Below are 115,343 nucleotides of genomic sequence, written 5' to 3'. Positions count from 1 at the left end.
TGCGCATCTCACGCTTGTTCATGCCACGGTATTTAGCACGAGCTACTGTTTCTTGACCTGTGTAACAGCCTTTTGAAAAGCTGATACCGCCAATCGCTTGCAGATTAAGCGCTTGAGGAATGTGCTCGTTTTGCTCTGCTTTCGATAGGTTCGGTTGAGCATCAATAATTTCATGATATTGCCAAAGTGCTTCTGATACTTTTTCTGCTGAGCTACTCGAGATTATGGTTGCTGCAGCTTCTTCTGTAATAAGCAGCGCCCAACGATTGTCAGAGACTTTAACCGCGCTACCACCAGAGATAGTACGCACATTACCTTGGCTTTCTGAAATAGAATCAATGTATTGATCCGCAGACGCGCCCATCACACCGATAACAACATCTGTCGTTTGTTCAATATCAACCTTAGAAAACACAGCGTATTTTTTGATTTCAACGAGCTCGACTTCAATCGCAGATTTAGGCTGCATGAGTGCGTAACCGCCATTGTGATGGAACAGGCGGAAGATGCTCCATACCTTTCCTTTTGCATCACAGTGTGCGCCTAACGTGGATTCATCATTAGAAAGAGTGACGACATCGCACGTTACTTGACCCTGTAGGTACGACTTTCTGTCATCGCCTATCATGGTGATTGCGCTCCAGTCTGACACGTGTGTCATCATCAGTTCTGGAAGCGATTCATTTTGCGTATGAGCGAGTGGCTGAAATGTGTTTTTCCAATCCATTTTATCTTTCCTAAGAATTTTATTTGGCTCTATGTTAATCCGGTTCTGTTTCTTTGTCAGCCTAGGTTTTTTTGTGAGCTTAGATAGGGACTGTGACTCACATAGTAGTTGCAGGGCGTATGACTTGTTACACTCCGAGAAAGAAAATTATAGGTGAGGATAGCCAATGTACACTGCAGAGCAGAAAGCACGAATTAAATGGGGTTGCCGTCGCGGCATGTTAGAACTTGATGTAGTCATCATGCCATTTTTCGAAGAGTGTTTTGATTCATTGCAAGAGCAGGAGCAGCGCGAGTTTGTTTCTCTATTAGAGTGTGATGACCCAGATTTGTTTACTTGGGTAATGGGACACGGACGCAGTGAAAACCTAGGTCATGCATCAATGGTTGATAAAATTGTCGCACACAACCTCAGCAAGGTTCGTTAAGCTTCAGCTTAACCCTTCGTATTCCGCATTATTTGCAAAAGGCACTATTTTTGGGTGCCTTTTGTTTTTCATCGTCCTGTCTTCTATTCCACTTGCCGCCAGCCTTTATTGCTTAGCTTTAATGATCCGCTTGTTCAGAAACAACCATGTGACTCTAAACAGCGCCCATGGGAAGTTTGATTACAAAGAGGATGGTGATATTCGACTCAATGACCGAACTTACCGACTCAAGTCTGTTGATAAGATCTGGGCGCAGTTCTTTGTTAAATTGCAGTTTGAGTGCGGGCACTCGGTATTGCTTTGGCGCGACAGCTGTTGCGAGCATGAATATCGTCACTTTCTGGCGAACTTACAACGAGCACGCTAGATAAAAGAAAACGTTAGACAAAAGAAAAGGGAGCACTCGGCTCCCTTTCGTTTAATTATTTTTTGCTGACGGCCAATTAGCTAATCACGTTTAACCAATTATTATGCTTGGCGTTTCTCTGGCGTCAGAATCGTTGGGCCACTGTCTTCAGCAAGTTCAGGGTAATCCAACGTGTAGTGAAGGCCACGGCTCTCTTTGCGCTGCATTGCACAACGAACCATTAGCTCTGCCACTTGTAGCAAGTTACGCAGTTCTAATAGGTTATTCGAAACCTTGAAGTAGCTGTAGTACTCATGAGTTTCTTGCTGCAACATTTGAATACGGCGCAGTGCACGCTCTAGTCGCTTATCCGTTCGAACAATGCCCATGTAATCCCACATGAATAGACGTAGCTCGTGCCAGTTGTGCTGAATGATAACTTCTTCATCACTGTTAGTGACTTGGCTTTCATCCCATGCTGGCAGTTCTGCACACAGTTGAGATTGGTCGATGTTCTCAACGATATCTTTTGCTGCTGCCCATGCGTAAACCACACACTCAAGCAGTGAGTTAGAAGCCATACGGTTTGCACCGTGTAAGCCGGTATAGCTCACTTCGCCAATCGCATACAAGTTAGTGAGATCGGTTTGACCTTGCTTATTAACCATTACACCACCACAAGTGTAGTGAGCGGCTGGCACGATAGGGATTGGCTCTTTGGTCATATCGATGCCCAAGTCCATCAAGCGAGTGTGGATCATTGGGAAATGCGCAGTGATGAATTCTTCAGGCTTGTGGCTGATGTCTACATACATACAGTCTGCGCCTAAACGCTTCATTTCGAAGTCAATCGCACGAGCAACCACATCACGAGGCGCCAGTTCACCACGCTCGTCGAAGTCCTTCATGAATCTTGAACCATCAGGGCGACGCAAGTAAGCGCCTTCACCACGCAATGCTTCCGTCAGAAGGAAGTTACGCGCTTCTGGGTGGAATAAACAAGTTGGGTGGAACTGGTTGAACTCAAGGTTTGCCACACGACAACCCGCACGCCAAGCGATAGCAATACCATCACCTGAAGAGACATCTGGGTTAGAGGTGTACTGGTAAACCTTTGAAGCGCCACCTGTTGCTAATACAACAAACTTAGCGCGCACGGTTTCAACGTGTTCTTGGTTGCGGTTCCAAATGTAGGCTCCGATAACCTTGTCTTTCGAACCACCAATCTTATCTTCAGTGATTAAATCCAGCGCATTGTGGCGCTCGAAGATCTCGATATTTGGGTGGTTGTTGACGTTATCTTGCAGCGAGGTTTGCATCGCCATGCCCGTTGCATCAGCAGCGTGCAGAATTCTACGGTGGCTGTGGCCACCCTCTCGAGTGAGGTGATATTTTGGTTGGCCTTCTGTGCTGTTCTCATCTTTATCAAATGGAACACCACCATCAATCAGCCATTGCACACACTCTTTAGCATTTTCAGCAATGAATTGAACTGTATCTTCTTCACATAACCCAGCCCCAGCAATTTGAGTATCCTCTACATGAGACTCAATACTGTCCGACTCATCGAACACCGCGGCGATACCACCTTGTGCGTAATACGTCGATCCTTCGCTGCGTGGTCCTTTGCTTAATACAATTACTTTTGCATGTTCTGCTACGCGTAAGGCTAATGACAAGCCTGCCGCACCACTTCCTACCACTAATACATCACACTGATGTTCACGGTTTGCGTTCATAAAACTTATTAAATCCCGGGCTATAGTCGAGTTGTCCACTCTCAATTGACTTTGTCTTGTTTTAGGAGTTTGGGTAAGACTGTTATAATCTCTCCAGAGTCATCCTTAAACGCTATGCAAAATCAATATATAGACAGCTATCTAGAAATATTTAATTGCTCAATACCATTGCTTTTGCTCAAGTTTCCCCAAATTGATAGGGATAGCTATTTTTATTACATCACATTGTGAAACAATAATGGCAAATAATTTTAAGAAAGTTGGAACTTTCGGTATTTGGCTTAGTCACAATAGTGCTCTTGTAGACGGTGGTGTCAATACTACATTTCGCATAATTAGTACCCATATCTGTGAAGGTGAGGGTTATAACAATAGGAGTACCCGCTCGAATGAACGAGCAGCTAACCGATCAAGTGTTGATTGAGCGAGTTCAGAGTGGAGATAAGCAGGCATTTAACTTACTAGTGGTTAAGTATCAAAACAAAGTTTGTAATCTTATCTCTCGATACGTGAATAATTCCGGTGATGTACCTGATGTAGCACAAGAAGCTTTTATTAAAGCTTACCGCGCGATACCTAACTTTCGTGGCGAGAGTGCCTTCTATACATGGTTGTACCGAATTGCCGTGAACACCGCTAAAAATCATATCGTTGCCCAAAGCCGTAGGCCGCCAGCAACAGATGTAGATGCAGAAGATGCAGAATATTACGAAACTGGCAGCGCGTTAAAAGAAATATCGAACCCTGAGAACTTAACGCTGTCAAAAGAATTGAAACACGTCGTTTTTGGAGCGATTGAAGCGCTACCAGAAGACTTAAAAACTGCAATGACGTTGCGTGAGCTCGAAGGTTTGAGCTACGAAGAGATTGCAGAAGTAATGGATTGCCCTGTAGGAACCGTACGTTCGCGTATTTTCCGAGCTCGTGAAGCGGTGGAAAAGAAAATTAAACCTCTTTTGCAACGCTAGAACTTGTAATAATTATGGTGAAAATAATGGCTGATAAAGAAAAGCTTTCGGCACTCATGGATGGTGAAACGATCGATAAAGTTCTCATTGTAGATCTCGAATCCGATCAAGAAAGCATGGATACCTGGCAGAGTTACCATTTAATTGGTGATGTTATGCGTGGGGATGCGCCAGAAACTCAAGATTGGAACATTGCTAACAATGTGGCAGCAGCGCTTGAAGCTGAGCCTGCACATAGTGCAATGCCGAACCTGCACCAAGTGAATGTTGAACCTACTGTTGCTCCAATTGAAGAGCAGCCTAAACCTCAGCAAGCGAAGCGTCAGCTTCCGGCTTGGTTACAACAGTTTGGACAAGTTGCCGTGGCAGCGTGTGTTTCATTAGTGGTTGTATTAGGTGTTCAACAATATGGTGGCAGCGACCCTGCAGCACCAGAGCAGTTGCCTGTACTCCAGACGATTCCATTTGCGGGTTCTGCGGAACCAGTAAGCTTAACGCGTGACTCTGTTGAAAAGCCGGCATCGGAAGCTAACTTGCAAGAGCAGCGTAAACGCGTTCATGCAATGCTAGAAGATTATGAGCTGCAGCTAAGACTTAACAGTGATGCATCGCCAATGCAAGATGCACATCTAGAATCGGACATTGAATGAAGAAAATCCTGGTCAGTGCACTGACACTGTTCAGCTTGATGTCTCCAACAGCCTTTGCAGAGGAACCTACTGCAAAGGCCTTGTTGCATCAAATGAACGAGGCCAGTCAGCATCTAAATTACGAGCTCTCTTACATATTGATAAAGAAGAGCAGTATTGAACCTCTACTTTATCGTCATGCCGTTAACGACGATCAACAACTTGCACACCTTGTTTATCTGAGCGGCCCGGTTCGTGAAGTCATTCGACGTGGCAATGAAGTTAGTTACATCGAACCGGGTACTGAGCCATTTACTATTCAATCTGGCAGTATGGTTGCACCTGTCATTCCGATGATTAACCGAGATATTGACTCTCTGAACCAGTACTACGATTTTGTAAAAGTTGGACGCTCTCGTGAAGCGGGAAGCACCACTCAAGTATTACGCGTCGTGCCAAAAGATGGCCTTCGTTACTCCTACGTAGTTTGGGTCGATGAAAAAACCAGTCTTCCGTTGCGTGCCGATCTTTTGGATCGTGACGGTGAAGTGCTTGAACAGTACCGCACTATTTCTTACGTGGTGAACGATAAGATTGCAGAGGCAATGGGGGGATTGAACCAAGCTCAATTGCCGAAAGTCTTATCATTGCCGGAAGGCTTAGTGAGTGAAACTAACTGGCAGGCCTCTTGGATTCCTGAAGGGTTTAAGTCAAAAGAGCTTAGCCGTTATCAAATGGCAGCGACAGATAAAATGGTTGAAAGCCAGCTTTTCAGTGATGGATTGTTTAGCTTTTCGGTTTATATCGCCGATAAAGACGAACATTCATTGAAAGGGCAGTTGGTACGTCAAGGGCGTAGAACCTTGCATAGCTTAGTGATTGGCGACAAAGAAATCTCTGTGGTTGGTGACATTCCGCCTGCAACTGCAAAGCGTATTGCTCAGTCAGTTACATTCAATAAATCGGTACCAGCGCAATGATGACCGCGTTGGCGACCGTTAGCTCAGTTGAACAAAAAGGTAAGCAATATTTTGTTCAACTGAGCTGCGAACAACAAACCAGTTGTAGCAGTTGCTCTTCTCAAAAAAGTTGCGGCACGGGTATTGTGACCAAGGCAGTTGGCAATAAATCTTTGTTTTGGCAGCTTAAAACTAAAAGCTTAGTCAAAGCTGGGCAAATCGTAGAAATTGGCTTTCCTGAAAAAAGCCTACTTCAGTCGGCAGCCATCGTTTATCTAATCCCACTTTTCATGCTGATGATTGGTGCTGGTTTTGGACAACTCTTGTTGCAACCCTTACTTCAAGGGGGCGAGGGTATTGTTATCTTAAGTGCAGCACTGTTTACCGCTGGTGGGATTGCCTTAGCGAAGCGGTTAGCCAAACCCATGGAAGACAAATCCAAGCAAGAAGTCGTCTTGATTCGAATCCTAGGTGAGTCTCTCGTCTAATTTATGATGCTTCTTGCCCTTAAATTGGGTAGAATCTGCCAACTTGATTGAAATGCCGCCACCAATGCTGAGTGTAGATTGGACGCGTCGCGGCTTTCTTATTATCCCTATTCAAAGAGTTTAGTCACACCAAGCCTATGAAGCACATTCGTAATTTTTCGATTATCGCCCACATCGACCACGGTAAGTCGACCCTTTCTGACCGCTTAATCCAAGTTTGTGGAGGATTAAGTGAACGTGAGATGGCAGCTCAAGTCCTCGATTCTATGGATATAGAACGCGAGCGTGGTATTACAATTAAAGCGCAGAGTGTGACTTTAGATTACAAAGCTAAAGATGGTGAAACTTACCAACTTAACTTTATCGACACTCCTGGACACGTAGACTTCTCTTACGAAGTATCTCGTTCTCTAGCGGCTTGTGAAGGCGCACTACTTGTAGTGGATGCTGGCCAAGGTGTTGAAGCACAAACTCTAGCAAACTGTTACACAGCAATTGAAATGGAACTGGAAGTAGTGCCAATCTTGAACAAGATTGACTTACCTGCAGCTGAACCAGAACGTGTTGCTGAAGAAATCGAAGAGATCGTTGGCATCGATGCGATGGAAGCGACTCGCTGTTCTGCGAAAACCGGCTTGGGTGTTGATGATGTTCTAGAAAACATCGTAACGGCCATCCCGCCACCGGAAGGTGATCCTGAAGCGCCTCTACAAGCGTTGATCATTGACTCTTGGTTCGATAACTACCTTGGCGTAGTTTCTTTGGTTCGTATTAAAAACGGTAAGCTGAAGAAGAACGATAAGATCAAAGTAATGTCGACAGACCAAGTATGGGGTGTTGACCGTCTAGGTATCTTCACGCCTAAGCAAATCGATACTACAGAGCTAAATACTGGCGAAGTAGGTTGGGTTGTTTGTGGTATTAAAGACATCCTAGGTGCACCAGTTGGTGATACGTTGACGCTTGCAAAGGGCGGCAGCACTGAACGTCTACCTGGCTTCCAAAAAGTGAAGCCTCAGGTATACGCAGGTCTATTCCCTGTATCATCTGATGACTACGAAAACTTCCGTGACGCGTTAGGCAAGCTAAGCCTGAACGATGCGTCACTGTTCTTCGAACCAGAAAGTTCGGCAGCACTTGGTTTTGGTTTCCGTTGTGGCTTCTTAGGAATGCTTCACATGGAGATCATCCAAGAGCGTTTAGAGCGTGAATACGACCTAGACCTAATCACAACTGCTCCAACAGTAGTGTATGAAGTTGTAAAAACAGATAAAACGGTTCTTTACGTTGATAGCCCGGCTAAATTGCCAGCGGTTAATGACCTAGAAGAAATTCGTGAGCCAATTGCACGCTGTAATATTTTAGTACCTTCGGACTACCTAGGTAACGTAATCACACTTTGTGTTGAGAAGCGTGGCGTACAAGTAGACATGGTGTACCACGGTAACCAAGTTGCTGTGACGTACGATCTTCCTATGGCAGAAGTAGTTCTAGACTTCTTCGACCGTCTGAAGTCGACGTCTCGCGGTTACGCATCATTGGATTACAACTTCCAACGTTACGAGCCATCAAACATGGTTCGTGTAGACGTATTGTTGAATGGCGAAACGGTTGATGCACTGGCTATCATCACGCACAAAGACATTGCTCAGTCTCGTGGCCGTCTACTGGTAGAGAAGATGAAAGAGTTCATCCCTCGTCAGATGTTCGATATCGCGATTCAAGCAGCGATTGGTAACCACATCATTGCTCGTTCTACAGTGAAACAGCTGCGTAAGAACGTAATCGCAAAATGTTACGGTGGTGATATCAGTCGTAAGAAGAAACTTCTTAAGAAACAAAAAGAAGGTAAGAAGCGTATGAAGCAGATCGGTAACGTTGAACTGCCTCAAGAAGCATTCTTAGCGATTCTTCATGTTGGTAAAGACTAACTTCATCCAGCATTAAACGAATAATTGAAAGTGAAAGAGTAGCTCGCTATTCTTTCACTTTCGTTATTTTTAAAGAAATGAAATTTAAGGGATATCAATGGCTAATACATTTTCGCTTATCTTAGTGATCGTAACTCTAGTGACTGGCATTGTATGGGCGTTGGAAAAGTTTGTGTGGGCGAAGAAGCGCCAACAAAAACTGGCTGACGTTGAAGCACAATCGAATGGCCTAGACGCTGAAACCAGCGCAAAAGTTACGGCTCAGCCTTGGTGGGTTGAGAACAGTGTGTCCATTTTCCCGGTAATTGCATTTGTTTTGGTTCTGCGTTCATTTATTTATGAACCGTTTCAAATCCCTTCTGGCTCGATGATGCCAACCCTTTTGGTTGGTGATTTCATCTTGGTAGAGAAGTACGCGTACGGTCTAAAAGACCCTGTATGGCGCACTCAATTGGTAGAAACGGGCAAACCAGAGCGTGGTGATTCAATCGTATTTAAGTACCCACCTCAGCCTAACATCGACTACATCAAGCGTGTTATTGGTATGCCGGGTGACACAATTCGTTACAGCAGTCGTAAAGAGATCTGTATTCAAGCGAAGGGTACAAGTAGCTGTGAGCCAGTGAAACTAAGTAACGTTGAAGAAAGCCAATTTGTTCAAGATGGTGTGCCTCTGATTCAGCTGAATGAACAGCTTGGAGACGTAGAGCACCAAATTTTAGTTAACCCATTACGTCGTGATCGTGTACAAGCATACCAGCCTCGCAATGGTGTTAACGAGTGGGTCGTTCCAGAAGGCCAGTACTTTGTGATGGGTGATAACCGTGATAACAGTGCCGATAGCCGTTACTGGGGCTTTGTCCCTGAAGCAAACCTTGTTGGTAAGGCCGTTGCTATTTGGATCAGCTTCGAATTCGAACGTGGTTCAGACAGTGTACTTCCAACATGGATTCCTACTGGTGTGCGTTTTAATCGCATCGGTGGGATTCATTAATCGATCAATTAACACATCGAGAGAGCATGAATTCTCCAATTGATAAACTAGAGAGAAAGATTGGCTATCAGTTCAATGATGCCGATCTTATCCACTTGGCGCTGACTCACCGCAGCGCCGCAGGTAAACATAACGAACGTCTTGAGTTTCTGGGCGATTCAATTTTAAGTTTTGTTATCGCTGATGATCTTTACCACCGTTTTCCTAAGGTAAACGAAGGTGATATGAGCCGCATGCGCGCAACATTAGTACGTGGTCATACATTGGCAGAACTAGGTCGTGAATTCGAACTAGGAGATTACTTAAAATTAGGTCCAGGTGAGTTGAAGAGTGGCGGTTTCCGTCGTGATTCTATTCTAGCGGATGCTGTTGAAGCGATCATCGGCGCTGTCTATTTAGATAGTGATACCGAGACGGTTCGCGGCATTATTTTAAGCTGGTACCAATCTCGCCTAGATGCTATTCAGCCTGGAGTATCTCAAAAAGATCCGAAAACTCGCCTACAAGAGTTTTTACAAGGTCGAAGAAATCCTCTACCTGTCTACACAGTGACTAATATTAAAGGTGAAGCACACAACCAAGAGTTTACGGTTGAGTGTGAAGTGGCAGGTGTGGATAAACCTGTTATCGGTAAAGGCACTAGCCGCCGCAAGGCAGAACAAGCGGCTGCTGAAACAGCATTAGAGCAACTAAGCAATGTCTGATAACAACCAAGATTTCGATATCGATGCATTCTTTTCATCTGATAGCAAAAAAACAGGCCTACCGGAAAACCAACATTGTGGCTTCATCGCTATTGTCGGTCGCCCAAACGTAGGTAAGTCGACGCTTCTGAACCATATTCTGGGACAGAAGATTTCTATTACATCACGTAAACCACAGACGACACGTCACCGTATTATGGGCGTTGAAACTGAGGGTGATTACCAAGCGATCTTTGTTGATACTCCTGGACTTCATATTGAAGAAAAGCGTGCAATTAACCGTCTGATGAACCGTGCGGCGAACAGCTCACTGAGTGATGTGAACCTAGTATTTTTCCTTGTCGATGGTACTCACTGGACTGACGACGATGAGATGGTTTTGAACAAACTGAAGAAGACTGACTTCCCAGTTGTACTTTGCATCAACAAAGTAGATAACGTTCAAGACCGTACTAACGTGATGCAACATATGATGGAAGTCTCTAAGAAGATGGACTTCATTGACGTTGTGCCAATCTCAGCGAAGCAAGGTAAAAACATTGATGTACTGCGTAAGCACGTACGTGAACATTTACCTAAAGCTACACACCACTTTCCTGAAGAATACGTGACTGATCGCTCGCAACGTTTTATGGCCTCTGAAATTATCCGTGAAAAGCTGATGCGCTTTACGGGTGACGAGCTACCATACTCAGTAACGGTTGAAATCGAACGTTTCGATTACAACCCAGATAACGATGGCTTCCACATTAATGCACTGATTCTTGTTGAGCGTACAGGTCAGAAGAAAATGGTGATTGGTAAAGCGGGCGAGAAGATCAAAACGATTGGTCGTGAAGCGCGTATCGATATGGAAGAGCTATTCGGCCGTAAAGTTTACCTAGAGACTTGGGTCAAGGTTAAATCTGGCTGGGCTGATGATGAGCGTGCACTTCGCTCGTTAGGCTACATCGACGATCTATAATATATTGAACGTCACTTTCTGAGATTAAGAAAGTTGAACTGAAGATAAATCCAAGAGAGAGTGCGAACTCTCTCTTTTTGTATCTGTAATAAGGGTAAGTGATTGAGCGAAGGGTTACAGCGATGCTTTGTGTTGCACCGTCGACCATACAGTGAGTCGAGCCTGATCTTGGACGTCTTCAGCGAAGAGTTCGGTCGGGTGACGTTGATGTCTAAAGGCGCTCGCAGCAAGCGTTCCAATTTGAAAGGTGCATTACAACCTTTTACACCGCTACTGCTTAAGTGGTCTGGTAATGGTTCGATGAAAACCTTACGCCAAGCTGAGCCGATTAGCTTGGGGCTCCCTCTCGCCGGTATCAATCTGTATTCAGCCATGTATGTGAACGAGCTAATCGGTCGTGTATTGATGGCGGAAGTGGCGATGCCAGCACTTTTTCACGACTATCTTCATGCTTTAACAGAGCTGGCGCATAATGAAAATCCTGAGCCAGCGCTGCGTCGTTTTGAGTTGGCTCTATTATCCGCTATGGGTTATGGCGTCGACTTTTTACACTGCGCGGGCACTGGTGAAGCGATTGATCCGAGCATGACTTATCGCTATCGAGAGCAGAAAGGTTTCATCGCTTCGGTGCGTCGAGACAACCTGACTTTTATGGGCGATGAACTAATCGCAATCAGTGAACGTAGGTTTATCACTAAAGAGCAGTTAAAAGCGGCAAAACGCTTTACACGCATAGCCTTAAAGCCGTATCTTGGCGGCAAACCATTAAAAAGTAGAGAGCTATTTATGCCAACAATAGCCCTCTCTAGAGCACGGAGTATTGGAAAATGAGCTCAATCCTTTTAGGCGTTAATATCGACCATATTGCAACACTACGTAATGCACGTGGTACTAAATACCCAGATCCAGTACACGCAGCTGAAATTGCTGAACGTGCGGGTGCTGACGGTATTACTATTCACCTGCGTGAAGACCGTCGTCATATCGTTGACCGCGATGTACGTATTCTGGCTGAAACTCTTCAAACTCGTATGAACTTGGAGATGGCAGTAACGGACGAGATGGTTCAAATTGCCCTCGATACTAATCCTGAGTTTGTTTGTCTGGTTCCAGAGAAGCGTGAAGAACTGACCACTGAAGGTGGCTTGGACGTGGTTGGTCAACTTGAAAAGATCAAAGCGGCGACGGAAAAACTGTCTGCTGCTGGCATTAAAGTCTCTCTGTTTATCGATGCTGACCGTGAGCAAATCGACGCAGCAAAAGCGTGTGGCGCACCGTTCATTGAACTGCACACTGGCCATTATGCCGATGCTAAAACAGAAGAAGACCAACAAGACGAGCTGAAAAAGATTGCTGCAGGCGCAAGCTACGCGGACGATCTTGGTATCACAGTCAATGCTGGTCATGGTCTGACTTACCACAACGTAGCACCGATTGCGGCTCTTCCAGAGATCTACGAGTTGAACATCGGTCACTCAATCATGGGACGTGCAGTGTTTGATGGTTTGAACAAAGCCGTTGCAGACATGAAAGCCGTGATGGAAACAGCACGCAACAACGCTTAGTTTTCTAAACAGTAAGCGTTAAGTCATAAGCGACTAATTAGTAGAATTAATAGATAGAAGTTTGGTAGTAGGGTAAACATGGCTGTTGTTGGATTAGGTACAGATATCGCAGAAATTGAACGTGTTGAAAAGGCATTGTCACGAAGTGGTGACGCTTTTGCTCAACGTATTTTGACCGATTCTGAATTTGAAGTATTCCAGCAACTTAAGCAAAAAGGGCGTTACCTTGCAAAACGTTTTGCTGCAAAAGAAGCGGCATCTAAGGCGTTAGGCACGGGCATCGCGCTTGGTGTGACCTTCCACGACTTTGAGATTTCAAACGATGAGCATGGCAAGCCAGTTCTGAGGCTGCATAAAAAAGCACGTGAAATCGCAGAGGCGAATGGTACAACATCGATTCATCTGACTATCTCGGATGAGCGTCACTACGCTGTGGCAACGGTGTTGCTCGAATCATAATTGCTTACCGATAACTACCTATTAAGGTTAATCGAAACCTAGCGTTCGATTCGCTGCTAAACAAAAAAGCAGAGCTTATATGCTCTGCTTTTTTATTGCTTTGAGTTTGAGGCTAAATCAATCTAATCACGGGCTGGTTTCAAGTAGTGAATAGCCGTCGCTTGAACCTTATCTAACTCATCCTGAAGTTCGAAAAGTTCCGGTTCAATGTCTTCAACAGAAGTACCTGAACGCAGTTCTTTCTCTATCGTCGCACACACCGATTTTAGCCTTGGTACGCCGCTGTACGAGCTGCTGCCATGCATCTTGTGGATGATGTGTATCAGCTCTTCAACTGGGTAGTCACTGTCTTCTATCGCTTTGTCTGCTATTTCGTAAACCTCTGGGATAAAGTCGACCAGCATTTGCAGCATATCGCGTGCGAGGTCTTCTTTATTGGCGGCCTGTTTCATCGCCGCTTGCCAATCAATGATGATATTTTTGTGCACGCTGGCTTCAGTTTCTGACACTGAGCCGTTATCGATCTCAGCAGAGACTGCGGGATGGTCTGGATCTATTTTTTCGATGTGCTCAACCTCAGAGGTTGGGCTCCAATGAATCAGAACCTGTTGTAACACATGTTCTTCAATAGGCTTGGTTAGGTAGTCATCCATACCTGCGTCAAGTAGTCGGTCACGCTCCCCCATCATGGCGTGAGCAGTAACGGCAATTACAGGCGTGTTTGCATTGTTCGCCAGCTTTTTGATGTTCTGACAAGCGGTCACACCGTCCATCTGTGGCATTTGAATATCCATGAAGATGATATCAAATTGAGTTTCTGTCGCTTTGTCTATCGCCTGCTGACCACTGGTACAACTGATGACGGTTTCTACGCGTTCTTTTAGCAGCGCAGTGATCAGCTTAAGGTTGGCAGGGTTGTCGTCGACCGCCAATACCGTAAGCGGAAGCTTCTCTTCTGAATGTGTTTCAATAGCCGGTGCAATCAAGGTCGGTGCTTGATTCGATACCAGAGTTTGCAGCAACTTCTTACGAGAAAGAGGCTTAGTGATGCACTGAACATCGACCTCTTTCATTAGCTGCTCACCCAGCGCTAGCTCGGTACTTGGTGTACCAATTATCACGTTTTGAGCAATCTTCTTCGCGCCTATCGCCCAACCACTCACAGTATCAAATTGATATTCTTGGTTCGCGGCTAGGTTCAGTAGTACGTAGTCATACGAGGTGCTCTCGTCTGGCATAACCGAACGATACGTGACCACTAAGCCCTCTTGGGTTAGGATTTGCTGAGTAATTGAGGCCGCTTGCATATTTGGTTCTATAAGCAGCAGTTGTTTGTCTTGTAGACACTGAGTCTCTATTAACTCAGTCATTGGCATATCAGTCGTTGATAGTCTTAAGGTGAACCAGAAGGTTGAACCTTGGTGCAGACGACTGGTTAGGCTGATCTCTCCCCCCATTTGGCTGACCAGTTTTTGGGTGATAACCAGACCTAAGCCTGTACCACCATAGCGACGAGAGATACTTGCATCGGCTTGGCTAAAGGCTTGGAACAGCTGAGCTTGTTGACGCTCAGAGATACCAATGCCGGTATCACGAACCATGAATTGCAGCTCGATACTGTCTTCGCTTTGTGAACGAAGCTCAACGCTGATATCAATGTTGCCGCGTTCGGTAAATTTGATTGAGTTGCCAACTAGGTTGGTCAGGATCTGTTGAATACGCAGTGGATCGCCTACGACGCCCGGTGGTACTTTAGGGTCGATCTTAAGTGTCAGCTCTAGGCCTTTCTCATGAGCGTTGGTTGCTTGAAGGTTTACTACCTCTTCAAGGCTAGCTTGGAATTCAAATGGGATGTTTTCTAGAGCCAGTTTACCGGCTTCAAGTTTCGAGAAGTCTAAGATATCGTTGATGATGCTGAGCAGGTTGTTTGCCGAGCGTTCAATGGTTTGCAGGTAATCGGTTTGACTGTTCGATAGGTGAGTCTTGAGCATCTGACGAGTAAAGCCAATCACCCCATTCAGCGGCGTTCTCAGTTCGTGAGACATATTAGCCAAGAATTCAGATTTAACACGAGCTGCTTCTTGAGCGCGTTTCTTTGCAATGTCTAACTCAACGTTTTGAATCTCTAGCTGCTCAAGGGTTTCACGTAGATCGGATGTTGCTTGGTCGATACTGTGCTGCATCTCGACGTGATACTCTGACAGCGATACCGCCATCGCGTTGATACCGTTTTTCAGTGAGTCTAGCTCGCCATGCATTTTGCCTTCGATACGCACATCTAGGTGACCACGACGAATTCGGTCGACCATGTTTTTCATGTGTGTGATCGGTTGGGTTACGTCGTGCATCAAACGGAAGGCAAATACCCCAGAAAGTCCAAGACCCAGAATCAACACCAAGAACGCAGAGAACACTTCTTGATATTGCTGCAATCGAAGAGAAGATAAGTCTAATTCAATCGCAATATAACCGATCGCTTGGTTGGCTTGAGACTGACCGTTGGCTGAATTGATGTATTGGCCTTCGGCTATGATCGGCGTTCGCAGAATCAGCGTGTTATCGAGCAGGTTCGATGAGCTCAAATGCGGGATCGGTTTATCTTTCGGATAAGTCAGGCTTTCAAAGTCAGGATGAAAGTTTGAGGTTACAAACAACTCATGACGTTCATCAAACACCGCGATGCTGCGCACTAACTTAGAATTCTTCCTATGTGCATAGCTAATAAGCTGACGAACAGACTCTCGACTTTCGAGCTTCATGCCTGATTCACTCGCAATCGCAAGTGGTTCAATGATGCTAGTACCAGTGTTAACCACTTGCCCCTCAAGGTCTTGATAGCGGTTAAATGAGAAAAATGCACTCAATAGCAACCCAATAATCAGGGTTGGAGCTAGAGTTAAGGTAATTACACGGGCTCTTAAGCCATATCTGGTCATGTTCTTTAATTACATCGAGGTCTGGATATGGGAAAATAACGCACACAATGGCGGTTAAGTGAACGGTAAGCTTAATCAAAGCCGTGACGTTCGACAATGATTCCAAGACATAATAGTGAGTCCTGGATACCAATTACTTATTAAAAGATACATTAGGCACAAGCAATGGCACGTTTTTTCCAACCAAAAAAGAAAACTCAACTCGAGACCAAGCATCAATCGGTTTTGGTTGAACGAATGGATCACAATGGCGCTGGTATCGCTTATCAGAAGAATAAACCAGTTTTCATTGATGGCGCATTGCCCGGTGAGCAGGTGGTTATTCAACTTACTGAGAGCAAAAGTAAGTTTTCGCGAGCTAAGCTTATCAAGTTATTGAAGCCGAGCGGGCAGCGTTTAAAGCCGTTTTGTAAGCACTTTAATCAGTGTGGTGGCTGTCACCTTCAGCACCTCGGTTATTCTTCTCAGGTTGAGCATAAATCGCAATCTCTGACGCACCTGATGAGCCAATACCAAACGGCTAATACTGAAGTTGCACAGCCTATTATAGGTGATGAAACCGGTTATCGACGTCGCGCACGTATCAGCCTATTTGTTGATAAGAAGACACAGCAGCTTCAGTTCGGTTTCCGTAAGAAGCAGAGTAAGCAGATTGAAAACATCACAGATTGTGCCGTGCTTGATCCTCGCCTCAATGTATTGCTGCCAAAACTGAAAAATTTACTAAACACTTTCAACAACCTTACGTCTTTAGGACACGTTGAATTGGTGTTGGGCGATACTGGCCCTGTTATGGTGCTACGCCACCTCAAACCTTTGGTTGAAAAAGATGAACAAGCGCTGATAGCGTTAGCGAAAGAAGAAGGCGCGACGTTGTATTCGATGCCTGAAACCGATAAGTTGGTTCGTTTGGTTGGTGAAGCGCCAACCTATAGTGAAACGGGTGTTACCTTACCTTTCGAGCCAAACCATTTCATTCAGGTGAACCAGAAGGTCAACCAGCAGATGGTGGCTCAAGCGATTGAGTGGCTAGAACCTCAAGCGGATGAGCGAGTGCTAGACCTGTTTTGTGGTCTAGGTAACTTCAGTTTGCCTATAGCACAACAATCGGCGTTTGTGGTTGGTGTGGAAGGCGTTGATGAAATGGTTCAGCAAGCCACATCTAACGCAGCGTTAAACCAGTTAAGCAATACGGAATTTTACCAAACTAACCTTGAAGAAGACTTATCTTCACAGCCTTGGGCAAAAGAGAAATTCGATAAAGTATTGCTTGACCCGGCACGTGCGGGAGCGAGTGGGATCGTTGATCAAATTTCAGCGTTAGGAGCGAAGCGTGTGGTTTATGTTTCGTGTAATCCTGCTACTCTAGCTAGAGATTCTGAGAGCTTAGAAAAACAAGGTTATCAGTTAGCCAAATTGGGTATGTTGGACATGTTCCCGCACACCAGTCATCTAGAATCGATGGCTCTCTTTATTAAGGCTTAGAAGCCTCTAAATAAGGCTTAAAAATGAATCACAAAGGCGCAGGGAAACTTGCGCTGATATCAATATGGTCGAACTAACTTGGAACCAGTTAGTCATATTGAGTTGGGTATAAAACATAATAACTAGGAAGGCATGATGGTTGCGGTACGAAGCGCACATTTAAACCCAAGCGAACAGTTTGAGCTAGAAAGTTGGATTGCGTCACTGAATCAAGACGTAAAGACCTCGAATAAACTGATCAAAGTTTATCGTCACTGTGAAGAGCTATTAAAAGATCACGAGCAAGCATCGCTGTTGCTTTGGCGTGGCCGTGAGATGATCGAAATCTTGGTTACGCTGTCCATGGACCGTGCCACTTTAATTGCAGCACAACTTTTTCCCGTCGTCTCAAGCGGCGTTTTTGAGCGCGAAGCGTTTGAAGAAAGCTACGGTAAAGAAACCGTAAAGTTGATTGATGGCGTTGAAGAAATGGCGGCTTTAGGCCAGTTAAACGTGACTCTTGAAGGCAGCGCTGCCTCGGGTCAAGTTGATAACGTTCGTCGTATGCTACTGGCGATGGTGGATGATTTCCGCTGCGTAGTTATCAAGCTAGCTGAGCGAATCTGTAACCTTATTGAAGTAAAAAAAGCGCCAGATGCTGTGCGTCGCGCGGCAGCAAAAGAGTGTTCTAACATCTATGCTCCACTGGCGAACCGTTTAGGTATCGGTCAACTTAAGTGGGAAATCGAAGATTACGCATTCCGCTATCAGCAGCCAGACACCTACAAGCAGATTGCGAAACAGCTGTCTGAGCGTCGTATCGTTCGTGAACAATACATCACAGATTTCGTTGATGATTTAACAGCAGAAATGCAGCGTTCAAACATCAATGCTGAAGTCAGCGGTCGACCAAAACACATCTACAGTATCTGGCGTAAAATGCAGAAGAAAGGCTTGGACTTCGATGAGCTTTTTGACGTGCGTGCTGTGCGTATCATCGCCGACCAGCTTCAAGACTGCTATGCCGGCCTAGGTGTGGTTCATACCAAATACAAACATCTACCAAGTGAATTTGATGACTACGTGGCGAACCCTAAGCCAAATGGTTACCAATCGATTCACACCGTGGTTCTGGGCCCTGAAGGCAAGACCATTGAGATTCAGATCCGTACCAAGCAAATGCACGAAGACTCTGAGTTGGGTGTCGCTGCGCACTGGAAGTACAAAGAAGGTGCTTCAAGCGGGCGCAGTGGTTACGATGAGAAAATCACTTGGTTGCGTAAACTTATCGATTGGCAAGAAGAGATGTCGGACTCTGGCGAGATGCTGGATGAAGTTCGTAGCCAAGTATTCGATGACCGCGTATACGCATTTACACCGCGCGGTGATGTCGTCGATTTACCTATGGGTGCCACTCCGTTGGACTTCGCTTACCACATCCACTCGATGGTTGGACACCGCTGTATCGGTGCAAAAGTAGCGGGACGTATCGTACCGTTTACCCATAAATTATCGATGGGTGATCAGGTTGAAATCATCACTCAAAAAGAACCGAACCCATCACGTGACTGGTTAAATCCAACTACAGGGTTCGTTCATTCAAGCCGGGCTCGTGCGAAGATCAATGCTTGGTTCCGTGCGCAAAGCCGAGAGAAGAACCTCGAAGCGGGTCGAGACATCCTTGAGGTTGAACTAGCGAAAGTCGGTGCAACCCTAAAAGATGCAGACCAATACGCGCTAAGACGCTTTAACGTCAACACGCCAGATGAACTCTATGCTGGTATCGGCAGTGGCGACTTGCGCATTAACCAAGTGGTTAATCACATCAATGCGTTGGTGAATAAGCCGACGGCGGAAGAAGAAGATAAGAAAGCGCTAGAGAAACTGCTTGAGTCGGAAAACAAGCCAGCACAGCAGAGTCGTCCTAAGAAAGACGCGGTAGTGGTTGAGGGCGTTGATAACTTAATGACGCACCTAGCGCGTTGCTGTCAGCCAATCCCAGGCGATGTTATTAAAGGTTACATTACGCAAGGTCGTGGTATCTCAGTGCACCGTGCTGACTGTGAGCAGTTGAGTGAGCTAAGCCTGCATGCGCCAGAACGTATTATTGATACTGTCTGGGGCAATGGCTTCGTCGGTTCTTACATCCTAACTCTGCGCGTTGAAGCGCTAGAGCGTAATGGCTTGTTGAAAGACATCACCTCACTGTTCTCGAACGAGAAGATCAGCGTGACGACAATGAAGAGTCGCATCGACTACAAGCGTCAGCTATCGGTAATGGACTTCGATTTAGAAGTGACCAATATTGAGATTCTGAGTCGAGTGACAAGCCGAGTCGAGCAGATCAAAGATGTAATGAGCGTCAAGAGACTCGGATGATACTTGGTATCATCCTCGTCATTCCCTACAGTGAGGGACGAACGTGATAGGGAATCTCGCTAAGCGGTTTGAGATCCCCAACTCGCTCATTCTTCACTCTTGGGGATGACGAATAAAGATAAAGGTGAGTGGTTTTGGCTGCTCACCTTTTTTAGTTTTAACAGAAGTTTTAAATTTAAAAATCAAAGACAGTGAATAGGAAGAAAAGATGAATCACCCGATTGAACAACTTGAACAGATTATGACTAAGCTGCGCGATCCAGAAGGTGGCTGTCCTTGGGATTTGAAACAAAATTTTGAAACCATTGTTCCGCATACTATCGAAGAAACCTACGAGGTGGTGGATGCGATTCATAATAAAGATTGGCCAAACCTACAAGAAGAGTTAGGTGATCTGTTGTTTCAGGTGATTTTCTACAGCCAGCTAGCGAAAGAGCAGGGGCTATTTGAGTTTTCTGATGTGGTTGATGGCATCAATGAGAAGCTAACGCGCCGCCATCCACATGTGTTCTCTGATACCGAGTTTGCGAGCGATGAAGAGATTAATGCCAATTGGGAAGCCGAAAAAGCCAAAGAAAAAGCGCAAGCAGGCAAAACTCCAGAAAGTATTCTAGACTCAATACCAAACTCTCTACCCGCGCTTTCACGTGCTACAAAGATTCAAAAACAGGTAGCGAAGTATGGCTTCGATTGGGACTCTATTGGCCCAGTGGCTAATAAGGTTTTAGAGGAAGTCGATGAGGTGCTAGAGGAAGCTCTTCAAGTGACGCCTAATGAAGATTTGGTTGAAGAAGAGTTAGGTGACTTGCTGTTTGCGACGGTCAATTTGGTGCGACATTTAGGTAAAAATCCAGAGTCGGCGCTCAATAAAGCCAATTTGAAGTTCTCACGTCGTTTTAAAGGGGTGGAACAAAAAGTTCGTCAGCAGGATAAAATTTTGAACGACTTTTCACTACAACAGCTTGATTCCATGTGGGATGAAGTCAAAGTGGCGGAGAAAAGATAACCAAAGCTTTTATCATGAATTGATTTGAAGCAAAAAATAAAAAATAGCAGTGTGATAGATTTCACGTTGTGGCGATAAGGGGCTTCTGGTATATTTTCATCCCGTCCAGAAGTAGTCCATTTCCCTCATTCAACCAATTTCAGGTTAAACATGACGACAAATTACATTTTTGTTACTGGCGGGGTTGTATCCTCTCTAGGTAAAGGTATTGCTGCAGCATCTCTTGCGGCTATTTTAGAAGCTCGTGGTCTTAAAGTGACTATGATGAAGCTTGACCCTTACATCAACGTTGATCCAGGCACTATGAGCCCGACTCAGCACGGTGAAGTGTTCGTTACGGAAGATGGCGCTGAAACTGACCTTGACCTTGGTCACTATGAGCGATTCATTCGCACCAAGATGACTAAGCGTAACAACTTCACTGCAGGTCGTGTTTACTCAGACGTACTCGCGAAAGAGCGTCGCGGTGATTACCTAGGTGCAACTATTCAGGTTATCCCACACATCACTAACTCTATCAAAGAGCGTGTAATTTCTGGCGCAGCTGGCCACGATATCGCGATCGTTGAAGTTGGTGGTACGGTTGGTGATATCGAATCTCTACCATTCATGGAAGCGATTCGTCAGCTAGCAGTAGAACTAGGCCGTGAACGCGCAATGTTCATGCACCTTACTCTAGTGCCATACCTAGCAGCTGCGGGCGAAGTTAAAACTAAGCCAACGCAACACTCTGTAAAAGAGTTGCTGTCTATTGGTATTCAGCCAGACATCCTAGTTTGTCGTTCAGACCGCAACATTCCTTCGAACGAGCGTAAGAAAATTGCTCTGTTCTGTAATGTGCAAGAAAATGCAGTTATTTCTATGCGCGATGTTGACTCTATCTACAAGATCCCTCAGCTTATTAAAGCTCAAGGCACTGATGAACTTGTATGTAAGCGTTTCGGCATCACAGCTCCAGAAGCAGACCTGTCTGAATGGGAACAAGTAATTTACGAAGAAGCTAACCCAACGGGTGAAGTGACGATTGGTATGGTTGGTAAGTACATTGAACTACCAGATGCATACAAATCAGTAAATGAAGCACTAAAACACGCAGGCTTGAAAAACCGCCTAAGCGTTAATATTAAATACGTAGATTCACAAGACGTTGAGTCTCGTGGCGTAGAAGTTTTAGAAGGCCTAGATGCAATCCTAGTTCCCGGTGGCTTTGGTGACCGTGGTGTTGAAGGTAAGATTCTTGCTGCTCAATACGCTCGTGAAAACAAAGTACCGTACTTAGGTATCTGTCTAGGTATGCAAGTAGCACTTATCGAGTACGCTCGTAACGTTGCGAAAATGGAAGGGGCACACTCTTCTGAATTCTGTACTGAAACTAAGTACCCAGTTGTTGGTCTTATCACTGAGTGGACTGATGGCGAAGGTAAAGTTGAAGAGCGTACAGAAACATCTGACCTTGGCGGCACAATGCGTCTTGGTTCTCAGCTTTGTCACCTAGCGAAAGGGACGAAAGCTTACGAATTATACGGTAGCGCGACGATCCATGAACGTCACCGTCACCGTTACGAAGTGAACAACAATCTTCGTCCACAAATCGAAAAAGCGGGCCTAAAAGTATCGGGTCTATCTGCGGACAAGAAACTGGTTGAAGTTATTGAGAACCCGAACCACCCATGGTTCGTTGCTGCTCAATTCCACCCAGAGTTCACTTCAACACCTCGCGATGGTCACCCATTGTTTGCAGGTTTCGTTAAAGCGGCTGGCGAGTTCCAGCGCGGCGAGTTAGAGAAGTAAAAGGAATACAGGTAGCTGCGTAAGTTGTGCTGCTACCTTTAAATTTGACATTTATATATTCAACGAGAAGGAAACATTCAATGTCTAAGATCGTTAAAGTTCTAGGTCGTGAAATCATCGATTCACGTGGTAACCCAACTGTAGAAGCTGAAGTACACCTAGAAGGCGGTTTCGTAGGTATGGCTGCTGCTCCATCTGGCGCATCTACTGGTTCTCGCGAAGCTCTTGAGCTACGTGACGGCGACAAATCACGTTTCCTAGGTAAAGGTGTTCTTAAAGCTATTGAAGCTGTAAACGGCCCAATCGCTGAAGCTCTAGTTGGTACTGACGCTAAAGCACAAGCTGACGTTGACCAAATCATGCTTGACCTAGATGGTACTGATAACAAGTCTAAGTTCGGCGCGAACGCTATCCTAGCTGTATCTCTAGCTAACGCAAAAGCTGCTGCTGCTGCGAAAGGCATGCCTCTATACGAGCACATCGCTGAGCTAAACGGTACTGCTGGTCAGTTCTCTATGCCTCTACCAATGATGAACATCATCAACGGTGGTGAGCACGCAGATAACAACGTTGACATCCAAGAGTTCATGATCCAACCAGTTGGCGCTAAGACTCTTAAAGAAGGTCTACGTATCGGCGCTGAAGTATTCCACAACCTAGCTAAAGTTCTAAAGTCTAAAGGCTACAGCACTGCAGTTGGTGATGAAGGTGGTTTCGCTCCTAACCTTAAGTCTAACGCTGAAGCTCTAGAAGTTATCGCAGAAGCTGTTGCAGCTGCTGGTTACGAACTAGGTAAAGACGTTACTCTTGCTATGGACTGTGCAGCATCTGAGTTCTTCGACAAAGAAGCTGGCATCTACAACATGAAGGGCGAAGGTAAAACTTTCACTTCTGAAGAGTTCAACCACTACCTAGCTGAGCTAGCGAACAACTTCCCAATCGTTTCTATCGAAGACGGTCTTGACGAGTCAGATTGGGATGGTTTCAAGCACCAAACTGAACTTCTAGGCGACAAGCTTCAAATCGTTGGTGACGATCTGTTCGTTACAAACACTAAGATTCTTGCTGAAGGTATCGAGAAAGGCGTAGCTAACTCTATCCTTATCAAGTTCAACCAAATCGGTTCTCTAACAGAGACTCTAGCTGCTATCAAGATGGCTAAAGACGCTGGCTACACTGCAGTAATCTCTCACCGTTCTGGCGAAACTGAAGATGCAACTATCGCTGATCTAGCGGTAGGTACAGCTGCAGGTCAAATCAAAACTGGTTCTATGAGCCGTTCTGACCGTGTTGCTAAGTACAACCAACTTATCCGTATCGAAGAAGCTCTAGGTTCTAAAGCTCCTTACAACGGTCTTAAAGAAGTTAAAGGTCAATAATTCCTAGCGAATTGTTAACTTAAAGCTTTTGAAACGCTCTACTTCGGTAGGGCGTTTTTTTTGCCTGTAAAAAAGTGAGGTGAAGAACCTCTAGGCTCTAAAGCTATCTTTTTGATACCGAAAGTTCGTCATTCCCTAGACTAACGAAGAAAGGAGTAGGGAACTTCATTGTTACCACTCACTATTCTGTCCAATAATTCCCTGACTTCTTAATTCCCTGACACCGCATATCTCGCACCAATAAGCTCATTATGGTATATATGTGCCTTATTCTAGTTCCTTCTTTTTCAACCGGCGAAAGGTGTTATGCGAATTTTTGCTTTAGTACTGCTCATAGTGTTTGGCTGGCTACAACACACACTGTGGCTCGGTAAAAATGGTATCTCTGATTACTACGGTGTGAACAACGAAATCCAAGTTCAACAACAAGTAAACGAAAAGCTACATATTCGAAATGCAGAAATGTTTGCTGAAATTGACGATCTACGCCAAGGCTTAGACGCGATAGAAGAACGCGCACGTCATGAGCTTGGTATGGTCAAAGAAGGCGAAACGTTTTATCGCATCATTGGTGAGGAATCCCATTAATGTCGACTCAACTTCAAAGCGTGATTGCCGTTGTACCTGCAGCAGGCGTCGGTAGCCGAATGAGGGCTGATCGCCCTAAGCAATATCTTAAAATTCACGGCAAAACGATTTTAGAGCACACCCTCGAGAAATTACTGTCTCACCCACAAGTCGCTCAAATTGTCGTTGCGATCAGCGATGATGACCCATACTACCCTGAACTAGCACTCAATCAGAATCCACAAGTGATCAGAGTGTCTGGCGGAAGCGAGCGAGCGGACTCTGTGCTCTCTGCGCTAAACTATATCGCTGAGCAGCAACTTGGTGATTGGGTAATGGTTCACGATGCGGCAAGGCCTTGTGTTCAGCTAAGTGATATCGACAAGCTAATTTCTGGTGCGATGAGCCATGATGTGGGGGCTATTTTAGCTGCGCCAGTTCGTGACACCATGAAGCGAGGTGCCCAAGGGCAGATCGAGCATACCGTTGAGCGAGCCGATTTATGGCATGCTCTTACGCCGCAAATGTTCAGAGCAAAGCCTCTGTGGAATGCATTAAGTGAGGCGTTGCACCAAGGCGCTTCGATTACTGATGAAGCCTCAGCCTTCGAATGGAAAGGTTTATCGCCCGCTATAGTGGCAGGGCGCTCAGATAATTTTAAGATTACTCAGCCTGAAGATTTAGCGCTTGCTGAGTTCTATTTAAGTCAGAATAAGGAATAATGATGATTCGTATTGGCCATGGCTTTGATGTACATAAGTTTGGTGGTGAAGGCCCAGTAATTATTGGTGGTGTAAGCATCCCTTACGAGCAAGGTCTTATTGCACACTCAGATGGTGATGTTGCCTTGCATGCCTTATGTGATGCTCTATTAGGTGCGATTGCTGCGGGTGATATTGGTCGTCATTTCCCAGATACTGACGACGAATGGAAAGGTGCAGATAGCCGTGAACTGCTGAAAGATGTTTATCGTCGAGTAAAAGAGCAAGGTTACGTGATTGGTAATGCTGATATTACTATCATGGCGCAAGCTCCAAAGATGGCGCCTCATATAGACTCTATGTGCCAAGCTATTTCTCAAGACTTAGAAACCAGCATTAGCAATGTGAATGTAAAAGCGACGACCACTGAGCGTTTAGGTTTTACAGGTCGCAAAGAGGGCATCGCATGTGAAGCGGTGGTCCTAATTACTAAAAGTGCGTAAGCACCAACACGAAAAGAACAGCATGTCAGATATTTTATCTTCATTGGCTTATCTAAACGGTAAACCAACTGCGAAAGCAAAACTAAAAGCAAAAGCCGAACACTTTGTCGTTAATGAAGACTTGGGTTTTGAGTTTACTGGTGAAGGCGAGCACCTAATGGTTCGTATTCGTAAAACTGGTGAAAACACGAGCTTCGTGGCAAACGAGCTGGCTAAAGCTTGCGGTGTTAAGTCGAAGGACGTGAGCTGGGCAGGTTTAAAAGACCGTCACGCGGTTACTGAGCAGTGGTTGAGTGTACACCTACCAAAAGGTGAGCCTGACTTTTCAGCTTTTTTAGCACAGTACCCAAGCATTGAGATCTTGGCGACAGCACGTCACAACAAAAAGTTACGTCCGGGTGATTTAGTTGGCAACCAATTCGAGCTGACTTTGTCTGAAGTAACAGATTGTGATGATGTCGTAAAACGTTTGGAAAAAGTCGCTCAAGTCGGCGTGCCAAATTATTTCGGTGCTCAGCGTTTTGGTAATGAAGGTAACAACTTATCTGAAGCTCGTCGTTGGGGCCGTGATAACGTTCGTACTCGTAACCAGAATAAGCGCAGCTTGTACCTTTCTGCGGCTCGCTCGTGGATTTACAACCTGATCCTGTCAGACCGTATTGAGCAAGATGCGTTTGCATCGGCATTGGTTGGCGATATTGTCATGAAAGACGGAGCTCAACTAGCGGTAACAGCGGACAATATTGAAGCAGTAAACCAAGACATCGCGAATGGCGCAGCATTGGTTACTGTTGCTTTGGCTGGTGATAATGCCTTACCAACAACAAATGAGTCTCAAGCGTTAGAGCAAAAACATCTTGATTCTGAACCTGACCTAATGGCGCTGATTCGCGGTAACCGCATGCGCCATGACCGTCGTGAAGCATCGTTAAAACCAGCGGGTCTAACTTGGGAAGTGAACGAAGATAATGTCACTCTTAAGTTCTCTCTAGACGCAGGTTGTTTCGCAACCGCTATCGTTCGTGAGTTGGTTGAAGAAGTACACGTAGAGAGAACCTACGAGCAATAACGATTCTGCTTGGAGCTGGGTCACTTGATATTGGAATTTAAGTGACTTGGCTTAGCATGGGAACAAAAGAAAGGATACAAGATGAAGATTTTACTCAGCAATGATGATGGTGTGCACGCTCAAGGTATTCATGAGCTGGCAAATGAGCTACGTGATCTTGCTGAAGTTATCATTGTTGCCCCTGACCGTAATCGCTCGGGTGCGTCAAATTCATTAACTTTAGAACAGCCTCTGCGTGTTCAAGATATTGCTGAAAATACCTATTCGGTACAAGGAACACCGACTGACTGTGTGCATTTTGCGTTAAACGAACTGCTAAAGAATGATATGCCGGATCTGGTGTTAACGGGTATTAATCACGGTGCTAACCTTGGTGATGACGTGCTTTATTCAGGCACGGTAGCAGCAGCAATGGAAGGGCACTTTCTAGGCGTTCAATCGGTAGCGTTTTCTCTGGTGGGAAAAAAACATTTTAAGACAGCGGCAACGATTGCTCGTCGTATTGTCGAACAACATTTAGCAAACCCAATCCCGACCAATCGTTTGTTGAACGTGAACGTTCCTGATTTAGCCTTAGAACAACTGTCTGGTACTCAGGTGACACGCCTAGGTGCTCGTCATCACGCTGAAGATATGATCAAGCAAAAAGACCCGCGTGGTCACGATATCTATTGGCTAGGCCCTCCGGGCAAAGAGCAAGATGCCGGTGAAGGTACCGATTTTTACGCGATTGAGCATGGTTTTGTATCGGTAACACCGTTACAAGTTGATCTAACGGCGCATGAGTCGCTGGGTGCGATGGCAACATGGTTAGGGGAGAAGTAAGTGAGTAATCCGCAAGCTGAGCGTTTAATTACTTTTCTGATTGAAAATGGTATTCAGGATCAAAAGGTTCTTGATGCGATCTACCAACTGCCGAGAGAGAGTTTTTTATCACAGGCGATGTATCACCAAGCCTATGATAATAATGCGCTGCCTATCGGTCAGGGTCAGACAATTTCACAGCCGTACATTGTTGCTAAAATGACAGAGCTACTTGAATTACAACAAGATAGCCGTGTCTTGGAGATCGGAACGGGTTCTGGTTACCAAACTGCGGTATTGGCTCAACTTGTTGATCATGTTTATTCGGTTGAAAGAATAAAGTCGCTACAATGGGATGCAAAACGTAGGTTGAAGCAACTCGATTTCTACAATATCTCAACTAAACACGGTGATGGTTGGCAAGGTTGGTCTTCAAAAGCCCCTTTTGATGCGATTATTGTCACCGCCGCTGCAGAGTCGATTCCTCAAGCGCTTCTGCAACAGCTGAAAGATGGTGGTCGTTTACTGATTCCAGTTGGTGATGACGAACAGCAACTATTGAAGATCGTTCGACACGGCGATGAGTTTTTATCGAGTGTTATCGAGATGGTGAGATTTGTACCTCTTGTTCCTGGTGAGCTAGCTTAATAAAAGACTAATGGTGTAGGTGGATAGAGAGTCGATGCGTTCGAAGTTGTTAAAAGGAAGTACTTTACTGCTTAGCTGTGCCCTTGTTGGGTGTGCAGCGAATTCGCCTGCGCCCGTTTCAAGCCTAAACAAGAATTACTCATCGATTGATCGTGGTAGTTATCGTGGCAGTTACTATGAAGTTAAAAAAGGCGACACCCTTTACTTCATTGCTTATGTCACCAATAAAGACGTTAAAGACCTCATCGGTTATAACAAGTTGTCTGCTCCTTACACTATCCACCCAGGGCAGAAGCTTAAGTTGTGGCGTCCTAGCTATAATGCGCCAGCGTATGGTAAGTCAACGGTAGCGGCAGCAGCAGTTGCAGCGCCTGTCGCCGCATCCACAACCTCATCTGCGGCAAGTAAACCGAAAACCACACCACAAAAGAGCAAAAACTCTAAACCGGCTCCAGCTCAAACTACCACCAAAGTGGTGAAAAAAGATCCACCAAAGAAGGTTGAACAATCCAAATCAAAGGAGTATGTTGGGTCTAAAGGTAAACAGAATGTTACACCGTCCACCAAACCAACAAGTGATAAAGTATCCAAATGGTTATGGCCAACTAAAGGGAGAGTAATCAAGAATTTCTCTGTAGGCGAACAAGGAAATAAAGGCATAGACATAGCAGGACAGCGAGGTCAGCCAATAGTATCTACTGCAGGGGGAACGGTTGTTTATTCGGGTAATGCATTACGAGGCTACGGCAATCTAGTGATTGTGAAGCACAATGATAATTACTTAAGTGCATACGCGCATAACGACCGACTATTAGTATCTGAAGGGCAAAGTGTGAAACCAGGGCAGAAGATTGCAACAATGGGAAGCTCTGGAGCCAGCAGTGTTAGGCTGCACTTTGAGATTCGTTACCAAGGTAAATCTGTTAATCCAAAACGATATTTACCTTAAATACAATATGCAAAAATTACGTATTGTATGGAGTGACATAGTCATTTAGCGACATATGAAGTTGTAATGTCATGCTAATTTCGCCAGGGGGAGGCGTTATGAGTATAAGCAATGCAGTAACCAAAGAAGAGTTCGATCTTGACCAAGCAACCACGGAACCGGAAGCTCTTGGAAAAGCAAAACGAACAGCTACTAAGAAAACCGAAGCAAAAGAAGAAGTTGAAGTTACGTCTAAAAGTTTAGATGCCACTCAACTCTACTTAGGCGAAATTGGTTTCTCACCACTACTAACCGCAGAAGAAGAAGTGCTATACGCACGTCGAGCTCTACGCGGTGATGAAGCAGCACGTAAACGCATGATCGAAAGTAACCTGCGTTTAGTGGTAAAAATTTCACGTCGTTATAGCAACCGTGGCCTTGCACTTCTCGATCTAATCGAAGAAGGCAACCTAGGTTTGATTCGCGCCGTAGAGAAGTTTGATCCAGAGCGTGGCTTCCGCTTCTCAACTTACGCGACATGGTGGATTCGTCAAACCATTGAACGTGCGTTAATGAATCAGACTCGCACTATCCGTTTGCCAATCCATGTTGTGAAAGAGCTGAACATCTACCTACGTACTGCAAGAGAGCTATCACAAAAGCTTGACCATGAACCAACGGCAGAAGAAATTGCTTCTAAGCTAGATAAACCTGTTGGTGATGTGAGCAAGATGCTTCGTCTAAACGAACGAGTGAGCTCTGTTGATACGCCAATTGGTGGTGACGGTGAGAAAGCGCTGTTGGATATTATTCCAGACATCAATAATTCAGATCCTGAGGTTTCAACTCAAGATAGCGATATCAAGAACTCGTTAATTTTCTGGCTTGATGAGCTGAACCCGAAACAGAAAGAGGTGCTTGCGCGTCGATTTGGACTATTGGGTTATGAACCGTCAACATTAGAAGAAGTGGGCCGCGAAATCAGCCTGACTCGTGAACGTGTTCGTCAAATCCAAGTTGAAGGTCTTCGCCGTCTGCGTGAGATTCTTATCAAGCAAGGTCTGAATATGGAAAACCTGTTCAACGTAGAAAACGACTAATTGAACGGATGATGCTTCTCTAAATAGAAGAAAAATAAAAACGCTGACTTTAAGTCAGCGTTTTTTTGTTTGTGGCTTTGGTATTTCATACCGTCTAATCAAAATAGCAGTACGGCAAGAACAAACTACTTGGTAAGAAACTAAAGCAGCTTCTTCAAGCGGTAAAGTTCTTCTAATGCTTGGCGAGGAGTTAGATCATCAGGATCAACATTCGCAAGTGCTTGTTCTACTTCGCTTGGTTCAGGGATCAGACTTAGTTGGTTTGCAATATCAACGCCGCTTGGCTTCGATGTCGGAGACTCAAGACTCAATGCTTCGAGCTGTGTTAGCTTCGCGCGAGCGTTCTTGATCACCGCTTTTGGTACACCAGCCAATCCTGCAACCGCTAGGCCGTAAGATTTACTTGCTGCACCTTCTTGAACTGCGTGCATAAAGGCAATGCTGTCACCATGCTCAACCGCATCTAGGTGTACGTTTGCTAGCGTTGGAAGTTGGTTTGGTAACTCGGTTAGCTCAAAGTAATGCGTTGCAAACAGTGTCATCGCGTTGATTTGATTAGCTAACCATTCTGCACTTGCCCAAGCTAATGACAAACCATCGTAAGTACTGGTACCACGACCGATTTCATCCATTAGCACAAGGCTGTTTGGTGTTGCGTTATGCAGGATATTGGCAGTTTCTGTCATCTCAACCATGAAGGTTGAACGGCCAGAAGCCAGATCATCCGATGCGCCAATACGCGTAAAGATACGGTCGATAGAGCCGATGGTCGCGCTTTCTGCAGGAACATAACAACCGATATGAGCCATCAATGCGATGAGTGCCGTTTGGCGCATATAGGTCGATTTACCACCCATATTTGGACCTGTGATGATCAGCATCTTACGTTGATCATTAAGGTCGATAGGGTTAGCAATAAAGGGTTCGTCCATCACTTGTTCAACAACAGGGTGACGACCTGCTTGGATCTGCACACCTGCAGCTTCTGTCATGGTTGGACGACAGTAATCCAGCGTATCTGCACGCTCAGCCAAGTTTTGTAGAACATCAAGCTGAGATACTGAAGAGGCGATGTTTTGTAGGCGCTCTAGATACGGCAGTAGTAAGTCAAACAACTCTTCCCACAGCTGTTTCTCGATAGCGAGTGCTTTCGACTTAGAGTTAAGCACTTTGTCTTCGTGCTCTTTTAGCTCGGGAATGATGTAACGCTCAGCGTTTTTCAGCGTTTGACGGCGAACATAATGTGGCGGCACTAGGTGGCTTTGTCCGCGGCTCACTTGAATGAAGAAACCGTGTACGTTGTTGTAACCAACTTTTAGAGTGTCGATACCATGACGTTCACGCTCTTCTTGCTCAAGCTTATCCAGAAACTCAGTTGCACCTGCTGCAAGGTCACGCCATTCATCTAGCTCGGTATTATAGCCTTCTGCGATCACACCACCGTCACGGATAACCACCGGTGGGTTCTCTTTGATCGCTCGCTCGAGTAGTTCAGAAACTTCGTCCACAGGAGAAGCATATTGAGCAAGTTGAGTTAGGTACGGGTGCTTAAGTTGCATTAGCGTTTCAGCAAGCTCTGGCAAGTATTCCATTGCTTGGCGAAGTCGTGCCATATCGCGAGGGCGAGCAGAACGAAGTGCAAGACGAGCAAGAATACGCTCGATATCACCAATCTGCTTTAAGGTTGGCTGTAGCTCTGTGAATAGAGCCAAATCTTTCATCTCACCAATCGCATCTAGGCGCTGATCGAGCGCAGAGATATTGCGCATTGGTTGATGTAACCAACGCTTAAGCATACGGCTACCCATTGCTGTTGCGGTGTGATCAAGTACTTCGGCAAGGGTGTTATCAGTACCACCACCAAGATTTTGCGTGATCTCTAGATTGCGGCGAGTCGCTGCATCGAGGATCACAGAGTGATCTTGTTTATCCATCGTCAGTGAACGGATATGTGGAAGGGCTGTACGTTGAGTATCTTTTACGTATTGGATCAAACAACCAGCCGCACATAGACCCAGTTTTGCGCTTTCTACGCCAAAGCCTACCAGATCGCGAGTACCAAATTGCTTATTTAATTGCTGCTTAGCAGTGTCTAATTCAAATTCCCATACAGGGCGACGGCGATTGCCATTACGGCTTGCCATTAGATTTACTGGCTCGAAATCTTCAGGGAACAGTAGCTCACGTGGTGAGGTTCTCTGCAGTTCTGCTGCCATTGCTTCTTCCGTTTCTGGTTCGCAAAGTTGGAATCGACCGGAGGTAATATCAAGTGTCGCGTAACCAAATTTACCGTTGTGGTGGTAAATGGCTGCAATTAGGTTATCAACGCGCTCAGAAAGTAATGCTTCATCGGTCACGGTACCGGGTGTAACGATACGTACAACAGCACGCTCAACAGGGCCTTTTGAAAGTGCTGGATTACCAATCTGTTCACAAATTGCTACGGATTCACCAAGTTGTACTAACTTTGCAAGGTACCCTTCAACGGCATGGTAAGGAACACCCGCCATAGGAATAGGCTCACCATTTGATGAGCCACGTTTAGTCAGTGAAATATCGAGGAGTTGAGAAGCTTTTTTAGCATCATCATAGAAAAGCTCGTAGAAATCGCCCATGCGGTAGAACAGCAGAATTTCTGGGTTTTCTGCTTTCAGTTTTAGGTACTGCTGCATCATGGGAGTATGTTTTTGATCGGCTTTCACAGTTAACTTCTTTCGTTTATTTCTATTGCGGCTTAGGATACGTGAAAGCGTTTCGTGCGAAAAGCGGCTGATGCGAAAAGATGCGAATCCAAATGATATGACAGTAAATAAAGGGAAGTTGATGATGCAGATGACTCAAGACCTTAGTGAACAGCTTGGACATTTACTCGCTAAACACAAACAAGTGTTAGTGACGGCTGAATCTTGTACTGGCGGAGGTGTTGCGAGTGCAGTCACCGATATTGCGGGCAGCTCTGGGTGGTTTGATCGCGCTTTTGTTACGTACAGCAATGAAGCCAAGCAAGAGATGATAGGTGTACAGCTTAAAACCTTAATTGAGTTCGGCGCTGTGAGTGAGCCTGTCGTAATAGAAATGGCGAGCGGGGCATTGCAACATTCAAATGGGACGCTCTCTGTATCAATCAGTGGCATTGCTGGCCCAGGTGGCGCGACCGAAGATAAGCCTGTTGGTACGGTATGCTTCGCGTGGAAAGCGCTAAATGGCTGGGATAAAGTAGAAACGCATGTATTTACAGGCGACAGATCACAAGTACGCCAACAAGCTACGCACCATGCCCTGCAAGTTATTTATGATTACCTATCAATGGAAGGTAAGTAACATTTGCACAAATTATTTTCATACAGGTATAGACACTGTATGAATCAACAGTATAATGAAAGTCAATTAGTCACCCCTATGTGGGTTAGAAATAGATTCTAGATCGCTTGTTGAGACAACCGATTATGTGGAGATAGAAATGGACGAGAATAAACAAAAAGCGTTAGCCGCAGCCCTTGGTCAGATTGAAAAGCAATTTGGTAAAGGTTCTATCATGCGTCTTGGTGATAACCGCACAATGGACGTAGAAACTATTTCTACAGGTTCTCTATCTCTAGATATCGCACTAGGTGCTGGTGGCCTACCGATGGGACGTATCGTAGAAGTTTACGGTCCAGAATCATCAGGTAAAACAACGCTAACGCTTGAGCTTATTGCTGCAGCACAGAAAGTGGGCAAAACGTGTGCATTCGTTGATGCGGAACACGCACTAGACCCTATCTATGCTCAAAAGCTTGGTGTTGATATCGATGCACTTCTTGTTTCTCAACCAGATACTGGTGAGCAAGCGCTTGAAATCTGTGATGCACTGGCTCGTTCAGGTGCAATCGACGTTCTTGTTATTGACTCAGTTGCAGCACTAACACCAAAAGCAGAAATCGAAGGCGAAATGGGCGACAGCCACATGGGTCTTCAGGCTCGTATGCTTTCTCAAGCGATGCGTAAGCTGACGGGTAACCTAAAGCAGTCTAACTGTATGGCTATCTTCATCAACCAAATCCGTATGAAAATTGGTGTGATGTTCGGTAACCCAGAAACAACAACTGGTGGTAACGCGCTTAAGTTCTACGCATCTGTTCGTCTTGATATCCGCCGTACTGGTGCGATCAAAGATGGTGATGAGGTTGTTGGTAACGAAACCCGTATCAAGGTTGTTAAGAACAAGATTGCTGCACCGTTTAAACAAGCTGAAACTCAAATCCTATATGGCAAAGGCTTCAACCGTGAAGGTGAGCTTATCGATTTAGGCGTTAAGAACAAGCTGGTAGAAAAAGCGGGCGCTTGGTACAGCTACAAGGGCGACAAGATCGGCCAAGGTAAAGCTAACGCTGGTAAATACCTGCGTGAAAACCCAGAGGTTGCTCTAGAGATCGATACTAAGCTTCGTGAATTGCTACTGACTCCTGCTGTTCTTGAAGAGAAAGACGTAGAGAAAGAAGAAGAAAACGAAGAGCTATAAGCTGACGTTTTACAGAGTAGATGTTTGAAAGAAGCATCTGCTTTGAAAGAATTTAAAGCCTCGCATATTTTATGCGGGGCTTTTTTATTGGTTCAGCTCCGTAGAGCATGTCTTTGGTCAACTCTCTTTCGTTGAGTGAGTTTCTTAGTTACTAGGTCGTCAATTTAGTTCTGCTTTTCCGCGGCTAGATATAGTGGAATATTCTTCATTTTATCGAATTCCCACTAAAATCCTGCCCAAGGGTGTCTTTTCTACAAGAAAACTAGTCGAAGCCTTAACCATGATCTACAATACGGCAAAATTCTAACTCGACTATTTTCAGGAAGAGCTGCATGTACATGAGCACTGATGAGGTTCGCAACGCGTTCCTTAAGTTCTTTGAGAGCAAAGAACACCAAATCGTAGACAGTTCATCGTTAGTTCCACATAACGATCCAACCCTGCTATTCACTAACGCAGGTATGAACCAATTCAAAGATTGCTTCTTAGGCGCCGAAAAACGTGCCTACACTCGAGCAACTACGGCTCAGCGTTGTGTACGTGCGGGTGGTAAACACAATGACCTTGAAAACGTAGGTTTCACGGCTCGTCACCACACGTTCTTCGAAATGCTAGGCAACTTCAGCTTTGGTGACTACTTCAAAGAAGAAGCGATTGGTTTTGCTTGGGAATTCCTGACTGAAACTCTTCAACTGCCAAAAGACCGTCTGTTGGTAACGGTATACGAGACAGATGATGAAGCATTCGATATCTGGAACAAGAAAGTAGGTGTACCTGCTGATCGTATCGTTCGCATTGGCGACAAAGAAGGCGGCAAACAGTTCGAGTCTGATAATTTCTGGACGATGGGTGACACAGGTCCTTGTGGTCCATGTACTGAAATCTTCTACGATCACGGTGAGCACATCTGGGGCGGCCGTCCTGGTACACCTGAAGAAGATGGTGACCGCTTCATCGAGATCTGGAACAACGTATTCATGCAGTTCAACCGTCACGCTGACGGCACAATGGAACCGCTACCTAAGCCTGCTGTAGATACAGGTATGGGTATTGAGCGTATTTCTGCAATCATGCAGGGCGTTCACTCTAACTACGAAATTGATGTATTCCAAAAGCTAATCAAAGCGACAGCGGAAGTTGTGGGTCATGACGACCTATCTAACCAATCGCTACGCGTTATTGCTGACCATATCCGTTCTTGTTCATTCCTAATCGCTGACGGCGTTATGCCTTCAAACGAAGGTCGTGGCTACGTTCTACGTCGTATTATTCGTCGTGCAGTTCGTCACGGTAACAAGCTTGGCGCACAAGGCGTGTTCTTCCACAAACTTGTGGGTGTATTGGCTGAAGTGATGGGCTCTGCGGCAGATGAACTTAAGAAACAACAAGAGCTTGTTGAAAAAGTACTTCGCATTGAAGAAGAGAACTTCGGTCGTACTCTAGAGCGCGGCATGGTTATTCTTAATGACGCACTAGACGCACTTGAAGGCAAAGAGCTTGACGGCGAAACAGTTTTCAAACTTTACGACACATACGGTTTCCCAGCTGACCTTACTAACGATGTAGCACGTGAACGCGACTTTACTATCGATGAAGAAGGCTTTGAGAAGGCGATGGAAGCACAGCGTAAGCGTGCTCGTGAAGCTGGTCAATTCGGCACTGATTACAACGCAACGATCAAAGTAGACACTAACACCGAGTTCTGTGGTTACACAGCTACTGAAGGTGCTGGTGAAATCTCTGCGCTATTTGTTGATGGTGAAGAAGTCTCTTCACTATCGGCTGGCGACAAAGCAATCATTATTCTTGAAGAGACACCATTCTACGCTGAGTCAGGCGGTCAATGTGGTGATGCTGGTACACTAAAAACAGCTTCGGGTCTTTTCAAAGTACAAGATACTCAGAAGCTAGGTAACGCATTTGCGCACCACGGTGAGCTAGTTGAAGGTGTATTTGCTAAGGGCGATAAAGTAGAAGCAACGGTTGACGCTGAGCGTCGTGCTGCTATCTCACTAAACCACTCTGCAACTCACTTGCTTCACTCTGCACTGCGCGAAGTTTTAGGTGAGCACGTTGCTCAGAAAGGTTCTTTAGTTAAGCCAGACAATCTACGTTTTGACTTCTCTAACCTTGAAGCGGTAACACCGGTGCAGATTAAAGAAGTAGAGCGCTTGGTTAACGCACAAGTTCGTAAGAACCACGTGATTGAAACCAACATCATGGATATCGAGTCAGCGAAAGAAAAAGGTGCAATGGCACTGTTTGGCGAAAAGTACGATGATGAAGTTCGCGTTCTATCTATGGGCGATTTCTCTACTGAGCTTTGTGGTGGTATCCACGCAAGCAACACGGGTGATATCGGCCTGTTCAAGATCACTTCTGAAGGTGGTATTGCTGCGGGTATTCGTCGTATTGAAGCGGTAACGGGTGAAGCTGCTCTAGATGCAGTAGAAGCTCAGGTTAACGCTTACGAAGAGAAACTTACTGAATCCGCTAAGAAAGCGAAATCGCTAGAGAAAGAAATCCAACTGCTTAAAGAAAAGATGGCTGCTGCAGAAAGCGCAAACATCATGGGCAAAGTAGAAGAGATCTCTGGTACTAAAGTTTTGGTTGCTGCAATTGAAGGCGCAGACAACAAGAACCTACGTACTATGGTTGATAACGCTAAAAACCAAGTAGGTAGCGGCATCATCCTGATCGCAAACGTAGCAGACGGTAAAGTTGGCTTGATTGCTGGTGTAACCAAAGACCTAATCGGCAAAGTAAAAGCGGGTGACCTCGTTAAGATGGTTGCTGAGCAAGTTGGCGGTAAAGGCGGTGGTCGTCCAGATATGGCTCAAGCGGGCGGTACAGACGTTGAAGCACTGCCAGAAGCGCTTAAATCTGTGCGTACTTGGCTAGAAGAGCGTCTTTAAGCTTAAGTAATTGATACAAAGATGCCCAATCAGTTGATTGGGCATCTTTTATTTTGCCTATTGGAAGCGTGTTTAAACAAGGTTTGATTGAGATTAACCAAGAAGTCTAATGGTGGCGTTAGACTCCTTGGTTAATTTTTTATTGCTTCGCCCTGACGCGGAGTATGTGTTTTTTTGTCATATATAGACATTGGTCTTGGGAAGGTGAGGACGGGTGAAAATGCCTCTTATCGTGCAGAAATTTGGTGGAACGTCGGTGGGTTCAATTGAACGAATCCATCATGTAGCAGAAAAAATCATTGAAGCGAAAAATGAAGGGAACCAGATCGTGGTTGTCGTTTCTGCTATGTCTGGTGAAACAAATCGGTTAGTTAACTTAGCCACACAAATTGATAGCGTACCAAACGCTAGAGAACTGGATGTGTTGTTAACGGCTGGCGAGCAAGTTTCCATGGCCTTGTTAGCAATGACGTTACACAAGTTAGGTTATGAAGCGACATCAATGACTGGCTATCAAGCCAAGATACACACTGATTCTAATCATAATAATGCAGCGATTGAGCGTATTGATACTGCTCCTATTCAAGCTCTGCTAGATGACAACCAGATTGTCATTGTTGCAGGCTTTCAAGGGTTCAATGCGAAAGGCGATATCACAACATTAGGTCGCGGTGGTTCAGATACTACAGCGGTAGCGCTTGCGGGTGCCTTGCAGGCGAAAGAATGCCAGATCTATACTGATGTTGATGGTGTTTATTCTTGTGACCCTAGAGTTGTGAAGCAATCTCAGAAATTAGATACTTTAGACTTCCCTTCTATGGAAGAGATGGCCCGCCGAGGCGCTAAGGTTTTACATCTTCCATGTGTTCAGTATGCATGGCAGCATAACGTGCCATTGCGAGTGCTTTCAAGCTTTGAACAAGGCGAGGGCACATTGATCGCGGGTAATCAGTGTTTGAATGATATTGCTGGTATCGCCATCCAAAGAGATATGGTGCGTATCGAGTGTTTGAATGAAGATTTACCGTCTTTCATTTCACATTGCCAACTGTTGGGGATCGAAGTCTGTAGTGTGATCGAGGAAACAGAACGGGCAGCACTCATTATTAAACAAGACATAAGTGCCAAATTAAAACTAGTTTTTGCTGAGAAAATCCGTAATAGTGAACAGGTTAGTTTGTTAACTGTGGTAGGAAGCCGAACACAAGAAATTGTGGTCAGTTCACATGGATTGTTGTCTGAAGGCGAAATTGATGTACAACATCACTTATTGCAGCAGCAGTCTTTAACTTTGGTGATATCACCAACGCAAGTCGATATGGCTGCTAACATATTACACAATGCATACATCGTAGCGCGTGAAACACAGGGTTATCCTAAAAAAGAAGTGCATTTTGGTTAAATAAACTCAATCGATAGTTTACGAAAATATAACTTTTGTTGGATAATGCTCTCGTAGCTAGATAAATTTAGAGATTACTCAAGGAGCAAAGAATGCTAATTTTGACTCGCCGCGTTGGCGAAACACTGATGATTGGTGATGAAGTAACAGTTACTGTACTAGGCGTTAAAGGTAACCAAGTACGTATCGGTGTTAACGCACCTAAAGAAGTATCTGTTCACCGTGAAGAGATCTACATGCGCATTCAAGCTGAAAAAGGTAATGGTAACGTTGCATCTGGCAACTACTAATACTTTTGCGTAGAGAAGAGGCTAGCATTGTTGCTAGCCTTTTTTGATCTTGGGGAATAGAAACGCTCATTGGGACATAGATAGGTTGGATAGCGGATCGGTCTCAAAGTGGTGAAGTGAATGCTTTGTGATGTTGTGAGATACAGACAAGGTTGAACAGAACTGTTGCTCTGTATTTTGTTTGGCAAAATTCAAGATTTATTAGCTTCCCCTATGGCGCAAATACGCATCCCGTAGTATTGTGCCATCAGCGGTAGCACTTGCTGCTGGAGAAATTAGATAATTGTTTTCGGCTGTTTATTATTGCCAATCTTTCACCTTAATTTTTAAGGAAAAAAGCGCGATTTGAATGTTATAAGTTCAATTTGCAAGCGCTTTGATTAAATAGCAAACGGTTGAGTGTTTTTGTCCAATTTTTTTCAATAAAGTGTTTGACATATTTTCGGTAAAACGTAATATGTGCCTCCGCAAGACGGTGAGGTGGCCGAGAGGCCGAAGGCGCTCCCCTGCTAAGGGAGTATGTGGTTTGTAGCTGCATCGAGGGTTCGAATCCCTCCCTCACCGCCATTTCTTGTGAGTCTAAAATTAGCAATTTAGACAATGTAAATGTGCGTCCTTAGCTCAGCTGGATAGAGTACCTGGCTACGAACCAGGCGGTCGGAGGTTCGAATCCTCCAGGACGCGCCATTCTCTCTTCTCTTACTTGTAAGTGATGTGAGAATAATGAATTAGGTGAGGTGGCCGAGTGGCCGAAGGCGCTCCCCTGCTAAGGGAGTATGTGGTTTGTAGCTGCATCGAGGGTTCGAATCCCTCCCTCACCGCCATTCATTACAGGCCAATGGCCTTTTTTTTTCTTCGTAGCAAGAAGAATGTGATATGTTTCACAACTTCATTCTTAATGAATGAACACCGTGCGTCCTTAGCTCAGCTGGATAGAGTACCTGGCTACGAACCAGGCGGTCGGAGGTTCGAATCCTCCAGGACGCGCCACTATTTAAGGGTCTATTGATCCTCGTATTGACTAAGTTGATACTAAAACCCGTGCGCTCTTAGCTCAGCTGGATAGAGTACCTGGCTACGAACCAGGCGGTCGGAGGTTCGAATCCTCCAGAGCGCGCCACTATTTAGGGTTTAGTTCTGATAAGAATGTGAATCCTGATATTGATAAATCGTTCGTCGAGAATTAATATCAAAACCGTGCGTCCTTAGCTCAGCTGGATAGAGTACCTGGCTACGAACCAGGCGGTCGGAGGTTCGAATCCTCCAGGACGCGCCACTATTTAAGGGTTTATTTCTTATAAGAATGAAAATCCTTGTATTGACTAAGTTGATACTAAAATCCGTGCGCTCTTAGCTCAGCTGGATAGAGTACCTGGCTACGAACCAGGCGGTCGGAGGTTCGAATCCTCCAGAGCGCGCCACTATTTAGGGTTTCCTTCGTGAACTCCTGATATTGCGAATACCAATATCGAAAACTGCGCGTCCTTAGCTCAGCTGGATAGAGTACCTGGCTACGAACCAGGCGGTCGGAGGTTCGAATCCTCCAGGACGCGCCACTATTTAGGGTTTCTTTGTGAACTCCTGATATTGGGAATACTGATATCGAAAACCGTGCGTCCTTAGCTCAGCTGGATAGAGTACCTGGCTACGAACCAGGCGGTCGGAGGTTCGAATCCTCCAGGACGCGCCACTATTTAGGGCTTTTTTCTTATGAGAATGAAATCCTTATATTGATACGTTGTTAGTAACAATGAATCAATATTAAAACCGTGCGCTCTTAGCTCAGCTGGATAGAGTACCTGGCTACGAACCAGGCGGTCGGAGGTTCGAATCCTCCAGAGCGCGCCACATTATTAAAAAAAGCCTCGTTTATACGAGGCTTTTTTTATGTCTGCTATATAAATGTTGATTAAATGTTAAATTTACTTAACATTTAACTTGTTGTATTTTAAGTACTTCTTGAATGCTTCTTTGTTATTCCACCTTTCTCATATCGTTTTTCAGAAAAGCCCCGTTTAAGTCACAGTTTAAATATCTAAAAATGACTCATTTGACAGATTTATGTGATCTGATAGGCGAATAATTAACCTTATGTGTGCGTTATCCGTAGCAGAACCTTAAACAAAATTGACAAACTTTTACCAATCGAGATAATCCATGGGTCGGGATCACTATTCGCTGAAATCCTGTACGTATGTCAGGATGACGAAGAAAGGAAGCAACATGACTAATATTGGAAGCCTGCTAGGAGATGCGGCGACTCTAATGATAACGGGGATGTCCGTTGTCTTTATTTTCCTAACTATTCTAGTTTACCTCGTTCGGTTGATGTCAAAACTGGTACCAGAAGAAGTACCAGAGCCGATCGCAGCACCTAAAAAAATTCAAAAATCACAATCAACCCCTTCAGCTGTTAGTCCACAGGTAGTGGCAGCAATTTCGGCCGCGGTTCATCAATACCGTGCGTCTACTGCTAAGTAGCATTTAAAGGATTAAAAAGGAGTTTATGAGCATGTCTAAACCACTAGCTATCACAGATGTGGTACTTCGTGACGCGCACCAGTCACTATTTGCTACTCGTATGCGTATCGAAGATATGCTGCCAATTGCGGCAGAACTGGATAAAGTCGGTTACTGGTCACTTGAGACCTGGGGCGGCGCGACGTTTGATTCGTGTATCCGTTTTCTTGGCGAGGATCCATGGGAGCGTTTGCGTGAGCTGAAAAAAGCGATGCCAAACACACCAATGCAGATGCTACTGCGTGGTCAAAACCTATTGGGCTACCGTCACTACGCGGATGATGTAGTAGAAAAATTTGTTGAACGTGCCCATAAAAACGGCATGGACGTATTCCGTATTTTTGATGCGATGAATGACGTACGTAACTTTGAGAAAGCGGTGAAAGCAACGATTGATGTTGGTGGTCACGCTCAAGGTACCTTGTCTTACACAACCAGTCCAGTTCACAACTCAGATACTTGGGTTGATTTGGCTAAGCGTTTAGAGGACCTAGGTTGTCACTCACTATGTATCAAAGATATGTCAGGTTTATTAAAGCCGTATGAAGCGGAAGAGCTTATTACACGTATCAAAGCATCGTGTGACGTTCCTCTAGCGCTGCATAGCCACGCGACAACAGGTCTATCGACTGCAACAGCGGTTAAAGCCGTTGAAGCGGGTATCGACATTCTAGACACCGCTATCTCTTCAATGAGCTGTACTTACGGCCATACGCCAACCGAAACGGTTGTTGCGATGTTAGAAGGTACAGAGCGCGACACGAACCTCAAACTAGATCAAATCGAACCAATCGCAGCTTACTTCCGTGATGTACGTAAGAAGTACGCGAAATGGGAAGGTCAGCTAAAAGGTGTCGATTCTCGTATCTTGATCGCTCAAGTTCCTGGCGGCATGTTAACTAACATGGAAGGCCAGCTTAAAGAGCAGGGCGCTGCCGATCGCATGGATGAAGTTCTAGAAGAGATCCCACGCGTACGTAAAGAGCTTGGTTACATTCCGTTAGTAACACCAACTTCTCAGATTGTCGGTACTCAAGCGGTTATTAACGTCTTAACGGGCGAACGCTATAAGAGCATCACGAAAGAGACTGCTGGTTTACTGAAAGGTGAATACGGTCAAGCTCCTGCGGAAGTCGATGCTGAACTGCAAGCGAAAGTTCTCGATGGCGCAGAGCCGATTACTTGTCGCCCTGCTGATTTACTTAAGTCTGAAATGGATACGTTAACGACGGATCTGTTAGAGAAAGCAAAATCCGAGGGTATATCTCTAGCTGAAGATACGGTTGATGATGTACTGACTTACGCACTTTTCCCACAAGTAGGTCTTAAGTTCCTTAAGAACCGTCGTAACCCTGAAGCATTTGAACCGGCACCAACGCTAGAAGCTGTGGCTCCAGTTGCAGCTTCTCCTGTACAAGCTTCTGGTGGTATTGAAAGCTACAGCGTGAAGGTTGATGGTCAAGTTTACGATGTTGAAGTTGGCCCACAAGGTGAACTTACATCGGTAGCGCCATCTGCAAAACCTGCTCAGGCTGCACCGGTCGCAGCTTCTGACGCTGAAGCAGTTCCTGCTCCATTGGCGGGTAACATCTTTAAAGTTAACGTTCAGGCGGGTGCTGAGGTTGCTGAAGGCGACGTTCTACTTATCCTAGAAGCGATGAAGATGGAAACGGAAGTTCGTGCTGCTCGTGGTGGTATCGTTCAAGAATTGAATGTTAAAGAAGGCGATGCAGTTACTGTAGGCGCTCCACTACTAAGCTTAGCGTAAGGGAGTACCATGGAAGGATTGATGACCTTATGGTCTGAAACAGGGATTGCGAACTTTGAGTTCGGCCAGATCTGTATGATGCTGGTTGGCTGCTTACTGTTGTTTTTAGCAATTCGTAAAGGATTTGAACCGTTACTTCTACTACCTATTGGTTTTGGTGCTGTATTAGCAAACATTCCAAATGCTGGATTTACTGATCCCGGTGGTTTGCTTTACTACGTCTACTATATTGGTATTGAAACGGGCATTTTCCCACTGCTGATCTTTATGGGTGTTGGTGCGATGACGGACTTCGGTGCGTTGATTGCGAACCCTAAAACGTTGTGGCTAGGGGCTGCGGCTCAGTTTGGTATCTTCGCGACACTATTTGGCGCGATCTTGCTGAACTATGTTCCAGGAATGGAATTCTCGATGGCCGACGCTTCTTCCATTGCGATCATTGGTGGTGCCGATGGCCCAACTGCGATCTTCTTGGCGAGCAAGTTATCTCCGGATCTTTTAGGTGCAATTGCGGTAGCGGCATATAGCTACATGGCATTGGTTCCTATTATTCAACCGCCAATCATGAAGGCGTTAACGTCTCCTGAAGAGCGTAAGATTAAGATGGCTCAACTTCGTCACGTTAGCAAAGCAGAGAAGATCCTCTTCCCGCTTGCTGTCCTACTGATGACGATTTTGTTCCTACCTTCAGCAACACCTCTAGTGGGTATGTTCTGTCTGGGTAACTTGATGCGTGAAGCGGGTGTGGTTGATCGCCTATCGAAAACAGCGCAAAACGAACTGATTAACGTTGTGACTATTTTCCTTGGTCTCGGTGTTGGTTCTAAGCTTCAAGCGGATACTTTCTTGAACTTAGAGACACTGGGTATTCTTGGCTTAGGTGCGGTCGCGTTCAGTATTGGTACAGCTGGTGGTGTATTGATGGCGAAGGTTCTAAACCGCTTCTCGAAAGAGGACATCAACCCATTGATTGGTGCAGCTGGCGTATCAGCGGTTCCAATGGCGGCACGTGTTGTGAACAAGGTAGGTCTTGAGGCAAATCCTCAGAACTTCTTGTTGATGCATGCGATGGGCCCGAACGTAGCAGGTGTACTTGGTAGTGCGGTTGCGGCGGGTATTCTATTAGCGCTAGTCGGTTAATGGATTACTGCTCATGTATCGTTACGTTAATTGGTCGTCAATTTACGAATGAGCGGTTAACTTAGCCTTATTAAATGGTTTATAGTCAAAGGGATGCTTTCGCATCCCTTTCTTTTTATTAATTAGGGTGCTTGCTCACTAGGGCTTTTATCAATCAAGGAAATGTGGAAATGGAAAATAAACAGATTGCGATTACTCAATTCGGCGGTGTCGAAAACCTTAGTATTCAAACCAGTGCGATTCCAGGTCCTAAGGCTGGAGAAGTGGTGGTTAAAGTTTCCTTTTCGGGCATTAATCCGATTGATGTGAAAACCCGTGCTGGTCTTGGTTGGGCAGCAGCACAAAACAAAGACAATCTACCTTGGGTGCCGGGATATGATATTTCGGGGCAAATTGTAACGCTAGGCGATCAGGCTGAACGTTTTACTGTTGGTGATAACGTGGCAGGGTTTATTGGTTTTCCACTGCAAGGTGGCGGTTATAGCCAATACGTATGTGTTCCAGAAGCGGCACTCAGCATGGTTCCTGATTCTGTCACCCTAGAAGCGGCAGCGGCATTACCACTTGCTAGTCAAACAGCAGCCCAAGCACTCAATAAAGCCGAAGTAAAAGAAGGCGATCGCGTGCTTATCTTAGCAGGCGCAGGCGGGGTTGGTCACCTTGCGGTTCAAATCGCAGTGGCAGCAAAAGCAGAGGTTTACACGACCTGCAGCGAAGCCAATCTCGACTATCTTGCAACGCTAGGCGCTCATGCTATCAACTATAAGTTTGCCCCAGCTTCAGAACGAGTTTCTGATGTTGATGTGTTGATTGATTTGGTCGGTGGCGATACCGCGCTTGATGCGTTGAAGTGCCTGAAAGACGGTGCGAGAGTCGTGACAGTACCAACTTTGTCTGCTGAGTTGATTTGTGAGAAAGCCACGCTCCTAGGTTTTACTGCATCAGGCATGTTGGTTGAACCAAACACTGAGCAAATGGACACCATGCTTTATATGGTGAGTGTTGGATTGCTTAAAACAGAAATTCAAGGTATCTACCAACTAGACGAAGCACAGTCGGCGCATCTGCAGGTTGAAACCGGACACACTAGAGGCAAGGTACTGCTTAAGATGCAAGAAGGTTGATATGCAGTGTTAGAATTCTTTAATTCCCTTTTTGAAAACATAGCGCTGTGGTTCTCTGACTCGGCGCTTTGGGTACTCTTCATCAGTGGCTTCTTGAGTGCCACATTATTGCCCGGCGGCTCAGAAGCCAGCCTTGTTGCAGCATTGAGCTTAGATCAATTCTCTACATCGTCGATTATTCTCATAGCGACACTCGGTAACACCTTAGGCGGCCTGACCAATTATTGGATTGGTTTGTGGTTGCCCAATCGAACTCAATCTGAAAAGCATGGTCATAAGGCTATGGCTTGGCTGAGTCGTTATGGCTACTGGACACTGTTATTCAGTTGGTTACCGATTATTGGTGACCCTTTGTGTCTGGCTGCGGGTTGGCTAAGAATGAAATTCATCCCTAGCGTTATTTTGATAGCGATTGGCAAAGCTGCTCGTTATAGCTTACTTGCTGCTATCTACTTCGGTTTTTTCTAAGGAGAACCAATGAAAAAGGTTTTACTTGGTACATTTTCTCTTATCGCCATTGCCGGCTGTTCTTACAATGTACCTAGCTCAACATCCTTCTTTTCCTCATTACCAGAAGGTGTCACTCTTTTAGAAGAGGTAAAGCTCTCTAAAGATAAAGTGGTGATTCCTTACACCAAATATCAGCTTGAAAACGGCCTGACAGTTATTCTTTCCCCTGATGATTCCGATCCATTGGTGCATGTTGATGTGACCTATCACGTAGGTTCAGCACGTGAAGAGATTGGTAAGTCGGGTTTTGCTCACTTCTTCGAGCATATGATGTTCCAGGGATCTGAGAACGTTGGTGACCAGCAGCACTTTAAGATCATCACTGAAGCGGGTGGTTCGTTAAATGGCACAACTAACCGTGACCGTACCAACTACTTTGAGACAGTTCCATCTAACCAACTAGAGAAAATGTTGTGGTTAGAATCAGACCGAATGGGTTTCTTATTGGATGCGGTTTCTCAGAAGAAATTCGAAGTACAAAGAGGCACGGTCAAAAACGAACGTGCTCAAAGTTATGAAAACCGTCCTTATGGTTTGATGTGGGAACGCATGGGGGAAGCGCTTTACCCTGAAGGTCACCCTTATTCATGGCAACCAATCGGTTATGTGGAAGATCTCGACCGAGTTGATGTGAATGACCTCAAGGCCTTCTTCCTACGTTGGTATGGCCCAAATAATGCCGTGCTAACGATTGGTGGTGATATCGACGTTGATGACACGCTAGAGTGGGTGAACAAGTACTTTGGCCCTATTCCTCAAGGCCCAGAAGTTAAGGCGGCAGAGAAACAACCTGCTGTGCTAACTGAAGATAAGTACATCACCCTAGAAGATAATATCCGTCAGCCGATGGTGCTTGTTGGTTGGCCTACAACGTATCGCGGTGAAGAGACGCAAGCGTCACTGAATGCATTGTCTAACGTGTTAGGTTCAGGTACCAACAGCTACCTATACCAAAACCTCGTAAAAACACAAAAAGCAGTAAGTGCAGGATCTTTCCATGATTGTGCTGAACTTGCTTGTACCATGTATGTGTATGCGATGGGTAACTCCGGTGAAAAAGGCGATCTGACGGTTCTTAATAAAGAGCTGATGGATACTCTAGAGCAATTCTCGAAAGAGGGTGTTGAACAAGAACGTTTAGACCAGATCACAGGCATGGCAGAAGCGGACGCGGTTTTCGCTCTGCAAAGTGTTAAAGGCAAGGTTTCACAACTGGCATCTAACCAAACCTTCTATGGTCAGCCTGATCGAATTGAATCGCAACTTGATCAAATCCGAGCTGTCACTCCTGAAAGCGTGAGCAAGGCCTACCAAGATTTCATCGAAGGTAAGCACAAGGTGACTTTGAGTGTGGTTCCGAAAAAGCAGCTTGATTTAGCCGTTCGAGAAGCGACATTTACCACACCTGCACGTACTCTGCCTGAATACAGCAAGGTGACGGAAGACCAGCTGGATTTTAGAAAGGCACCGAATACCTTTGATCGCAGCGTGATGCCAGAAGTGAACTTTGGTGTTGAGGCGACCATGCCTGATTTGTACCGCATGCACTTTGCAAACGGTACGGATTTAATTGGTACTGTGACCAGTGAAACGCCGACAGTACAGCTACAGATTCAACTTCCAGCCGGTGAGCGTTACGTTCGCAAAGGGCAAGAGGGCCTGGCGAACATAACTGCTTCTATGATGGAAGAGGGGTCGACTAAACGAACTGTTGAAGAGTTACAGGCGACTTTGGATAAGCTTGGCAGTAGCGTCAGCATTAGTGCGGGCAGTTACACCACTGACATTTCAGTCTCTACGCTAGAGAAAAACCTTCCTCAAACCTTAGCTATTGTACAAGAGGTTCTATTCGAGCCTAAGTTTGATGAGCAAGATTTCGAGCGTGTTAAGAAACAGATGTTAGAAGGCGTCGTGTATCAGCATCAGCAGCCAAGCTGGATGGCGTCTCAAGCAACCCGTGAAGTGCTGTTTGGTGATAGTATTTTTGCTCGTGCAAGTGATGGTACTAAGGACTCTCTAGAATCGTTAACTCTGGACGATGTAAAACTGTTTTACAGTCAGCACTATACTCCTGAAGGAGCTAATATTGTTATCGTAGGGGACATCTCGAAGAAAGAGATAGAGAAGCAGCTACAATTCTTTGAGCAATGGCAAGGCGATGCGGCACCACTAACGCGTCCGCAGATCGTCAAAGAGCTTTCTGGTCAGCACCTGTACTTGGTCGACAAACCGGGTGCGCCGCAAAGCATTGTTCGCCTGGTTCGTAAAGGCCTGCCGTTTGACGCTACTGGTGAGTTGTACTTGAGCCAGTTAGCTAACTTTAACTTAGCGGGTAACTTTAATAGCCGTATTAACCAGAACTTGCGTGAAGACAAAGCCTACACTTACGGTGCAAGCGGTTACTTCGCAAGTACTCGAGAAACAGGCGCGGTGGTATTTAGCGCGCAAGTAAGAGCTAACGCGACAGTGCCATCGATTCAAGAGTTTATTAATGAACTGAATGAGTTTAGCCAAAGTGGATTAACTGACGAAGAGGTGAAATTTATGCGCCTTGCCGTCGGTCAACAAGATGCACTCAAATACGAAACACCAAGTCAGAAAGCTGGGTTGTTGAGTAATATTGTTGCATTGAGCCTTGATGAAGATTACCTACAACAGCGTAATCAGATAGTTGAGACGGTCTCAAAAGAGACATTGAATGAACTATCGAAGAAATGGTTCGACCCGAATGATTATCAAATAATTGTGGTTGGCGATGCGGCTTCGCTTCGCCCGCAATTAGAAAAGTTAGATATTCCAATAGAAGAGCTTGAAATCATTCGTTAGAGTACACATTAAAGGGGGAGGGAAGAGACTCTACTTTTCTCCTCCAACCTAATTTATGATAGTTCTAATCAGAACGATATAAGATAAGTGAACTGAATTTTGACTGATTTTGCTGCGCGACTAAAGCAAGTTGCAACCAACCCTAAGACCTTCTCTCAATTTGGTCGTGGTGTTGAAAGGGAAACATTACGCTACACGGAAGATGGGCACCTTGCTACTGGGCCGCACCCTAAGGCTTTAGGATCTGCGTTGATGAACGAATGGGTAACGACCGATTTCTCTGAGTCGCTACTGGAATTTATCACGCCTGTTTCTAACGACGTTCCGACGCTTTTGAATCAGTTGTCTGATATACATCATTTCACGCAAACCAAGTTAGATGGCGAAAAACTATGGCCGCTTTCTATGCCTTGTTACGTTGGTAGTGAAGATTATATTCAGCTAGCGCAATACGGCACATCTAATAACGGTAAGATGAAGACGCTATATCGTGAAGGCCTAAAGCGTCGTTACGGTAGTCTGATGCAGATTATTTCTGGTGTTCACTTCAACTTCTCTTTCCCAGAAAGCTTTTGGGATAGCCTATTTGGAGAACAAACAGAAGAAGCGCGTTGTGAAGCGAAGTCAGATGCTTACTTTGGTTTGATTCGTAACTACTATCGCTTTGGTTGGTTAATCCCATACTTCTTCGGTGCTTCACCTGCGTTATGTTCTTCTTTCATCAAAGGAAGAGAAACTAACCTGCCTTTTGAAAAGATTGGCGAGACACTGTACTTACCAAAAGCAACGGCACTGCGCCTAAGCGATCTTGGTTACACCAACAGTGCGCAAAGCGTATTGAAAATTGGCTTCAACAGCCTAGACCAATACCTTGAAGGTTTGAATCAAGCGATTCGTACACCATCAGAAGAATTCGCAGAGATTGGCACTAAGGTTGATGGTGAATACCGTCAATTGAATAGCAACGTACTGCAAATTGAGAATGAGCTTTATGCTCCAATTCGTCCTAAGCGTGTAGCGAAAAATGGTGAGAAACCATCTGAAGCACTAGCACGTGCTGGTGTTGAGTACATCGAGGTTCGCTCTCTAGACGTAAACCCATTCAGCTCAATTGGTATCACGGAGCAACAAGTTCGCTTCTTAGATCTATTCCTAACGTGGAGTGTGCTAACTGACTCTGCTGAGATGGATAACTGTGAGCTTGAGTGCTGGCGCGACAACTGGAACAAGGTGATCCTAGAAGGTCGTCAAGTCGGTCTAGAACTGCAAATTGGTTGTTACGGTGAGCGCTTGTCTCTGCAAGATTGGGCGAAGCGCGTGTTCAAAGATCTACGCTCAATTGCTGAGATGATGGATGCAGAACAAGGCGGTCGAGCTTACCAAGAAACCTGCGATACGCTTGAAGCTTGGATTGATAACCCAGAGCTAACCATTTCTGGCCAATTGCTAGAAGAGACTAAAAAGTTAGGTGGCTTAGGTAAAGTTGGCTGTGCGCTAGGTAAAACGTACGCTCAACAGCACAAGGCACACCAATACAAAGTGTATTCAGCTGAACTGATGGAAGCAGAGGTTCAACGCTCTGTGATTGCTCAGCAACAAAGTGAAGAAGCGAGCACTCAAGATTTTGACAGCTTCTTAGCGGATTATTTTTCGTATTTAAAAGCATAGCGAGACGTTGGTGGAAAGGAAGCAAGCCTTATTAGGTAAGCCTACTCGTGTGAGTAGTAAATGGTTACCTGTAGTCACTGTCGGTGTTGTCTCTAGCCTTTTGGTTGGTTGTGCAACACCACCGCCGAAACAGCAAGACAACCTATGTAGCATCTTCAGAGAGCATCCATCGTGGTACGAAGATGCCTTAGATATGCAAGAAGAGTGGGGCACTCCCATCAACGTAGTGATGGCTTTTGTAAAACAAGAGAGTAGCTTTCGTCATGATGCGCGCCCACCAAAAGATTACATTCTTGGGTTTATTCCTTGGGGCCGTGTAAGCAGCGCTTATGGCTATGCTCAAGCTCAGGACCCAGCTTGGGAAGATTTCCAAAAAGCGACCAACAATGGCGGTTCAAGAACCAATTTTGATGATGCGCTGATGTTTATAGGTTGGTACACCAGCGAAACGCGTCGTCAGTTGGGTATCTCACTATGGGACCCATATAACCAATACCTGGCTTATCATGAAGGCCGTGGTGGTTATAAGCGCAAGTCATACAACAGCAAACCATCGTTGATTAAAGTAGCGCGTAAAGTCGAACAACAAGCAAAAGATTATGGATGGCAGCTGAAACAGTGCCGCAAAGAACTAGAAGACAATCGAAGCTGGTTTTTCTAAAGCCAGCCGTCACGGAGAAGAGCAATGCCTTTATTAGATAGTTTCACTGTTGATCACACACGCATGAACGCACCTGCAGTTCGTGTTGCTAAAACAATGCAAACCCCAAAAGGGGATACCATCACTGTGTTTGACCTGCGTTTTACTGCGCCAAACAAAGACATCTTATCTGAGAAAGGTATCCATACTCTAGAGCACCTATACGCTGGCTTCATGCGTAATCAATTGAACGGTTCAGATGTAGAGATCATCGATATTTCACCGATGGGCTGCCGCACTGGTTTCTATATGAGCCTGATTGGTACACCGACAGAGCAACAAGTGGCTGACGGTTGGTTGGCCGCGATGAAAGACGTACTGAAAGTTGAGAGCCAGAATAAGATCCCTGAGCTGAACGAATACCAATGTGGTACCGCAGCAATGCACTCTTTGGATGAAGCGAAAGAGATCGCTAATGCGATCATCGCTGCTGGTATCTCTGTAAACAAGAATGATGAACTGGCACTGCCAGAGTCTATGCTGCAAGAGCTTAAAATCGACTAATCATTGTTAGCGGTGAGTTAGATATTAAAAGGCCCGGTTCAATGAACCGGGCCTTTTTTGTCAACGTATTTTAGGGCTAGGCTGTTGTCGCATGTGAGCTTGTGATTACTTAGCTATTCTAATAAGCCAATTTTATCCATTTACGATCTGCGGGAACACACGTACCAGTTTGATTCGGTTCTCTTCGAGCTCAACAATTTCCATTGGATGACTGGCAACCTGAACACTGAGGTGACTCTCTGGAATATCTTCAAGATGTTCTAGTATCAAACCATTCAGCGTTCTTGGGCCATCGGTAGGCAGTGCCCACTGTAAGCCTTTGTTGATGTCTCGGATATTGGCGCTGCCTTCAATCAAGAAGCTGCCATCGCTTTGCGGAGTAATTTCTTCAGATAAGCTTGGCGCAATTGAGGTGGTAAACTCACCTACGATCTCTTCTAGAATATCTTCAAGGGTAACCAAACCATTGATATCGCCATACTCATCAACAATCAAACCGATACGCTGTTTATTGCGCTGAAACTTAAGCAGTTGAATATTGAGTGGTGTTGCTTCAGGAATGAAGTAGATCTCATCCGCTGCACGCAACAAGGTCTCTTTATTGAATTCGTTCTTTTCAAGCATCAATCGGTAAGCTTCACGTAGCCTAAGCATACCAACTACTTCATCTATTTGGTCACGATACAGCACCACGCGGCCATGGGGCGAGTGAGTCAGTTGACGAACGATAGATTTCCAGTCGTCATTGATGTCGATACCAGTAATCTCATTACGCGGCACCATGATGTCGTTCACGGTGACATGTTCCAAATCCAGAATAGACACCAACATATCTTGGTGACGCTGAGGGATTAAGCTACCTGCTTCATTTACCACGGTTCTAAGCTCTTCTGAGCTCAAGTGGTCGGTCGCATCGTGACTGGCTTTAACACCTAAGATACGAATGAAGCCGTTGGTAATGAAGTTGACCAAGATTACCAATGGTGACAGCACCTTCATCAGTATCATCAAAAGGATGCTACTCGCGTAAGAGACACGTTCAGGAAATAGAGAAGCGATGGTTTTTGGTGTTACCTCGGCGAATACGAGGATCACTAGAGTCAGGGTACCGGTAGCGATAGCTACACCGATATCCCCGTAGATGCGCATACCAAGAATAGTAGCGATCGCAGATGCAAGAATGTTGACGAGATTGTTGCCGATGAGAATGAGGCCAATCAATCTGTCTGGGCGGTTCAGAAGTTTTTCTACGCGTTTGGCACCTTTATGACCCGTATTGGCCAAGTGCTTTAAACGGTAGCGGTTCAGGGACATCATGCCCGTTTCGGAACCAGAGAAATAACCGGAAATTACAATGAGACACGCGAGTAGCGCAAATAAGATACCCGTTGATATGTCGTCCAAAACTATTCTTTTCCTATTTGTGTATCTTGATTAATTTATGACCGAACATGGTCGAGATGTCAATTGAATGTATTGCACTCAATATTTTAAAGGCAAGGTATGTGAGACCTTGCCTTTATTTTACAGACTAGTTCAGGATGATTTCCTGAACGAAGCGGCTACCGAAGTAGGCTAATGTGAGCATGCTGGCGCCGGCTAGGGCGAACCAAGTGACTTTCTGTCCACGCCAACCTTTCTGATAATGACCCCATAGAAGGATGGAGTAGATAACCCAAGCGATAAAAGACAACACAGCCTTGTGTGCTTTACCTTGAGCAAACATATCTTGTACGAAAATGAGACCTGTCAACAAAGTACCCGTTAATAAGCCATTACCAATCAGAATGATCTTGAAAAGCTGTCTTTCTACCATCATTAAAGGAGGTAGGTTAGGGTTGATCACCAACGCTTTTTTCTTTTTAAGTTTGTGATCTAGCCACGCGAGCTGCAGAGCGTACAGTGCACCGATAGTTAGTGTCGCGTATGAGAATAGAGCCAAAGAGATATGAACGAGCAGTTTAGGGTCATTCTCTAGATGCTTGATGAAGGTGCTTGGAAGAAAAGTAGCAGCCATCAAGTTTAGTGCAGCGAAGCTATAAACGACGGGCAAGATAAACCACAAACGAGTTTTGAGCATAGCGCCGCTCATAACCACAGATATGATTAAGCTGATTAATGAAGCAACGTTCAAGATACTGAGGTTTTGGCCACTAGCATTAAAAATCAAATCGCCAAGCAACCAAGCATGGAAAGCTAGAGCAAGTAATGCGCTGATAAACACCGTTTTTACACGGATTCCTGTTTGGTGCACGAGACCTGGAATGATCGTGGAAATCGCCATTGTATAAAGAAAGGCTGCTGCGATCGCAATAAGACTGTCCATGGTATCCATTTAAATGATTACTAATTGATGAATTATACCTCGCATCGCTCTTTGGGGCTATGGCGAACCTCATTCAATTCCAAGTGAATAATGTCTTACATCACAAGCACGGATGATTAAGGCTCTACAACGGGTATGACTCTAATCCGCGCTAATGTATACTCACAGTAATAGTCGCAGTTTTGAGCGAAGAGAAAACTATGTTTGATAATTTAACGGATCGTCTATCCAAAACGCTGAAGAACATCAGCGGTAAAGGTCGTCTGACCGAAGACAATATTAAAGAGACGCTGCGTGAAGTACGTATGGCGCTACTTGAAGCCGACGTTGCACTGCCAGTTGTCCGCGATTTTGTTAAGCGCGTAAAAGAAGGCGCTGTAGGTGTTGAGGTTTCTAAATCTCTAACGCCTGGTCAAGAATTTATTAAGATCGTTCAAGCTGAACTTGAAGCGGTGATGGGTGAGTCTAACGAGGCTCTTAACCTAGCAGCGCAGCCGCCAGCAGTTATCTTAATGGCGGGTCTACAAGGTGCGGGTAAAACTACATCGGTAGGTAAGCTATCTAAGCTTCTAACTGAGCGTGACAAGAAGAAAGTCTTGGTTGTGTCTGCCGACGTTTACCGTCCAGCGGCGATCAAACAGCTTGAAACGTTAGCAAGCGATGTTGGCGTAGACTTCTTCCCATCTTCAGCTGATCAAAAGCCTCTTGATATTGCAAACGCTGCAATCGATCACGCGAAGAAGAAATTCTACGACGTGCTACTTGTCGATACTGCCGGTCGTTTGGCTATCGATGAAGAGATGATGGGCGAGATCAAAGAGCTTCATACTGCAATTAATCCAGTAGAGACACTGTTCGTTGTTGATGCAATGACAGGTCAAGATGCTGCGAACACGGCAAAAGCTTTTGGTGATGCGCTACCACTAACCGGTGTTATCTTGACGAAAGTTGATGGTGATGCGCGTGGTGGTGCTGCTCTGTCTGTTCGTCATATAACAGGCAAACCGATTAAATTCTTAGGTGTTGGTGAAAAGACTGACGCACTAGAACCGTTCCACCCAGATCGTGTTGCTTCTCGTATCTTAGGTATGGGCGACGTACTGTCTCTTATTGAAGACCTACAGAAGAACGTTGATACCGAGAAAGCTGAGAAACTGGCTAAGAAGTTCAAAGAGAAGAAAGGCTTTGACCTTGAAGACTTCCGTGAACAGCTAGGTCAGATGCAAAACATGGGCGGCATGATGGGCATGATGGATAAGCTTCCAGGCATGTCTCAGCTACCAGATAACGTTAAAGATAAAGTTGATGACAAGATGTTCAAGCAGATGGAAGCGATCATCAACTCTATGACTATGAAAGAGCGTCAACGCCCTGATCTAATCAAAGGTTCACGCAAAAAGCGTATTGCCGCTGGTTCTGGTACACAGGTACAAGATGTAAACCGTATGCTTAAGCAGTTCACCCAAATGCAGAAGATGATGAAGAAGATGCAGAAAGGTGGCATGAAAGGCATGATGCGCAACATGCAAGGCATGATGGGCGGTGGTGGAGGTATGGGCGGAATGGGTGGTGGCTTTAACCCGTTTGGTCGATAATCTACAAATGTAAGCTTTAGCTACGTTACTTTTCATAGTGTTAGCCGTGTCACAGAAAGTGTACGGCAGCTATGTTGGTGAAAAAATAGCTAAAGCCCTTGCATTGCACCGGAATAAGAGTAAAATTCCGGGGCTTTAATTTGGCACGAGACCCCAAGCTATTTACTTATACTTGGGGTTAATTATTTTATTAAGAAAGCAAAGAGGACGACATGGTAACCATTCGTTTGGCACGTCACGGTGCAAAGAAGCGCCCATTTTATCAAATCGTAGTTGCGGATAGCCGTAACGCTGCAACTGGCCGTTTCATCGAGAAAGTAGGTTTCTTTAACCCTACTGCTCAAGGTCAAGAAGAAGGTCTACGTCTAGACCTAGATCGTGTTAACCACTGGGTTGGTCAAGGCGCATCTCTATCTGATCGTGTAGCTAAGCTAGTTAAAGACGCTCAAAAAGCGGCTTAATTCTTTTTTAAAGAGAAATAGCTTATGTCGATGAAGGATAAAGAAACTATGAGCGAGCAAAACAATAGAATTGTCATGGGTAAACTTGGGTCTACCTATGGTATTCGTGGCTGGCTTAAAGTGTTCTCCTACACAGACAATGCTGAAAGCATATTTGATTACAGCCCTTGGTATTTAAACCTAAAGGGCAAGTGGGTTGAGTACAAAGTTGAGAGCTGGAAACGTCATGGCCAAGGTTATGTATGTAAGCTAGCGGGATTAGATGTTCGTGAAGACGCGCAACTGATGACTAACTTTGAAATTGCTATTGACCCTGCTTCGTTACCTGAATTGTCAGAAGATGAATTCTACTGGCGCGAATTGTTCGGTATGCAAGTTTTTACCACTAAAGGTTACGACCTTGGTGAGGTCACTGACCTATTAGAAACTGGCTCGAACGATGTTCTAGTAATCAAAGCAAATCTTAAAGATGCTTTTGGCCAAAAGGAACGGTTAGTACCGTACCTTGAAGAGCAAGTGATCAAGAAAGTTGATCGCGAAGCTCGCCGGATCGAAGTTGACTGGGATCCTGGATTCTAACTCCAAATTACAGAGCGAGAGAACACATGTGGGTTGGCATTATTAGCCTTTTTCCTGAAATGTTCCGTTCTGTTACTGATTTTGGAGTAACAGGTCAAGCGGTTAAAAAAGGTCTTTTATCTATTGAGACATGGAATCCTCGTGATTTCACTCATGATAAACATCGCACTGTTGATGACAGACCTTACGGTGGTGGTCCTGGCATGTTAATGATGGTTCAGCCTTTGCGCGACGCTATCAAAACAGCCAAGCAAGCAGCACCGGGAAAGACGAAAGTGATCTATCTTTCACCTCAAGGTCGTAAACTCGACCAGAAAGGTGTTGAAGAGCTGGCAACAAACGAGAATTTACTTCTTATTTGTGGTCGCTACGAAGGGGTAGATGAGCGCATCATTCAATCTGAAGTTGACGAAGAATGGTCGATTGGAGATTTTGTGATGACGGGTGGCGAACTGCCAGCCATGACGCTGATTGATTCAGTATCTCGGTTTGTTCCGGGTGTACTTGGAGATTTCGCTTCAGCAGAAGAAGATTCTTTTGCAAATGGTTTGCTAGATTGTCCCCATTATACGCGCCCTGAGGTGCTAGACGATAAAGATGTGCCATCGGTACTCAAGTCTGGAAACCATAAGGACATTCGTCGCTGGCGATTAAAACAATCGTTGGGCCGAACTTGGCTAAGAAGACCAGAACTCCTGGAAAACCTAGCTCTGACTGACGAACAGGAACAATTACTGGCTGAATTCATTAAAGAGCAACGCTCTTAACGAAAAGCAAGCAGTAACCTATTAAATTTAGTATCAGTTTATTCTAGGAATTTATACAAATGAGCAACATCATCAAGGCTCTTGAAGAAGAGCAACTAAAATCAGACCTTCCTAAATTCGCACCAGGTGACACTGTTGTAGTTCAGGTTAAGGTAAAAGAAGGTGACCGTGAGCGTCTACAGGCTTTCGAAGGCGTTGTAATCGCTATTCGTAACCGTGGTCTACACTCTGCATTCACAGTTCGTAAGATCTCGAACGGTGAAGGCGTAGAGCGTGCGTTCCAAACTCACTCTCCAATGGTTGATAGCATCGAAGTTAAACGCCGTGGTGCAGTACGTCGTGCCAAGTTGTACTACCTACGTGAGCGTTCTGGTAAGTCAGCTCGTATTAAAGAGAAGCTTACTAAGAAGTAATTCTTTTTGCATTCTATCGATAAAAGCGGAGCCATTTGGCTCCGCTTTTTTGTGCCTGCTAGTTAGAGCTTTGAAAGTAAGAGATCCCCAACTCTTTCGTTCCTCACTCTTGGGGATGACGACTGGAAAGTAGGCTTAAATGCAACCGTCATTTCCTAGACTGACGAAGGAGTAGGGAATCTCTTTTGGCAAACACCAAACTATCGGCAATAAAAAAGGATTGACGCAAACGCCAACCCTTTAATCATTTTTCCGAATCTCGAATCTCGAATCTCGAATCTCGAATCTCGAATCTCGAATCTCGAATCTCGAATCTCGAATCTTAGTACTGATCTTCCGACCAACCATCGCTATCAGACATGTCTGGTGCGCCAGCGATGCTGTTTTCTTCGTCTGCCCATTCACCGAAATCAATCATCTGACATTGCTTGCTGCAAAACGGGCGGTGTGGGCTTTGTTCACCCCATTCAACGTCAGTATTACATTGAGGGCATTTAACGATGGTGATTTTCTTCGACATAGTGATTCTTAATTTGAGGGATAATAATAGTGAGTTTAGGCTCGAGTGAGGACTCAAGCCAAACTATAAAAGGAAACTAATTAGGTGCAGATCGCCAATTCAAACTCGATATCTTGAGTACAAGCTTGCCCCGTCTCAAAGCTCATGAACTTAACAGCAAAGCGGTTTTTGTGACCTGAGATCATCGGGTAGGCACCGTATTGCATTGGAATCGAAAGACGAAGGATATTCGCTTCATCGGCATCGCTCTGAAAGAAGCCAGCACGAGCGATTTGCTCTTTAAAGTGCCCTGTTTCCCTGGTGAGCTTCAACCATAGTGTTAGCGCTTCATACAGAGGCTGTAGGCTATCCATCCAAGCTTTAGCATCTCTCATTCTCTTATCGAGCGGAAGGTGCAGCCAATAATGCAGTGCGGGTAAATCAAAGCAGCATGAGCCACCTGGAAGATTAAAGCGTTGGCGAATCGCACTTAGAAAGCGGTCTTCCTTAAGTGATTGCCCGAAACGCTCTGCCTGCATCAGATCACGATAGATGTTACCAATGTCAGTAAGCAATGATGTCAGCATCTCTTGATCGACACCTTCAACATCTAACCAGCTTTTGTAGGTTACACGTTGTTTCTCAATATCTTTTGCGAGTTCGCTCTTGAGTTGGATCTGTTCGAAGATTTCAATCAGATCAAAGATGGAACGGAAAAAGAGTTGATACTGTTGAGCATCGGAAAATGTAGAAGACAAGTGTAGCTGCCTCAAGAGTGATTCGACTCTTAAGTAGATGCGTGTTTTCTCATTTAGAGGATGTTCAAATTTATGGGTGATCATCGAGCAAACCTTCATTCAACATTGTTCTATTCTGACCCATCTACAGCACTGATTGCCAGATACTTTTGATGTAAATCTGTGATTTGAGGCAAAAGTTCTTGGTTTTTAGTATGGTTTTTAATCACGTCATCTGCAACTGCTAAGCGTTGTTCTCTTGAAGCCTGTGATTTTAAAATTGATGCAACTTGTTCCCTAGAAACATTATCACGACTCATCGTTCGTTCTATTTGCACTTCTGCTGGCACATCAACGATTAATACGCGATCGGTCATGCCTTGCATTTGGTTTTCAACCAATAGCGGTGCGACTAATAAACCATACGGGGATGTGATTTTAGACAGGTCACTGTCAATTTTGTCACGGATCATGGGATGAAGAAGACCATTGAGCCACTGCTTCTCTTTAGGATCAGAGAAGATCAGCTCACGCAGCCTGCTGCGGTTGAGTGTTCCATCGTCAAGCAAGATAGACTCACCAAAGTGGTCTGTAATCTGTTTTAAGCCGTCACTGCCCAAAGCGACTACTTCACGTGCCACGATATCAGCATCAACAATATCAATATTAAAGTGTTCATTGAACAGGTTAGCGACGGTGGTTTTGCCACTGGCGATACCACCACTTAATCCGATAATGATTGCCATGGTTAAATTCCTAGTACAGAAGTGAAATACCAGCCCATGATGTCGTTGCCCCACATCAAACTCACCCAACCCGCAATCGCAAGGTAAGGTCCAAATGGAAAGGCTTTATCTATGCCTTGTTGTTTCAAGCGAAGTTGAATCAATCCGAAAACTAAGCCGACAAGTGAGGATAGAAGAATGATCATTGGGAGGTGTTGCCAACCAAGCCAAGCGCCAAGCGCAGCTAATAACTTGAAATCACCGTAACCCATGCCTTCTTTGCCTGTTAACAGCTTGAACAGCCAATAAACCGACCAAAGTGCTAGGTAACCTGCCATTACACCAACCACGGAATCTTGAAGCGATACTGGGCTGATATTAAACAGAGCTAACGCGATACCGGACCAAACTAAAGGTAAGGTAATTTGATCAGGCAACAGCATAGTATCGAGATCGATAAAGGTTGCGGTAATCAATGCAAACGTGAAAAAAATCAAAGCAATAGCGTAGTAACTGAAACCAAAGTGGCTAGCAACCATTGTACAAAGTATTGCGGTAAGCAGTTCGACCAAAGGGTAGCGAGCGCTGATTGGATTGGCACAGCTGTGACACTTACCTTTTAAGAACAACCAGCTTAACACTGGAATATTGTCGACGATTCTTAATTGGGTTTTGCATTTCGGGCAGGTTGAACGAGGAATGCTGAGATTAAACTTTCCCTCTGGTGCTGGAATTTTATATTGAGAGAAATATTCCGAGCACTCTTGTTGCCATTCGCGTTCCATCATAATCGGTAAACGGTGTATGACTACGTTGAGGAAGCTGCCGATAAGAAGGCTAAAAATGAAAGCTAATACGGGGAATAGCCAAGGATAGTAGTGAAATACTTCCATAGTGTCCTTTACCACTTAATCAAAGTGAGCAGAGATTGCTGCTCATGGGTGTTTAGTTGCTTTAACTATCCTAACACACTCATAAGATTAAAGATCGGTAAGTACATCGCAACCACAAGCCCACCAACCACGGTGCCTAAAAACACGATGATCAGTGGCTCTAGAATCTTGCCTAAATTGTCGACAGTGTTGTCTACTTCAAACTCGTAAATCGAGGCGACTTTGTTGAGCATATCATCAAGATTGCCAGACTCTTCACCAATCATCACCATCTGCAACACCATTTCGGGGAAGGCGTTGGTATTACGCATTGCGATATACATCGGCATGCCAGCAGCTGTTTCTCGGTGAACTTCAATGATGGCTGATTCATAATGCAGGTTGCCTGCGGTTTTGGCTGTGGTTTTGAGGCTCATTAAAATCGGAATACCAGAGCTAAAGCTTGTTGATAAGGTTCGGCTAAATTTGGCAATAGAGGCTTTGGCTAATATGCCACCGAGAACAGGAAAACGTAGTCCTAGCCGACTGACAGACAGTCTGATCGAGTGGGAACGCTGACACAGTTGGTAAATAATCAGGACAACAAGTCCGATGCCTGCAGCCGTATAAAAACTGTAAGCCTGCATCCAATGGGAAAGGTAGAGTACTTGTTGAGTGAACCAAGGTAGGTCGGCGCCAAAGCCTGAAAACATCGACTCAAATTCCGGAATCACCATGGTCAGCATTAAATAAGAAACGGTCAGTGCTACCGTGACCACCATGGCAGGATAAATCAGTGCTTTGACGACTTTAGACTTTAACTGCTCGCTTTTTTCTCGATAGGTCGCTAAGCGTTCGAACACTTGTGCGAGGTTGCCGGAGAGTTCGCCTGTCGCGACCAAATCAGTATAGAGGTCATCAAAGTGACGACTTGCAGTTCGCATCGCTTTTGAGATTGGCGTGCCGGCTTCTACACCTTTGCATATGTGCGATAAAATCGATTTCATTTCTGCTTTGCGGTGATTGTCTGAGACCAACTTGATGGCTTGCACGATAGGCACGCCAGTAGCCAGCATGGTAGCGAGCTGCCGAGTTAAAATAGTGATGTCCTTGGCTTTGACTCTATGGGTTAAACGAGTGACGGCTGAGATGCTTTTCTTTTTGATTTTCTTAATCTGAATGTGCTGCTCTTTGAGCTTTTCTCGTACTTCCAATTCGGTGAGCGCTAAGGTCTGCCCAGACACTTTCTTGCCTGAGCTATTAATGCCTTTCCAGTGATAGCTTTTTAATTGTGATTGTTTGGACTTGCTACTCATTGGTGCTCCATTCGGTTATAGGTACAGAACACGTTGCAGTTCTTGATAGCTGGTGGTGCCTTCAAGCAATTTATCTAGCCCTGACTCTTGCAGAGTTCTCATGCCTTCTCGACGCGCGAGATCTTCAATCGCTAGCGCATTGGGTTGACTGATAAGGCTGGTCTTGAGCTTGTCGGTAAAAGGCATCACTTCATAGATACCCACTCGGCCTGAGTATCCCTGATTACATTCATTACACCCTTGGGGATTAGCTTTGTAGATGGTTCGGCTGTTAGGAATCGAGTGACGCAGAAATATGTCCGGTGAGTCGTCAACTTCTTTGCAATGGTTGCACAATCGTCTTGCTAGTCGTTGAGCGATAATCAAACTCAGTGATGAAGCTAGGTTAAAGGGTTCTATCCCCATATGAGCGAGTCGAGTCACGGTTTCCGCTGCAGAGTTAGTGTGCAGTGTCGAAAGCACTAAGTGACCAGTTTGCGATGCTTTGATCGCTATCTCTGCGGTTTCTAAGTCGCGGATCTCTCCAACCATTACCACATCGGGATCTTGTCGTAAAAATGATCGCAGCGCCTCAGCAAATCCAAAGTCGATCTTAGGTGTCACTTGTACCTGATTGATACCACATAGGTTAATTTCCACCGGGTCTTCAGCTGTTGAGATGTTGCGTTCCGTAGTGTTTAGCACTCTAAGGCCAGTATAAAGGGAGACGGTTTTTCCGCTGCCAGTGGGCCCTGTCATTAAGATCATCCCTTGTGGGCGTTTTAGCGCATTGAGATAGAGTGCTTTTTGGTCTTCGCTATAACCGAGCTTGTCGATATCGAGGTTGGCAGCGCTGCTATCAAGCAGTCGCAGTACTATTTTTTCTCCCCATAAAGTTGGTAGTGTAGATACACGCATATCAATTGCTAGGTCGTCATTCAGGCGCAGTTTTATACGTCCATCTTGAGGTAGGCGACGTTCGGCAATATCAAGCTTGGCGAGTATTTTAAGACGAGCAGATAAACGGCGACTTAAATGGGAAGCGGGTTGCTGTATTTCAACAAGGATGCCATCACAACGCAGGCGCACTCGGTAGTGTTCTTCATAGGGCTCAAAGTGGATATCTGATGCACCTTTGCGTACCGCATCAACCAGTATTTGATTAATAAAGCGACTGACAGGGGAGTCATCTTGACTGAGATCTTCAATCGACGCTATCTCGTCGTCAGAGACATCAACAAGATTGGCGAGTTCATCTTGAGTGATCTCTTTGCGTTTAGAATCTTGCCCGGAAATAGATCGGCCATACAGTTTTCTTATTGCCCCTTCTAATTCGGAGTGGTTGGCGACAACCGATTCGATCTGTAATCCTGTCGCAAATCGAAAGTCATCTTCCGCTTGTAAATCGGTCGGGTCAGCAGAGGCGAGTGTGAGAGTCGAGCTAGAGACTGAAATCGGGATAGCACGATACTTGGTGATTAGCTCGCGAAGCCCTAATTGGTCGCACAGGACTTCATAATCAACATTGGCAAGCTGTACTAACGGCAAACCGAAAATGGTTTTTATGTTGTTTGCTAAGGAATCACCTGTGAAGAGCTCAAGAACGAGCAGAGCTTCAGGTGTCGAAACACCGGAAGCTTGTACGTGTTCCGCCACGGCTTGTTCTTGAGTCAGGCTAAGTAAGCCAGCCTGACGAAGAACGGTTGGGAGATTGGTTAGCACTATTTACAGTTTTTCGGTAATAAATCGTCAGTTACAGGAGTCGCTGTTGTTCCTTTACACTCCCAAGCTCCATCTTGTGCTCTGGACAGCGCAAATTTCTTATTTACTAAAAGAGTGCTAACGCCTGCACTAGCAAAAGTAAATGTAATTGTCCCTACACCAGCTGAACTTCCTTTAGCAAATGCTATCGTTCCTGATGGGATTGATGATGGGACTCCGAGATCATCTTCGGTTTGCCCACTAGTAGAACCATCTGGGAAGCTTCCATTTTCGACAGAATAAGCTTCAACATTTGTTTTTATTCCTGTTGCAGTAGCAAGAGCGGAAGCAACCTCAGCCTTAGCTACATACTTTTGATATTGAGGAATTGCAATCGCAGAAAGGACACCTATTACAGCCACTACAATCATCAATTCAATCAGCGTGAAACCTTTCTGATTTGTTCTTTTGTTCTGGTTATTCATTCTTCTCATTCCATTCTTTAGTTTGTTTCAGTGCAGGCACTGGTTGATGGAAAGAATAGAAGTCGAGATGTGGAAGTGGAATGGCGTTCAGGTGCGGTCGCGAGTGGTTTAGTATTTATTAGTGCAGTGTTTCATATAGCACGCAAATTTATGCGATCAACTTAAATAACTGCTTGAAATACTGATAATTAAGGCAATAAAAGAGGCACTGCTATCAACAGTGCCCTTAGGGAAACTATTTACTATTCAGTAAATTACGCTTTGAATCTCATTGATAGATCCATGGCTTTAAGGTGTTTAGTTAACGCGCCTACAGAGATGTAATCAACACCCGTTTCAGCGAACTCAGCGATGGTATCTAGCGTCACGTTACCAGAGTTTTCTAGTGCTGCACGTCCAGCGTTGATTTTAACTGCTTCACGCATCATATCTGTGGTGAAGTTGTCTAGCATGATGATGTCTGCGCCAGCGCTGATCGCTTGCTCTAGTTCTGCTAGGCTTTCCGTTTCTACTTCCACAGGTTTACCAGGGTTTAGCTCTTTTGCTGTAGAGATAGCTTTCTCAATGCCACCACAAGCGATGATGTGGTTTTCTTTGATTAGGTAAGCGTCGAAAACACCGATACGGTGGTTGAAGCCACCGCCACACGCTACAGCGTATTTTAGTGCACTACGTAGACCAGGGATAGTTTTACGAGTATCTAACAGACGGCACTCTGTGTGTTTGATTTTGTCTGCGTAGATAGCTGTTGCCGTCGCACAACCAGACAGTGTTTGAATGAAGTTCATTGCGTTACGCTCACCCGTTAATAACGCGCGTGCTGGGCCTGTTAGTGTGCAAAGCGTTTGGTTTGGTTCAACCTTGTCGCCATCTTCGACGTTCCACTCGATAGTCACTTCACCGCCCAGTTGCTTAAACACTTCATCAGCCCAAGCTTTACCACAGAACACGCCGTGCTCACGGGTAATGATGGTGGCACTGTTGACTGCGTCTGCAGGGATTAGACTTGCCGTAATATCAGCCGCTGGATCTAACGTTCCACCTAGATCTTCTTTGATGGTCTCAGCGACTGCACGAGTGATCTCTAGAGGCAGTTGCTGTTTTAAGTAGTCAAGGCGTTGGTGGCTGTTATGTGTGTTTTTCATCGCAAATCTAATCTTGAAAGGGAGTGGGAATGGAATGATACTCTTGCTTAACTTCAAATTAAAGAGGCTAGCGCGACTGCTCTATGGGCAAGGTCACAATCTATGTGCTGGCAAAAAAGAAAGTGAGACCAAGATGACGATCTGCTCCAATGGATGGTACGACAACGCTCGGCATGTTCCTTCCCCATATTTTGATACAAGACCAAGTGTCGATGATATCTCTCTGCTGGTGGTTCACAATATTAGTTTGCCTCCGGGTCAATTTGGTGGGCCTTACATCGAACAGTTTTTTACAGGTAAGCTAGACCCGTCAGCACACCCATTTTTTAAGGTGATTCACCAAATGGGCGTATCAGCACACTGCTTAATTCGTCGTGATGGTGAGGTTGTTCAGTTTGTTTCGTTTCTTGACCGTGCTTGGCATGCTGGTCAGTCGAGCTTTGCAGGTAGAGAGCGGTGTAATGATTACTCGATTGGTATTGAACTGGAAGGCAGTGACTTTGTCGCCTATACAGAGCAGCAGTATCAAGCCTTGACTGAGCTAACGGAAAAACTGGTATCAAGCTTTCCTCAGATCACTAATGAACGTATCACTGGCCATCAATACATAGCACCTTTACGCAAAACAGACCCAGGTTTGGTCTTCGACTGGACAAAATTTAAAGGCAAATCGCGCTTCTAATTCCTCATATTCTTCATGGCTCTGCCAATTACAGAGCCTTGCTTAATCAACGTTTAGCATAACCACTTGTGAATTTTTGTTGTTGCTATGTAAAGAAAGTGGTGGAGGGAAGAGCAGCAATAAACCAAGAGTGTGACGAGCTTATCAAACGCCCATTTGTTAAAGGTTATGAACAGGATTTCCATCCTAAATGTGCGTTTGGTTTGATTTTTAAACAAGTGACACTAATCTTTCTGAAACAATTCATTTTTATCCTGAAATTTTCTAGCACGAAACCTCCCCAAAAGTATTAGTCCTGTAAATGGTAAGACCAATTTGGTTGCCGTTTTAAATTTCATTTGTTAAGTCACGGTTAATTCACCCTGCATTCTATGATGCAGGTCAATTTTACACTGGACAGTAGCGTTTTAATTATGTTAATTTCTGCCCAACTTAAAATTGGTATTACCAATTGTCAGCGAAGAAAAAGAAGAACAACAAACTATGGCTTATCAAAGGATTCGTCAGCCAAAACTCTCCGATGTTATCGAACAAGAGTTAGAAAGGTTGATAGTGGAAGGAACACTGGCTCCTGGGCAGCAGCTGCCGCCTGAGCGCGAACTGGCGAAACAGTTCGATGTGTCTCGTCCTTCAATCCGAGAAGCGATACAACGTTTAGAAGCAAAACGCTTGCTTACTCGCCGTCAAGGTGGGGGGACGTTTGTTAGCGAAAATATCTGGAAAAGCTTTTCAGATCCTTTGCTTAATTTGTTGTCCTCCCATTCTGAAACCCAACTAGACTTGTTGGAATCGCGTCACGCGATGGAAGGGATTTCGGCTTACTTCGCGGCATTGCGTGGCACTGATGAAGACTTTGCTCGTATTCAAGCATGCCAAGAAAAGATTCATGGCGCGCAAGATAAAGGTGATATTGAAGCCGAATCAGCAGCGGTGATGGCTTTTCTTATTGCTTTAACAGAGGCCGCGCACAATGTGGTGTTATTACACATTGTTCGTAGTTTGGCTCCGTTACTCGAACAAAACGTCTTAGAGAATTTAAAGCTGTTGCATCGTCGTAAAGACGTTGTGGAGAAAGTGAGTATACATCGAGCTAACATTGTAGATGCGATCGTTTCAGGACAGCCAGAACAGGCGCGTGAAATGTCACACTCTCATTTAGCTTATATCGAAGAAACATTGCTGGATTTGACCAAAGAAGAATCGCGCCGCGAACGTTCTTTACGTCGAATTCAACAGGGTAAATAGCCGTAATACTTCGGCTTTTTACGTGTTTAGTAGAATCCAACTAACAAAAAGGATAGATCGCCATGTCTGACATGAAGCATGACGTTGATGCTCTGGAAACTCAAGATTGGTTAGAAGCTCTTGAGTCAGTAGTACGTGAAGAAGGTGTAGAACGTGCACAGTTTTTACTAGAACAAGTTCTAGATAAAGCGCGTTTAGATGGTGTTGATATGGCTACAGGCATCAACACAAACTACATCAACACAATTCCAGCAGCACAAGAGCCAGCTTACCCTGGTGACGTAACTCTTGAGCGTCGTATTCGTTCGATTATTCGCTGGAACGCAATCATGATCGTATTGCGCGCTTCTAAGAAAGACCTAGACCTTGGTGGTCACATGGCTTCTTACCAGTCAGCAGCAGCGTTCTACGAAGTATGTTTCAACCACTTCTTCCGTGCTCCAAACGAGACTGACGGTGGCGATCTAGTTTACTACCAAGGTCACATCTCTCCAGGTATCTACTCTCGTGCATTCGTTGAAGGTCGTCTAACTGAAGAGCAGCTAGATAACTTCCGTCAAGAAGTTGATGGTAAAGGTATCCCTTCTTACCCGCACCCTAAACTGATGCCTGAGTTCTGGCAGTTCCCTACAGTATCTATGGGTCTAGGTCCGATCTCTGCGATCTACCAAGCTCGTTTCCTTAAGTACCTAGAAGGCCGTGGTCTTAAAGATACTTCCGCGCAACGCGTATACGCGTTCCTAGGCGACGGTGAGATGGATGAGCCAGAATCACGTGGTGCTATCTCTTTCGCTGCGCGTGAGAAGCTAGATAACCTATGTTTCCTAATCAACTGTAACCTACAGCGTCTAGATGGCCCTGTAATGGGTAACGGTAGCATCATCCAAGAACTTGAAGGCCTATTTAAAGGTGCAGGTTGGAACGTTGTTAAAGTTATCTGGGGTAGCAACTGGGATTCTCTACTAGCTAAAGACACTACTGGTAAGCTTCTTCAACTAATGAACGAAACTATCGATGGTGACTACCAGACATTCAAATCTAAAGATGGCGCATACGTACGTGAGCACTTCTTTGGTAAGTACCCAGAAACAGCAGCACTAGTTGCAGACATGACTGACGACCAGATCTTCGAACTGAAGCGTGGTGGTCACGATTCTTCTAAGCTGTTCGCTGCATTTAACAATGCAAAAGAGACAGGTGGCAAACCAACAGTAATCCTAGCTAAAACAGTTAAAGGTTACGGCATGGGTGAAGCTGCAGAAGGTAAGAACATCGCTCACGGTGTTAAGAAGATGGACATGACTCACGTACAATACCTACGTGACCGTCTAGGTCTACAAGATCTACTTTCTGATGAGAAAGTATCTGAGCTTCCTTACCTGACTTTGGAAGAAGGTTCTGCTGAGTACGAATACTTACATGCTCGTCGTAAAGCCCTACAAGGTTACACGCCAGCACGTCTGCCTAAGTTCACTCAAGAATTCAAAGTTCCTGAGCTCGACGCATTCGCACCTCTACTAGGTGAACAGAAGCGTGATATCTCTACAACTATGGCTTATGTACGTACGCTAAACATCCTACTGAAAGACAAAAACATTGGTAAGAACATCGTTCCTATCATCTGTGATGAAGCTCGTACATTCGGTATGGAAGGTCTATTCCGTCAGGTTGGTATCTACAACCCACACGGTCAAGAATACACACCTGAAGATAAAGGCATCGTTTCTTACTACAAAGAAGCAACGTCTGGTCAAGTACTTCAAGAAGGTATCAACGAGCTAGGTTCTATGGCTTCATGGGTTGCAGCTGCAACTTCATACAGCACGAACGACCTACCAATGATCCCGTTCTACATCTACTACTCAATGTTCGGTTTCCAACGTATTGGTGACATGGCATGGCTAGCAGGTGACCAACAAGCTCGTGGCTTCCTACTAGGTGCTACAGCTGGTCGTACAACACTGAACGGTGAAGGTCTACAGCACGAAGATGGTCACTCGCACATTCAAGCGAACACGATCCCTAACTGTATCTCTTACGACCCAACGTTCGCTTACGAGCTAGCAGTAATCATGCAAGACGGTATCCGTCGCATGTACGGTCCTGAGCAAGAGAACGTTTACTACTACCTAACAGTAATGAACGAGAACTACGCAATGCCAGCAATGCCAGAAGGCGCTGAAGAAGGCATCCGTAAGGGTATCTACAAGCTTGAATCTCACGCTGGTGCTAAGGGCAAAGTTCAACTAATGAGCTCTGGTACTATCATGAACGAAGCGCGTAAAGCAGCTGAAATTCTAAGCGAAGAGTACGGCGTAGCATCTGACGTATTCTCAGTAACGTCGTTCAACGAACTAACTCGTGACGGCCAAGCGGTAGAGCGTGACAACATGCTTCACCCAGAAGCTGAAGAGAAAGTACCGTACATCACAACTGTTCTTGGTAAAGAACCTGCAATCGCAGTGACTGACTACATGAAGAACTACGCTGAGCAAGTACGTGCGTACATGCCAACTGAGTCTTACAAAGTACTTGGTACAGATGGTTTCGGCCGCTCTGATAGCCGTGCAAACCTACGTCGTCACTTCGAAGTTAACGCTGGCTACATCGTAGTTGCAGCTCTAACTGAACTGGCTAAACGTGGTGACATCGAGAAATCAGTAGTTGTTGAAGCAATTGCTAAGTTCGATATCGACACTGAAAAAACTAACCCGCAATACGCATAAGACTGGCATTAAGGTAGGTAAATACAATGACAATCGAAATTAATGTACCAGACATCGGTGCTGACGAGGTTGAAGTAACTGAGATTCTTGTAAACGTTGGCGACAAGGTTGAAGAAGAGCAGTCACTGATTACTGTTGAAGGCGACAAAGCTTCAATGGAAGTTCCAGCGTCTCAAGCGGGTATCGTTAAAGAAATCAAAGTAGCAGAAGGCGATTCTGTTTCTACTGGTTCTCTTATCATGATCTTCGAAGCGGAAGGTGCTGCAGCAGCACCGGCTGCGCCAGCAGTTGAAGCGGCGGCACCAGTTGCTGCAGCTCCTGCAGCGGCAGCCCCTTCTGTTGCGAACGAACTGAAAGAAGTTCACGTACCAGATATCGGCGGTGATGAAGTTGAAGTAACTGAAATCATGGTTGCTATCGGTGATGCAGTAGAAGAAGAGCAATCTCTTCTTACTGTTGAAGGTGACAAGGCTTCAATGGAAGTTCCTGCACCATTCGCTGGTACAGTAAAAGAAATCAAGATCGCTTCTGGTGACTCAGTATCTACTGGTTCTCTAGTAATGGTATTCGAAGTGGCTGGTTCAGCACCTGCAGCAGCTCCAGCTCCTGCGGCGGCAGCGCCAGTTGCAGCGGCTCCAGCAGCATCTGCAGAGAAAGAAGTAAACGTTCCTGATATCGGTGGCGACGAAGTAGAAGTTACTGAAATCATGGTAGCGGTTGGCGATACAGTAGAAGAAGAGCAATCTCTAATTACTGTTGAAGGCGACAAAGCTTCAATGGAAGTTCCTGCACCATTCGCTGGTACAGTAAAAGAGATCAAGATTGCAGCTGGCGACAAAGTGTCAACTGGCTCTCTAATCATGACTTTCGTTGTGGCCGGCACTCCGGTTGAAGGCGCAGCTCCTGTTGCAGCACCTGCACAAGCAGCAGCTCCAGCGGCGGCACCTGCTCCTAAAGCTGAAGCACCTGCAGCGGCTCCAGCTGGTGGCGACTTCCAAGAGAACGGTGACTACGCGCACGCTTCTCCAGTTGTTCGTCGTCTTGCTCGTGAATTTGGCGTTAACCTTTCTAAGGTTAAAGGTACTGGTCGTAAGAGCCGTATCCTTAAAGAAGACGTTCAGTCTTACGTTAAAGATGCACTTAAGCGTCTAGAGTCTGGTGCAGCAGCATCTGGCAAAGGCGGCGACGGTTCTGCTCTTGGTCTACTACCATGGCCAAAAGTTGACTTCAGCAAGTTCGGCGAAACTGAAGTTCAGAAGCTTTCTAAGATCAAGAAGATCTCTGGCGCTAACCTACACCGTAACTGGGTAATGATTCCTCACGTTACACAGTGGGATAACGCAGACATCACTGAGCTAGAAGCATTCCGTAAAGAACAGAACGCAATCGAAGCGAAGAAAGACACTGGCATGAAGATCACTCCACTTGTGTTCATCATGAAAGCTGTTGCTAAAGCGCTAGAAGCATTCCCAGCGTTTAACTCTTCTCTTTCTGAAGATGGCGAAAGCATCATTCTTAAGAAGTACGTAAACGTGGGTATCGCTGTTGATACACCAAACGGTCTAGTTGTTCCTGTATTCAAAGACGTGAACAAGAAAGGCATTTACGAGCTATCTGAAGAGCTAATGGCTGTTTCTAAGAAAGCACGTTCTGGTAAGCTAACAGCGGCAGACATGCAAGGCGGTTGTTTCACAATCTCTAGCCTTGGTGGTATTGGCGGTACTGCATTTACTCCAATCGTAAATGCTCCAGAAGTAGGTATCCTAGGTGTATCTAAGTCTGAAATTAAGCCAGTTTGGAACGGTAAAGAGTTCCAACCACGTCTACAGCTTCCACTGTCTCTATCATACGACCACCGTGTGATCGATGGTGCTGAAGGTGCACGCTTCATTACTTTCCTAAACAGCGCACTATCTGACATTCGTCGTCTAGTACTGTAATTGAGAAAGTAATTATTAAGGTGGCTTTCGGGTCACCTTAATTCTTTATATAAAGACTATTTTTAGAGAACAGTTTCCCGCATTTCTCATAAAGCGGAAGGGAATTGTTGTCTAGCTCACAGGCTAACTTAAAGCTACTTTCACACTGTTAACATCTCTGTAAAATGTTTCCTGTTTGAAAGCCCAATAATTTAAGAACATCTACTCAGCCTGTTAGGGATAATGACTACAAGAGGTCACAATGAGCAAAGAAATTAAAGCCCAAGTTGTTGTACTTGGTTCAGGTCCTGCTGGTTACTCAGCGGCATTCCGTTGTGCGGATTTAGGTCTAGAAACAGTACTAGTTGAACGTTACAGCACTCTTGGTGGTGTATGTCTAAACGTTGGTTGTATTCCATCAAAAGCACTTCTTCACGTTTCTAAAGTAATCGAAGAAGCTAAAGCGATGGCAGAGCACGGCGTTGTATTCGGCGAGCCACAAACGGACATCAGCAAGATCCGTATCTGGAAAGAAAAAGTAGTAGACCAACTAACTGGCGGTCTTGGCGGTATGGCTAAGATGCGTAACGTGACTGTTGTTAACGGTTTCGGTAAGTTCACAGGTCCTAACAGCATTCTTGTTGAAGGCGAAGGCGAAGCAACAACGGTTAACTTCGACAACGCAATCATTGCTGCGGGTTCTCGCCCAATCAAGCTTCCTTTCATCCCACATGAAGACCCACGTATTTGGGATTCTACGGATGCACTTGAGCTAAACGAAGTTCCTGAGAAACTGCTTATCATGGGCGGTGGTATCATCGGTCTTGAAATGGGTACGGTTTACCACTCTCTAGGTTCTAAAGTAGACGTAGTTGAGATGTTCGACCAAGTTATCCCTGCTGCGGATAAAGACATCGTTAAAGTCTTCACTAAGCGTATTAAAAACAAGTTCAAGCTAATGCTTGAAACTAAAGTAACAGCAGTTGAAGCGAAAGAAGACGGTATCTACGTTTCAATGGAAGGCAAAAAAGCACCAGCTGAAGCTGAGCGTTACGATGCTGTTCTTGTTGCTATCGGTCGTGTTCCAAACGGTGCACTTATCGACGCTGAAAAAGCAGGTATCGAAGTTGATGAGCGTGGCTTCATCAATGTTGATAAGCAAATGCGTACAAACGTTCCTCACATCCATGCGATCGGTGACGTTGTTGGTCAACCAATGCTTGCTCACAAAGGTGTGCATGAAGGTCACGTAGCTGCTGAAGTTATCTCTGGTAAGAAGCACTACTTCGACCCTAAAGTAATCCCATCAATTGCGTACACTGAGCCAGAAGTTGCTTGGGTAGGTAAGACTGAGAAAGAAGCGAAAGCGGAAGGCCTAAACTACGAAGTTGCTACTTTCCCTTGGGCTGCTTCTGGTCGTGCAATTGCTTCTGACTGTGCAGACGGTATGACTAAGATGATCTTCGATAAAGAGACTCATCGCGTAATCGGTGGTGCTGTTGTTGGTACTAACGGTGGTGAACTTCTTGGTGAAATTGGCCTAGCAATCGAAATGGGTTGTGACGCAGAAGATATCGCTCTTACTATCCACGCTCACCCAACTCTACACGAGTCTGTTGGTCTAGCTGCGGAAGTATTCGAAGGTTCAATCACTGACCTTCCAAACAAGAAAGCAGTGAAAAAGAAGAAGTAATTCTTTTTTAGCCACTCGCTAATGTTTTTAAAAGCCGCTGATTCGTCAGCGGCTTTTTTATGTCTAAAGAAAAGAGCAGAAACATTTCACTTCGAGATGCGAGTACGCTGCGCTTCGGGATGCGAAGAGCGACTACACTCCACAAAAAAAGGGCTGACCCATTAGGCCAGCCCTTTAACAATTTATCTCGAATCTACTTATAGATGCACAGCATGTTTAGGTAGCTATCGGTTAAGCTTGAAAGTTCTTCTGGCGTTTCCACACGTTTCGCTTGAATGAACAGCGAGTAGCAGATGCCGTGGAATAGGTTCGCTAGATGTTTAGGGTCGTGATCGTCACAAACTTCGCCGCGCTCAATTGCTTTGCTAAACATGTTTTGTACTAACATTTGGTTGGTGCGGTTAGTTGTTACGAACAGTGGCCATACTTCATCACGAGTTGAAGCGCTCCATTCGAACCATACGTTTAACCAATGGCTATCTTGAGCCACTAACGTCACCATTTCAGTCGCAATATTATGTAGGTTTTGTTTTGCGTGAATATCCAGATCGATATTGTCTGAAAGGAAGTTAGAGAATTGGCGTACAACGTGATTTAGCACTTCATCAACCAGATCTTCACGGGTAGGGAAGTAGTTAAATACGGTTGCTACAGACACCTGAGCGATGTCTGCAATATCAGCGTGTCCACCACGACCGATACCGCGGCGAGAGAATACCTCAAGAGCGATTTCCATCAATTGAAGTTTTCTTTTTAAAGGTGAAAGCCTAGTTCTAGGTCTCTTAGATATTGAGTCCATTTTGTTTTCCTTGCCAACGAAATTTTTATATTAATGATTTTATTATTATTTAAGCCAAGATGAGTGTAATGGTGCATATGCGAATGGTCAATCCTTTCAGCTTGTTTTATAGACAGTTACATCAAACTTGATACATAAAGCGTGATCAGCATTGATGTGAAAGGAGACGAGTATTGGATAAGGCACCAGCGCACATTTCATTGAGAATCTGACAGTAAATTCGAACCATAAGGTGGTGTGGGTATTTGAGCAGTGCTAGACTTACGCACAAAATTGAGCGACACAACTGACGAAACTGTCAACATTCGTCGCAATCACCAAATAAAATGAGAGCAGTATGAAGCATACAGTTGAAGTCATGATCTCTGAGCAAGAAGTTCAGGATCGAGTGAACGAACTAGGCAAACAGATCACGGAACACTACAAGGGTAGTGAAGATCTAGTTTTAGTTGGCTTATTGCGTGGATCTTTTGTCTTTATGGCGGATCTTGCTCGTGCTATCGATTTAACTCACCAAGTTGATTTCATGACCGCGTCTAGCTACGGCAACGGCATGGAAAGCTCACGTGATGTTCGTATTTTGAAAGACCTTGATGATGATATCCAAGGTAAAGATGTTCTACTTGTAGAAGATATTATCGATACGGGTAACACGCTGACTAAAGTGAAAGAGATTCTAAGCCTACGTGGTCCTAAGTCTATCGAAATTTGTACGCTATTAGACAAACCTTCTCGCCGTGAAGTGACTGTAGATACAAAGTGGATTGGTTTTGAAATCCCAGATGAGTTCGTTGTTGGTGTTGGTATCGACTACGCACAAAAATATCGTCACCTACCATACATCGGTAAGGTAGTACCTCAAGAGTAATCATTACGCTTGTCGGTTAGAAGTCATTAAAAAGCCCGCATATGCGGGCTTTTTGTATTTATTACGGAAGGGGCTAGCTTTGTTGACTAAGCAGAGGCGTTGTTAAGATCTTATTTAATGCCTCTAAGTGACTGTTCTCTAGGGTATCGTTACTCGAGCAACGTACGCCAAGGTCTTGTAACTTGCCATCGCCAATGCCGTAAACCACACCGTGGATTTCAACCTCTTGGCCTCTCTCCCATGCGTTTTGCATAATGGTTGAGTTACCTAGGTTATAAACCTGTTCTGCGACGTTAATCTCGCACAGTTTGTCACCCCATTGCTCACGAGGAAGCCCTTCGATCTGCTTACGGTATTTTAGGTAATTGTCGCGGATGTGAAGTAACCAGTTATTGATTAGACCAAGTTTAGGGTTATCAATCGCCGCGTTAACACCGCCACAACCGTAGTGGCCACAAACAATAATGTGTTTAACTTTGAGTACATCGACCGCGTACTGCACAACAGACAGGCAGTTTAGGTCGGTATGAACCACTTGGTTAGCAACGTTTCGATGAACAAACAGTTCGCCAGAATACAAACCAGTGAGACGCTCGGCCGGTACACGGCTATCAGAGCAGCCGATCCATAGGAAACCAGGGTTTTGACCCTCTTCAAGCGTTGTAAAATACTCTGGTCGCTCTGAGCGAATTTCTTCTGACCATTTAGAGTTGTTTTCAAAAAGCTGTTTAATCTCTGGCATTTTGCGTCTTACATCCCTTAATTAAGAATCTCAACTATACACAATGTTACAAATTCAATCTCGTAAAAACTGTGTCAAATAGTACTCATCTGACGTGTACTAGTCGTTAAAATCATTAACTTAGTGTAGAAGCTATGATCCGGTTATAAGACATGAATAATGTGATTGAATTAACACTTTCTGAACACTTGATACATTTGTTAAAGTGATAAGGTTTGTCATTTCATCATCAGGAAGGTGTGTTTTGTTTGGAAGTCGTTTTACGGATATCAATCTCAAAGGGGATATGTTTGGCGGTGTCACTACAGCCATCATCTCGTTGCCTTTAGCATTGGCATTTGGTGTTGCTTCTGGCGCGGGCGCGGAAGCTGGCCTTTGGGGCGCCATCATGGTTGGCCTATTTGCGGCATTGTTTGGTGGCTCGAGCAGCCTGATTTCTGAGCCGACCGGCCCGATGACGGTGATCATGACGGCAGTCATGACCAGCATGGTGGCCAAGTATCCTGAAACCGGAATGGCAATGACCTTTACCGTGGTAATGATGGCTGGTGCTTTTCAGATATTACTCGGTACATTAAAGCTCGGAAAATACGTTACTTTGATGCCATATAGCGTGATCTCCGGGTTTATGTCGGGCATCGGCGTTATTCTAATTATTCTGCAGTTGTCCCCTTTATTAGGACATGCTGCACCTTCCGGTGGTGTGATGGGCACGCTCTCTGCGCTTCCAGATACACTAGCAAACCTAAAAGTGAGCGAACTGTTTTTAGGGGCATTGACGCTCGGTATTCTTTTCGGTTTTCCAGCTAAGTACCGTAAGTATGTGCCTGCTCAACTGGTCGCTTTGGTTGCAGTGACGCTCTTGTCAGTCATTATTTTTGATACTGACTCTATTCGCCGTATTGGTGAAATTCCAGCCGGTTTGCCTTCTCTCGTTATCCCTACGATCAACGCTGAGCAGTTTACTACCATGGTTATTGATGCCTTAGTACTGGGTACTCTTGGCTGTATTGATACGCTTCTGACCGCGGTTATCGGAGATTCACTGACTCGTAAAGAGCATGACTCAGACAAAGAACTTCGTGGCCAAGGTATTGCGAATATGATTTCTGGCTTGTTCGGCGCTTTGCCGGGCGCGGGCGCTACTATGGGGACGGTCACCAATATCCAAGTAGGTGCTCGTTCTCCACTATCAGGTGTTGTTCGTGCATTAGTTCTGGCGTTGGTGGTATTGGTCGCGGGTGGCTTAACCGAACCTATTCCTATGGCGGTGTTGGCAGGTATCGCGATGTATGTGGGCTTCAACATTCTCGATTGGAGCTTTATTCAGCGTGCGCACAAGGTGAGTTATGCGGGCATGGGCGTTATGTATGGCGTAATGTTGCTAACCGTATTCGTTGACCTGATTATTGCTGTTGGGCTGGGTGTCTTTATCTCGAATATTCTGATTATTGAAAGATTGAGCCGAGAGCAAGCCAGACAAGTTAAGGCGATCAGTGATGGCGATGATGAAGACGATATTCCACTCACTGATAGTGAACGTCAGCTGCTCGATAGCGCGAATGGTAAAGTTCTGTTCTTCTATCTTTCTGGGCCAATGATCTTCAGTGTTTCTAAGGCGATTTCACGCCAGCACTCGAGTATCTCTGACTATGAAGCGATGATTCTAGATTTAACGGACGTTCCGATGATTGATGTAACCGTTGGTCTAGCGCTGGAGAATGCCATTAAGGATGCTCTAGATGCGCAATGTGAGGTGTATTTGTTGTGTCCAAACGAGAATACGCGTCAGCAGCTTGAGAAGTTCCATGTGATTGACTTGGTTCCTGAGTCCAATACTTACCGATTCAGATACGAAGCCCTGACGGCCGCAACAAGCTATGTCGACAGAGATGAACATCAATTTGAGGCTGTTTAATTATTCAGTAATAAGGTGACATGAATGAGCTATAGACGCTCAATTCATGACTGATCATTAATGCCGCTAAGTGAATAACTTAGCGGCATTTTTATATTTATTGAACGCTGATTTGGTCTTCACTTAGCCAATATTCTTATTTGTTTTCGAAAGAAACTCTCACACGATATTTGTATTCATCGTTAATCAACGATAAACTTGTTTGCAAAATGGCCGAGTAAACAAGTTTGGGTTAGTTTTCTGCTAGCCGTTTTAAGCATTACTCTCTCCTCAAGCTCGGTCGTCGACATCTTATCTATAGCAAATGGCAGTCTATCTCTATGTATGCATTAGAAATTGAGCAATTAAGAAAAACTTATGCTGGGGGCTTCGAGGCTCTTAAGGGCGTTAGTTTACAAGTAGAAAAAGGCGACTTTTACGCACTACTTGGTCCAAATGGTGCGGGTAAATCAACCACAATTGGTGTTATCTCTTCACTGGTAAATAAAACTTCAGGCAAGGTTAAAGTGTTCGGTTACGACATTGATACCGATCTGGAGTTGGCGAAGCAGAACCTAGGCCTTGTGCCTCAAGAGTTCAACTTTAACCCGTTCGAAACCGTTGAACAGATCGTGTTGCAACAGGCGGGCTATTATGGCGTGCCAAAAGCATTGGCGAAAGAGCGAGCGAAAAAGTACCTATCTCAACTCGATTTGTGGGAAAAACGTGGTGAACGTGCGCGTAACTTGTCTGGTGGTATGAAGCGTCGTTTGATGATTGCGCGTGCATTGATGCATGAACCTCATTTGTTGATCCTTGATGAACCAACTGCGGGTGTCGATATTGAACTGCGTCGTTCAATGTGGGAATTCCTAAAAGAGATCAATGAGAAGCAGGACATTACCATTATCTTGACCACGCACTATCTAGAAGAAGCAGAAATGCTGTGTCGTAACATTGGCATCATCAATCGCGGTGAGTTGATTGAGAATACAACCATGAAAGCGCTGCTGGGCAAGTTGAGTGCTGAGACCTTTATTCTGGATCTGGAAGAGGGCGCGACAGAACCTAAGCTTGAAGGTGTGAATAGCCAAGTCATGCTTAATGGCTCGCTAGAAATCGAAATCGATAAGAACCTAGGTTTGAATACCATCTTTGCTCAATTGAGCGAGCAACAGGTTAAAGTCCTTTCTATGCGTAACAAAGCAAACCGTCTAGAAGAATTATTTGTGAGTATTGTCCGTGAGGGGAGTAAGTAATATGTACAGCCTATATTGGACAGCTTTCTGCAGTTTGTTGACCAAAGAGATCAATCGCTTTACTCGTATCTGGGTGCAAACGTTGGTTCCACCTGCGATTACCATGACGCTTTATTTCATTATCTTCGGTAATCTTATCGGTGCACGTATTGGTGAAATGAACGGCTTTAGCTACATGGAATACATTGTTCCTGGCCTGATCATGATGTCGGTGATCACCAATTCATATTCCAACGTTGCTTCTTCATTCTTTAGTGCTAAGTTCCAAAAGAACATTGAAGAGTTGCTTGTGGCACCTGTTCCTAATTACGTGATTATCGCTGGCTTCGTAATGGGGGGGGTGGTTCGTGGATTGTTAGTGGGTACCATAGTCACGTTTGTATCTTTGTTCTTTGTCGACCTACAAGTTGACCATTGGGGCGTGATCATTGCGACGGTATTTTTAACTTCAGTTGTGTTCGCTCTGGGTGGTTTGATTAACGCGGTGTTCGCACGCACGTTTGATGATATCTCGATCATTCCGACCTTCATCCTGACGCCGCTGACCTATCTTGGTGGTGTGTTCTACTCAATTAGCCTGTTGCCTGAGTTCTGGCAAGGTGTATCGAAGTTGAACCCTATCGTGTACATGGTTAACGCGTTCAGATATGGCTTCTTGGGTGTGTCTGATGTGGGTATTGTGACGTCGTTTGGTGTATTGGGTGTGTTTATCGTAGCGTTGTATGGTATTGCACACTACCTAGTGACTAAGGGTATCGGCTTACGTAGCTAATACGTAATTATCCAGGATTTATTAATGCTCCTGAATCGCAGGCAAAGAAAAAGGTCGATATATAATCGACCTTTTTTATGTTTTGCGTTAGGAGCAGAAACTGATTATTCAGTTACTTCTTCTTTCACTTCTTCTTTGGTTTCCGTGACCAAATCTAAAACTTGGTTGTCGATAAGGCGAGTCTTACCTAGGAAAGCCGACATTAGAATCACAGCTTGAGTTGATTCTGGAGTGATCGCTTGCAGCGTTTTCGCATCACAAATGAATATCTCATCTGGTTCAAGATCGGCAGCGCGTAGCTGGTCGGTTGCATCTTCAATCACTGATGTGTAGTCATCGCGACCACCACGAATAGCACTGCTGATCCAGCGCATAGTACGCGCTAGAACTGGCGCTCGTTGGCGCTCGTCAATCGTTAGGTTGCTATTGCGAGAGCTCATTGCTAAGCCATCCATTTCACGAACAGTCGCAACGCCCACAACTTTAATGTCTAACGCTAAGTCAGTGGTCATCTGGCGAATAACAGCAAGCTGCTGGAAGTCTTTTTTGCCGAAGCATGCAAAATCTGGCTGAACAATGTTAAACAGCTTGGTGACAATCGTCGCTACGCCACGGAAGTGACCTGGACGAGACGCACCTTCAAGCATGTGAGATATGCCTGGGACCTCAACAAACGTTTGTTTGTCTAATCCCTCTGGGTACATCACATCTGGCGTGGGTGTAAATACTAGCTCAACGCCTTCGCCTGTCAGTTTGCTTAAATCTGCTTCTAACGTTCGAGGGTAGTTGTTTAGGTCGTCGGCACGGTCAAACTGCATTGGGTTTACAAAGATACTTACCACAACAATGTCTGCCAGTTCACGAGCTTTCTTTACAAGAGTCAGGTGACCTTCATGCAGGTTTCCCATTGTCGGTACAAAAGCAACCGTACGTCCATCACGCTTAAACTGTTTAATCTGCTCACGAAGAGCCGCTATCTCAGCAAAAGTTTGCATACTTACTCCTAAGCGATTGTATGAGCTTCATCAGGGAAGCGCGCGCTCTCTACTTCTTCTTTGTATAGAGCTACTGCTTTACGCATATCACCTGTTTCTGCTAGGAAATTCTTAGAGAACTTCGGCATGTAGTTCGCAGAAATACCGAACATGTCATGCATAACCAAGATCTGACCATCGGTAACATTACCTGCGCCGATACCGATTACTGGCACGTGACAAGCTTCTGTAATTCGTTTTGCCAATGAAGCGGGTACACATTCAAGTAGAACGATTTGAGCACCTGCGTTTTGTAGCGCTAGTGCGTCAGCAACCATTTTATCTGCTTGATCGTCGTCGCGACCTTGAACCTTGTAACCACCAAAGATGTTCACAGATTGAGGCGTTAAGCCTAAGTGTGCACATACTGGCACTGCACGTTCTGTTAGCATCTTCACAGTATCAACCAACCAGCTTCCGCCTTCGATTTTTACCATGTTCGCGCCAGCACGCATCAAGGTAGCTGCGCTCTCACAAGCTTGCTCTGGTGTTGCGTAGCTCATGAAAGGCATGTCAGCCATAAGAAGACAGTTTGGGCTACCAGCACGCACTGAGCGAGTATGATAAGCAATGTCTTCAACGGTTACTGGTAATGTATCGTTATGGCCTTGTAAAACCATACCCAGTGAATCACCGACAAGCAGTACAGGCATCTCTTGGCTTTCGAATAATTGAGCAAAGCTCGCATCATAAGCTGTCGACGTCGCGAATTTACGGCCTTCACGTTTGCATTTGATCAGGTCGTTAATGGTTACTTTTTTCATTGGTTTTCCTTAATGCGCTTGGCTATTGTTGCCAAACATTGAGCCCGTTCTTATCTACTATTTTCAGTAGTTCTGTCAGCTCAGTCCCATCAGGGAGTTGTAAACTTGGTGCGATTTCAGCAAGCGGATAGAGTACGAACTCTCGTTCTTTCATTCCATAATGAGGAACGATTAAGCGCTCTGAATCGATCACCTCATTGCCGTATAACACAATGTCGAGATCCAAGGTTCTTGGACCCCAACGTTCGTCTTTACGGACGCGCCCTTGCTCTAACTCGATCTTTTGAGTGCAATCAAGTAGTTCAATTGGCGTTAATTCGGTCTGGATAGCGACTACCGCGTTGATGTAGTCCGGTTGATTTTGCGGCCCCATTGGAGTGCTACTATATAGCTGAGAGGTCGCAATAAACGTTGATCGCGGTAGGCTTTTTAGCGTTTCGATAGCCAAATTTGCTTGGCCAACTGGGTCGGCAAGGTTGCTGCCGACCGCAATGTAAGCAGTTATCATTCGGATTGCTTACTCTTTTTGTTTCGGTAAGTCTTACGGCGACGATGGCCTGACTTTGATGGTGCTGCAACGTCGTTAGCCATTGCTTGACGCATGTTGCGACCTGCAGTCTGATAACGCTCCCACCATTTTGCTAACTCTTTGGTTTCGCCACCTTCAATCTCACCACGCATTTCTAGGAAATCGTAGCCTGCACGGAACTTGTTGAGCTCCATAAGGCGAACAGCGCGTTTACCGTTGCGACGAGGCAGTCGAAGTTGCAGTTGCCAAACTTCGCGAATGGTTGCGGTGTGACGACGAGGAATAGCAATAGACTTTACTTGCTGATCTAGAATGATGTTACTCGCTTCCATGATCGCATCGTAGTGTGCCATACCCTGTTCAGCGACAAGTTTGTCTGCCAGCTTGTTCATTGGGTACCAAAGCATCGCTGCGAACATGAATGCTGGGTTTACTCGCTTACCATCTTCGATGCGAAGGTCGGTTGAATCGAGAACCAAATCAAGCATCTGCTCTGTGTGAGAGTCGTAATCTTCTGTGAAGTGCTCAGCTACCGCTGGGAACATCTGTTGGAATAGATTGTACTCGCGCATCAGGTGGTAGGTTTCTAAACCGTGACCTGATTGCAGCAATTTCAGAGACTCTTCGTAAAGGCGCGCTGCAGGGATATCTCTTAGGAGGTGAGCTAACTCTTCAATTGGGTCAGCTGTGTCTTCTTCAATATCGAAATCCAGTTTAGCGGCGAAGCGCATTGCACGTAGCATACGTACTGGGTCTTCGCGGTAACGTGTTTCTGGATCACCAATCAGGCGGATCAGTTTATCTTCTAAATCTTCTACACCACCCGCGTAATCGTGGATGCTGTAGTCTGCAATGTTGTAGTACATCGCGTTGATTGTGAAATCACGGCGTTCTGCATCTTCATCAACACTGCCGTACACGTTATCGCGCAGTAGCATGCCTTCTTTAGATTGTGCAGACACGTTTTTCGATGGTTCTTGGTGGTGACCACGGAAAGTTGCCACTTCAATGATGTCGCGACCAAACATGATATGTGCCAAGCGGAAACGGCGACCGATAAGGCGACAGTTTCTGAAGAGGTGTTTGATTTGCTCTGGCGTTGCGTTGGTCGCAATATCAAAATCTTTTGGCTGAGAGCCTAATAAGATATCGCGCACACCACCACCGACTAGAAATGCGTCAAAACCCGCACCATTCAGGCGATATAGCACTTTTAGTGCGTTGTCGCTGATCTGCTTGCGTGAAATATTGTGCTCTTGACGAGTATAAATATTCAGAGCTAATTCGTGGAATCCGCGTTGTTCGCTTGGGGTATTGTCGTTTGTATTCATTAGTTTAGAACAAAGTAGGTATCGCCAACTTTGTTTTTCTCTTAGTCCAAAGTGGTAGTGCAGAGTTTAATTGCGGCTAATAATAGCCTAGCGCGAGCCATTTGAGAACATCGTCTGCTTAACCACAGTGGTTGGTTATGGCATTTTTATGTGTCGTTTTTGCTATTTGCCGTGAGTTTCGAGCTAATTACAGTGCTCTTTTTGTAAACTATCAGGTAACTGACTGACGTTCCATTGCTGGCTGCCCCACAATAAAATCTCATCCATTGAAGCCTCACAAAGGGCTGTCGGGATATCAAAACCTAAGAATCGCATCGCGTTGAGTAACGTTGGTTTTGGATTGTCGATATCTATCGCGGTGGCATGGTTCTGTTTTGACAGTTTATTCCCCAAGCCATCGGTTGCCAATGGTAAGTGCAGGTAGCTGACTGTTTTTTGCTTGAGCGTCTTGTACAAACTGATTTGTCGACCTGTTGGCTCTATCAGGTCTGCGCCTCTTACAACTTCTGTTACTCCTTGTTCGATGTCATCTAGGACAACGGCCAAGTTATAGGCAAACAATCCATCTCTGCGTTTTATAATAAAATCTTCTTCAGCCAATGCTTTAGGGATTTGAATGGTGCCGTGGCGAACATCATCAAAGGACTCTACAGGAAAATCCATGCGCAAGCGCACCGCCTGTTCACCTGAATCGATTAAGCCTGCATCTCGACAGTGACCATTGTAAAAGCCACCCAAAGCCTTTATCTGCTTGCGGGTGCATTGGCAGTAGTAGGCTTGATTGTCAGCGACCCATTGATCGATTTGAGCTTGATACAAGCCATGACGCTGGCTTTGATAGACGACTTCGCCATCCCAAAATAGGTGGTAAGCCTCAAGTGTCTTAAGAATGAGGTCTGCAGCGCCGGCCATTTCTCGTGGAGGATCTAGGTCTTCCATACGAACTAACCATTTTCCTTGGTTAGATTTCGCTTGAAAGTAGCTACCAAGAGCAGCAACAAGTGAGCCAAAATGAAGAGGACCTGACGGTGATGGTGCAAAGCGCCCGATATAATTCATGAGTGAACAACCTAATCTAAATGGTACCGCAGTAGCCGATTCTTAAGACGTTTAACAAGAGCTTTAATGCGTAGAACTAAGGCTTAAAGCTGCTATTTACTATCAAGCGTGTGAAATACTTCGCTTGGATAACAAACAAAAAAGGGAGCCAAGGCTCCCTTTCTTTACATCTGCAAGAATTAACCTTGCATCTGTTTCTCTTTGATCTCTGCAAGTGTTTTACAGTCAATACAAAGATCAGCAGTTGGACGAGCTTCAAGGCGACGAATGCCAATCTCGATACCGCAAGAATCACAGAAGCCGAAATCGTCTTCTTCGATCTTGTCTAATGTCTTCTCAATTTTTTTGATAAGACGACGCTCACGGTCACGGTTACGTAACTCTAGGCTGAATTCTTCTTCTTGAGAAGCACGGTCAACTGGGTCTGGGAAATTCGCTGCTTCGTCCTGCATGTGGTGCACAGTACGATCAACTTCTTCCCTGAGCTGGTTGCGCCAAGCTGCTAAAATTTTTGTAAAATGTTCCGTTTGCTCAGGTGACATGTACTCTTCACCTGGCTTCTCTTGGTACGGTTCAACACCTGCGATGGCTAGGATGCCTAGCGCTTTTTTCTTAGATTCTGGCATACAGCATCTCCTATTTACACCTAGTCAACTGCAAAGCAGCTAATTTTAAGGCGGGTATCTATAGCAGAAAGAACGAATGGTGGCAAATACTCTTATTCAAACTTGCAATCAATGTGATTAGGTCAGCATCTTTGCTTAGCTATTGATAAATTCAACAGCTTGTTTTAGTTGTATTTGAGTACTGCTGAGCTCTGCTTTATAGCAAAGCACTTCAACTCCAGCGTCTTGTGCTTGTTTTAGTAATAACGAATATTTGGCGTCTATATGGTGTGCCGCAGACACTTTTTCAATACCTGAATGTAAAACAGTGAATAAAAGTACGGCTCTATTTCCAGATTCGACCATTTCTGTGAGTTCACGCAGATGTTTTTGGCCTCTGGTTGTGACCGCATCAGGGAAAAAGCCTTGCCCTTTAGTAGAGGTTTCTTGCTCGTCGAGCAAAGTGACGCTTTTTACTTCGATATAGCAAGGCGGCTTTTCGTTATCTTCAAGTAGAATATCAATGCGACTATTCTCACTGCCATATTTCACTTCGGTTCGTAACGCGTTATAACCTAAGAGTTCAACTATAGTCCCATTTTCAATTGCTTCCACTGCTAGCTGGTTTGCCCGCGCAGTATTTACACAAATACGATGACCTTTGTCTGTTTCTGAGATCTCCCAGCTGTTTGGGTACTTTCTTTTTGCATTATCAGATGTTGAGTACCAAACGGTGTTACCTGGGGTCGCACACCCTGTCATCGCTCCAGTGTTAGCACAGTGAATAGTACGCTCGCTGCCGTCAGGAAGTTTGATGTCAGTGAGAAAACGTTTATAGCGTTTGATAAGAGTCGCTGACTCTAATGGCGGATTGAAGTGCATATTACTTATTTAGACGAGTAGGTTTTTATGTACAATGTTGCCAACATTACACCACAAGGTTCTCCCATTGCCACAACTGCCCATAGAAGCTGTGATGCCAGATCTGCTCGCTGGCGTAGAAACACACACTCAACTTATTCTAAAGGCCGCTCCCGGTGCAGGTAAGTCAACATTCTTCCCTTTACAACTGGTTAAGACCAATGCCGTTCAAGGCAAAATTATCATGCTTGAACCTAGGCGTTTGGCGGCAAGAAATATTGCGACTTACTTGGCGAGCCAATTGGGAGAGAAGGTCGGGGAGAGCATAGGTTTTAGAGTTCGTGGTGAATCTAAAACCAGCAGTGCAACTCGCTTGGAGATCGTTACCGAAGGGATCATGACAAGAATGATCCAAACCGACCCTGAACTGACCGGGGTGGATATGGTGATCTTCGATGAATTCCACGAACGCAGCATTCATGCCGATACCGCTTTGGCGTTTAGTCTAGAGATCCAAGAGGCGCTACGTGATGATCTGAAAGTGGTTGTGATGTCGGCAACCTTAGATCAACAAGCGCTGCAGTCTTTATTGCCGAATGCCAAATATGTTGAATCTCAAGGTCGTACTTTTCCGGTCGACTTCCGTTATCAACCTCTCAGTACTAATGAATATTTAGCCCCTAAAATGGCTAATGTAATTCGCTCTTTGATGGAGAAGGAATCCGGTTCGTTATTAGCATTTTTACCAGGAGTGTCTGCGATTAAGCAGGTGGAGTCGCAATTAGAACAACTCTCTAGCGATATCGATGTGTGTCCTTTGTATGGGCAACTCAGCTTTCCTCAACAGCAGAAAGCGATCGCGCCATCAGAGAAAGGGCGTCGAAAGGTGGTGTTAGCCACCAATATTGCTGAGACTTCTTTGACGATTGAAGGTATTCGACTGGTGGTCGATTCCGGGCTTGAACGTGTGGCGAAGTTCGATCTGAAAACTGGTATTACTAAGCTTGAGCAAGTGAAAATCTCGCAATCTTCAGCTGAGCAACGAGCGGGTCGTGCGGGACGAATTGAAGAGGGCTTGTGCGTTCGTTTGTACAGCGAAACGCAGCTGATGCAGCAACCTGCTGTACCTGAGCCTGAAATTCTACATTCAGATCTCTCTTCGCTGGTGGCTGAATTGACGCAGTGGGGCGCTGCAAATGCAGACGAGTTGCAATGGCTAGATATTCCGCCACAAGCTTCAGTGGAACAAGCCAAGCAACTGCTGCAAAGCCTTGAGCTATTAGATAGTAATGGCCAATTTACGGCGCTAGGTAAGCAGGCCCAGCGTTTAGGCCTTGAACCACGTATCGTCAGCATGCTGATAAAAGCGCAACAAGGCAGCCCAGCATTGCTGAATGCTGCGATTGTCGCCGCCGCTTTACTTGAAGAGCCTGAACGCAACGTCACTGATATTCAGCATTCGTTGCACCGGCTTAAACAAAGAAAGCATTCGAAAAACAGCGTGGTGATGCAGCGAGCGAAAAGTCTCGCCAGCAAACTCAATCATCACGTAGATTTGTCACAACTTGACGAATCATTGTTACCATTAGTGCTTTGTTTTGCCTTCCCAGACCGGATTGCACAAGTGAGAAGCGCGACCAGCAGTGCTTTCCTTCTGGCGAATGGTCACGGCGCTGAGGTGCGTGATGATGATCCACTGGCGAATAACGATTACATCGTGGTGATTGATTTGATACGCAGCACAGGACGAGCCAGTCAGATTTTCTTGGCAACCGCCGTTGATATTGCGCAGTTAGAAGAAGCGTTTCCAAATCTCTTTGCCTGTTCGGATTATGCGGATTGGGATGAAAAGCGTGGTCGCTTAGTTGCCGAGCAGCGAGTCTCTTTGGGTAAACTGATTATCAGCACCAAAGCGTTACCAGAGCCGAGTGCGAATCAGGCGAGCCAAGCGCTACTCAATTATATCGCTCGATGTGGGCTTGATCATTTACATTGGACGCCTGCCGCGAAGCAGCTAGTTGAGCGCGTACGTTGCGCTCAGCTTTGGATGCCAGAACATGATTGGCCTGCGATGGATAATGCTAGCTTAATTGAACATCTAGATACTTGGTTATCACCGTATTTGAATGGCATAAAGTCAGCGAAAGGGTTGTCGAATGTTTCCATTGAACAAGCACTATCGGCTTACCTTGGTTGGCCGTTGAATCAAGAAATCGATCAATGGTTACCAACTCACTACGTGATGCCTACAGGTAGTAAAAAGGCGATTCGATACCAATATCAATCGGAGCCTGTGATCTCGGTGCGAATGCAAGAAGTCTTTGGTGAACAAGACTCACCATTGATAGCGCAAGGTCGTAAAAAGGTGGTGCTTGAGTTACTTTCTCCAGCGCAGCGACCACTGCAAATCACTCAAGATTTAGCTGGCTTTTGGGCTGGCGCGTACAAAGAAGTACAAAAAGAGATGAAAGGCCGTTACCCAAAACATCCTTGGCCCGATGATCCTGCTAACCATGTAGCAACCACTAAAACCAAACGACAGTTGAACCGATGATGACCAAAATGTTAACGCCAAAAAAGGCACCACCTAAAAAAGCGCCAGCAAAGAAGTCACCAGCGACCAAAGCCAAGCCTCGAAAACCGAGAGCCGCCGCGAAGAAGACCAAACCAAGAGCCAAAAAAACGGGTAACCGAGGTTGGTTGAAGATCCTTTGGGGCATTGCGTGGAAAGCGGGCTTAGCCTTGGCTGCGCTACTGCTGTTCGTCGGTATCTACCTAGATTCGGTGGTCAAGCAGCGCTTTGAAGGCCAATTGTTTGATTTGCCGACCGTTGTTTATGCTCGTGTGTTGGATTTGTCTCCGGGTACTCCGGTGAGTTTGACACAGGTTAAGAATGAACTGGATGTGCTTAATTACCGTAAGGTGAATGCGCCTCGTCACCCGGGCGAATACTCCTCTTCTTCAACCAAGATTGAAATGATTCGTCGTCCGTTCGAGTTTGTCGATGGACCGGAAGCGGATCGTCATGTGATGCTGCATTTCAATGGTAACGAGTTGACTCGCATTCAGTCGCTAGAGAAGAAAGGCGACATGGGCTACCTACGTGTTGAACCGAAAATGCTTGGTATGCTTGAGAAAAGTAACGATGAGCAGCGCCTGTTCTTAAAACGTAATCAATTCCCAGAAGTGATGGTTGATGCCTTATTAGCAACCGAAGACCGAAACTTCTATCAACATGACGGTGTGTCGCCACTGGCAATCGCTCGTGCAATGGTCGTTAACGTCAAAGCTGGGCGAACGGTACAGGGTGGTAGTACGCTGACACAACAGTTGGCAAAAAACCTGTTCTTGTCCAGTGAACGTACATTGTGGCGTAAGGTTCGTGAAGCTTACATTGCACTTATCTTGGACCATCGTTACAGCAAAGACCGTATCCTAGAGGCTTACTTAAATGAGGTTTACCTAGGGCAAAATGGTGGGCAAGCGATCCATGGCTTCGGTTTAGCGTCTCGCTTGTACTTCGGTCAGCCCATTCAAGAGCTCCGCATTGATCAACTAGCATTGCTGGTGGGTATGGTGAAAGGACCTTCGTATTACAATCCGGTTCGTTATCCTGAGCGTGCCAAGACTCGACGCGATTTGGTTCTTCGCTTATTGATGCAGCAAGACATATTAACTCCGCGACAATACGAAGAAGCGGCGAGTCGTGATTTGGATATTCAAGACAATCCACGTATTGCTAGCCGTCAGCCAGCTTACTTCCAACAAGTCAATATTGAGCTTAAGAAGTATGTCGGTGATCGATTTGAAGCGAAAAAAGGGATTCGAGTCTTCACCTCTCTGGATCCGGTTTCCCAAGACAAGTTAGAGAAGTCGATTGCACGCAAGGTGCCTGATTTATCGAAAACCGCAGGTAACAAACTGGAAGCAGCAGCTATTGCCGTAGATAGAAATACCGGTGAAATTCGAGCTATGGTTGGTGGTAAGCGTACTGGCTACGATGGCTTTAACCGTGCCTTGAACGCGAGTCGTCCTATTGGTTCTTTAGTTAAGCCTGCAATCTACTTAACCGCATTGGAACAACCTGACAAGTACACACTTGCGACAACATTGATGGATACGCCATTAAGCTTGAAAGGCAGCAAAGGAAGTGTGTGGAGCCCAAGAAACTTCGATCGTAAGTTCCGTGGAGATGTGCCCTTGTATGTGGCGCTTTCTAAGTCTTATAACGTACCTACGGTTCGTTTAGGTATGCAGTTAGGCATTGATAGCGTCTCCGATACGATTGGAAAACTGGGCGTCGATAAGAATGAAATTCGTCCAGTGCCATCGATGTTTTTGGGTTCGTTCTCACTGACTCCGTTCCAGGTGGCACAGATGTACCAAACCATCACCAACTCTGGCCGTATCGCACCTTTGTCTGCGCTTCGTTCGGTGGTTGATAATGATGGTGAGGTTCTGTATCAGTCGATTCCTCGTGTATCACAGAGCGTTGACCAGCAAGCGGCTTGGCTAACCACCTACGCGATGAAGCGTGGTGTGTCGGAAGGCACGGGGCGCTTCCTACAAGGTCAGTTTGCATGGGCTGGTTTAGCCGGTAAAACAGGCACCAGTAACGACAGCCGAGACAGTTGGTTTGTGGGTGTTGATGGCCGTGAAGTTACCACCATCTGGTTAGGGCGTGATGATAATAAGCCGACTAAACTAACGGGCTCCAGTGGCGCGTTACGTGTTTATGCCGATTATTTGAAACAGAGAACACCAGAGCAGTTAATATTGCCTTGGCCTAATGGAATTGCGACGGCAAGTTTTACTCGAACCGCTCAAGGGGCTTTAGAATTTGACTGTGATGGTGCCGTTAAATTGCCGGTTTGGGATGAAAGTGGAAAGATTAAAAAGAGCTGTGAAAGTCAACCAAAACAGTGGCTAAAGAAGCTTTTTCAGTGGTAAAGTCGTAACAGAAAAGAATGACAAGGATAGTGTAAAGAATGATTTCTCGTTGGATGGTGAGCGGCTTAGGCATTGTCGGTACTGTGATCAGTTTTCAGCTGTTTGCATCTACCGTGACACAGGTTGATCAACCTCAGAAGGCTGAACAAGCTCATAAAAGGCCAACCGTTGCTGTCGTTCTTGCTGGTGGTGGGGCCAAAGGTGCAGCTCACATTGGAGTGCTTAAAGCCCTAGAAGAAATGCAAATCCCGGTTGATTACATTACTGGTACTAGTATGGGCTCATACGTTGGTGGCCTTTATGCGACAGGGATGAGCGCAGACGAGATTGAGAGCTTTATTTATACAGTCGATTGGAATCGCGGTTATCGTGATCGTGTTAACCGTAGTGATCGCCGTGTACGTGACAAAGAATATGAAGACCGCTACCAACTGAACACTGACCTCGGTTTAGGTTGGGGCGAAATCAAAGCAAGTAAAGGGGTTGTGCAAGGTCAGAATATGTTGCGTATTCTGCGAGAGACCACAGGTAACCTATCTCCACTCGACTCTTTTGATCATCTTGCTATTCCATACCGTTCCGTCGCAACCGACATCATCGAACTTGAAGAGGTGGTCATCGACCATGGTCACCTTGTTGATGCCATGATGGCGAGTATGTCGGTACCCGGCGCGCTTCCCCCTTACTCTCTAGATGGTCGAATGCTGGTTGATGGCGGTGTCACCAATAATATGCCAGTCGACGTTGCCAGAGCGATGGGAGCGGACATTGTCATTGCGGTGGATATCAGTACCAATTACAAAGGCAAAGAAGACTTCACGAATTTTCTAGCGGCAGCTAACCAACTTTCTAATTATCTGGTCCAACGCAGCACTCAAGAGCAAGCTGAGACACTGACGGATGATGATGTTTTTTTACGCCCTGATGTTGGGCAAATGGAGACGACAGAATTCGATAAAATGCCGGGTGCCTACCAAGCCGGTTATGACGCAGCGATCCAGAACAGCTCTGAGCTTTCTAAGCTGTCACTCTCTAACGCAGACTATCAGAAGTATATCGATCATAAGCAGCAAGCTCGAAAGCAGCTGAAACATGGCGATAAGACTGTCGTCGATAGGGTTGTTATCAACAATAATACTCATTACACCGATAAGCTGATTGAGAACCGCTTGAACCTCGATTCTGGTGAGATTCTGAAGACCAGTGAAATTGAATCAAAAGTGCAAGATCTGTATGCCTTAGACCGATTTGAGTTGATCACCTATGAGTTCGAAAATGTCGATGGCGAAGATCAACTTCAGGTCGATGTGAACGAAAAATCTTGGGGGCCTAATTACCTCAATTTCCGTTTTTTCCTTGAAGATGACTTTTCAACAGAGAGCCAGTATTCGCTTGGTGTATCTGCTAATTTTACCGATATCAACTCACACGGTGCAGAACTAAGAACCAACGTTGAGATGGGTACAGATAAGCGTATAGAGGCTGAACTTTTTTCCCCATTCTTCTCAAGTCAAAAGCTATTCACGTCGGCATCTCTTGCTTATAGTAATCAACAAAGAAATTTACCCGTTGATATTGATGAGATCGAAGAGCCTACATTGGATGTAACTCAAAACTACTTTCCCATGTCTTATAAAGAGTATGTGGGTGAGTTAGCATTAGGTTATCAACCCACTTTGTGGCAAGAACTTAAATTTGGTGCTCGCTATACCGATGGTGATGTGGAGGTATCTTCGCTGCCTTATCTTGGTAATGGCGGGTACACTCGTATTGGCGGCTTCATTAGCTATCGACTCGATACATTAGATAACTTTAGTTTGCCGACCGAAGGTTATTTTGTCGATTTGGAGTACCTTGTCTCTCATGATGATTTTGAGAATGATTCGTCTATCGAAAATTCGGAATTAATCTCGGAGAGCGATACCGTCTATGAGTTTTCGGCTAATTTCATGGCGGCACAAAGTATTGAGAAGCATACTTTAGTCGCAAAGCTTGATTACGGTATCGTAGAAAGCAAAAACTCGGTTTTTCCTATCGATCCCAAAGAGCTCGGTGGTTTCCTAAACCTATCTGGTATTCCTAGGAATAGTATGATCGGTCAGAACTTAGCTTATACGAGTCTTATTTACCGCTATAAGTGGTTTGAAAATGACTTTGGTCTCTTTGAGTCACCATTCTATGTGGGTGCTTCCATTGAACATGGTGGTGTTTGGTCAAACAATGATTTAAGACTTGATGAAGCACCAATGTTCACCGCGGGCTCCGTTTTTGCGGGGGTCGATTCACCAATAGGACCGATCATTTTGGCTTATGGCCGAACCGAAGATAACTATGATTCGGTGTATTTGATTGTAGGTACTTCCTACAAATAATCATGCGTAGAGCTGCCATTTTACTGCGTAATTAGGCAAAAATAGTGGGACTTTCGTCTTAACTTGCTATGTTGGTCAAAATGATAAGATTTTAATTTAACGTTAAATTTGCTATTCTACCGCCCACAGTTTGGCCTCTATGACGCCGCTCATCAATACAAATTGAATGACAAAAATGGCAATGGAGAGCCAAGTTTCCAAGGATGTTCACTTCTTTATTTTACTAACAATTATGAAGGGAAGAAGTGAACCGCAATGAGAGGAAAAAAGTCGTGCTTGAAGCCTACCGTAAACACGTCGAAGAACGTGCTGCCGAAGGAGTTGTTCCAAAACCACTAGATGCTGAGCAGGTAGCTGGCCTAGTTGAACTTCTGAAGAATCCACCTCAAGGTGAAGAAGAAATCATTCTTGACCTACTAGAAAATCGCATTCCACCGGGTGTAGATGAAGCTGCTTACGTAAAAGCTGGCTTCCTTACGGCTATCACTAAAGGTGAAGTAGCTTCTCCACTAGTAAGTAAAGCAAAAGCTGCAGAATTGCTTGGTACTATGCAAGGCGGTTACAACATCGAATCTCTAGTATCTCTACTAGACGATGCTGAGCTTGCACCTATCGCTGTTAAAGCTCTGTCTCATACTCTACTGATGTTCGACGCGTTCTACGACGTAGAAGAGAAAGCGAAAGCAGGCAATGCTTCAGCGCAACAAGTACTTCAATCTTGGGCTGATGCCGAATGGTTTACAGCTAAAGATAAAGTAGCGGACAAGATCACCGTTAAAGTATTTAAAGTTACCGGTGAAACTAACACCGATGACCTATCTCCAGCACCTGATGCTTGGTCACGTCCTGATATCCCAGTACACGCGAAAGCGATGCTGAAGATGGAACGTGATGGCATTACTCCTGATGAACAGGGTAGCGTTGGTCCAATCAATCAAATTGAAGAAATGCAAAAAGATGGCATTCCACTGGCTTACGTTGGTGATGTTGTTGGTACTGGTTCTTCACGTAAATCGGCAACAAACTCAGTACTTTGGTTCATGGGGGAAGACATCCCATTCGTACCAAATAAGCGTACTGGCGGTGTTTGTCTTGGTGGTAAAATTGCACCGATCTTCTACAACACAATGGAAGACTCAGGCGCACTACCCATTGAACTGAACGTACAAGACATGAACATGGGCGATATCATTGATATCTACCCGTACGAAGGTGTTGTTCACAAGAACGGTTCTGTAATTTCAAACTTTGAGCTAAGCAAAGTACTTCTCGATGAAGTGCGTGCTGGTGGCCGTATTCCACTGATCATCGGTCGTGGTCTAACGGGTCGCGCTCGTGACGCTCTAGGCCTAGAAGAAACCGATCTGTTTGCTAAACCAATCGACCCATCTGCATCTGATAAAGGCTACACGTTAGCTCAGAAGATGGTTGGTAAAGCATGTGGCGTTGAAGGTGTGCGTGCTGGTCAGTACTGTGAACCTAAAATGACGACAGTCGGTTCTCAAGATACGACTGGTCCTATGACTCGTGATGAGCTTAAAGATCTGGCGTGTCTTGGTTTCTCTGCAGACCTAGTCATGCAGTCTTTCTGTCACACATCGGCATACCCGAAGCCGGTTGACGTAAACACGCACCACACGCTGCCTGATTTCATCATGAACCGTGCCGGTGTTTCACTACGCCCAGGTGATGGTGTTATCCACTCATGGCTAAACCGTATGCTTCTTCCTGATACTGTAGGTACAGGTGGTGACTCGCATACTCGTTTCCCTCTGGGTATTTCATTCCCTGCGGGCTCAGGCTTAGTAGCATTTGCTGCGGCAACGGGTGTAATGCCTCTTGATATGCCTGAATCTATCTTGGTTCGTTTTAAAGGCGAAATGCAGCCGGGTATCACGCTACGTGACCTAGTACATGCCATTCCTCTTTACGGTATCAAGCAAGGTCTACTAACGGTAGAAAAAGCAGGTAAGATCAACGAATTCTCTGGTCGTGTACTAGAAATTGAAGGTGTTGAACACCTATCTGTTGAGCAAGCGTTTGAGCTTTCTGATGCATCTGCTGAGCGTTCGGCAGCTGGCTGTACAGTGAAGCTTTCTGAAGAGTCTATCTCTGAATACCTGAACTCTAATATCGTTATGCTTAAGTGGATGATCGCTGAAGGCTACGGTGATGTTCGTACGATTGAGCGCCGTATCACGGCAATGGAAGAGTGGTTAGCGACCCCTGAATTGCTATCTGCTGACTCAGATGCTGAATACGCTCACGTTATCGAGATTGACCTTGCTGACATCGATCAGCCAATCCTATGTGCACCAAACGATCCAGATGATGCACGTCTTCTATCTGACGTTCAAGGTACTGAGATCCAAGAAGTGTTCATCGGCTCTTGTATGACGAACATCGGTCACTTCCGTGCTGCAGGTAAAATGCTTGAAGAGTTCAACGGCTCGCTAAGCACTCGTCTCTGGGTGGCTCCGCCAACTAAGATGGATAAAGACCAACTAACAGAAGAAGGCTACTACGGTATCTTCGGTCGTGCTGGGGTCCGTATCGAAACTCCGGGTTGTTCACTATGTATGGGTAACCAAGCGCGTGTTGCAGACAAGTCGACAGTAATGTCTACCTCTACTCGTAACTTCCCGAACCGTTTGGGTACTGGCGCGAATGTTTATCTAGCGTCTGCTGAGCTTTCTGCGGTAGGTGCGATTCTTGGTCGTATTCCAACGAAAGAAGAGTACCTAGAGTACGCTGATAAGATCAATGCAACGGCTGCAGATACATACCGTTACCTGAACTTCCATAAAATGGGTCAGTACACGGAGAAAGCCGATACGGTTATTTTCCAAGAACCAGCCTAGTTCCTCGTCATATTTGTAGCGGCAGCGTTGTTGACTGCGTACGTTCACCCTAATCACATAGAGCTTCTATGCTCATAGGGATGAACGTACTTGTCGCCTAGCTGCCACTCCAACTATTTAGAGGAACCCAAATGATAGAGCGTCTACTTCGGTAGGCGTTTTTTTATGTCTGAATGCTGGACGACGAGCGACTCGATCTCTTGATGACTTCGCTATATACTCTCGCCTCATTTTTAACCCTGTCTGCAGTCACTGCGTGGAGCCACTATGGAATTCGAATTTACAAGAAACACTTTGATGGGTGAGTACTACGTGAAATGCAGTATGGGGCATGAAATCGTTGGCCGTTGGTTACAAGAAGAGATTGGTAAAGATAAGCAGAAACTGGATCATGTGATGGCGCTTATTGAGCAGTCACGACAGGATCTGAGCAACGAAGTAACGTTACTTGGCAAAGAGATCAGCCTAGCGATTAATGAAGATGAAGTAACGATTCAAGAAAACGTGTTAGCGCATGAGCAAGAAATGGAAGAGGGCAGTGAGTTCGACTTCTATAACTGTGAAAGCCAAGCAAGCTGTGGAATCGATGACTTTGAACTACTCATCGAACGCTGGATGGATTTTTTAGGTTACTAGTTTCTAACACTTATCTGTTAGCCATTCTGAGCTTTGAAGGCTCCGTTGCCCAAAACTGGAGCAAGTAAGAGCATTACGCATTAAGATAGTGAAAAGGCCGCACCATATTGGTGCGGCCTTTTTCGTTTTTATAGTCCTATTATGTATATATTGTTTTAAATCAAGTGCTTAATGTTTTGGCACGCTACTTGGATTGTTATAAGAGAATTAACGGATTAAGTAAGAATTTAAGGAAAGAATATGAAATTAATAAATGCCATTGTTAAGCCATTCAAATTAGACGATGTACGCGAAGCGCTCTCTGATGTGGGTATTGAAGGTATGACTGTTTCTGAAGTGAAAGGCTTTGGTCGTCAGAAGGGACACACTGAATTGTATCGTGGTGCAGAGTACCAAGTGGACTTCCTACCAAAGGTGAAGCTAGAGATTGCTACCCAAGCTGAAAATGTTGACCGAGTTGTTGAAGCGATTAGCCAAGCGGCACATACCGGAAAAATCGGCGACGGCAAAATTTTTGTGTATGACCTAAGCCAAGCCGTACGAATCCGTACTGGTGAAATGGATGCTGATGCACTTTAAAGAATAACAAGGACTGGAGACTTTAATATGGAACTTACAACAACAGTAACGGAACTACGTTACGCACTAGACACTTTTTTCTTCCTCATTTCAGGTGCGTTGGTAATGTGGATGGCAGCAGGCTTCGCAATGTTAGAAGCTGGCCTAGTTCGTTCAAAGAACACCACTGAAATTTTAACTAAGAACATCTGCTTGTACGCAATTGCTTGTACAGCGTTCTTAGTGGTTGGTTACAACATCATGTATGTCGACAACGGCGAAGGCGGTTGGTTGCCATCATTCGGTACTCTGATTGGTACTCAAGGTGAAGGCGCAGACCACTCTCTAGAATCAGACTTCTTCTTCCAGGTAGTATTCGTTGCAACTGCAATGTCGGTGGTATCTGGTGCAGTTGCTGAGCGTATGAAACTTTGGTCGTTCCTTATCTTCTCGGTAGTACTAACAGCATTCATTTACCCAGTTGAAGGTTACTGGACTTGGGGCGGTGGTTTCCTATCAGAAGCGGGTTTCAGTGACTTTGCAGGTTCGGGTATTGTACATATGGCCGGTGCAGCAGCTGCATTAGCAGGTGTTCTACTACTTGGTGCTCGTAAAGGTAAATATGGTAAGAACGGTGAAATCTACCCGATTCCTGGTTCAAACATGCCGCTTGCAACACTAGGTACATTTATTCTTTGGTTTGGTTGGTTCGGTTTCAACGGTGGTTCTCAACTGATGGTTTCAGATTTCGAGAACGCGACAGCAGTGGGTCAAATCTTCCTTAACACCAACGCAGCAGCAGCAGCAGGCGCAATCGCAGCACTACTAGTATGTAAAACGACTTGGGGCAAAGCAGACCTAACAATGATTCTTAACGGTGCGTTAGCTGGCCTAGTAGCAATCACTGCAGACCCTTTATCTCCATCTCCTCTGTTCGCTGTGGCTATTGGTTCAGTGTCTGGTGCGCTAGTTGTGTTCAGCATCATCGCTTTAGATAAAGCTAAGATTGATGATCCAGTTGGTGCTATCTCAGTGCACGGTGTGTGTGGTTTCTTCGGTCTAATGGCAGTGCCACTGAGTAATACTGACGCAACGTTTAGTGCTCAACTATTGGGTGCTGCCGTAATCTTCGCATGGGTATTCGGTGCGAGCCTAGCGGTATGGGCAGTGCTTAAAGCAACAATCGGTATTCGTGTTAGTGAAGATGAAGAGCTAGAAGGTATGGACATGCACGATTGTGGTGTCGGCGCTTACCCAGAGTTTGTATCAGTAAAATAATCAATAGTATTTGTCTAATCTGAACGGGTTAGGCAGGACAAAGCAAACCCCATAGCCATTGGTTGTGGGGTTTTGTTATTAATGGTCGAGTAGTTTTGATTGATGTAGATAAACCGAGCTAGCCGGCAACTCTTCGCAAGAATAAGCGGTCACTTTGAAATGAATTGTTACAAAAGTGCGAGGCTGATGATGCAGAGCGAACAATTTTTTTGTCGGACATCATTGTAATTGTGTTACTGATGAATATAATAACGCAACTGATATAGATTATCATTTCGATATAAAGGATTTTACCATGAAAAAACTGCTAACACTTTCAGCTCTAGCGTGTAGTGTCATTGCCCCTGCTGCAATGGCTGCGGAAGAAGTGAACGTATACTCTTACCGTCAACCTTTCCTAGTTGAACCAATGTTCAAGGAATTCACAAAAGAGACTGGCATTAAAGTAAACGTTAAGTTTGCTAAAAAAGGTTTAGCAGAAAAGTTAGCTCAAGAAGGCGAATACAGCCCTGCAGACGTAGTGTTAACTGTAGACATCAGTCGTCTATCTGAGCTAACTAAACAAGGTTTAGTTCAGTCTGTTGAAAGCGAAGTTCTTGAAAAGAATATTCCTGCTCAATACCAAGATACAAACAATGAGTGGTTCGCTCTAACAACACGTACACGTAGCGTTTACTCTTCTCGTGACCGTGTTGGTCGTCTAGGGGAGGAGTTTACTTACGAAGATCTAACTAAGCCTGAATTTAAAGGCAAGATCTGTACGCGTAGCGGTAAGCACCCATACAATGTTTCTCTAGTATCTTCGATGATAGCTCACAAAGGTGAAGCTGAAACGAAAGAGTGGCTAGAAGGCGTAAAAGCTAACCTAGCACGCAAGCCTCAAGGCAACGATCGAGCACAAGTTAAAGCGATTAAAGAAGGCCTATGTGATGTTGCTCTTGGTAACAGCTACTACCTAGGCAAGATGGTTAACGATAAAGAGCAAAAAGCTTGGGCTGACGCTGTTTACATTAACTTCCCTAACCAAGAGACAACGGGTACTCACGTGAATATCTCTGGTATGGCAATGGCTAAATACTCTCCAAACGAAGAGAATGCCGTTAAGCTAATGGAATTCCTATCGGGTAACACAGCACAAAGCATGTACGCAGAAGTGAACTATGAATACCCAGTGAAAGCTGATGTTAAACCTTCTGAGCTTGTTGCTTCATGGGGTGAATTCAAAGCAGATACAATTTCTCTAGACCAAATTGCTGACCATCACGCAGCAGCAATCAAACTATTAGACGAAGTTAAGTTTGATCTTTAATTTATTACTGTAGGCTTCGGCCCAAGTAAAATGACAACCTCAAGTCACCATTTTTGGTCACTTGAGGTTGTTTGTTTTTGGAAAATCACTTTTTGATACAAAGCTAGCTGTTGATCCCTTGAGTTATGAGCATCTCACCTTGAAGTCGTTACAGTATATGGGTATAAATAACCCCACCATTAAAAGGATATGAGATGTATTTGCAAATGCATTTGTGTTTCATTAAGCCTCGTTGTAGTTAGGCGATGAAAGAAAAGAATTATTTATGGAACACCAGTAGCGGCGTCATTGCTGTCTTGCTGGTTTTACCGATCTTAGCGATTTTTACGACGGCTGTTGGAGAAACAGATGAGCTATTTTCTCATCTGATGTCCACAGTGATGCTCACCTATGCTTACAATACGGTGGTTTTAGTCATAGGAACCATGTTCCTGTCTTTGGTTTTTGGTATTTCGTCTGCTTGGATTATGGCAATGTGCCGTGTACCGGGCGAGCGGGTTTTGCAATGGGCGCTGGTACTGCCATTAGCAATGCCAGGCTATATTGTCGGGTATATTTTTACCGATTGGTTCGACTTTGCTGGCCCTGTTCAAGTTCTACTGCGAAATCTTACTGGTTGGGGACCTGGTGAGTATTGGTTCCCGGATATTAGAACCTTATCTGGTGCTATTATTGTTCTGTCTCTCGTTCTCTATCCTTATGTTTACTTGCTGTGCCGAGCGGCATTTATGGAGCAAAACGTCTCCTTACTGCAATCCGCTCGTTTGCTAAAATGCTCACCTTGGGAAAGTTTTCGTCGTATCTCGTTGCCACTTGTTCGCCCATCAATGGCCGTAGGTCTATCACTTGTTGCAATGGAAACCATTGGTGACTTTGGTACCGTGAGTTACTTTGCAGTCAACACCTTAACGACAGCGGTTTACGATACCTGGTTAGGTTACTCAAGTTTAACGGCTGCTGCGAAAATATCGGCAATTATGCTGGTTATCGTGATCCTACTGTTGAGTTCAGAGCGCTACAGTCGTCGTAAACAGAAACTGTTCCAGAATCAATTCAGCAGCCGTGAAGACTTTCGTTACGACCTGTCCGGTTGGAAGAAGTGGTTGGCACTATTTTGGTGCTGGGGATTAGTGTGCGTTGCATTCTTATTCCCTCTAGGCCAGTTGATGATCTATGCCTACAAATACTTTGCACAAAGTTGGACGCCTGAATTCAGAGAGTATGCGGTTAACAGCCTTTATGTGTCGGTGGTAGCGGCAATTATTGGTGTAATTGTAGCGATGATTGTTAACTTCAATCAACGTGTTAGCCCGAGTAAGAAAAATCAGGCTTATATGCGTCTCGCTTCGATGGGCTATGCCGTTCCAGGCACCGTGTTGGCTATTGGTGTGATGGTGCCTGTGCTGTTCATGGATCACTTAGTCAATGATATTGCGAAAGTGATGGAGTGGGGGCGCCCGGGGCTGATTTTCTCTGGCTCTATGTTTGCGCTTATTTTTGCGATGGTCGTGCGTTTCTCTGCCGTGGCGATTGGCAGTGTTGAAAGTAGCTTGAGTAAAATCTCTCCTTCATTGGATTTGGCTTCTAAAACTATGGGTTGCAATACCAACCAGATGTTACGTCGTGTTCATTTACCTTTGATTAAACGCGGTGCGTTGATCGCAGGTTTACTGGTGTTTATCGAATCAATGAAAGAGTTGAATGCGGCATTGCTGCTACGTCCTTTCAATTTCGAAACATTGGCGACTTACGTTTATAACTATGCCTCAGATGAGCACCTAGAATTGGCGGCAATGCCTGCTGTATTATTGGTGTTGGTGGGTTTAATTCCTCTGATCATCGTAAACCGTTCTTTGGAGCAGAAACACTAATGAGTTGTGCATTATCAATTAAAGATCTGACTTGTAAATATGAGTCGCAAACTATCTTGGAAGCGCTCTCGTTAGAAGTAGAGCATGGTGAAATTGTTTGTCTTCTTGGTGCTAGTGGCTGCGGAAAAACCACCTTACTTAAGGCGATTGCCGGTCTACTTCCATTGAGTAGCGGTGTAATGAGCCTGAACTGTCAAACTATCGATGACAGCGATAATTGGTTGCCACCTGAGCAACGAAACATAGGTATGATTTTCCAAGATTACGCCCTGTTTCCGCACTTGACGGTAAACCAGAATGTTGGCTTTGGCCTTAAAGAGCTCTCTGAGCAACAAAAGAAAGAGAAAGTTCAAGAGATGTTGGAACTGGTTCATTTAGATGAGTTCGGTGACCGATACCCACATCAACTTTCTGGTGGTCAACAACAGCGTGTTGCGATTGCCCGATCTTTGGCATACAAACCTGACTTACTGTTGTTAGATGAACCATTCTCGAACATCGATACTCAAGTTCGTCATGAGCTGATTTCTCAAATTCGTAAGATCTTTAAGAAGCAGGGTGTTACCGCTATTTTTGTGACTCATAGTCGCGAAGAGGCATTTGCTTTCGCAGATAAGATGGCTGTAATGAACCATGGTGTGATTGAACAGTATGGTTCGGCATCTGAGTTGTATTTCCACCCTTCGAGTAAGTTCGTTGCTGATTTCTTGGGTGGTGGCAGTTATCTGAATGCACAGCGTATTTCAGGAAATGAATTTGAAACAAGCTTAGGCGTGATAGAAGCTAAAGCACAAACTCAGATTGAAGTGGGATCGGAATGTTCGTTGTTACTAAGGCCACAGCAGATCCAAGCAAGTTATGAGCAAGACAGCGCTATTTCAGTGCTAGAACAGCAATTTATGGGCGACCACTGTCGCTATGTTATTGAAGCTCATGGTCAGAAGTTGTTGGCAACCTCATCAGAAGCGCTTGAAGTGGGTATGCCAGTAAACGTAAAAGTCGATACCAAAGGCGTGTTGGCTTTTTAAAGGGATACAACACGATACTAATCGTTACAAGAATCACGATAAAAAAGCCCAGCACTTTAATTAAAGTACTGGGCAAGAGTTCTTCACCTATAGGCTTTAACAAGGCAGTGATTTGTTAAATCCCATACAAAACTGCTGCACTCTATAAGCCTATAGAGAGAGGAAGTCTTTCACTTTTTGAAGAACACGTTCTGCAGTGTCTTTATCTTCCATTTCTGCGAAGATTCGTAGTAACGGCTCTGTTCCTGAGAAGCGAGCAATTACCCAGCCGCCATTCTTGAAGTACACCTTGGCACCATCTTCATAGCTGACTTTTTCAATTTCGTATTCAAATTCAGGCAGTTGCTTCTCTACATAGATCTTGGTGTAGAGTGCTTCTTTCTCTGAAGGCTTAAACTTGCAGTCGCCTTCAGCAGTGTAGGCATAGCCGTATTTGGAATAGATCTCATCAAGCAGTTCAGACAGCTTTTTGCCCGTCACGCTGATCATTTCAACCAGCAAGCTAGAAGCAAATACGCCGTCTTTACCTTTGATGTGACCACGAATGGTTAAACCACCTGAGCTTTCTCCACCAATCAGTGAGTCATCGGCTTCCATTTGCGAGCTGATATGTTTAAAGCCTACCGGAACCTCAAAGCTCTTCTCGCCGTGATCAGCCGCCACTTTATCTAGCAGGTGTGTGGTTGCGATGTTACGCACGACAGAGCCCTTCCAACCTTTGTATTCCAGCAAGTAGTAGTAAAGCAGCAATAACACTTCGTTAGGATGAATGAAGCGACCTTTCTCATCGATAATGCCTAAGCGGTCGGCATCGCCATCGGTACCGATACCGATGTCATAACCTTCAGCGGCTACTAAGTGCTTCAAGCGATAGAGCGTTGCGGCATTTGGCGATGGCATCAAGCCACCAAAATCTGGGTTTTTGCCATCATTGATGACATCAACATCACAGCGACCGTTGATCAGAACCGTTTGTAGAGCATTTTTTGCTACACCAAACATAGGATCAATCAGTACGCGTAGGTTGGCTTTTTTGATCGAATCGATATCAATAAAGTTGATGATCGAATCCACAAAGTCGTTCATCGGGTTGATGATTTCGATCTCTTTGTCATTCAACGCTTGCTCGAAATCGACACGAATAACATCTTCGTTTGTTAGGGTTGCAATCTGCTGTTCGATCTTCTCTGTGATGATCTCATCAGCATCACGGCCACCTTCAATGAAGATCTTAATGCCGTTGTAGTCCGCTGGGTTGTGAGAAGCGGTAATACATGCCGAGTAGGTGCAGCCCATCTCTTTTGCTTGGAACATCACAATAGGAGTTGGGACGAACTTATCAATGAAGCTCACTTTGATGTTGTTAGCAGCTAATACTTCAGCAAACCAACATGCGGCTTTATCGGAAAGGAAGCGACGGTCATAGCCGATCACAAATCCGTTCTTGGCTGCATTTTCGTTGTTGATGATGTTTGCGAGGGCTTGTGCCACAAGGCGAACGTTTTCTCTCGTGAACTCTTCACCAATGAAAGCGCGCCAGCCACCTGTACCAAATTTAATCATTAGAAAATCCTTTTAGTCTCATTGTCTCAAGCCTGTAAAGACTTGAGACAAGAGCTGTTCGTTAAATTGAGTGACTAGCCTAGAACAACGACAACATCGTTCACGCTGCCTTCTGCTTGTACTGGAATTGCACCTTCAACTGACTCACCGTTGATCGTGATAGATGCAACACCTTTGCTTACTGCATTCGGGTTTTGCACTGTGATGTTGTAAGTCGCACCGCGCCATTGACGAGTAACTTCGAATTCTGGCCAATCCGTTGGAATACAAGGATCGACAGTTAAGCCTTCGAAGCCTGTTCGAACACCAAGAATGAAGTTGGTTACCGCAAAGTAAGCCCAACCAGAAGTACCGGTTAACCAAGGGTGGTTTGCACGGCCGTGGTCTTGGTGGTCTTTACCCATGATGAACTGCACGTACGAGTATGGTTCTGCGTAACGTGTTTCAATCATGTCGTTTTGGTTGTACGGGTTAAGCGCATCGTAGAATTTCATCGCGCGGTCGCCACGGCCAAGTTTCGCTTCTGCTACCCAAGCCCATGGGTTTGGGTGAGAGAAGATAGCGCCATTCTCTTTTACGCCTTGGTAAACGCGAGTTACGAAGCCGATGTCATCGTTTGGTGTCGCGAATGATGGAGAGTTTAGGTGCAGGCCGTATTCAGAGAATAGGTTCTCATCGACTGCGTCCATCGCTTTCTCGCCGCGCTCTTGAGAAACCGCACCAGACAGAACCGCTAGTGTGTTTGACTCAAGGTGTACACGACCTTCAGCTTGTTGAGCTGTACCGATCTTGTCGCCATTTTTAGTTAGACCACGGATGTACCAGCCACCCTCGTCATCCCAAAGGTGTGTTTCACACGCTTCGCGAACATTCGCAGCCATTTCAGTGTATTTAGCAACATCAGCGTCGTTATTGCGGAACTTAGCTAAGTCTAGGAACTCTTGTAGAGCCCAGAAGTGTAGGAATGAAACCATTGAAGATTCACCGCCACCTAGATTCAAACAGTCATTCCAGTCAGCACGTAGACCTTTACAGATACCTGTTTGACCTACGTATTCAGCAGAGAAGTTCAGTGCTGCTTTCATGTGTTCGTAAACAGTCGCTTCGCCGCCGTCTGCGTAGGGGATCACTTCATCAAAGAAGTCGTGCTCACCGGTTTCCATCACGTATTTGATGATGGTTGGGACGATCCACAAGTGATCATCCGAACAAGTATCTTCGATGCCGTGGATCTTGTCGTCATCTGACGGTGTTGGAACAACCGTTGGTGATTTCGATGGCTCAACGTCTGCTTTCTCTGGGTCGAACCAGTCTGGATCGAACAGGTGCAGACCGTAGCCCGCTTTCACTTGGCCACGAAGCAGGTCGATAATACGTTTCTTAGTCATTTGTGGGTTGGCATGAGGTACTGAGATCGCATCTTGTGCAGTATCACGGTAACCAAGACCAGTACGGCCGCCAACTTCAATGAATGATGCAAAGCGCGACCACACCACACAAGTTTCTGCTTGGTATAGTGTCCACGTGTTGATCATTGTGTCTAAGCCTTCGTTTGGAGACTTAACTTGGAATTTGTTGCAACGCTCGTCCCAGTGATCTTTGATGCCTTGGAAAGCTGCATCAACGTTTGCTGTATCTTGGTACTTCTCGCGTAGGCGTTCACCGTTGCCTTTACCGATACCTAGTACATAGGCAAAGCGAACTTCTTCACCCGGTTGAATGGTAAATTGCTTATGCAGAGAACCACAGTGGTTGTAACAGGTTTGAGCGCTGTTAGAACATTTACCGTTTTCAACCGCAATTGGGTTAGCTTCATCACGGTACATGCCAAGGAAGTTGTCACGTTGGCCATCGTAGCTGTCTGGCGAGAAAGTTGAAGCTAGGTAGTAGAAGCCTTCAAAGTCGTTAGTGTTGTAGTACAGATCGTATTCCAGAACACCTTCTTGGTAAGACGTGCCCGCAGAGTACAAAGACATCTGATGGTTTTGGTTATCCGATTGAATATGACTGAAAGAGAACTCAACAAACGAGAAAGTGCTGATAGTACGTGGCTTATCAGTGTTGTTCTTTAGTACAACGTCCCAAACTTCTGCATCTTCACCTTTAGGTACGAATAGCGTCTTCGTTGCGGTAATACCGCTGTACTCACATTTGAACTTTGAGTATGACAGGCCGTGACGAACTTCGTAGTTCGCTTCATCGAGGCTCTTTGCCACTGGCTGCCAAGAGATAGACCAGTAATCACCTGTCTCATCATCACGTAGGTAAACATAGTGTCCTGGACGGTCAAATGTGCCGTTTGGACGGAACTTAGTAACACGGTTGTATTCCGGAGAATTGTAGAACGAGTAACCGCCTGCATTGTGTGAAATCACGGTACAAAACTTTTCTGTACCTAGGTAGTTGGTCCAAGGTGCTGGTACATCAGGGCGAGTGATGACGTATTCGCGATTGTCGTTATCGAAATAGCCGTATTTCATTGTCATTTCCTTTTTAACAAACTGCATCTATGCAGCTAATTTTTAAATAGTGATGCTGAGTCGTATCTGACTGAGCACCTTAATTTGAGTCAGCAATCACTTGAGGTGAGTGTCGCTTTGGTTTGTTTTATTGAGCTTTCCAAGGGTTGCGATAATCAACATTGAGTCTGTCGAGTAATGGCAGATGCCCCTTTAGGCGAGATAGGTAATCTAGCCAGTTTCGGTTGTTTTTATGTGTCCAACATCCTTCAGCTAAAGCGCTAATTCTTGGGAATACCATGTAATCCATACGCTTTTGGTTGGTGACGATCTCACACCATAGAGCACACTGAATTCCGCGAATCCGCTTACGAATTGGGTCGGTGTCGGATATCTCAGCAAGCGCTTCGTAGGTATAAGCTTGTTCTAATGGGATAACGGCAGCCCAATCTACGCCCGGCTCTTCCGGTGCATAATCTTGGGTCATGTCGAGATAGGTAAATTGTGCGGGTTGCAGAACCACATCAAAGCCTTGGCGTGCACAGTTCACAGCGGCCTCTTCGCTGAGCCACGAGTAGATGATGGTCTCTTTGCTCACCTTGTCGCCGTGCTGTGCTTCTTCCCAGCCGACCATGCGCTTGCCTAGTTGCTTAAGTTTGTTCTCGGCATAGCGGAATAGGTGACCTTGCAAGTCCTTGCTGTCTTGGTACTGGTGCTCTTTCATCAGCGCTTGAGCTGCAGGGCTGTTAGTCCACACGCCCGGTGGTACTTCGTCTGCGCCCATGTGAATCAATTCGCTCGGGAAGAGCTCTGCGACTTCTTCAATAACCGCATCTAGGAACTGATAAGTACCTGGCAAGCCTGGGTTTAGCACGTTGTCGTTGTAGTGCTGAATGCTCTTGTATTGAGTGGTGTCAGCTTGCTCTACCAACATCTCAGGCAATGATTTGATCGCGGCGCGGCAGTGTCCCGGGATATCGATCTCAGGGATAACCGTGATGCTGCGCTGCGCTGCGTATTCAATAACTTCGCGAATCTGTTGCTGTGTGTAGAAGCCGCCGTAGTTTTCAGCAATATGGGTATATTGTGGTTCCAATGCATGGTCAGGGCCACGCCAAGCACCGATTTCAGTGAGTTGAGGTAGGCTCTTTATCTCGATTCTCCAACCTTCATCATCAGTTAGGTGCCAATGAAAAACGTTGAACTTGTAGTGCGCCAATTGGTTGATTAAGCGCTTCACTTGCTCCACTGAATGGAAGTGACGAGCGCAGTCCAACATCATGCCGCGGTATTTGAAGCGTGGTTGGTCGGCGATTTTGCAACATGGCACAGAGAAGCTTTCGGTATCCTGTTGTTGAACCAATTGAATCAGACTTGCTACAGCGTGTGTGAAACCAGATTGGCTGCCTGATTCAACAATTATCTGTTGTTCAGTAATGCGGAGTTTGTATTCGGCTTCGTCTAAAGTCGGATTACTGCGGAATAGAATGTCATCGCTTTCTTCTGTTGGAAGCTGATTCGAAATCGACAGTTCAAAGGTAGAAAGTAATTCTTGCTTTAGCCAAGTGACGGCTTTATCTGCAAGGTGAGATTGAACCTCAATCTTACATTCGCTGTTTAGGGCGAAGCTACTTTGCTTAAGTTCGATCTGGTTTGGTTGAGGAATCAATGCAAACTCAGCAGCATTCACTTCAGGTACCTGATTGCGTTCACGGTATGGTGACGCCAGAACAATAGGTGATATCGCGACTGGCAGTACTGCGGTTTCGCCTTGGTGATGCGTTTGGATAAAGGCATCATTTAGACCGTCAGAATAGAAACGGAATGGGGCGCTTTGAATGCTGAATTCAAGGTAGTAATGGTTGTTCGCCTTTAATACTGACGTACTTGGTTTGAACGAACAAAAGCTGCCAACTTGAGTTAGCTCGCCCTGCGATAAACTCTCCTGGAGGATGAATCGATCAAACGCAAAATGCAGTGACCAATCTGTTACGTCAAGATCACTTAAGTTATGTACCGTAAGGCCAAATCTGCAGTTATTTTTTTGTTCAGAAAGAACAGCTAAGTCGATGCGATAATTCATATAACTTCCCTGCTAAGCCTGTTGATACAAGTTGTGTTGTGGTTTACCGGCAAACATCAATGCGCCTTCGATTGCGTCAAATTGAGGTTCAACGATCCATTGTTGTACTGGAGGTGATAGCCAGTTGAGAATGCGCTCAGCGATACTGCCCATCAGGCATACCTTGTCCGCACCTTTGCGATGCAGTGCTAGTACAAACATTTCGATATCAGCTGCGGTTTGCTTGAGCATCTCGATAGCTAGCTCATCGCCTTCGCTAGCGAGTTGAAAAATCACTGGCGAGAATTGACCGTAGTCTTTTGGAATCGCGCCTTTGGACCATTCGACGATGGCATCAACATCATTACCGAAATGGTTCATCACGTGTTGAGTCAGTGGTGTCTTGTTGCGAATACCATCTTCAGCAAGCAGAACTTGTTGAATCAAGCGAAGGCCCATAACCGCGCCACCACCTTGGTCGGAAATTGGGAATTCACGACCACCAACCACGTGCTGCTCACCATCTTGTAGATAGATGCCGCATGAGCCAGTTCCACCAATCATGATCGCGCCGTTTTGACCATTGTGAGCGCCAATACAAGCACCATAAGCGTCAGTGTTGAGCGTCATACTTGCGAAAGGGTGTGGTTGAGCCATGAAGTCGAACCATGCCGATTTCTGCTCGGCGCCAGCCAGTGCAAGGCCGACATGCATATTGGAAAAGTGATTTGAGTCGAGTTGCCCTTGCTGCGCCGCTTGAGTGATCGCATCAACAATTGAGCTCATCGCAACATCAACACCCAAAAGGATGTTGGCACTGCCACTTTTCGCTTCACCAATGAGTGTGCCTTGGTCATCACGAATACGCGCACGACAAGAAGTGCCACCACCATCAATACCTACGTAGTAAAGAGTCATGATTATTGCTCCTTACGCTGTGTTAGGAAATTGAATTGCGCAGCGGTTGCCAATAGGAACCAAGCGCCGTGAGGGATCCATTGTTCGCCCCAGCGCCAGTTTTGGAGCATGTCATCTTTTTGTTCTGGTGGATTGAACGCAATGTCTTGGTCATCTTCAAAGCCAGCGGTGATGCCGTTACAAATACCGCCTTTCGCATTGAAAAAACCAAGTTGCGGCAGGTAGTCTGGGTTGTTATGACCGTGACCATCAAGCATGCACATGTGATATGGGTTGAGCCCCAAGATCCAATCTAAGCTGTTCTGTGAAAGTTGGATTAAACGCTTTTGCAGTTCGCTGTCTTGAATGTGTGGCTGAACTAAGTACGCCATGGTTGCGATTGAACCAAGACGTGCGTTCTCACCTTGCCACCAGTAGCCAGTTTCGTTCTTCTGAGCGACGAAGAAAGCATCGCGCTTATCACCATCAACATTTTTAACGTACTGTCTTGGGTAGCCAAAGGGGTTGGTTACTTTATCGGTGATATTGATTTCGAACTGACATGCTTGTTCAACAATAACGCGAGCTCGTTCTTTCAGCTCTGTATCGGTTTCATTGCCGATGTACTCACACAGAGCAATCACTGGAAGGCCGGCTTCAGCTGCATGAAAGTATGGACGAGAGCCATCAGAGTTTGCTGACCAGAAGTACTCAAATGAGTCATCCGACTGTTGGCGGGAGATTAAACGAGTCGCCCAAATTCTTGCTTCTGAAAGGTATTGTTCGTCTTGTGTTACTCGGTACAGCTCATTGGCTGCGAGTAGGGCGCAATACTCATCAATGATGTTCTCTTCACCATCGTTTAGGTATTGCAGGTTGTACTCTTTAAGATGCCAGTAACCTTTGGTTGCGGTATCAAGATAGGTTTGGCTAGAGTAGCTGCCTGAAACCTCAAGCTCAGAAGCTGCGGCTAATGCTGCAATAGCAACACCAGCCCCTTGTCGATAGCCTGCTTGTAAGTCTGTAGATTTATGGCCTTCTTGAGTGGCGTACGCGCAGATATCGCGTTGGTTGATATCTTTGCTCCACTTGTCGAATACTGTCATGTAGAAGTATCCAGCCGCGTCTTGCATACGAACCAAGAAATCAGCACCGAATAGCGCTTCTTCTGTTAGGCGAGTCATGGAGAATTTAGGGAAGTCTGGATTGTCGCGGGTTAAGCGCACGCTTTTAAGCATGTTCCAAACTACCATTGGAATCTGTTGTGGGTTTAGGTAGTTGCCGTAAGACAGGTGGCTAAAGTACTTGCTTACATCACCTGATGCATCGTACCAACCACCATGCACATCGACGTATCTGTCGGTGCCGAGAATTTGTGCTTGTCGATCTTTCTTGTCAAAAGTGCCGCCACAACGTTGAGACTTAAAGTAATGAAGCACATCAGAAAAAGTGTGGTTCATTAATAGGTTGCTGCCAATCTCGAACACTTCTGAACGTAGGTTATCAAAGCGCAGGTAGTAGCGACCGGATTCGGTGAATGAACTGAAATCGATTGTGAAGAATTGTCCTTGATGCCAATTTGCTACGCGGCCTTGCTTTACAACATCAAAGTTGCCCACAGTAATATGGTTGTCGGCACACACCAAAAGTGCAGTCGTACTCGATAAACGAGTCTTTTTAGTTTGTAAGATCGCCTGCTTGGGAGCCGAAGATTCGTAGCCAATATGGTTGGTCAATAACAGCATCAATGTTCTCCAAAGGTCCTAGTTTCTTTTGGCTAGGTACCTGAATTGGTTTGGATATGAATAGTTAGGGCCCGCAGACCCTAACTCAGTCTTAATGTTTAGCTTTCGTGTAGGTAACAACGAACAAAGTGGTTATCGGCTAATTGAGTCACACCCGGTAGTTGCTCTTTACACTTGTCCATTGCGTGAGTACAACGGCCTGCAAAAGGGCACCCTGCGGATACTGGAGTCCAAAGTGGAATTTCACCTTTGTTACCTGCCAATTGTTCGTGGATCGATTTCTTAGGATCTGGAACGGCAGAAACCAGTAGTTGGGTATAAGGGTGTTGAGGGTTAGCAATAACGTCGTCGGTATCGCCCCATTCCACCATGTGACCGACGTACATCACTGAAAGATCTTCAGCAATGTAACGAGCCGTTGCGATGTCGTGAGTGATGTAAAGCAGAGACATTTGCTTCTCAAACTTCATCTCTTCCATCAGGTTCAAAACACCAGCACGAATTGAAACGTCTAGCATTGAAGTTGGCTCATCCGCTAGAACAACCTCAGCACCAACCGCGATGTTACGTGCTAGGTTGACACGCTGACGTTGACCGCCAGACAGTTGGTGAGGGTACTTCTTCGCTGTCTCTTTTGGTGGAATCAGGCCTACTTGCTCTAAAAGATCGTAAACGCGTTCTTCTAGTTCTCTCTTATTGCCCGGAGTCACCTTCTTGTGGATCAGCAGTGGTCGAGCAATATGGTGGAAGATATTGTGTGTTGGGTTGAGTGAACCAAACGGGTCTTGCCATACCATCTGCACACCTTCACGATAGTGCATAAGATCTTTTCTGCTTGAGATCTCTTGGATGTCGCGGCCTTTGTATTCAATCGTACCGCCTGAAGGCGCGTACATCTTCGCGATCATTTTTGCTGTTGTTGATTTACCTGAACCAGATTCACCAACGACCGCTAAGCCGCGGCTTTTGTACATCTTGAATGACACGTCGTTAATCGCACGCATCATTGGGGTTTGAATTGTGGTACTGCTTATTGGGAAGTCTTTTACGACATTCTTGCCTTCAACCAATAATTGACCGAAATCTTTGCTCATAATTGTCTCCAGAATCCTTATTCGCTTTGCTTGTTTTTAGGTGGTCGAGCCGCCTTGTTCGTTATTCACGCTGAGTTAGCGTGCAAGCTATAGCTTCCTTTGTACTATTGGGTCACCGTACAGGTGGCAGTTAGACAAATGTCCCGGGTCGATAGAACGCAGCTTGGTTGGTACCTTGGTACACGTTTCATGTACACGGTCACAACGAGCTTGGAAACGACACCCTTCAGGGATCTCTAACAGGTTCAGAGGGTTGCCCGGAATACCTGCTAGTTTTGTCTTTGGCCCTGTCAGTGGAGGGAAAGAACTTCCCAGCCCTTTGGTGTAAGGGTGGTAAGGGTTTTCTAGAATATCTTGAGAGTTAGCCACTTCGATTAGCTCACCTGAGTACATGATGCCGATACGGTCAGAGAACTCGACCATCAATGACAGGTCATGGGTGATGAACAGAATCGAGAAGCCAAACTCTTCTTTCAGTGCATAAATCTTTTGTAGGATTTCGCGTTGCACAACCACATCAAGTGCGGTTGTCGGCTCATCCATGATGATCAGCTTTGGATTCAGTGCCAACGCGATAGCAATAACTAAGCGCTGACGCATGCCGCCAGAGAATTGGTGAGGGTAGTCACTCAATCGGCTCGGGTGAATATCTACGATTTCTAGTAGACCTTCAGCACGTTGTTTAGCTTGCTCACGAGTCATGTTGGTGTGACGCATGATTACGTCACAGAACTGCTCTTCCATTGGTAGGACTGGGTTGAGCGCGTTCATCGCGCTTTGGAATACCATCGACATCTCGCTCCAACGGAACGCTTGCATACGGTCATCACTGTATTCAAGGATGTTCTCACCGTTGAAAATAACCTCACCACCACTGATGTAAGCGGGCGGCTTATGAAGACGCATAAGAGAGAAAGCGACCGTTGATTTACCACAGCCAGATTCACCAGCTAGGCCGAATACTTCACCTGGAGCGATGTCGAAACTTACGTTGTTACACGCACGAACATCGCCAGACTCTGTGATGTAATCCACGCATAAGTTGCGGATAGAAATTAGTGGTTCAGACATGATTATTTATCTCCGCTCCAAAGTGCATTTTGTGGTGGTAGTTCTGGTTCTCGTTCTTGTTTGTCTTGTGCCGCTAGTTTCTTCCAACGCTTCATGCCTTTATGAGAACGCAGTTGCGGGTTGGCAATTTCATCGACAGCGAAGTTAAGCAAAGCAAGACCAGTTACAAGTAGTGTCAGTGCGATACAAGGAGCCAATAGTTCCCACCAAGCGCCAATCAGCATTGATGAAGAGGTTTGAACGTTGTAAAGCATGATGCCCCAGCTGATGGTGTTCGGGTCACCAAGACCTAAGAACGAGATGGTTGCTTCCATCATGATTGCGTACATCACCGAACCGATGAAGCTTGCGCCAACGATAGAGATAAGGTTTGGCAGAATCTCTACGAAGATGATGCGGAATGAAGATTCACCCAAAACTTCAGCGGCTTTTACAAACTCTTTTTCACGCAGTGCTAAGGTCTGGGAGCGAACAACACGGGCGCCCCAAGCCCAGGACATAAAGCCGATAACCAAGGTTATGGTGAGTGGCCCTGCCTCACCAATAAAGGCTGCAACTACGAACAATAATGGGTATTGGGGAATTACCAACATGATGTTCATTGCGGCTGTTAGCACATCATCAACACGGCCGCCGAAGTAACCTGCAGAAACACCAATAACCGTTGCGAGTAAACATACGGTTAGACCCGCACCAAAACCTACAGCCAGAGATACACGTGCGCCGTATACCACTTGTGACCAAACGTCACGACCCATACGAGTTGTCCCCAGTACATGGTCTGCCTTCTTAGACATGATAAGTGTGCGACGGTCGTCTGCTAGGTTTTGAGCAACCCAGCCGTCAGGGTTCGTTTGTGCAGACTTAACGACGAAGCCAGGGTATTCGTGTGGGTTACCTGTACGTTTGTCTGGTACATGTTTGGTGATCAATGGAGCCGCAATAGCACCAAGAATAAAAATACTTAGGATGATGACGCCTGTTAGGGCCATCGGGTTACGCCAAATGAGTTTTAGAAAGTCTTTCATGATTATTTACCACCCTTACGAAGACGAGGGTCAAGAACAACGTAAAGCATGTCTGCAACTAGGTTAAAGAACAGCATGAATAGCGTCATGATAAGCAGCTGACCTTGCAGTACTTGGTAGTCACGAGCGTTAA

General features: G+C 45.4%; 96 protein-coding genes and 10 tRNA genes (2 of these 106 running past the window's edge). 74 read left to right on the top strand and 32 right to left on the bottom strand.

Annotated features, from left to right (window positions below; genetic code table 11):
* Window positions 1-727 carry the 5' portion of a tRNA-modifying protein YgfZ gene (ygfZ, locus tag L4C44_RS14670; protein ID WP_428805301.1) on the bottom strand. Its footprint begins 245 nt before the window's first position, so 727 of the gene's 972 nt are visible here — the first part of the coding sequence; its start codon is at window positions 725-727; its stop codon lies off the left edge, out of view.
* Between the two features lie 166 nt (window positions 728-893).
* On the opposite strand from ygfZ, the gene L4C44_RS14665 reads away from it, so the two are divergent.
* Together L4C44_RS14665 and L4C44_RS14660 are read left to right on the top strand one after the other, a co-directional pair.
* The gene (locus L4C44_RS14665; protein ID WP_004735374.1) at window positions 894-1,154 is read left to right on the top strand and encodes an FAD assembly factor SdhE; all 261 of its coding nucleotides are present in this window, start codon (window positions 894-896) and stop codon (window positions 1,152-1,154) included.
* Complete coding sequence (locus L4C44_RS14660; RefSeq protein WP_371714150.1) at window positions 1,102-1,521, top strand: protein YgfX; 420 nt, start codon at window positions 1,102-1,104, stop codon at window positions 1,519-1,521. The genes L4C44_RS14665 and L4C44_RS14660 overlap by 53 nt, the downstream gene beginning before the upstream one ends.
* A gap of 101 nt (window positions 1,522-1,622) precedes the next feature.
* On the opposite strand, the gene nadB is transcribed toward L4C44_RS14660, so the two are convergent.
* A complete protein-coding gene (gene nadB, locus L4C44_RS14655) occupies window positions 1,623-3,239 on the bottom strand; it encodes an L-aspartate oxidase (protein WP_048605812.1) in 1,617 nt (538 codons plus the stop codon).
* A 389-nt stretch (window positions 3,240-3,628) separates the two neighbouring features.
* On the opposite strand from nadB, the gene rpoE reads away from it, so the two are divergent.
* The 11 genes from rpoE to acpS all read left to right on the top strand — a co-directional run bounded on the left by rpoE (window position 3,629) and on the right by acpS (window position 12,900).
* Window positions 3,629-4,207 (top strand): RNA polymerase sigma factor RpoE, encoded by a 579-nt coding sequence (rpoE, locus tag L4C44_RS14650; RefSeq protein ID WP_428805300.1) that lies wholly within the window; start codon window positions 3,629-3,631, stop codon window positions 4,205-4,207.
* A 26-nt stretch (window positions 4,208-4,233) separates the two neighbouring features.
* Complete coding sequence (locus L4C44_RS14645; protein ID WP_327783508.1) at window positions 4,234-4,857, top strand: RseA family anti-sigma factor; 624 nt, start codon at window positions 4,234-4,236, stop codon at window positions 4,855-4,857.
* Window positions 4,854-5,816, top strand: coding sequence for a sigma-E factor regulatory protein RseB (gene rseB / locus L4C44_RS14640; protein ID WP_146490599.1), 963 nt, complete (start codon window positions 4,854-4,856; stop codon window positions 5,814-5,816). The genes L4C44_RS14645 and rseB overlap by 4 nt, the downstream gene beginning before the upstream one ends.
* Window positions 5,813-6,283, top strand: a complete 471-nt coding sequence (locus tag L4C44_RS14635) for a SoxR reducing system RseC family protein (RefSeq protein WP_048605807.1) — start codon at window positions 5,813-5,815, stop codon at window positions 6,281-6,283. Before rseB ends, L4C44_RS14635 begins: the two co-directional genes overlap by 4 nt.
* Before the next feature lie 137 nt (window positions 6,284-6,420).
* A complete protein-coding gene (gene lepA, locus L4C44_RS14630; protein WP_017059045.1) occupies window positions 6,421-8,214 on the top strand; it encodes a translation elongation factor 4 in 1,794 nt (597 codons plus the stop codon).
* 97 nt (window positions 8,215-8,311) lie between these two features.
* On the top strand, window positions 8,312-9,208 hold the full coding sequence (lepB, locus tag L4C44_RS14625; RefSeq protein ID WP_428805299.1) for a signal peptidase I: 897 nt from the start codon (window positions 8,312-8,314) through the stop codon (window positions 9,206-9,208).
* A gap of 26 nt (window positions 9,209-9,234) precedes the next feature.
* Window positions 9,235-9,912, top strand: coding sequence for a ribonuclease III (rnc, locus tag L4C44_RS14620; RefSeq protein ID WP_017059043.1), 678 nt, complete (start codon window positions 9,235-9,237; stop codon window positions 9,910-9,912).
* Window positions 9,905-10,876 (top strand): GTPase Era, encoded by a 972-nt coding sequence (era, locus tag L4C44_RS14615; protein ID WP_017059042.1) that lies wholly within the window; start codon window positions 9,905-9,907, stop codon window positions 10,874-10,876. The genes rnc and era overlap by 8 nt, the downstream gene beginning before the upstream one ends.
* A 102-nt stretch (window positions 10,877-10,978) precedes the next feature.
* Window positions 10,979-11,707, top strand: coding sequence for a DNA repair protein RecO (recO, locus tag L4C44_RS14610; RefSeq protein ID WP_146490601.1), 729 nt, complete (start codon window positions 10,979-10,981; stop codon window positions 11,705-11,707).
* Window positions 11,704-12,441 carry a pyridoxine 5'-phosphate synthase gene (gene pdxJ, locus L4C44_RS14605; protein ID WP_048664490.1) on the top strand — a complete coding sequence of 246 codons (738 nt, stop codon included), beginning with the start codon at window positions 11,704-11,706 and terminating at the stop codon, window positions 12,439-12,441. Before recO ends, pdxJ begins: the two co-directional genes overlap by 4 nt.
* A gap of 78 nt (window positions 12,442-12,519) precedes the next feature.
* A complete protein-coding gene (gene acpS, locus L4C44_RS14600) occupies window positions 12,520-12,900 on the top strand; it encodes a holo-ACP synthase (RefSeq protein WP_048659396.1) in 381 nt (126 codons plus the stop codon).
* Window positions 12,901-13,022: 122 nt separating this feature from the next.
* On the opposite strand, the gene barA is transcribed toward acpS, so the two are convergent.
* Window positions 13,023-15,836 carry a two-component sensor histidine kinase BarA gene (gene barA, locus L4C44_RS14595; RefSeq protein WP_428805298.1) on the bottom strand — a complete coding sequence of 938 codons (2,814 nt, stop codon included), beginning with the start codon at window positions 15,834-15,836 and terminating at the stop codon, window positions 13,023-13,025.
* 165 nt (window positions 15,837-16,001) lie between these two features.
* On the opposite strand from barA, the gene rlmD reads away from it, so the two are divergent.
* From rlmD to rpoS, 13 genes are all read left to right on the top strand, one after another.
* Complete coding sequence (gene rlmD / locus L4C44_RS14590) at window positions 16,002-17,321, top strand: 23S rRNA (uracil(1939)-C(5))-methyltransferase RlmD (protein ID WP_146490603.1); 1,320 nt, start codon at window positions 16,002-16,004, stop codon at window positions 17,319-17,321.
* Between the two features lie 135 nt (window positions 17,322-17,456).
* Window positions 17,457-19,679 carry a GTP diphosphokinase gene (gene relA, locus L4C44_RS14585; RefSeq protein ID WP_060982689.1) on the top strand — a complete coding sequence of 741 codons (2,223 nt, stop codon included), beginning with the start codon at window positions 17,457-17,459 and terminating at the stop codon, window positions 19,677-19,679.
* 208 nt (window positions 19,680-19,887) lie between these two features.
* Window positions 19,888-20,685, top strand: coding sequence for a nucleoside triphosphate pyrophosphohydrolase (mazG, locus tag L4C44_RS14580; protein ID WP_146490604.1), 798 nt, complete (start codon window positions 19,888-19,890; stop codon window positions 20,683-20,685).
* 150 nt (window positions 20,686-20,835) lie between these two features.
* On the top strand, window positions 20,836-22,476 hold the full coding sequence (gene pyrG / locus L4C44_RS14575; RefSeq protein ID WP_017063214.1) for a CTP synthase: 1,641 nt from the start codon (window positions 20,836-20,838) through the stop codon (window positions 22,474-22,476).
* A gap of 80 nt (window positions 22,477-22,556) precedes the next feature.
* Window positions 22,557-23,855, top strand: coding sequence for a phosphopyruvate hydratase (gene eno, locus L4C44_RS14570; protein WP_017059033.1), 1,299 nt, complete (start codon window positions 22,557-22,559; stop codon window positions 23,853-23,855).
* A 306-nt stretch (window positions 23,856-24,161) separates the two neighbouring features.
* A complete protein-coding gene (ftsB, locus tag L4C44_RS14565; RefSeq protein ID WP_010435786.1) occupies window positions 24,162-24,443 on the top strand; it encodes a cell division protein FtsB in 282 nt (93 codons plus the stop codon).
* Window positions 24,443-25,144, top strand: a complete 702-nt coding sequence (gene ispD / locus L4C44_RS14560) for a 2-C-methyl-D-erythritol 4-phosphate cytidylyltransferase (RefSeq protein ID WP_428805297.1) — start codon at window positions 24,443-24,445, stop codon at window positions 25,142-25,144. Before ftsB ends, ispD begins: the two co-directional genes overlap by 1 nt.
* 2 nt (window positions 25,145-25,146) lie before the next feature.
* Window positions 25,147-25,626, top strand: a complete 480-nt coding sequence (gene ispF, locus L4C44_RS14555; protein ID WP_086711987.1) for a 2-C-methyl-D-erythritol 2,4-cyclodiphosphate synthase — start codon at window positions 25,147-25,149, stop codon at window positions 25,624-25,626.
* A 22-nt stretch (window positions 25,627-25,648) separates the two neighbouring features.
* Entirely contained in the window at window positions 25,649-26,695 is a 1,047-nt protein-coding gene (gene truD / locus L4C44_RS14550) for a tRNA pseudouridine(13) synthase TruD (RefSeq protein WP_372383828.1), read from the top strand.
* An 81-nt stretch (window positions 26,696-26,776) separates the two neighbouring features.
* Complete coding sequence (surE, locus tag L4C44_RS14545) at window positions 26,777-27,520, top strand: 5'/3'-nucleotidase SurE (RefSeq protein WP_428805296.1); 744 nt, start codon at window positions 26,777-26,779, stop codon at window positions 27,518-27,520.
* Complete coding sequence (locus L4C44_RS14540) at window positions 27,521-28,147, top strand: protein-L-isoaspartate(D-aspartate) O-methyltransferase (protein WP_017059029.1); 627 nt, start codon at window positions 27,521-27,523, stop codon at window positions 28,145-28,147. It abuts the gene before it with no gap.
* A 34-nt stretch (window positions 28,148-28,181) separates the two neighbouring features.
* Window positions 28,182-29,096: a murein hydrolase activator NlpD gene (nlpD, locus tag L4C44_RS14535; RefSeq protein WP_050620526.1), complete on the top strand. Its 915-nt coding sequence runs from the start codon at window positions 28,182-28,184 to the stop codon at window positions 29,094-29,096.
* Between the two features lie 98 nt (window positions 29,097-29,194).
* Entirely contained in the window at window positions 29,195-30,175 is a 981-nt protein-coding gene (gene rpoS / locus L4C44_RS14530; RefSeq protein ID WP_146490608.1) for an RNA polymerase sigma factor RpoS, read from the top strand.
* A 140-nt stretch (window positions 30,176-30,315) separates the two neighbouring features.
* Here rpoS and mutS read toward each other — a convergent pair whose 3' ends face one another.
* On the bottom strand, window positions 30,316-32,877 hold the full coding sequence (mutS, locus tag L4C44_RS14525) for a DNA mismatch repair protein MutS (protein WP_428805295.1): 2,562 nt from the start codon (window positions 32,875-32,877) through the stop codon (window positions 30,316-30,318).
* Window positions 32,878-33,001: 124 nt separating this feature from the next.
* Between mutS and pncC the strand changes: the two genes are divergently transcribed.
* The 24 genes from pncC to luxS all read left to right on the top strand — a co-directional run bounded on the left by pncC (window position 33,002) and on the right by luxS (window position 52,043).
* A complete protein-coding gene (gene pncC / locus L4C44_RS14520) occupies window positions 33,002-33,496 on the top strand; it encodes a nicotinamide-nucleotide amidase (protein WP_146490671.1) in 495 nt (164 codons plus the stop codon).
* A 139-nt stretch (window positions 33,497-33,635) separates the two neighbouring features.
* On the top strand, window positions 33,636-34,676 hold the full coding sequence (gene recA / locus L4C44_RS14515) for a recombinase RecA (protein ID WP_017056586.1): 1,041 nt from the start codon (window positions 33,636-33,638) through the stop codon (window positions 34,674-34,676).
* 332 nt (window positions 34,677-35,008) lie between these two features.
* Window positions 35,009-37,591, top strand: a complete 2,583-nt coding sequence (gene alaS, locus L4C44_RS14510) for an alanine--tRNA ligase (protein WP_146490610.1) — start codon at window positions 35,009-35,011, stop codon at window positions 37,589-37,591.
* 220 nt (window positions 37,592-37,811) lie between these two features.
* Window positions 37,812-38,993, top strand: coding sequence for an aspartate kinase (locus L4C44_RS14505; RefSeq protein ID WP_083702796.1), 1,182 nt, complete (start codon window positions 37,812-37,814; stop codon window positions 38,991-38,993).
* A gap of 92 nt (window positions 38,994-39,085) precedes the next feature.
* Window positions 39,086-39,283: a carbon storage regulator CsrA gene (csrA, locus tag L4C44_RS14500; RefSeq protein WP_004415691.1), complete on the top strand. Its 198-nt coding sequence runs from the start codon at window positions 39,086-39,088 to the stop codon at window positions 39,281-39,283.
* A 474-nt stretch (window positions 39,284-39,757) separates the two neighbouring features.
* A tRNA-Ser gene (locus L4C44_RS14495) sits at window positions 39,758-39,850 on the top strand.
* A 43-nt stretch (window positions 39,851-39,893) separates the two neighbouring features.
* Window positions 39,894-39,970 (top strand) — tRNA-Arg (locus L4C44_RS14490).
* A 44-nt stretch (window positions 39,971-40,014) separates the two neighbouring features.
* A tRNA-Ser gene (locus tag L4C44_RS14485) sits at window positions 40,015-40,107 on the top strand.
* An 89-nt stretch (window positions 40,108-40,196) separates the two neighbouring features.
* Window positions 40,197-40,273: transfer RNA gene (locus L4C44_RS14480), tRNA-Arg, on the top strand.
* A 53-nt stretch (window positions 40,274-40,326) separates the two neighbouring features.
* Window positions 40,327-40,403 (top strand) — tRNA-Arg (locus tag L4C44_RS14475).
* Between the two features lie 79 nt (window positions 40,404-40,482).
* Window positions 40,483-40,559, top strand: a tRNA-Arg gene (locus L4C44_RS14470).
* Window positions 40,560-40,627: 68 nt separating this feature from the next.
* Window positions 40,628-40,704: transfer RNA gene (locus tag L4C44_RS14465), tRNA-Arg, on the top strand.
* Window positions 40,705-40,762: 58 nt separating this feature from the next.
* A tRNA-Arg gene (locus tag L4C44_RS14460) sits at window positions 40,763-40,839 on the top strand.
* 57 nt (window positions 40,840-40,896) lie between these two features.
* Window positions 40,897-40,973, top strand: a tRNA-Arg gene (locus L4C44_RS14455).
* Between the two features lie 81 nt (window positions 40,974-41,054).
* Window positions 41,055-41,131, top strand: a tRNA-Arg gene (locus tag L4C44_RS14450).
* Window positions 41,132-41,506: 375 nt separating this feature from the next.
* The gene (locus L4C44_RS14445; RefSeq protein ID WP_428805294.1) at window positions 41,507-41,764 is read left to right on the top strand and encodes an oxaloacetate decarboxylase subunit gamma; all 258 of its coding nucleotides are present in this window, start codon (window positions 41,507-41,509) and stop codon (window positions 41,762-41,764) included.
* Between the two features lie 31 nt (window positions 41,765-41,795).
* Window positions 41,796-43,571 (top strand): sodium-extruding oxaloacetate decarboxylase subunit alpha, encoded by a 1,776-nt coding sequence (gene oadA, locus L4C44_RS14440; protein ID WP_428805293.1) that lies wholly within the window; start codon window positions 41,796-41,798, stop codon window positions 43,569-43,571.
* 9 nt (window positions 43,572-43,580) lie between these two features.
* On the top strand, window positions 43,581-44,711 hold the full coding sequence (locus L4C44_RS14435; RefSeq protein WP_019825842.1) for a sodium ion-translocating decarboxylase subunit beta: 1,131 nt from the start codon (window positions 43,581-43,583) through the stop codon (window positions 44,709-44,711).
* 170 nt (window positions 44,712-44,881) lie between these two features.
* Window positions 44,882-45,835 (top strand): NADP-dependent oxidoreductase, encoded by a 954-nt coding sequence (locus L4C44_RS14430; RefSeq protein WP_428805292.1) that lies wholly within the window; start codon window positions 44,882-44,884, stop codon window positions 45,833-45,835.
* 6 nt (window positions 45,836-45,841) lie between these two features.
* A complete protein-coding gene (locus L4C44_RS14425; RefSeq protein WP_210450433.1) occupies window positions 45,842-46,303 on the top strand; it encodes a YqaA family protein in 462 nt (153 codons plus the stop codon).
* A gap of 9 nt (window positions 46,304-46,312) precedes the next feature.
* Window positions 46,313-49,171 carry a M16 family metallopeptidase gene (locus tag L4C44_RS14420; RefSeq protein WP_428805291.1) on the top strand — a complete coding sequence of 953 codons (2,859 nt, stop codon included), beginning with the start codon at window positions 46,313-46,315 and terminating at the stop codon, window positions 49,169-49,171.
* A 99-nt stretch (window positions 49,172-49,270) separates the two neighbouring features.
* The gene (gshA, locus tag L4C44_RS14415; protein ID WP_285955058.1) at window positions 49,271-50,839 is read left to right on the top strand and encodes a glutamate--cysteine ligase; all 1,569 of its coding nucleotides are present in this window, start codon (window positions 49,271-49,273) and stop codon (window positions 50,837-50,839) included.
* Between the two features lie 10 nt (window positions 50,840-50,849).
* Window positions 50,850-51,500, top strand: coding sequence for a transglycosylase SLT domain-containing protein (locus L4C44_RS14410; RefSeq protein WP_428779588.1), 651 nt, complete (start codon window positions 50,850-50,852; stop codon window positions 51,498-51,500).
* A 24-nt stretch (window positions 51,501-51,524) separates the two neighbouring features.
* Window positions 51,525-52,043, top strand: a complete 519-nt coding sequence (gene luxS, locus L4C44_RS14405) for an S-ribosylhomocysteine lyase (protein ID WP_146490617.1) — start codon at window positions 51,525-51,527, stop codon at window positions 52,041-52,043.
* A 132-nt stretch (window positions 52,044-52,175) separates the two neighbouring features.
* On the opposite strand, the gene L4C44_RS14400 is transcribed toward luxS, so the two are convergent.
* On the bottom strand, window positions 52,176-53,447 hold the full coding sequence (locus tag L4C44_RS14400; protein WP_019825852.1) for an HlyC/CorC family transporter: 1,272 nt from the start codon (window positions 53,445-53,447) through the stop codon (window positions 52,176-52,178).
* 127 nt (window positions 53,448-53,574) lie between these two features.
* Window positions 53,575-54,369 (bottom strand): cytochrome C assembly family protein, encoded by a 795-nt coding sequence (locus tag L4C44_RS14395; protein WP_019825854.1) that lies wholly within the window; start codon window positions 54,367-54,369, stop codon window positions 53,575-53,577.
* A gap of 200 nt (window positions 54,370-54,569) precedes the next feature.
* Here L4C44_RS14395 and ffh point away from each other — a divergent pair, with 200 nt between their 5' ends.
* The 5 genes from ffh to rplS all read left to right on the top strand — a co-directional run bounded on the left by ffh (window position 54,570) and on the right by rplS (window position 58,184).
* Complete coding sequence (gene ffh, locus L4C44_RS14390; RefSeq protein WP_146490618.1) at window positions 54,570-55,964, top strand: signal recognition particle protein; 1,395 nt, start codon at window positions 54,570-54,572, stop codon at window positions 55,962-55,964.
* A 212-nt stretch (window positions 55,965-56,176) separates the two neighbouring features.
* The gene (rpsP, locus tag L4C44_RS14385) at window positions 56,177-56,425 is read left to right on the top strand and encodes a 30S ribosomal protein S16 (protein WP_004410028.1); all 249 of its coding nucleotides are present in this window, start codon (window positions 56,177-56,179) and stop codon (window positions 56,423-56,425) included.
* Window positions 56,426-56,449: 24 nt separating this feature from the next.
* Window positions 56,450-57,004 (top strand): ribosome maturation factor RimM, encoded by a 555-nt coding sequence (gene rimM / locus L4C44_RS14380; RefSeq protein WP_428805290.1) that lies wholly within the window; start codon window positions 56,450-56,452, stop codon window positions 57,002-57,004.
* A gap of 26 nt (window positions 57,005-57,030) precedes the next feature.
* Entirely contained in the window at window positions 57,031-57,771 is a 741-nt protein-coding gene (trmD, locus tag L4C44_RS14375) for a tRNA (guanosine(37)-N1)-methyltransferase TrmD (RefSeq protein ID WP_019826347.1), read from the top strand.
* A gap of 59 nt (window positions 57,772-57,830) precedes the next feature.
* Entirely contained in the window at window positions 57,831-58,184 is a 354-nt protein-coding gene (rplS, locus tag L4C44_RS14370) for a 50S ribosomal protein L19 (RefSeq protein ID WP_004735514.1), read from the top strand.
* Between the two features lie 322 nt (window positions 58,185-58,506).
* On the opposite strand, the gene yacG is transcribed toward rplS, so the two are convergent.
* From yacG to nadC, 8 genes are all read right to left on the bottom strand, one after another.
* Window positions 58,507-58,704, bottom strand: coding sequence for a DNA gyrase inhibitor YacG (gene yacG / locus L4C44_RS14365; protein WP_019823814.1), 198 nt, complete (start codon window positions 58,702-58,704; stop codon window positions 58,507-58,509).
* An 80-nt stretch (window positions 58,705-58,784) separates the two neighbouring features.
* A complete protein-coding gene (gene zapD, locus L4C44_RS14360) occupies window positions 58,785-59,525 on the bottom strand; it encodes a cell division protein ZapD (protein WP_086711973.1) in 741 nt (246 codons plus the stop codon).
* Between the two features lie 26 nt (window positions 59,526-59,551).
* Window positions 59,552-60,166: a dephospho-CoA kinase gene (gene coaE, locus L4C44_RS14355; protein WP_428805289.1), complete on the bottom strand. Its 615-nt coding sequence runs from the start codon at window positions 60,164-60,166 to the stop codon at window positions 59,552-59,554.
* Window positions 60,167-60,168: 2 nt separating this feature from the next.
* Entirely contained in the window at window positions 60,169-61,038 is an 870-nt protein-coding gene (locus L4C44_RS14350) for a prepilin peptidase (RefSeq protein WP_428805288.1), read from the bottom strand.
* Window positions 61,039-61,103: 65 nt separating this feature from the next.
* Window positions 61,104-62,333, bottom strand: a complete 1,230-nt coding sequence (locus L4C44_RS14345) for a type II secretion system F family protein (protein WP_428805287.1) — start codon at window positions 62,331-62,333, stop codon at window positions 61,104-61,106.
* Window positions 62,334-62,348: 15 nt separating this feature from the next.
* The gene (pilB, locus tag L4C44_RS14340) at window positions 62,349-64,034 is read right to left on the bottom strand and encodes a type IV-A pilus assembly ATPase PilB (RefSeq protein ID WP_428805286.1); all 1,686 of its coding nucleotides are present in this window, start codon (window positions 64,032-64,034) and stop codon (window positions 62,349-62,351) included.
* A complete protein-coding gene (locus L4C44_RS14335; protein ID WP_428805285.1) occupies window positions 64,034-64,498 on the bottom strand; it encodes a pilin in 465 nt (154 codons plus the stop codon). The genes pilB and L4C44_RS14335 overlap by 1 nt, the downstream gene beginning before the upstream one ends.
* 254 nt (window positions 64,499-64,752) lie before the next feature.
* Complete coding sequence (gene nadC, locus L4C44_RS14330) at window positions 64,753-65,643, bottom strand: carboxylating nicotinate-nucleotide diphosphorylase (protein ID WP_285954237.1); 891 nt, start codon at window positions 65,641-65,643, stop codon at window positions 64,753-64,755.
* A 133-nt stretch (window positions 65,644-65,776) separates the two neighbouring features.
* Here nadC and ampD point away from each other — a divergent pair, with 133 nt between their 5' ends.
* The 5 genes from ampD (at window position 65,777) to lpdA (ending at window position 73,908) form a co-directional block, all read left to right on the top strand.
* Window positions 65,777-66,325 carry a 1,6-anhydro-N-acetylmuramyl-L-alanine amidase AmpD gene (gene ampD, locus L4C44_RS14325; protein ID WP_489686896.1) on the top strand — a complete coding sequence of 183 codons (549 nt, stop codon included), beginning with the start codon at window positions 65,777-65,779 and terminating at the stop codon, window positions 66,323-66,325.
* A gap of 483 nt (window positions 66,326-66,808) precedes the next feature.
* The gene (gene pdhR / locus L4C44_RS14320) at window positions 66,809-67,570 is read left to right on the top strand and encodes a pyruvate dehydrogenase complex transcriptional repressor PdhR (RefSeq protein WP_016768209.1); all 762 of its coding nucleotides are present in this window, start codon (window positions 66,809-66,811) and stop codon (window positions 67,568-67,570) included.
* 62 nt (window positions 67,571-67,632) lie between these two features.
* Entirely contained in the window at window positions 67,633-70,296 is a 2,664-nt protein-coding gene (aceE, locus tag L4C44_RS14315) for a pyruvate dehydrogenase (acetyl-transferring), homodimeric type (protein WP_086711966.1), read from the top strand.
* Window positions 70,297-70,322: 26 nt separating this feature from the next.
* On the top strand, window positions 70,323-72,236 hold the full coding sequence (gene aceF / locus L4C44_RS14310; protein WP_327783524.1) for a pyruvate dehydrogenase complex dihydrolipoyllysine-residue acetyltransferase: 1,914 nt from the start codon (window positions 70,323-70,325) through the stop codon (window positions 72,234-72,236).
* 241 nt (window positions 72,237-72,477) lie between these two features.
* The gene (gene lpdA / locus L4C44_RS14305) at window positions 72,478-73,908 is read left to right on the top strand and encodes a dihydrolipoyl dehydrogenase (RefSeq protein WP_285954239.1); all 1,431 of its coding nucleotides are present in this window, start codon (window positions 72,478-72,480) and stop codon (window positions 73,906-73,908) included.
* A gap of 193 nt (window positions 73,909-74,101) precedes the next feature.
* Here the strand turns inward: lpdA and L4C44_RS14300 are convergent, their stop codons facing one another.
* Entirely contained in the window at window positions 74,102-74,707 is a 606-nt protein-coding gene (locus L4C44_RS14300; RefSeq protein WP_019824386.1) for a LuxR/HapR/OpaR family quorum-sensing transcriptional regulator, read from the bottom strand.
* Window positions 74,708-75,044: 337 nt separating this feature from the next.
* Here L4C44_RS14300 and hpt point away from each other — a divergent pair, with 337 nt between their 5' ends.
* Window positions 75,045-75,575, top strand: a complete 531-nt coding sequence (gene hpt, locus L4C44_RS14295; protein WP_017633235.1) for a hypoxanthine phosphoribosyltransferase — start codon at window positions 75,045-75,047, stop codon at window positions 75,573-75,575.
* Window positions 75,576-75,648: 73 nt separating this feature from the next.
* Here hpt and can read toward each other — a convergent pair whose 3' ends face one another.
* Window positions 75,649-76,317: a carbonate dehydratase gene (can, locus tag L4C44_RS14290; RefSeq protein ID WP_428805284.1), complete on the bottom strand. Its 669-nt coding sequence runs from the start codon at window positions 76,315-76,317 to the stop codon at window positions 75,649-75,651.
* A 286-nt stretch (window positions 76,318-76,603) separates the two neighbouring features.
* Here can and L4C44_RS14285 point away from each other — a divergent pair, with 286 nt between their 5' ends.
* From L4C44_RS14285 to L4C44_RS14275, 3 genes are all read left to right on the top strand, one after another.
* The gene (locus tag L4C44_RS14285) at window positions 76,604-78,235 is read left to right on the top strand and encodes a SulP family inorganic anion transporter (protein ID WP_186728040.1); all 1,632 of its coding nucleotides are present in this window, start codon (window positions 76,604-76,606) and stop codon (window positions 78,233-78,235) included.
* Between the two features lie 320 nt (window positions 78,236-78,555).
* Window positions 78,556-79,473 (top strand): ABC transporter ATP-binding protein, encoded by a 918-nt coding sequence (locus L4C44_RS14280; protein ID WP_428805283.1) that lies wholly within the window; start codon window positions 78,556-78,558, stop codon window positions 79,471-79,473.
* Between the two features lies 1 nt (window position 79,474).
* Complete coding sequence (locus tag L4C44_RS14275; RefSeq protein ID WP_239833496.1) at window positions 79,475-80,245, top strand: ABC transporter permease; 771 nt, start codon at window positions 79,475-79,477, stop codon at window positions 80,243-80,245.
* 104 nt (window positions 80,246-80,349) lie between these two features.
* On the opposite strand, the gene panC is transcribed toward L4C44_RS14275, so the two are convergent.
* From panC to sfsA, 7 genes are all read right to left on the bottom strand, one after another.
* Window positions 80,350-81,240: a pantoate--beta-alanine ligase gene (panC, locus tag L4C44_RS14270; RefSeq protein WP_428805282.1), complete on the bottom strand. Its 891-nt coding sequence runs from the start codon at window positions 81,238-81,240 to the stop codon at window positions 80,350-80,352.
* 8 nt (window positions 81,241-81,248) lie between these two features.
* A complete protein-coding gene (gene panB, locus L4C44_RS14265) occupies window positions 81,249-82,043 on the bottom strand; it encodes a 3-methyl-2-oxobutanoate hydroxymethyltransferase (protein ID WP_372383839.1) in 795 nt (264 codons plus the stop codon).
* Window positions 82,044-82,065: 22 nt separating this feature from the next.
* On the bottom strand, window positions 82,066-82,551 hold the full coding sequence (gene folK, locus L4C44_RS14260; protein WP_372383840.1) for a 2-amino-4-hydroxy-6-hydroxymethyldihydropteridine diphosphokinase: 486 nt from the start codon (window positions 82,549-82,551) through the stop codon (window positions 82,066-82,068).
* Window positions 82,548-83,903 carry a polynucleotide adenylyltransferase PcnB gene (pcnB, locus tag L4C44_RS14255; protein WP_017059432.1) on the bottom strand — a complete coding sequence of 452 codons (1,356 nt, stop codon included), beginning with the start codon at window positions 83,901-83,903 and terminating at the stop codon, window positions 82,548-82,550. Before pcnB ends, folK begins: the two co-directional genes overlap by 4 nt.
* Before the next feature lie 183 nt (window positions 83,904-84,086).
* Window positions 84,087-84,962: a tRNA glutamyl-Q(34) synthetase GluQRS gene (gene gluQRS / locus L4C44_RS14250; protein ID WP_372383841.1), complete on the bottom strand. Its 876-nt coding sequence runs from the start codon at window positions 84,960-84,962 to the stop codon at window positions 84,087-84,089.
* Window positions 84,963-85,141: 179 nt separating this feature from the next.
* Window positions 85,142-85,588: an RNA polymerase-binding protein DksA gene (gene dksA / locus L4C44_RS14245; RefSeq protein WP_004738189.1), complete on the bottom strand. Its 447-nt coding sequence runs from the start codon at window positions 85,586-85,588 to the stop codon at window positions 85,142-85,144.
* Between the two features lie 135 nt (window positions 85,589-85,723).
* Window positions 85,724-86,449, bottom strand: coding sequence for a DNA/RNA nuclease SfsA (gene sfsA / locus L4C44_RS14240; RefSeq protein WP_327783530.1), 726 nt, complete (start codon window positions 86,447-86,449; stop codon window positions 85,724-85,726).
* A 94-nt stretch (window positions 86,450-86,543) separates the two neighbouring features.
* On the opposite strand from sfsA, the gene hrpB reads away from it, so the two are divergent.
* The 10 genes from hrpB to L4C44_RS14190 all read left to right on the top strand — a co-directional run bounded on the left by hrpB (window position 86,544) and on the right by L4C44_RS14190 (window position 103,291).
* Window positions 86,544-88,982: an ATP-dependent helicase HrpB gene (gene hrpB / locus L4C44_RS14235; protein WP_428805311.1), complete on the top strand. Its 2,439-nt coding sequence runs from the start codon at window positions 86,544-86,546 to the stop codon at window positions 88,980-88,982.
* The gene (gene mrcB, locus L4C44_RS14230) at window positions 88,979-91,378 is read left to right on the top strand and encodes a penicillin-binding protein 1B (protein ID WP_146490635.1); all 2,400 of its coding nucleotides are present in this window, start codon (window positions 88,979-88,981) and stop codon (window positions 91,376-91,378) included. Before hrpB ends, mrcB begins: the two co-directional genes overlap by 4 nt.
* Before the next feature lie 38 nt (window positions 91,379-91,416).
* Entirely contained in the window at window positions 91,417-93,750 is a 2,334-nt protein-coding gene (locus L4C44_RS14225; protein WP_428805281.1) for a patatin-like phospholipase family protein, read from the top strand.
* A 272-nt stretch (window positions 93,751-94,022) separates the two neighbouring features.
* The gene (gene acnB, locus L4C44_RS14220; RefSeq protein WP_146490637.1) at window positions 94,023-96,611 is read left to right on the top strand and encodes a bifunctional aconitate hydratase 2/2-methylisocitrate dehydratase; all 2,589 of its coding nucleotides are present in this window, start codon (window positions 94,023-94,025) and stop codon (window positions 96,609-96,611) included.
* Between the two features lie 267 nt (window positions 96,612-96,878).
* Window positions 96,879-97,247, top strand: coding sequence for a YacL family protein (locus L4C44_RS14215; protein WP_019824378.1), 369 nt, complete (start codon window positions 96,879-96,881; stop codon window positions 97,245-97,247).
* Window positions 97,248-97,487: 240 nt separating this feature from the next.
* Window positions 97,488-97,826, top strand: coding sequence for a P-II family nitrogen regulator (gene glnK, locus L4C44_RS14210; protein ID WP_428805280.1), 339 nt, complete (start codon window positions 97,488-97,490; stop codon window positions 97,824-97,826).
* A gap of 27 nt (window positions 97,827-97,853) precedes the next feature.
* Window positions 97,854-99,083 (top strand): ammonium transporter, encoded by a 1,230-nt coding sequence (locus tag L4C44_RS14205; RefSeq protein ID WP_146490638.1) that lies wholly within the window; start codon window positions 97,854-97,856, stop codon window positions 99,081-99,083.
* 295 nt (window positions 99,084-99,378) lie between these two features.
* Complete coding sequence (locus L4C44_RS14200) at window positions 99,379-100,392, top strand: Fe(3+) ABC transporter substrate-binding protein (protein ID WP_048658180.1); 1,014 nt, start codon at window positions 99,379-99,381, stop codon at window positions 100,390-100,392.
* 245 nt (window positions 100,393-100,637) lie between these two features.
* Entirely contained in the window at window positions 100,638-102,263 is a 1,626-nt protein-coding gene (locus L4C44_RS14195) for an ABC transporter permease (protein WP_428805279.1), read from the top strand.
* Complete coding sequence (locus L4C44_RS14190) at window positions 102,263-103,291, top strand: ABC transporter ATP-binding protein (RefSeq protein ID WP_428805278.1); 1,029 nt, start codon at window positions 102,263-102,265, stop codon at window positions 103,289-103,291. The genes L4C44_RS14195 and L4C44_RS14190 overlap by 1 nt, the downstream gene beginning before the upstream one ends.
* A 150-nt stretch (window positions 103,292-103,441) precedes the next feature.
* Here the strand turns inward: L4C44_RS14190 and L4C44_RS14185 are convergent, their stop codons facing one another.
* The 9 genes from L4C44_RS14185 to L4C44_RS14145 form a co-directional block, all read right to left on the bottom strand.
* Entirely contained in the window at window positions 103,442-104,854 is a 1,413-nt protein-coding gene (locus tag L4C44_RS14185; RefSeq protein ID WP_428805277.1) for a phosphoglucomutase/phosphomannomutase family protein, read from the bottom strand.
* A 74-nt stretch (window positions 104,855-104,928) separates the two neighbouring features.
* Window positions 104,929-107,334: a glycoside hydrolase family 94 protein gene (locus tag L4C44_RS14180; protein ID WP_017066806.1), complete on the bottom strand. Its 2,406-nt coding sequence runs from the start codon at window positions 107,332-107,334 to the stop codon at window positions 104,929-104,931.
* Between the two features lie 127 nt (window positions 107,335-107,461).
* A complete protein-coding gene (locus tag L4C44_RS14175) occupies window positions 107,462-109,396 on the bottom strand; it encodes a beta-N-acetylhexosaminidase (RefSeq protein WP_428805276.1) in 1,935 nt (644 codons plus the stop codon).
* Between the two features lie 12 nt (window positions 109,397-109,408).
* A complete protein-coding gene (locus L4C44_RS14170) occupies window positions 109,409-110,293 on the bottom strand; it encodes a glucosamine kinase nucleotide-binding domain-containing protein (protein WP_428805275.1) in 885 nt (294 codons plus the stop codon).
* A 2-nt stretch (window positions 110,294-110,295) separates the two neighbouring features.
* The gene (locus L4C44_RS14165; protein ID WP_428805274.1) at window positions 110,296-112,017 is read right to left on the bottom strand and encodes a glycoside hydrolase family 9 protein; all 1,722 of its coding nucleotides are present in this window, start codon (window positions 112,015-112,017) and stop codon (window positions 110,296-110,298) included.
* Window positions 112,018-112,115: 98 nt separating this feature from the next.
* Window positions 112,116-113,111, bottom strand: a complete 996-nt coding sequence (locus L4C44_RS14160) for an ABC transporter ATP-binding protein (protein WP_017063264.1) — start codon at window positions 113,109-113,111, stop codon at window positions 112,116-112,118.
* 87 nt (window positions 113,112-113,198) lie between these two features.
* Window positions 113,199-114,182, bottom strand: a complete 984-nt coding sequence (locus L4C44_RS14155; protein WP_048658172.1) for an ABC transporter ATP-binding protein — start codon at window positions 114,180-114,182, stop codon at window positions 113,199-113,201.
* A 2-nt stretch (window positions 114,183-114,184) separates the two neighbouring features.
* Window positions 114,185-115,210, bottom strand: coding sequence for an ABC transporter permease (locus L4C44_RS14150; protein WP_060982641.1), 1,026 nt, complete (start codon window positions 115,208-115,210; stop codon window positions 114,185-114,187).
* A 2-nt stretch (window positions 115,211-115,212) separates the two neighbouring features.
* Window positions 115,213-115,343 carry the final stretch of an ABC transporter permease gene (locus tag L4C44_RS14145; protein WP_017633262.1) on the bottom strand. The gene runs 856 nt beyond the window's last position, so only the last 131 of its 987 coding nucleotides appear in the window; the start codon falls outside the window, past its right edge; its stop codon occupies window positions 115,213-115,215.

Origin of the sequence: Vibrio satsumensis, assembly GCF_050337435.1 — a bacterium.
In the GTDB taxonomy this organism is placed as follows: Bacteria; Pseudomonadota; Gammaproteobacteria; order Enterobacterales; family Vibrionaceae; genus Vibrio; species Vibrio satsumensis.
This window is presented reverse-complemented; position numbering and strand designations above follow the sequence as displayed.

What these genes read in the sequence shown, in the direction of transcription:
- rseB (WP_146490599.1), top strand. Translation starts at nt 4,854, where the DNA reads ATGAAGAAAATCCTGGTCAGTGCACTGACACTGTTCAGCTTGATGTCT.
- yacG (WP_019823814.1), bottom strand. Translation starts at nt 58,704, where the DNA reads ATGTCGAAGAAAATCACCATCGTTAAATGCCCTCAATGTAATACTGAC.
- L4C44_RS14175 (WP_428805276.1), bottom strand. Translation starts at nt 109,396, where the DNA reads ATGAATTATCGCATCGACTTAGCTGTTCTTTCTGAACAAAAAAATAAC.
- lepB (WP_428805299.1), top strand. Translation starts at nt 8,312, where the DNA reads ATGGCTAATACATTTTCGCTTATCTTAGTGATCGTAACTCTAGTGACT.
- acpS (WP_048659396.1), top strand. Translation starts at nt 12,520, where the DNA reads ATGGCTGTTGTTGGATTAGGTACAGATATCGCAGAAATTGAACGTGTT.
- rpoE (WP_428805300.1), top strand. Translation starts at nt 3,629, where the DNA reads ATGAACGAGCAGCTAACCGATCAAGTGTTGATTGAGCGAGTTCAGAGT.
- L4C44_RS14345 (WP_428805287.1), bottom strand. Translation starts at nt 62,333, where the DNA reads ATGAGTAGCAAGTCCAAACAATCACAATTAAAAAGCTATCACTGGAAA.
- L4C44_RS14420 (WP_428805291.1), top strand. Translation starts at nt 46,313, where the DNA reads ATGAAAAAGGTTTTACTTGGTACATTTTCTCTTATCGCCATTGCCGGC.
- L4C44_RS14200 (WP_048658180.1), top strand. Translation starts at nt 99,379, where the DNA reads ATGAAAAAACTGCTAACACTTTCAGCTCTAGCGTGTAGTGTCATTGCC.
- nadB (WP_048605812.1), bottom strand. Translation starts at nt 3,239, where the DNA reads ATGAACGCAAACCGTGAACATCAGTGTGATGTATTAGTGGTAGGAAGT.
- L4C44_RS14645 (WP_327783508.1), top strand. Translation starts at nt 4,234, where the DNA reads ATGGCTGATAAAGAAAAGCTTTCGGCACTCATGGATGGTGAAACGATC.
- surE (WP_428805296.1), top strand. Translation starts at nt 26,777, where the DNA reads ATGAAGATTTTACTCAGCAATGATGATGGTGTGCACGCTCAAGGTATT.
- L4C44_RS14445 (WP_428805294.1), top strand. Translation starts at nt 41,507, where the DNA reads ATGACTAATATTGGAAGCCTGCTAGGAGATGCGGCGACTCTAATGATA.
- L4C44_RS14665 (WP_004735374.1), top strand. Translation starts at nt 894, where the DNA reads ATGTACACTGCAGAGCAGAAAGCACGAATTAAATGGGGTTGCCGTCGC.
- pncC (WP_146490671.1), top strand. Translation starts at nt 33,002, where the DNA reads ATGCAGATGACTCAAGACCTTAGTGAACAGCTTGGACATTTACTCGCT.
- L4C44_RS14505 (WP_083702796.1), top strand. Translation starts at nt 37,812, where the DNA reads ATGCCTCTTATCGTGCAGAAATTTGGTGGAACGTCGGTGGGTTCAATT.
- L4C44_RS14395 (WP_019825854.1), bottom strand. Translation starts at nt 54,369, where the DNA reads ATGGACAGTCTTATTGCGATCGCAGCAGCCTTTCTTTATACAATGGCG.
- pyrG (WP_017063214.1), top strand. Translation starts at nt 20,836, where the DNA reads ATGACGACAAATTACATTTTTGTTACTGGCGGGGTTGTATCCTCTCTA.
- csrA (WP_004415691.1), top strand. Translation starts at nt 39,086, where the DNA reads ATGCTAATTTTGACTCGCCGCGTTGGCGAAACACTGATGATTGGTGAT.
- L4C44_RS14285 (WP_186728040.1), top strand. Translation starts at nt 76,604, where the DNA reads ATGTTTGGCGGTGTCACTACAGCCATCATCTCGTTGCCTTTAGCATTG.
- rplS (WP_004735514.1), top strand. Translation starts at nt 57,831, where the DNA reads ATGAGCAACATCATCAAGGCTCTTGAAGAAGAGCAACTAAAATCAGAC.
- trmD (WP_019826347.1), top strand. Translation starts at nt 57,031, where the DNA reads ATGTGGGTTGGCATTATTAGCCTTTTTCCTGAAATGTTCCGTTCTGTT.
- L4C44_RS14350 (WP_428805288.1), bottom strand. Translation starts at nt 61,038, where the DNA reads ATGGAAGTATTTCACTACTATCCTTGGCTATTCCCCGTATTAGCTTTC.
- mazG (WP_146490604.1), top strand. Translation starts at nt 19,888, where the DNA reads ATGAATCACCCGATTGAACAACTTGAACAGATTATGACTAAGCTGCGC.
- barA (WP_428805298.1), bottom strand. Translation starts at nt 15,836, where the DNA reads ATGACCAGATATGGCTTAAGAGCCCGTGTAATTACCTTAACTCTAGCT.
- panC (WP_428805282.1), bottom strand. Translation starts at nt 81,240, where the DNA reads ATGCAAACTTTTGCTGAGATAGCGGCTCTTCGTGAGCAGATTAAACAG.
- rimM (WP_428805290.1), top strand. Translation starts at nt 56,450, where the DNA reads ATGTCGATGAAGGATAAAGAAACTATGAGCGAGCAAAACAATAGAATT.
- L4C44_RS14275 (WP_239833496.1), top strand. Translation starts at nt 79,475, where the DNA reads ATGTACAGCCTATATTGGACAGCTTTCTGCAGTTTGTTGACCAAAGAG.
- rpsP (WP_004410028.1), top strand. Translation starts at nt 56,177, where the DNA reads ATGGTAACCATTCGTTTGGCACGTCACGGTGCAAAGAAGCGCCCATTT.
- L4C44_RS14300 (WP_019824386.1), bottom strand. Translation starts at nt 74,707, where the DNA reads ATGGACTCAATATCTAAGAGACCTAGAACTAGGCTTTCACCTTTAAAA.
- glnK (WP_428805280.1), top strand. Translation starts at nt 97,488, where the DNA reads ATGAAATTAATAAATGCCATTGTTAAGCCATTCAAATTAGACGATGTA.
- ffh (WP_146490618.1), top strand. Translation starts at nt 54,570, where the DNA reads ATGTTTGATAATTTAACGGATCGTCTATCCAAAACGCTGAAGAACATC.
- ispD (WP_428805297.1), top strand. Translation starts at nt 24,443, where the DNA reads ATGTCGACTCAACTTCAAAGCGTGATTGCCGTTGTACCTGCAGCAGGC.
- ftsB (WP_010435786.1), top strand. Translation starts at nt 24,162, where the DNA reads ATGCGAATTTTTGCTTTAGTACTGCTCATAGTGTTTGGCTGGCTACAA.
- L4C44_RS14205 (WP_146490638.1), top strand. Translation starts at nt 97,854, where the DNA reads ATGGAACTTACAACAACAGTAACGGAACTACGTTACGCACTAGACACT.
- L4C44_RS14190 (WP_428805278.1), top strand. Translation starts at nt 102,263, where the DNA reads ATGAGTTGTGCATTATCAATTAAAGATCTGACTTGTAAATATGAGTCG.
- sfsA (WP_327783530.1), bottom strand. Translation starts at nt 86,449, where the DNA reads ATGCACTTCAATCCGCCATTAGAGTCAGCGACTCTTATCAAACGCTAT.
- rlmD (WP_146490603.1), top strand. Translation starts at nt 16,002, where the DNA reads ATGGCACGTTTTTTCCAACCAAAAAAGAAAACTCAACTCGAGACCAAG.
- zapD (WP_086711973.1), bottom strand. Translation starts at nt 59,525, where the DNA reads ATGATCACCCATAAATTTGAACATCCTCTAAATGAGAAAACACGCATC.
- mrcB (WP_146490635.1), top strand. Translation starts at nt 88,979, where the DNA reads ATGATGACCAAAATGTTAACGCCAAAAAAGGCACCACCTAAAAAAGCG.
- coaE (WP_428805289.1), bottom strand. Translation starts at nt 60,166, where the DNA reads ATGGCAATCATTATCGGATTAAGTGGTGGTATCGCCAGTGGCAAAACC.
- L4C44_RS14185 (WP_428805277.1), bottom strand. Translation starts at nt 104,854, where the DNA reads ATGATTAAATTTGGTACAGGTGGCTGGCGCGCTTTCATTGGTGAAGAG.
- L4C44_RS14160 (WP_017063264.1), bottom strand. Translation starts at nt 113,111, where the DNA reads ATGAGCAAAGATTTCGGTCAATTATTGGTTGAAGGCAAGAATGTCGTA.
- L4C44_RS14335 (WP_428805285.1), bottom strand. Translation starts at nt 64,498, where the DNA reads ATGAATAACCAGAACAAAAGAACAAATCAGAAAGGTTTCACGCTGATT.
- L4C44_RS14225 (WP_428805281.1), top strand. Translation starts at nt 91,417, where the DNA reads ATGATTTCTCGTTGGATGGTGAGCGGCTTAGGCATTGTCGGTACTGTG.
- L4C44_RS14280 (WP_428805283.1), top strand. Translation starts at nt 78,556, where the DNA reads ATGTATGCATTAGAAATTGAGCAATTAAGAAAAACTTATGCTGGGGGC.
- L4C44_RS14215 (WP_019824378.1), top strand. Translation starts at nt 96,879, where the DNA reads ATGGAATTCGAATTTACAAGAAACACTTTGATGGGTGAGTACTACGTG.
- nadC (WP_285954237.1), bottom strand. Translation starts at nt 65,643, where the DNA reads ATGAAAAACACACATAACAGCCACCAACGCCTTGACTACTTAAAACAG.
- folK (WP_372383840.1), bottom strand. Translation starts at nt 82,551, where the DNA reads ATGATAACTGCTTACATTGCGGTCGGCAGCAACCTTGCCGACCCAGTT.
- aceE (WP_086711966.1), top strand. Translation starts at nt 67,633, where the DNA reads ATGTCTGACATGAAGCATGACGTTGATGCTCTGGAAACTCAAGATTGG.
- hrpB (WP_428805311.1), top strand. Translation starts at nt 86,544, where the DNA reads ATGCCAGATCTGCTCGCTGGCGTAGAAACACACACTCAACTTATTCTA.
- hpt (WP_017633235.1), top strand. Translation starts at nt 75,045, where the DNA reads ATGAAGCATACAGTTGAAGTCATGATCTCTGAGCAAGAAGTTCAGGAT.
- luxS (WP_146490617.1), top strand. Translation starts at nt 51,525, where the DNA reads ATGCCTTTATTAGATAGTTTCACTGTTGATCACACACGCATGAACGCA.
- alaS (WP_146490610.1), top strand. Translation starts at nt 35,009, where the DNA reads ATGTACATGAGCACTGATGAGGTTCGCAACGCGTTCCTTAAGTTCTTT.
- recA (WP_017056586.1), top strand. Translation starts at nt 33,636, where the DNA reads ATGGACGAGAATAAACAAAAAGCGTTAGCCGCAGCCCTTGGTCAGATT.
- pdhR (WP_016768209.1), top strand. Translation starts at nt 66,809, where the DNA reads ATGGCTTATCAAAGGATTCGTCAGCCAAAACTCTCCGATGTTATCGAA.
- era (WP_017059042.1), top strand. Translation starts at nt 9,905, where the DNA reads ATGTCTGATAACAACCAAGATTTCGATATCGATGCATTCTTTTCATCT.
- lepA (WP_017059045.1), top strand. Translation starts at nt 6,421, where the DNA reads ATGAAGCACATTCGTAATTTTTCGATTATCGCCCACATCGACCACGGT.
- ispF (WP_086711987.1), top strand. Translation starts at nt 25,147, where the DNA reads ATGATTCGTATTGGCCATGGCTTTGATGTACATAAGTTTGGTGGTGAA.
- panB (WP_372383839.1), bottom strand. Translation starts at nt 82,043, where the DNA reads ATGAAAAAAGTAACCATTAACGACCTGATCAAATGCAAACGTGAAGGC.
- lpdA (WP_285954239.1), top strand. Translation starts at nt 72,478, where the DNA reads ATGAGCAAAGAAATTAAAGCCCAAGTTGTTGTACTTGGTTCAGGTCCT.
- nlpD (WP_050620526.1), top strand. Translation starts at nt 28,182, where the DNA reads ATGCGTTCGAAGTTGTTAAAAGGAAGTACTTTACTGCTTAGCTGTGCC.
- L4C44_RS14435 (WP_019825842.1), top strand. Translation starts at nt 43,581, where the DNA reads ATGGAAGGATTGATGACCTTATGGTCTGAAACAGGGATTGCGAACTTT.
- dksA (WP_004738189.1), bottom strand. Translation starts at nt 85,588, where the DNA reads ATGCCAGAATCTAAGAAAAAAGCGCTAGGCATCCTAGCCATCGCAGGT.
- L4C44_RS14170 (WP_428805275.1), bottom strand. Translation starts at nt 110,293, where the DNA reads ATGACTCTTTACTACGTAGGTATTGATGGTGGTGGCACTTCTTGTCGT.
- L4C44_RS14155 (WP_048658172.1), bottom strand. Translation starts at nt 114,182, where the DNA reads ATGTCTGAACCACTAATTTCTATCCGCAACTTATGCGTGGATTACATC.
- pcnB (WP_017059432.1), bottom strand. Translation starts at nt 83,903, where the DNA reads ATGAATACAAACGACAATACCCCAAGCGAACAACGCGGATTCCACGAA.
- truD (WP_372383828.1), top strand. Translation starts at nt 25,649, where the DNA reads ATGTCAGATATTTTATCTTCATTGGCTTATCTAAACGGTAAACCAACT.
- gluQRS (WP_372383841.1), bottom strand. Translation starts at nt 84,962, where the DNA reads ATGAATTATATCGGGCGCTTTGCACCATCACCGTCAGGTCCTCTTCAT.
- L4C44_RS14165 (WP_428805274.1), bottom strand. Translation starts at nt 112,017, where the DNA reads ATGCTGTTATTGACCAACCATATTGGCTACGAATCTTCGGCTCCCAAG.
- relA (WP_060982689.1), top strand. Translation starts at nt 17,457, where the DNA reads ATGGTTGCGGTACGAAGCGCACATTTAAACCCAAGCGAACAGTTTGAG.
- aceF (WP_327783524.1), top strand. Translation starts at nt 70,323, where the DNA reads ATGACAATCGAAATTAATGTACCAGACATCGGTGCTGACGAGGTTGAA.
- L4C44_RS14195 (WP_428805279.1), top strand. Translation starts at nt 100,638, where the DNA reads ATGAAAGAAAAGAATTATTTATGGAACACCAGTAGCGGCGTCATTGCT.
- pdxJ (WP_048664490.1), top strand. Translation starts at nt 11,704, where the DNA reads ATGAGCTCAATCCTTTTAGGCGTTAATATCGACCATATTGCAACACTA.
- ampD (WP_489686896.1), top strand. Translation starts at nt 65,777, where the DNA reads ATGACGATCTGCTCCAATGGATGGTACGACAACGCTCGGCATGTTCCT.
- L4C44_RS14180 (WP_017066806.1), bottom strand. Translation starts at nt 107,334, where the DNA reads ATGAAATACGGCTATTTCGATAACGACAATCGCGAATACGTCATCACT.
- L4C44_RS14150 (WP_060982641.1), bottom strand. Translation starts at nt 115,210, where the DNA reads ATGAAAGACTTTCTAAAACTCATTTGGCGTAACCCGATGGCCCTAACA.
- oadA (WP_428805293.1), top strand. Translation starts at nt 41,796, where the DNA reads ATGTCTAAACCACTAGCTATCACAGATGTGGTACTTCGTGACGCGCAC.
- rpoS (WP_146490608.1), top strand. Translation starts at nt 29,195, where the DNA reads ATGAGTATAAGCAATGCAGTAACCAAAGAAGAGTTCGATCTTGACCAA.
- can (WP_428805284.1), bottom strand. Translation starts at nt 76,317, where the DNA reads ATGCCAGAGATTAAACAGCTTTTTGAAAACAACTCTAAATGGTCAGAA.
- eno (WP_017059033.1), top strand. Translation starts at nt 22,557, where the DNA reads ATGTCTAAGATCGTTAAAGTTCTAGGTCGTGAAATCATCGATTCACGT.
- L4C44_RS14430 (WP_428805292.1), top strand. Translation starts at nt 44,882, where the DNA reads ATGGAAAATAAACAGATTGCGATTACTCAATTCGGCGGTGTCGAAAAC.
- rnc (WP_017059043.1), top strand. Translation starts at nt 9,235, where the DNA reads ATGAATTCTCCAATTGATAAACTAGAGAGAAAGATTGGCTATCAGTTC.
- L4C44_RS14635 (WP_048605807.1), top strand. Translation starts at nt 5,813, where the DNA reads ATGATGACCGCGTTGGCGACCGTTAGCTCAGTTGAACAAAAAGGTAAG.
- L4C44_RS14660 (WP_371714150.1), top strand. Translation starts at nt 1,102, where the DNA reads ATGCATCAATGGTTGATAAAATTGTCGCACACAACCTCAGCAAGGTTC.